At 68.6% G+C, this 112,913-nt stretch carries 100 protein-coding genes (2 of these 100 only partly in view); 45 read left to right on the top strand and 55 right to left on the bottom strand.

Annotation, left to right across the window (positions count from 1 at the left end):
• Window positions 1-1,632, bottom strand: partial view of an ATP-dependent DNA helicase gene (locus tag AC1DMQ_RS11235; RefSeq protein WP_477033643.1) — the 5' portion only. It extends 1,185 nt beyond the left edge of the window; 1,632 of the gene's 2,817 nt are visible here — the first part of the coding sequence; it begins with the start codon at window positions 1,630-1,632; its stop codon lies beyond the left edge, outside the window.
• Between the two features lie 54 nt (window positions 1,633-1,686).
• Window positions 1,687-2,610: a tetratricopeptide repeat protein gene (locus AC1DMQ_RS11240; protein ID WP_477033644.1), complete on the bottom strand. Its 924-nt coding sequence runs from the start codon at window positions 2,608-2,610 to the stop codon at window positions 1,687-1,689.
• A 161-nt stretch (window positions 2,611-2,771) separates the two neighbouring features.
• Between AC1DMQ_RS11240 and AC1DMQ_RS11245 the strand changes: the two genes are divergently transcribed.
• From AC1DMQ_RS11245 to AC1DMQ_RS11255, 3 genes are read left to right on the top strand one after another with little or no spacing between them, the layout of a single operon-like run.
• Window positions 2,772-5,354 (top strand): ligase-associated DNA damage response DEXH box helicase, encoded by a 2,583-nt coding sequence (locus AC1DMQ_RS11245; RefSeq protein ID WP_477033645.1) that lies wholly within the window; start codon window positions 2,772-2,774, stop codon window positions 5,352-5,354.
• Window positions 5,355-5,379: 25 nt separating this feature from the next.
• Window positions 5,380-6,084: a ligase-associated DNA damage response endonuclease PdeM gene (gene pdeM / locus AC1DMQ_RS11250; RefSeq protein WP_477033743.1), complete on the top strand. Its 705-nt coding sequence runs from the start codon at window positions 5,380-5,382 to the stop codon at window positions 6,082-6,084.
• Window positions 6,085-6,142: 58 nt separating this feature from the next.
• On the top strand, window positions 6,143-6,640 hold the full coding sequence (locus AC1DMQ_RS11255; RefSeq protein ID WP_477033646.1) for a hypothetical protein: 498 nt from the start codon (window positions 6,143-6,145) through the stop codon (window positions 6,638-6,640).
• Between the two features lie 6 nt (window positions 6,641-6,646).
• Here AC1DMQ_RS11255 and AC1DMQ_RS11260 read toward each other — a convergent pair whose 3' ends face one another.
• Entirely contained in the window at window positions 6,647-7,126 is a 480-nt protein-coding gene (locus tag AC1DMQ_RS11260; protein ID WP_477033647.1) for a DUF3429 domain-containing protein, read from the bottom strand.
• Between the two features lie 191 nt (window positions 7,127-7,317).
• A complete protein-coding gene (locus AC1DMQ_RS11265; RefSeq protein ID WP_477033648.1) occupies window positions 7,318-10,320 on the bottom strand; it encodes a peptidoglycan-binding protein in 3,003 nt (1,000 codons plus the stop codon).
• 213 nt (window positions 10,321-10,533) lie between these two features.
• Here AC1DMQ_RS11265 and AC1DMQ_RS11270 point away from each other — a divergent pair, with 213 nt between their 5' ends.
• Window positions 10,534-10,746, top strand: coding sequence for a hypothetical protein (locus AC1DMQ_RS11270; protein ID WP_477033649.1), 213 nt, complete (start codon window positions 10,534-10,536; stop codon window positions 10,744-10,746).
• Here the strand turns inward: AC1DMQ_RS11270 and AC1DMQ_RS11275 are convergent.
• Window positions 10,706-12,379 (bottom strand): phosphatidylglycerol lysyltransferase domain-containing protein, encoded by a 1,674-nt coding sequence (locus tag AC1DMQ_RS11275; RefSeq protein ID WP_477033650.1) that lies wholly within the window; start codon window positions 12,377-12,379, stop codon window positions 10,706-10,708. The two genes, AC1DMQ_RS11270 and AC1DMQ_RS11275, sit on opposite strands and share 41 nt — an antisense overlap.
• Before the next feature lie 194 nt (window positions 12,380-12,573).
• On the opposite strand from AC1DMQ_RS11275, the gene AC1DMQ_RS11280 reads away from it, so the two are divergent.
• The 6 genes from AC1DMQ_RS11280 (at window position 12,574) to AC1DMQ_RS11305 (ending at window position 17,539) form a co-directional block, all read left to right on the top strand.
• Window positions 12,574-13,776, top strand: a complete 1,203-nt coding sequence (locus tag AC1DMQ_RS11280; RefSeq protein WP_477033651.1) for an acyl-CoA dehydrogenase family protein — start codon at window positions 12,574-12,576, stop codon at window positions 13,774-13,776.
• A 15-nt stretch (window positions 13,777-13,791) separates the two neighbouring features.
• Window positions 13,792-14,403: a DsbA family protein gene (locus tag AC1DMQ_RS11285; protein ID WP_477033652.1), complete on the top strand. Its 612-nt coding sequence runs from the start codon at window positions 13,792-13,794 to the stop codon at window positions 14,401-14,403.
• A gap of 1 nt (window position 14,404) precedes the next feature.
• Window positions 14,405-15,538: an acyl-CoA dehydrogenase family protein gene (locus AC1DMQ_RS11290; RefSeq protein WP_477033653.1), complete on the top strand. Its 1,134-nt coding sequence runs from the start codon at window positions 14,405-14,407 to the stop codon at window positions 15,536-15,538.
• A 198-nt stretch (window positions 15,539-15,736) separates the two neighbouring features.
• A complete protein-coding gene (locus AC1DMQ_RS11295; RefSeq protein WP_477033654.1) occupies window positions 15,737-16,237 on the top strand; it encodes a pyridoxamine 5'-phosphate oxidase family protein in 501 nt (166 codons plus the stop codon).
• A 262-nt stretch (window positions 16,238-16,499) separates the two neighbouring features.
• Window positions 16,500-17,195 (top strand): Crp/Fnr family transcriptional regulator, encoded by a 696-nt coding sequence (locus tag AC1DMQ_RS11300; protein WP_477033655.1) that lies wholly within the window; start codon window positions 16,500-16,502, stop codon window positions 17,193-17,195.
• Window positions 17,196-17,236: 41 nt separating this feature from the next.
• Window positions 17,237-17,539 (top strand): antibiotic biosynthesis monooxygenase, encoded by a 303-nt coding sequence (locus AC1DMQ_RS11305; protein WP_477033656.1) that lies wholly within the window; start codon window positions 17,237-17,239, stop codon window positions 17,537-17,539.
• Here AC1DMQ_RS11305 and pyk read toward each other — a convergent pair whose 3' ends face one another.
• The 7 genes from pyk to AC1DMQ_RS11340 all read right to left on the bottom strand — a co-directional run bounded on the left by pyk (window position 17,540) and on the right by AC1DMQ_RS11340 (window position 25,912).
• Window positions 17,540-18,970: a pyruvate kinase gene (gene pyk / locus AC1DMQ_RS11310; protein WP_477033657.1), complete on the bottom strand. Its 1,431-nt coding sequence runs from the start codon at window positions 18,968-18,970 to the stop codon at window positions 17,540-17,542. It abuts the gene before it with no gap.
• Window positions 18,971-19,227: 257 nt separating this feature from the next.
• Window positions 19,228-20,247: a LacI family DNA-binding transcriptional regulator gene (locus AC1DMQ_RS11315; RefSeq protein ID WP_477033658.1), complete on the bottom strand. Its 1,020-nt coding sequence runs from the start codon at window positions 20,245-20,247 to the stop codon at window positions 19,228-19,230.
• Between the two features lie 133 nt (window positions 20,248-20,380).
• Entirely contained in the window at window positions 20,381-21,370 is a 990-nt protein-coding gene (glk, locus tag AC1DMQ_RS11320; protein WP_477033659.1) for a glucokinase, read from the bottom strand.
• 12 nt (window positions 21,371-21,382) lie between these two features.
• Entirely contained in the window at window positions 21,383-23,194 is a 1,812-nt protein-coding gene (edd, locus tag AC1DMQ_RS11325; protein WP_477033660.1) for a phosphogluconate dehydratase, read from the bottom strand.
• 4 nt (window positions 23,195-23,198) lie between these two features.
• Window positions 23,199-23,891, bottom strand: coding sequence for a 6-phosphogluconolactonase (pgl, locus tag AC1DMQ_RS11330; protein ID WP_477033661.1), 693 nt, complete (start codon window positions 23,889-23,891; stop codon window positions 23,199-23,201).
• A 10-nt stretch (window positions 23,892-23,901) separates the two neighbouring features.
• Window positions 23,902-25,365 (bottom strand): glucose-6-phosphate dehydrogenase, encoded by a 1,464-nt coding sequence (zwf, locus tag AC1DMQ_RS11335; RefSeq protein ID WP_477033662.1) that lies wholly within the window; start codon window positions 25,363-25,365, stop codon window positions 23,902-23,904.
• Window positions 25,366-25,609: 244 nt separating this feature from the next.
• Window positions 25,610-25,912, bottom strand: a complete 303-nt coding sequence (locus AC1DMQ_RS11340) for a hypothetical protein (RefSeq protein WP_477033663.1) — start codon at window positions 25,910-25,912, stop codon at window positions 25,610-25,612.
• A gap of 173 nt (window positions 25,913-26,085) precedes the next feature.
• On the opposite strand from AC1DMQ_RS11340, the gene AC1DMQ_RS11345 reads away from it, so the two are divergent.
• On the top strand, window positions 26,086-26,961 hold the full coding sequence (locus AC1DMQ_RS11345) for a sigma-70 family RNA polymerase sigma factor (RefSeq protein ID WP_477033664.1): 876 nt from the start codon (window positions 26,086-26,088) through the stop codon (window positions 26,959-26,961).
• Window positions 26,962-27,042: 81 nt separating this feature from the next.
• Here AC1DMQ_RS11345 and AC1DMQ_RS11350 read toward each other — a convergent pair whose 3' ends face one another.
• From AC1DMQ_RS11350 to fliL, 5 genes are read right to left on the bottom strand one after another with little or no spacing between them, the layout of a single operon-like run.
• On the bottom strand, window positions 27,043-29,967 hold the full coding sequence (locus AC1DMQ_RS11350) for an endoglucanase (protein WP_477033665.1): 2,925 nt from the start codon (window positions 29,965-29,967) through the stop codon (window positions 27,043-27,045).
• A 21-nt stretch (window positions 29,968-29,988) separates the two neighbouring features.
• Window positions 29,989-30,756, bottom strand: a complete 768-nt coding sequence (locus AC1DMQ_RS11355; RefSeq protein ID WP_477033666.1) for a MotE family protein — start codon at window positions 30,754-30,756, stop codon at window positions 29,989-29,991.
• Window positions 30,753-31,349 carry a DUF6468 domain-containing protein gene (locus AC1DMQ_RS11360; protein ID WP_477033667.1) on the bottom strand — a complete coding sequence of 199 codons (597 nt, stop codon included), beginning with the start codon at window positions 31,347-31,349 and terminating at the stop codon, window positions 30,753-30,755. The genes AC1DMQ_RS11355 and AC1DMQ_RS11360 overlap by 4 nt, the downstream gene beginning before the upstream one ends.
• On the bottom strand, window positions 31,346-32,470 hold the full coding sequence (fliM, locus tag AC1DMQ_RS11365; RefSeq protein WP_477033668.1) for a flagellar motor switch protein FliM: 1,125 nt from the start codon (window positions 32,468-32,470) through the stop codon (window positions 31,346-31,348). Before fliM ends, AC1DMQ_RS11360 begins: the two co-directional genes overlap by 4 nt.
• Before the next feature lie 27 nt (window positions 32,471-32,497).
• A complete protein-coding gene (fliL, locus tag AC1DMQ_RS11370; RefSeq protein ID WP_477033669.1) occupies window positions 32,498-33,109 on the bottom strand; it encodes a flagellar basal body-associated protein FliL in 612 nt (203 codons plus the stop codon).
• A 224-nt stretch (window positions 33,110-33,333) separates the two neighbouring features.
• On the opposite strand from fliL, the gene flgF reads away from it, so the two are divergent.
• The 5 genes from flgF (at window position 33,334) to AC1DMQ_RS11395 (ending at window position 37,002) form a co-directional block, all read left to right on the top strand.
• Complete coding sequence (flgF, locus tag AC1DMQ_RS11375; RefSeq protein ID WP_477033670.1) at window positions 33,334-34,071, top strand: flagellar basal-body rod protein FlgF; 738 nt, start codon at window positions 33,334-33,336, stop codon at window positions 34,069-34,071.
• Between the two features lie 12 nt (window positions 34,072-34,083).
• Window positions 34,084-34,872, top strand: a complete 789-nt coding sequence (gene flgG, locus AC1DMQ_RS11380) for a flagellar basal-body rod protein FlgG (protein WP_477033671.1) — start codon at window positions 34,084-34,086, stop codon at window positions 34,870-34,872.
• Window positions 34,873-34,876: 4 nt separating this feature from the next.
• Window positions 34,877-35,632, top strand: coding sequence for a flagellar basal body P-ring formation chaperone FlgA (gene flgA / locus AC1DMQ_RS11385; protein WP_477033672.1), 756 nt, complete (start codon window positions 34,877-34,879; stop codon window positions 35,630-35,632).
• 14 nt (window positions 35,633-35,646) lie between these two features.
• Window positions 35,647-36,363, top strand: coding sequence for a flagellar basal body L-ring protein FlgH (gene flgH, locus AC1DMQ_RS11390; protein WP_477033673.1), 717 nt, complete (start codon window positions 35,647-35,649; stop codon window positions 36,361-36,363).
• 129 nt (window positions 36,364-36,492) lie between these two features.
• Window positions 36,493-37,002, top strand: coding sequence for a hypothetical protein (locus AC1DMQ_RS11395; RefSeq protein WP_477033674.1), 510 nt, complete (start codon window positions 36,493-36,495; stop codon window positions 37,000-37,002).
• A 4-nt stretch (window positions 37,003-37,006) separates the two neighbouring features.
• Here AC1DMQ_RS11395 and AC1DMQ_RS11400 read toward each other — a convergent pair whose 3' ends face one another.
• The gene (locus tag AC1DMQ_RS11400; protein WP_477033675.1) at window positions 37,007-38,896 is read right to left on the bottom strand and encodes a hypothetical protein; all 1,890 of its coding nucleotides are present in this window, start codon (window positions 38,894-38,896) and stop codon (window positions 37,007-37,009) included.
• A 187-nt stretch (window positions 38,897-39,083) separates the two neighbouring features.
• Complete coding sequence (gene manD / locus AC1DMQ_RS11405; RefSeq protein WP_477033676.1) at window positions 39,084-40,295, bottom strand: D-mannonate dehydratase ManD; 1,212 nt, start codon at window positions 40,293-40,295, stop codon at window positions 39,084-39,086.
• 146 nt (window positions 40,296-40,441) lie between these two features.
• Between manD and AC1DMQ_RS11410 the strand changes: the two genes are divergently transcribed.
• From AC1DMQ_RS11410 to AC1DMQ_RS11425, 4 genes are all read left to right on the top strand, one after another.
• The gene (locus AC1DMQ_RS11410) at window positions 40,442-41,203 is read left to right on the top strand and encodes a FadR/GntR family transcriptional regulator (protein ID WP_477033677.1); all 762 of its coding nucleotides are present in this window, start codon (window positions 40,442-40,444) and stop codon (window positions 41,201-41,203) included.
• Between the two features lie 318 nt (window positions 41,204-41,521).
• Complete coding sequence (locus tag AC1DMQ_RS11415) at window positions 41,522-42,682, top strand: glycoside hydrolase family 88/105 protein (RefSeq protein WP_477033678.1); 1,161 nt, start codon at window positions 41,522-41,524, stop codon at window positions 42,680-42,682.
• 51 nt (window positions 42,683-42,733) lie between these two features.
• Window positions 42,734-43,174: a thioredoxin TrxC gene (gene trxC, locus AC1DMQ_RS11420; protein WP_477033679.1), complete on the top strand. Its 441-nt coding sequence runs from the start codon at window positions 42,734-42,736 to the stop codon at window positions 43,172-43,174.
• 72 nt (window positions 43,175-43,246) lie between these two features.
• Window positions 43,247-44,605 (top strand): PQQ-dependent sugar dehydrogenase, encoded by a 1,359-nt coding sequence (locus tag AC1DMQ_RS11425; RefSeq protein WP_477033680.1) that lies wholly within the window; start codon window positions 43,247-43,249, stop codon window positions 44,603-44,605.
• Here AC1DMQ_RS11425 and AC1DMQ_RS11430 read toward each other — a convergent pair.
• A complete protein-coding gene (locus tag AC1DMQ_RS11430) occupies window positions 44,602-45,966 on the bottom strand; it encodes a dicarboxylate/amino acid:cation symporter (RefSeq protein WP_477033681.1) in 1,365 nt (454 codons plus the stop codon). The two genes, AC1DMQ_RS11425 and AC1DMQ_RS11430, sit on opposite strands and share 4 nt — an antisense overlap.
• Before the next feature lie 535 nt (window positions 45,967-46,501).
• Here AC1DMQ_RS11430 and AC1DMQ_RS11435 point away from each other — a divergent pair.
• Window positions 46,502-46,759 (top strand): GlsB/YeaQ/YmgE family stress response membrane protein, encoded by a 258-nt coding sequence (locus tag AC1DMQ_RS11435; RefSeq protein WP_028040338.1) that lies wholly within the window; start codon window positions 46,502-46,504, stop codon window positions 46,757-46,759.
• Window positions 46,760-46,844: 85 nt separating this feature from the next.
• Here the strand turns inward: AC1DMQ_RS11435 and AC1DMQ_RS11440 are convergent, their stop codons facing one another.
• From AC1DMQ_RS11440 to AC1DMQ_RS11450, 3 genes are all read right to left on the bottom strand, one after another.
• Window positions 46,845-47,357 (bottom strand): CinA family protein, encoded by a 513-nt coding sequence (locus tag AC1DMQ_RS11440; protein WP_477033682.1) that lies wholly within the window; start codon window positions 47,355-47,357, stop codon window positions 46,845-46,847.
• A 47-nt stretch (window positions 47,358-47,404) separates the two neighbouring features.
• Window positions 47,405-47,962 (bottom strand): hemerythrin domain-containing protein, encoded by a 558-nt coding sequence (locus tag AC1DMQ_RS11445; protein WP_477033683.1) that lies wholly within the window; start codon window positions 47,960-47,962, stop codon window positions 47,405-47,407.
• A 222-nt stretch (window positions 47,963-48,184) separates the two neighbouring features.
• Window positions 48,185-49,603 (bottom strand): MFS transporter, encoded by a 1,419-nt coding sequence (locus AC1DMQ_RS11450; protein WP_477033684.1) that lies wholly within the window; start codon window positions 49,601-49,603, stop codon window positions 48,185-48,187.
• A gap of 185 nt (window positions 49,604-49,788) precedes the next feature.
• On the opposite strand from AC1DMQ_RS11450, the gene AC1DMQ_RS11455 reads away from it, so the two are divergent.
• Entirely contained in the window at window positions 49,789-49,968 is a 180-nt protein-coding gene (locus AC1DMQ_RS11455) for a hypothetical protein (protein ID WP_477033685.1), read from the top strand.
• Here AC1DMQ_RS11455 and AC1DMQ_RS11460 read toward each other — a convergent pair.
• From AC1DMQ_RS11460 to AC1DMQ_RS11470, 3 genes are all read right to left on the bottom strand, one after another.
• Window positions 49,965-51,320, bottom strand: coding sequence for an FAD-dependent oxidoreductase (locus AC1DMQ_RS11460; protein WP_477033686.1), 1,356 nt, complete (start codon window positions 51,318-51,320; stop codon window positions 49,965-49,967). The genes AC1DMQ_RS11455 and AC1DMQ_RS11460 overlap by 4 nt on opposite strands.
• A 117-nt stretch (window positions 51,321-51,437) precedes the next feature.
• Window positions 51,438-53,615 carry a xanthine dehydrogenase family protein molybdopterin-binding subunit gene (locus tag AC1DMQ_RS11465; protein WP_477033687.1) on the bottom strand — a complete coding sequence of 726 codons (2,178 nt, stop codon included), beginning with the start codon at window positions 53,613-53,615 and terminating at the stop codon, window positions 51,438-51,440.
• A gap of 2 nt (window positions 53,616-53,617) precedes the next feature.
• Window positions 53,618-54,082 carry a (2Fe-2S)-binding protein gene (locus AC1DMQ_RS11470; RefSeq protein WP_477033688.1) on the bottom strand — a complete coding sequence of 155 codons (465 nt, stop codon included), beginning with the start codon at window positions 54,080-54,082 and terminating at the stop codon, window positions 53,618-53,620.
• 209 nt (window positions 54,083-54,291) lie between these two features.
• On the opposite strand from AC1DMQ_RS11470, the gene AC1DMQ_RS11475 reads away from it, so the two are divergent.
• From AC1DMQ_RS11475 to AC1DMQ_RS11495, 5 genes are all read left to right on the top strand, one after another.
• On the top strand, window positions 54,292-54,936 hold the full coding sequence (locus AC1DMQ_RS11475) for a DUF47 domain-containing protein (RefSeq protein ID WP_477033689.1): 645 nt from the start codon (window positions 54,292-54,294) through the stop codon (window positions 54,934-54,936).
• Entirely contained in the window at window positions 54,936-55,937 is a 1,002-nt protein-coding gene (locus tag AC1DMQ_RS11480; protein WP_477033690.1) for an inorganic phosphate transporter, read from the top strand. Before AC1DMQ_RS11475 ends, AC1DMQ_RS11480 begins: the two co-directional genes overlap by 1 nt.
• On the top strand, window positions 55,934-56,506 hold the full coding sequence (locus AC1DMQ_RS11485) for an NUDIX hydrolase (protein ID WP_477033691.1): 573 nt from the start codon (window positions 55,934-55,936) through the stop codon (window positions 56,504-56,506). Before AC1DMQ_RS11480 ends, AC1DMQ_RS11485 begins: the two co-directional genes overlap by 4 nt.
• An 86-nt stretch (window positions 56,507-56,592) precedes the next feature.
• Window positions 56,593-57,321, top strand: a complete 729-nt coding sequence (locus AC1DMQ_RS11490; RefSeq protein ID WP_477033692.1) for an endonuclease III domain-containing protein — start codon at window positions 56,593-56,595, stop codon at window positions 57,319-57,321.
• A gap of 30 nt (window positions 57,322-57,351) precedes the next feature.
• A complete protein-coding gene (locus tag AC1DMQ_RS11495; RefSeq protein ID WP_477033693.1) occupies window positions 57,352-58,080 on the top strand; it encodes a DUF72 domain-containing protein in 729 nt (242 codons plus the stop codon).
• Here AC1DMQ_RS11495 and AC1DMQ_RS11500 read toward each other — a convergent pair.
• The 6 genes from AC1DMQ_RS11500 to AC1DMQ_RS11525 form a co-directional block, all read right to left on the bottom strand.
• Window positions 58,055-58,939: a M15 family metallopeptidase gene (locus AC1DMQ_RS11500; RefSeq protein WP_477033694.1), complete on the bottom strand. Its 885-nt coding sequence runs from the start codon at window positions 58,937-58,939 to the stop codon at window positions 58,055-58,057. The two genes, AC1DMQ_RS11495 and AC1DMQ_RS11500, sit on opposite strands and share 26 nt — an antisense overlap.
• Window positions 58,940-59,069: 130 nt before the next feature.
• Window positions 59,070-60,566 carry a CoA-acylating methylmalonate-semialdehyde dehydrogenase gene (locus tag AC1DMQ_RS11505; protein ID WP_477033695.1) on the bottom strand — a complete coding sequence of 499 codons (1,497 nt, stop codon included), beginning with the start codon at window positions 60,564-60,566 and terminating at the stop codon, window positions 59,070-59,072.
• A 96-nt stretch (window positions 60,567-60,662) separates the two neighbouring features.
• On the bottom strand, window positions 60,663-61,184 hold the full coding sequence (locus tag AC1DMQ_RS11510) for a flavin reductase family protein (protein WP_477033696.1): 522 nt from the start codon (window positions 61,182-61,184) through the stop codon (window positions 60,663-60,665).
• Between the two features lie 203 nt (window positions 61,185-61,387).
• A complete protein-coding gene (locus AC1DMQ_RS11515) occupies window positions 61,388-62,656 on the bottom strand; it encodes an RNA polymerase sigma factor (protein WP_477033697.1) in 1,269 nt (422 codons plus the stop codon).
• 31 nt (window positions 62,657-62,687) lie between these two features.
• Window positions 62,688-63,044: a YciI family protein gene (locus AC1DMQ_RS11520; protein WP_477033698.1), complete on the bottom strand. Its 357-nt coding sequence runs from the start codon at window positions 63,042-63,044 to the stop codon at window positions 62,688-62,690.
• 114 nt (window positions 63,045-63,158) lie between these two features.
• A complete protein-coding gene (locus AC1DMQ_RS11525) occupies window positions 63,159-63,749 on the bottom strand; it encodes a CDP-alcohol phosphatidyltransferase family protein (RefSeq protein ID WP_477033699.1) in 591 nt (196 codons plus the stop codon).
• Between the two features lie 118 nt (window positions 63,750-63,867).
• Here AC1DMQ_RS11525 and AC1DMQ_RS11530 point away from each other — a divergent pair, with 118 nt between their 5' ends.
• Entirely contained in the window at window positions 63,868-64,437 is a 570-nt protein-coding gene (locus AC1DMQ_RS11530; protein ID WP_477033700.1) for a hypothetical protein, read from the top strand.
• An 833-nt stretch (window positions 64,438-65,270) separates the two neighbouring features.
• Here AC1DMQ_RS11530 and AC1DMQ_RS11535 read toward each other — a convergent pair.
• Genes AC1DMQ_RS11535 through AC1DMQ_RS11545 form a run of 3 tightly spaced genes read right to left on the bottom strand, consistent with a single transcriptional unit; the run spans window position 65,271 to window position 67,638 of the window.
• Entirely contained in the window at window positions 65,271-66,431 is a 1,161-nt protein-coding gene (locus AC1DMQ_RS11535; RefSeq protein WP_477033701.1) for a glutathionylspermidine synthase family protein, read from the bottom strand.
• Between the two features lie 13 nt (window positions 66,432-66,444).
• Window positions 66,445-67,185 (bottom strand): PspA/IM30 family protein, encoded by a 741-nt coding sequence (locus AC1DMQ_RS11540; RefSeq protein WP_477033702.1) that lies wholly within the window; start codon window positions 67,183-67,185, stop codon window positions 66,445-66,447.
• Between the two features lie 24 nt (window positions 67,186-67,209).
• On the bottom strand, window positions 67,210-67,638 hold the full coding sequence (locus tag AC1DMQ_RS11545) for a YjfI family protein (RefSeq protein WP_477033703.1): 429 nt from the start codon (window positions 67,636-67,638) through the stop codon (window positions 67,210-67,212).
• A gap of 195 nt (window positions 67,639-67,833) precedes the next feature.
• Between AC1DMQ_RS11545 and AC1DMQ_RS11550 the strand changes: the two genes are divergently transcribed.
• The 4 genes from AC1DMQ_RS11550 (at window position 67,834) to AC1DMQ_RS11565 (ending at window position 71,261) form a co-directional block, all read left to right on the top strand.
• A complete protein-coding gene (locus tag AC1DMQ_RS11550; RefSeq protein WP_477033704.1) occupies window positions 67,834-68,475 on the top strand; it encodes a YjfK family protein in 642 nt (213 codons plus the stop codon).
• A 20-nt stretch (window positions 68,476-68,495) separates the two neighbouring features.
• Complete coding sequence (locus AC1DMQ_RS11555) at window positions 68,496-68,906, top strand: DUF350 domain-containing protein (protein ID WP_477033705.1); 411 nt, start codon at window positions 68,496-68,498, stop codon at window positions 68,904-68,906.
• Window positions 68,907-68,914: 8 nt separating this feature from the next.
• The gene (locus AC1DMQ_RS11560; protein ID WP_477033706.1) at window positions 68,915-69,541 is read left to right on the top strand and encodes a DUF1190 domain-containing protein; all 627 of its coding nucleotides are present in this window, start codon (window positions 68,915-68,917) and stop codon (window positions 69,539-69,541) included.
• A gap of 103 nt (window positions 69,542-69,644) precedes the next feature.
• Window positions 69,645-71,261: a hypothetical protein gene (locus AC1DMQ_RS11565; protein ID WP_477033707.1), complete on the top strand. Its 1,617-nt coding sequence runs from the start codon at window positions 69,645-69,647 to the stop codon at window positions 71,259-71,261.
• A 156-nt stretch (window positions 71,262-71,417) separates the two neighbouring features.
• On the opposite strand, the gene AC1DMQ_RS11570 is transcribed toward AC1DMQ_RS11565, so the two are convergent.
• Entirely contained in the window at window positions 71,418-72,170 is a 753-nt protein-coding gene (locus tag AC1DMQ_RS11570) for a class I SAM-dependent methyltransferase (protein WP_477033744.1), read from the bottom strand.
• A 150-nt stretch (window positions 72,171-72,320) separates the two neighbouring features.
• Entirely contained in the window at window positions 72,321-73,814 is a 1,494-nt protein-coding gene (locus AC1DMQ_RS11575; protein WP_477033708.1) for an amino acid permease, read from the bottom strand.
• Window positions 73,815-73,980: 166 nt separating this feature from the next.
• On the opposite strand from AC1DMQ_RS11575, the gene AC1DMQ_RS11580 reads away from it, so the two are divergent.
• The 5 genes from AC1DMQ_RS11580 (at window position 73,981) to AC1DMQ_RS11600 (ending at window position 78,986) form a co-directional block, all read left to right on the top strand.
• The gene (locus tag AC1DMQ_RS11580; RefSeq protein WP_477033709.1) at window positions 73,981-74,370 is read left to right on the top strand and encodes a VOC family protein; all 390 of its coding nucleotides are present in this window, start codon (window positions 73,981-73,983) and stop codon (window positions 74,368-74,370) included.
• Between the two features lie 73 nt (window positions 74,371-74,443).
• Window positions 74,444-75,019: a GbsR/MarR family transcriptional regulator gene (locus AC1DMQ_RS11585; protein WP_477033710.1), complete on the top strand. Its 576-nt coding sequence runs from the start codon at window positions 74,444-74,446 to the stop codon at window positions 75,017-75,019.
• Between the two features lie 66 nt (window positions 75,020-75,085).
• Window positions 75,086-75,790 (top strand): DUF4166 domain-containing protein, encoded by a 705-nt coding sequence (locus AC1DMQ_RS11590; RefSeq protein ID WP_477033711.1) that lies wholly within the window; start codon window positions 75,086-75,088, stop codon window positions 75,788-75,790.
• Window positions 75,791-75,821: 31 nt separating this feature from the next.
• Window positions 75,822-77,318 carry a TIGR01777 family oxidoreductase gene (locus AC1DMQ_RS11595; RefSeq protein WP_477033712.1) on the top strand — a complete coding sequence of 499 codons (1,497 nt, stop codon included), beginning with the start codon at window positions 75,822-75,824 and terminating at the stop codon, window positions 77,316-77,318.
• 48 nt (window positions 77,319-77,366) lie between these two features.
• On the top strand, window positions 77,367-78,986 hold the full coding sequence (locus AC1DMQ_RS11600) for a GMC family oxidoreductase (RefSeq protein ID WP_477033713.1): 1,620 nt from the start codon (window positions 77,367-77,369) through the stop codon (window positions 78,984-78,986).
• A gap of 12 nt (window positions 78,987-78,998) precedes the next feature.
• Here the strand turns inward: AC1DMQ_RS11600 and AC1DMQ_RS11605 are convergent, their stop codons facing one another.
• Window positions 78,999-79,817 (bottom strand): DUF2306 domain-containing protein, encoded by an 819-nt coding sequence (locus AC1DMQ_RS11605; protein ID WP_477033714.1) that lies wholly within the window; start codon window positions 79,815-79,817, stop codon window positions 78,999-79,001.
• 169 nt (window positions 79,818-79,986) lie between these two features.
• Here AC1DMQ_RS11605 and AC1DMQ_RS11610 point away from each other — a divergent pair, with 169 nt between their 5' ends.
• Window positions 79,987-80,997, top strand: a complete 1,011-nt coding sequence (locus tag AC1DMQ_RS11610) for a helix-turn-helix domain-containing protein (protein WP_477033715.1) — start codon at window positions 79,987-79,989, stop codon at window positions 80,995-80,997.
• Between the two features lie 476 nt (window positions 80,998-81,473).
• Here AC1DMQ_RS11610 and alaS read toward each other — a convergent pair whose 3' ends face one another.
• Window positions 81,474-84,128 (bottom strand): alanine--tRNA ligase, encoded by a 2,655-nt coding sequence (gene alaS / locus AC1DMQ_RS11615; RefSeq protein ID WP_477033716.1) that lies wholly within the window; start codon window positions 84,126-84,128, stop codon window positions 81,474-81,476.
• Window positions 84,129-84,699: 571 nt separating this feature from the next.
• Window positions 84,700-85,770 (bottom strand): recombinase RecA, encoded by a 1,071-nt coding sequence (gene recA / locus AC1DMQ_RS11620; protein ID WP_056441825.1) that lies wholly within the window; start codon window positions 85,768-85,770, stop codon window positions 84,700-84,702.
• A gap of 287 nt (window positions 85,771-86,057) precedes the next feature.
• Between recA and AC1DMQ_RS11625 the strand changes: the two genes are divergently transcribed.
• Entirely contained in the window at window positions 86,058-87,662 is a 1,605-nt protein-coding gene (locus tag AC1DMQ_RS11625; protein WP_477033717.1) for an EAL domain-containing protein, read from the top strand.
• Window positions 87,663-87,838: 176 nt separating this feature from the next.
• Here AC1DMQ_RS11625 and AC1DMQ_RS11630 read toward each other — a convergent pair whose 3' ends face one another.
• A complete protein-coding gene (locus AC1DMQ_RS11630) occupies window positions 87,839-89,668 on the bottom strand; it encodes a DUF885 domain-containing protein (RefSeq protein WP_477033718.1) in 1,830 nt (609 codons plus the stop codon).
• 139 nt (window positions 89,669-89,807) lie between these two features.
• Window positions 89,808-90,185, bottom strand: a complete 378-nt coding sequence (locus AC1DMQ_RS11635; RefSeq protein WP_477033719.1) for a YybH family protein — start codon at window positions 90,183-90,185, stop codon at window positions 89,808-89,810.
• Between the two features lie 70 nt (window positions 90,186-90,255).
• Here AC1DMQ_RS11635 and AC1DMQ_RS11640 point away from each other — a divergent pair, with 70 nt between their 5' ends.
• On the top strand, window positions 90,256-90,786 hold the full coding sequence (locus tag AC1DMQ_RS11640; RefSeq protein WP_477033720.1) for a GNAT family N-acetyltransferase: 531 nt from the start codon (window positions 90,256-90,258) through the stop codon (window positions 90,784-90,786).
• 76 nt (window positions 90,787-90,862) lie between these two features.
• A complete protein-coding gene (locus AC1DMQ_RS11645) occupies window positions 90,863-92,884 on the top strand; it encodes a S9 family peptidase (RefSeq protein WP_477033721.1) in 2,022 nt (673 codons plus the stop codon).
• On the opposite strand, the gene AC1DMQ_RS11650 is transcribed toward AC1DMQ_RS11645, so the two are convergent.
• Complete coding sequence (locus AC1DMQ_RS11650; protein ID WP_477033722.1) at window positions 92,847-93,260, bottom strand: hypothetical protein; 414 nt, start codon at window positions 93,258-93,260, stop codon at window positions 92,847-92,849. The genes AC1DMQ_RS11645 and AC1DMQ_RS11650 overlap by 38 nt on opposite strands.
• 283 nt (window positions 93,261-93,543) lie before the next feature.
• On the opposite strand from AC1DMQ_RS11650, the gene AC1DMQ_RS11655 reads away from it, so the two are divergent.
• The gene (locus AC1DMQ_RS11655) at window positions 93,544-94,932 is read left to right on the top strand and encodes a hypothetical protein (protein ID WP_477033723.1); all 1,389 of its coding nucleotides are present in this window, start codon (window positions 93,544-93,546) and stop codon (window positions 94,930-94,932) included.
• A 61-nt stretch (window positions 94,933-94,993) separates the two neighbouring features.
• Here the strand turns inward: AC1DMQ_RS11655 and cckA are convergent, their stop codons facing one another.
• Window positions 94,994-97,081, bottom strand: a complete 2,088-nt coding sequence (gene cckA, locus AC1DMQ_RS11660) for a cell cycle histidine kinase CckA (RefSeq protein WP_477033724.1) — start codon at window positions 97,079-97,081, stop codon at window positions 94,994-94,996.
• 147 nt (window positions 97,082-97,228) lie between these two features.
• Window positions 97,229-97,666 (bottom strand): MarR family winged helix-turn-helix transcriptional regulator, encoded by a 438-nt coding sequence (locus AC1DMQ_RS11665; protein ID WP_477033725.1) that lies wholly within the window; start codon window positions 97,664-97,666, stop codon window positions 97,229-97,231.
• 81 nt (window positions 97,667-97,747) lie between these two features.
• On the opposite strand from AC1DMQ_RS11665, the gene AC1DMQ_RS11670 reads away from it, so the two are divergent.
• Both AC1DMQ_RS11670 and AC1DMQ_RS11675 read left to right on the top strand, forming a co-directional pair.
• Window positions 97,748-98,101: a hypothetical protein gene (locus tag AC1DMQ_RS11670; protein ID WP_477033726.1), complete on the top strand. Its 354-nt coding sequence runs from the start codon at window positions 97,748-97,750 to the stop codon at window positions 98,099-98,101.
• A 124-nt stretch (window positions 98,102-98,225) separates the two neighbouring features.
• Entirely contained in the window at window positions 98,226-99,647 is a 1,422-nt protein-coding gene (locus tag AC1DMQ_RS11675) for a glycoside hydrolase family 28 protein (protein ID WP_477033727.1), read from the top strand.
• Here AC1DMQ_RS11675 and flhB read toward each other — a convergent pair.
• The 10 genes from flhB to AC1DMQ_RS11725 all read right to left on the bottom strand — a co-directional run bounded on the left by flhB (window position 99,644) and on the right by AC1DMQ_RS11725 (window position 112,732).
• Window positions 99,644-100,726 carry a flagellar biosynthesis protein FlhB gene (flhB, locus tag AC1DMQ_RS11680; protein WP_477033728.1) on the bottom strand — a complete coding sequence of 361 codons (1,083 nt, stop codon included), beginning with the start codon at window positions 100,724-100,726 and terminating at the stop codon, window positions 99,644-99,646. The genes AC1DMQ_RS11675 and flhB overlap by 4 nt on opposite strands.
• A 9-nt stretch (window positions 100,727-100,735) precedes the next feature.
• Window positions 100,736-101,491 (bottom strand): flagellar biosynthetic protein FliR, encoded by a 756-nt coding sequence (fliR, locus tag AC1DMQ_RS11685; RefSeq protein WP_477033729.1) that lies wholly within the window; start codon window positions 101,489-101,491, stop codon window positions 100,736-100,738.
• Window positions 101,492-101,503: 12 nt separating this feature from the next.
• Window positions 101,504-101,767: a flagellar biosynthesis protein FliQ gene (fliQ, locus tag AC1DMQ_RS11690; protein WP_477033730.1), complete on the bottom strand. Its 264-nt coding sequence runs from the start codon at window positions 101,765-101,767 to the stop codon at window positions 101,504-101,506.
• 320 nt (window positions 101,768-102,087) lie between these two features.
• Window positions 102,088-102,579 carry a RidA family protein gene (locus AC1DMQ_RS11695; RefSeq protein ID WP_477033731.1) on the bottom strand — a complete coding sequence of 164 codons (492 nt, stop codon included), beginning with the start codon at window positions 102,577-102,579 and terminating at the stop codon, window positions 102,088-102,090.
• A gap of 65 nt (window positions 102,580-102,644) precedes the next feature.
• Complete coding sequence (locus tag AC1DMQ_RS11700) at window positions 102,645-103,037, bottom strand: c-type cytochrome (protein WP_477033732.1); 393 nt, start codon at window positions 103,035-103,037, stop codon at window positions 102,645-102,647.
• A gap of 41 nt (window positions 103,038-103,078) precedes the next feature.
• Window positions 103,079-104,692, bottom strand: a complete 1,614-nt coding sequence (locus AC1DMQ_RS11705; RefSeq protein ID WP_477033733.1) for a flavin monoamine oxidase family protein — start codon at window positions 104,690-104,692, stop codon at window positions 103,079-103,081.
• Window positions 104,693-104,978: 286 nt separating this feature from the next.
• On the bottom strand, window positions 104,979-107,597 hold the full coding sequence (locus AC1DMQ_RS11710) for a TonB-dependent receptor plug domain-containing protein (RefSeq protein WP_477033734.1): 2,619 nt from the start codon (window positions 107,595-107,597) through the stop codon (window positions 104,979-104,981).
• Between the two features lie 398 nt (window positions 107,598-107,995).
• Window positions 107,996-110,560 carry a family 20 glycosylhydrolase gene (locus AC1DMQ_RS11715; protein WP_477033735.1) on the bottom strand — a complete coding sequence of 855 codons (2,565 nt, stop codon included), beginning with the start codon at window positions 110,558-110,560 and terminating at the stop codon, window positions 107,996-107,998.
• A 60-nt stretch (window positions 110,561-110,620) separates the two neighbouring features.
• Entirely contained in the window at window positions 110,621-112,294 is a 1,674-nt protein-coding gene (gene phoY / locus AC1DMQ_RS11720) for an alkaline phosphatase PhoY (RefSeq protein ID WP_477033736.1), read from the bottom strand.
• 75 nt (window positions 112,295-112,369) lie between these two features.
• Complete coding sequence (locus tag AC1DMQ_RS11725; RefSeq protein WP_477033737.1) at window positions 112,370-112,732, bottom strand: VOC family protein; 363 nt, start codon at window positions 112,730-112,732, stop codon at window positions 112,370-112,372.
• A gap of 135 nt (window positions 112,733-112,867) precedes the next feature.
• Between AC1DMQ_RS11725 and AC1DMQ_RS11730 the strand changes: the two genes are divergently transcribed.
• Window positions 112,868-112,913, top strand: the start of a protein-coding gene (locus tag AC1DMQ_RS11730; protein ID WP_477033738.1) for an Lrp/AsnC family transcriptional regulator. 428 nt of this gene lie beyond the right edge of the window; only the first 46 of its 474 coding nucleotides appear in the window; the start codon lies at window positions 112,868-112,870; its stop codon lies beyond the right edge, outside the window.

The following is a 112,913-nucleotide window of genomic DNA, read 5'->3' on the forward strand; positions in this document are numbered from 1 at the left end:
CACCGAGACCAAGTATGTTTCAATAGGCCCGATCGGATTGACCTGGCCGTCCGGCGGCGCGATGCGGCCCGACCAGCCCTCGCCCGGCAAGGCGGCGGCGGCCTGCAGGGCGGCGTTCAGGGCCGCGCGGGCCCCTTCGCGCTCGCCGATGATGTCCAGCAGCCGGGCCTCCAGCCCCCTGCCCCGCCGGCCGCGCCCTTCGGGACCGCGCAGCCAGCGCCGCAGTTCGGCGGCCTCGGCGCCGGACAGAGCGGCCGAAAAGGCGCTGTCGGCGGCGTCGAACAGGTGGTGGCCCTCGTCGAAGACGATGCGCTTGAGCGACGTGGTTTCGTTGTCGCCCTTCAGGCCGCGCGCCGCCCGGGCGCCGTCGAAGGCCGCCTGGCTCAGCACCAGGGCGTGGTTGGCGATGACGATGTCCGCGCGCTTGGACGCCCGCACGGCCTTCTCGATGAAGCAGACGCGATAGTGCTGGCAGCCGGCGTGGATGCACTCGCCGCGCCGGTCGACCAGATTGGCCGGCCCGGCCTGGACCGAGGGCGGGATGGCGAACAGGGTCGGCAGCCAGGCCGGGAAGTCGCCGCCGGTCATGTCGCCGTCGCGGCTGATGCGGGCCCAGCGCGCCGCCAGGCCCAGGCCGATCAAGTCGCCGTTGCCCAGCTGGGCGGTGTTGACCTGCTCCTGGAAGTTCAGGAGGCAGATGTAGTTCTCGCGCCCCTTGCGGACCACCGCCTTGCGGGCCCGGACCAGCGGATCGGGATAGATCGAATGGCTCTCGCGCTCGATCTGGCGCTGCAGGGCGCGGGTATAGGTGCTGATCCACACCGCCGGCCCGTTCATCTCGGCCCAGATCGAGGCCGGGGCCAGATAGCCCAGGGTCTTGCCGACCCCGGTGCCGGCCTCGGCGAGCATCATCTGCGGCTCGCCCTCGCGTTCGCGCGGGGCGAAGGCGTAGGCGGCCTCGCGGGCGAAGGTGTCCTGGGCCTCGCGCACCTCGTCCAGGCCCGAGCGGTGCAGCAGTTCGCGCAGGCGCTCGCTGGCCCGCTCGGGATCGACGGGGCGCGAGCCGGGCTCGCCGGGCGGCGCCTGGTCTTCCCACTCGACCGCGCGGGCCCAGACGTCGAGGCCGGAGCTGCGGAACTGGTTGCCGACCGGGGCCGAGCGCAGGGCGCCGACCACCGCGGGTCCCCAGGCCCAGCCGGCCCGGGCCAGGGTCTCGGCCACCGCCAGGGCCTCCTCGCGCGACGGCCGGGGCGTCATGGACAGTTCGTGCAGCAGAGCGGCGGCCGCATCGCGCAGGGTCTGAGCCTGGGCCGCCGCGCCCTTGGGCTCGGGCAGGCCCAGGGCCGTCGCCAGCCCCACGGCCGACGGGGCGCAGAAAGTGGCGGGCCGGGTGAAGGCGTAGAGCTCCAGCACGTCGAACACCCCGCGCCCGCGCGTCGGGGCCTGGAGGTTCAACCGCTTGGCGGTCATCGAGGCGTGGGCGACCAGCACCGGCCCGTATTCGAACAGGTCGCGGGCGTCGGGCGGGCGCAGGACCCGTCCCTCGCCCGAGCCATCGGCGACGCCGGCGCGCGGGCCGGGCAGAACCACCAGGGCGGGAGCGAGATCGAGGGCGGGAATCTGTGCGGTCACCGCCCTGATTTAGCAGGTCGGCCGCCGAAACAAAATGCGAACGAAGACTTTACGCTAGGCGATCGGCGTTTCCGACGAACCGCCTTCCAGGCGCTCGACGGCGTCCTCGGCCATCTCGGCCACCTCGTCGTCGTCGCTCTCGGCGGCCACGCGATAGAACTGCACCGCCTTGGCCCGGCTGGCCTTCACGCCTTCGCCGTCCTCGTACATCTGGCCCAGGTCGTAATAGGCCGTCAGGTTGCCGGCGCTGGCCGACAGGGCGAACAGGCGCACGGCCTTCTCCAGGTCGACCTCGACGCCCTCGCCGTTGTGATAGGCGGTGGCGACATTGGCCAGGGCGACCGCCGAGCCCCGCTGGGCCGCGTCCACATGGAGCCTCAGCGCCTGGGCCGCGTCGACCGGCACGCCGTAGCCTTGTAGATAGTACGAACCCAGGTCGTTGATCGCGTCGACCGAGCCGGCGTCCGCGGCCTTGCGCATCCAGACGACGGCCTTGGCCTCGTCGGCGGGCACGCCCTGTCCCAGCTGATAGGCCAGGGCCAACTTGTACATCCCGCCTTCGTCGCCGCCGGTCGCGGCGCGCCAGTACCAGCTCAGGGCCTGGGTCAGGTCCTCGGCGCTGGTCTCGTAGACCAGGCCGGCGTTGTAGGCGCCCAGGGCGTCGCCCTCGGCGGCGGCGGCCTTGTACAGCGACAGGGCCTTGGCCTCGTCCTGATCCAGGTCCACGCCCGCGAAATAGAGGTTGCCCAGGGCGATCATGCAGTCGGTGTCGCCGGCCTTGACGCCCGCATTGAGCCAGCGCACCGCGGCCTCGACATCGCGCTTGTCGCCCTTGGCGTTCAGGTAGCTGTTGGCCAGAAGGTCGTAGGCGCTGACGTCGCCGGCCTGGGCGCGGCGCAGCAGCTCGGTCCGCGCGGGCGCGTTCGGCGCGGCGGGCGCCGCCAGGGACGGCGCGCCGAACGCCAGCGTCGTCGCCAAGGCCAAGCCTGCAAGGCAGTTCCGAGCCATACGTCCCATCTGCTTCACGCCCCTCGCGATCCCATCCTTCGGGTAGACTCGCGTACCACCCTTGATCAAACACCGGAAAGCGGCAGGTAGCCGCATGGAAACGGAACGGGAACATGCTATAGGCGTGAGCAATGCTCGCGGCGACCGCCCTTCCTCCACGCTTTCAAGAGTGGTTCGCCTCGCGCGGCTGGGCGCCCAGGCCGCATCAGCTGGCCATGGTCGACAAGGGCCGACAGGGCCGCGACGCCCTGCTGATCGCCCCCACCGGCGGCGGCAAGACCCTGGCAGGCTTCCTGCCCAGCCTGATCGAACTGGCCGAGCGCGCGCCGCGCAACACCCCGGCCGGCGTCCACACCCTTTATATTTCCCCGCTCAAGGCCCTGGCGGTCGATATCGAGCGCAATCTAGCCACGCCGATCCGCGAGATGGGCCTGAACATCGTCGCCGAGAGCCGCACCGGCGACACCGGCGAGGCCCGCAAGCAGCGTCAGCGCCTGCGGCCGCCCGACATCCTGCTGACCACGCCCGAACAGCTGGCCCTGTTCTGCGCCTGGGAAGGCGCGCGGAACTACTTCGCCGACCTGTCCTGCGTGATCATCGACGAGGCCCACGCCATCTGGCCGTCCAAGCGCGGCGACCTTCTGTCGCTAGGCCTGGCGCGGCTGCAGCTGTTCGCGCCGAACCTGCGGCGGGTCGGGCTGTCGGCGACGGTGGACGATCCGGACCTGGTGCGGCGGTGGCTGGGCGTGAACCGCTCAGACCCTCCCCCCGTGGGGGAGGCGACGCGGAGCGTCGGTGGGGGGAGTTTTGATGCGCCCACCGCTCCCCCCTCCGTCGATCTTCGCTCGACACCTCCCCCACAGGGGGAGGGCCTTGCCTTGCCCACCCACGAGGTCGACCTCGTCCTCGGCTCGGGCGGCGCCCAGCCAATCGTCGAGGTGCTGGTCTCCGGCGGCAAGGTGCCGTGGGCCGGCCATACGGCGCAGCACGCCATGGCCGAGATCTACGAGATCATCAAAGGCGCCAAGACGGCCCTGGTCTTCGTCAACACGCGCTTTCAGGCCGAGTTCGCGTTCCAGGAGCTGTGGAAGCTGAACGACGACGGCCTGGCCATCGCCCTGCACCACGGCAGCCTGGCGGCCGAGCAGCGGCGCAAGGTCGAGGCCGCCATGGCGCGCGGCGAGATCCGGGCCGTGGTCTGCACCTCGACCCTGGACATGGGCATCGACTGGGGCGACGTCGACCTGGTCATCCAGCTGGCCGCGCCGAAGGGCGCCTCGCGGATGGTCCAGCGGATCGGCCGCGCCAACCACCGCCTGGACGAGCCCTCGCGCGCCATCCTGGCCCCGGCCAACCGCTTCGAATATCTGGAGTGCCGCGCCGCCGCCGACGCCATCCTGGGCGGCCACTTGGACGGCGAACCGGCCCGCACCGGCACGCTGGACACCCTGGCCCAGCACATCATGGGCTGCGCCTGCTCCGAGCCGTTCGCCTTGACCGATCTCTATGACGAGATCCGCACGTCCGGCCCCTATGCCGACCTGTCGTGGGAAGACTTCGAGACTGTCGTCGATTTCGTCTCGACCGGCGGCTACGCCCTGCGCACCTACGACAAGTTCCGCCGCATCGTGCCGGGCCAGGACGGTCTCTGGCGCGCGCGCAACCCCCAAGCGGTGCTGGCCCACCGGATGAATGTGGGGGCCATCGTCTCGCCGGCGATGATCAACGTGCGGATCGGCGGCGGCAAACGCCCGATGGGCGGACGCAAGGTGGGCGAGGCCGAGGAAGGCTTCTTCGAGGCGATGAAGCCCGGCGACACCTTCGTGTTCGCGGGCCAAGTCTGGCGGTTCAACAGCCTGGTCGGGGCCGACGCCTTCGTCACCCCCGCGCCGGACAAGGACCCGATGATGCCCAGCTGGGGCGGCTCGAAGTTCCCGCTGTCGACCTATCTGGCCGGACGCGTGCGGGCGATGATGCACGACGAGCGCGAATGGCCGGCCCTGCCCCCCGACGTGCAGGAATGGCTGAACTACCAGAAGGTCCGTTCGATCATGCCCGATCAGGACGAGATGCTGCTGGAGACCTTCCCGCACGGCAAGCGCTTCCACCTGGTCTGCTACCCGTTCGAGGGCCGCCTGGCCCACACCACCCTCGCCATGCTGCTGACCCGGCGCCTGGACCGACTAGGCATCGGCCCGCTGGGCTTCGTGGCCAACGACTACGCGGTCGCCATCTGGTCGCTGAAGCCGATGGATGGGCTGGATCTGGACGAGCTGTTCGCGCAGGACATGCTGGGCGACGACCTGGAGGCCTGGCTGGACGAGAGCTTCCTGATGAAGCGCGCTTTCAAGGCCTGCGCCCTGATCTCCGGCCTGATCGAGCGTCGCCATCCGGGCCAGGAGAAGTCCGGCCGCCAGGTGACCTTCTCGACCGATCTGATCTATGACGTCCTGCGCCGCCACCAGCCCGACCACCTGCTGCTGCGCTGCGCCCGGGCCGACGCGGCGACCGGTTCGCTGGACGTGGCGCGGCTGGGCGACCTGCTGGCGCGGATCGGCGGCGGGCGCATCCGCCACGCGCCGCTGGACCACGTTTCGCCGTTCGCCGTGCCGATCATGCTGGAGATCGGCCGCGAACGCGCGCCGGGCGACGCGGCGGGGGAAATGATCCTGGCCGAGGCCGAGGAAGACCTGATCGCCGAGGCGATGGCTTGATGAGAGTATCTGCGACGTGACCAGTCTGGCGTTCCAAATCGGCGATTGCGGCGGCCTGCGGATCGAGATCGCAGGCACGCGGGCCGTGCTGCGCCACTCAGGGGCGCTGTGGCTGGAGGCCGAGCGCACGATGGTCGTGGCCGACCTGCACTTCGAGAAGGGCAGCAGCTACGCCGCGCGGTTCGGCCAGATGCTGCCGCCCTACGATACCCGCGAGACCCTGGACCGGCTGGAGCGCGAGTTGGCGTCGCTGTCGCCGGCCACCCTGGTCTTCCTGGGCGACAGCTTCCACGATGGGGCCGGCGAGGATCGCCTGCCGGCCGACGATCGTGCCCGCATCGCCGCCCTGGCCCTGGGTCGCCAATTGGTCTGGGCCGTGGGCAACCACGACGAGGACGGTCCCCGCGCCCTGCCCGGCGACATCGTCGATGAAGCGCAGATCGCCGGCCTGACCTTCCGCCACGAGCCCCTGCCCGGCGCCCAGCCCGGCGAGGTGGCCGGCCACCTGCATCCGGCGGCCAAGGTGACCAGCGGCCGGGCCACGATCCGCCGGCGTTGCTTCGTCACTGACGGCGCGCGCCTCGTCCTGCCGGCCTTCGGGGCCTTCACCGGCGGGCTGAACATCCTGGACCAGGCTTTCGCCCCGCTGTTCGGCGGTCCGCCCCTGGCCGCCGCCCTGGGTCCCCGTCGGGTGCACGCGGTCGGCTGGAAATCGCTGCGCCCTGATTAGACGGATCACCCTTCGCGCCCGGGCGTTTGATCCCCGGGACGTTGGAAGGAGTATCGTTATGCGACCGATCCTGATCGGCATCGGCGCCGTTCTAGCCCTGTCAGTATCGCCGCCGGCCGCCATGGCCGGCGAAGCCCCGGTCAAGACCGTGGCCAAGCTCGACGCCAAGGACCCGAAATACGACACCGAAGCCTGCAAGGCGCTGCGCGCCAAGGCGATCGACTACGAAAAGCCCGGCCTGCTCAACAAGGCGCTCAGCATGGGCGGCAACGCCGTCGTGCCATTCGCCGGCACGGTGGCCTCGGCCGCCCTGGGCATGCAGCAGGGCAGCAAGGAAGAAAAGCTGAGCAAGCAGGTGGCCGCGGCCTGCGTGTCCGACCCTCTGAACGAGGAAACGCCGTTGATCAATGCGCCGAAGGCCGAGGTCGTCTCGGTGGTCGACGCCCCGAAGGCCAAGGCGGCCTCGGTGGTCGTGGTCGCCGCGCCGGTGGCCGATGTCGCCACGGCCGGAGCGGTGAACGCGGCGGCGACCGAAACCGTGGCCACCACGCAGTAGTCGTTTCTAGAGGTGGAGAGCCTGTTCCAGGGCGAAGGCCAGGGAAATGGCCGCGCCCGAGGTCAGCAGGGTGCGCAGGCGCGGACGCCAGGCCGGACCGTCATGATTGGTCACGTCCCACAGCCATTGCAGGATGAAGACCAGCAGGAAGCCGGAGAGCTGCCAGGCCGGCTCGAACTTCAGGCCGCCCAGCAGAAGGCCGAAACCGGCCAGGGGGAACAGCAGCGACAGGCCCAGGGTCATCCAGCGGGGGCTGGGGCGCTCGATCTCGAGACCGCAACGCACGCCGCCCAGATACGACATCATGGCGCTGGAATAGGCCAGCAGGCTGATCAGCGCGACCTGGCGCATGTCGATGGGGCCGTAGCAGAACAGCACCGAGCAGACGACGAAGGGAACCAACGTGGCCAGACCGCAAACCCATACGGCCGGGGGTACCGGCACGCGATCCTGCGTGTGATCGGCCGCTGCTGCTTCAAACGCCATGTCTACTCCTTCGGGCGCGAGCTCCGACGCGCGCCCTTCCCCCCGGAAGGGACCGACTATTACCGAGGTCTGCCCATAGGTCCACGGACGATATTTGGCCACAGGACACAGCCTGTGGACGAGCATCGCGGGGCGTTCGCCTAAAAAGGTCCGAAGAGCTTGGCTTTAAAGGCCGGACGGGCCGTTTCGACTCAGCGGGCCCAGGTCGACAGGCGGCTGAGGGTTTCGCCGTCCAGGGCGCCGGAGGTCTGCAGGTTCTGGTCGCGCTGGTACGCGGCGATGGCCATCTGCAGGGCCGGCGAGGTGACGCCGTCCTGGGGTCCTTGATAGTAGCCCAGCTTGGACAGCGCGCGCTGGGCGGTGGCCAGGCCGGCGCTGGGCGCGGCGACCGAGGCGACGGCTTGCACGGGCGCGGCGGCGGCCTGCGAGCGGAAGCCGCTGGCCGAGCGCTCGGCGATCCGCTGGCCTTCGGCGGTCAGCTGAGCGCGCAGGGCCGTGGCCCGGGCGCGCGAGGCGGTGTCGCCCGACCGCGCCGCGATCAGGTACCACTTGTAGGCCTCGGTCGGGTTCTGGCTGACGCCCCAACCGCCTTCATAGAGCTGGGCCAGGTTGAACTGGCTGTCGACCAGGCCCAGGTCCGAAGCCTTGCGGAACCAGCTGGCGGCCTTGGTCGAGTTCCGTTCGCCGCCTTCGCCCTTGTAGTAGTAGAGGGCCAGGTTGTGCATGGCGCGGGCTTCGCCGGCCGTTGCGGCGCGCTCGGTCCAGCGACGGGCTTCGACGAGGTCCTTCTTCACCCCGCCCTCGCCGACCTCGTACATCTTGGCCAGGTAGAACTGGGCGCGCGGCAGGCCGAGGTTGGCGGCCTTGCGCAGGCTTTCCAGACCCGTGCGGTCCTTGGCTTCGATGCGGCGCACGCCCTCGTCGTAGAGAGCCTGGGCGTTCTCGCCGGCAGGCGCGGCGGCGGCGGGCGCGATCTCGACCTGGGACGCTTCGACGGGCGTCGCGGAGGTCAGCGCCACGGCGGCGCGGGCCGGGCTGGTGTCGGTTTCGGCGGTGCGGATCTCGCCGGTCGCCTTGCTGGCCGTGCCTTGGGCCACGCGGTCGGGCACCGGGCCGGTGCCCTGGGCCATGCTCATGATCACGCCGGCCGAGCCGACGCCCAGGCAGGCGGCGGTGGCCGAGACCATCAGCGCGGTCTTCAGGCCGCCCTTCTTGGCCTTCTTCTCGGACTTCTTGGCGCCGAAGCCGGCGAACAGCGAGGTCCCCGCCTTCTTGGCCTTGGGTTGCTTGTCCTTGCCCTTGGCGTCGCCGACCAGGGCTGCCTGGCGAGCCGCGGCCCGGGCCTGCTCGATCACTTCGCGCGTCGACAGCGGGCGTCCGGGCGCGGCCGGCTCCACCGGAGCCGAGAATTCCGTGGCGGCGAACTCGGGGGCCGAGAAGTCGCTGTCGTAGTCGGCTTCCGGCTCGAACGCGGTTTCCGGCTCCAGGGCCGAGGTGAAGCCGTCGGCGGCCTCGAAGTCCTCGTCGCCGAACTCGAGCTCGGGCGGTTCGCTGGTCGGGAAGGCCGTGGGTTCGAAGGCCGGGGCGATCGGCGCGGCGGTGCGGGCGGGCGTGGAGGCCTGGGCCGGCATGAACGCGGCCGGCTGGTCGAAAACGTCTTCCGGGACGGCCTCGCCGCCGAACGAAAAGCGCTCGCCGTCGTCGAAAGGCGACGGGGCGGGACGCGCGGGCGGCGCTACTGCGGCGGCGGCCTGGTCGGCCAGACGGCGCTGGGCTTCGGCCAGCTTGGTGTCGATCTTCTCGCGCGCTTCCTCCAGCAGGCGCGCGGTGCGCTCCTCGCTCTGGCGGATGCGGTCGACCAGCTCTTGCGAGGTGCGCTCGTGGCGCTGGTTCAGGCGGTCGGTGACGCGGGTGACCTGGTCGCCGACGTCGTCGATGGCCAGGGCGTTGCGGCGCTCGGCGTTGCCGATGCGCTCGGCCAGCTTCTCGGTGATCCGGGCGATTTCCGTGCCCAGCTTCTCGAGGGCCTGGGCCTGGACGCTGTCGGCCCGGTTCAGCTTCTGGTCGATGCTGGCGGCGACCTGCTCGATGGCGGCGGTGTTGCGGGCTTCCGAGGTCTGGACGCGGCGGTTCAGGGCGTCGGCCATGCCGACGACTTCGCGGCCCATGCGCTCGATGGCCTGGGCCGAGCGCTGCTCGGCGGCCTGCACGTGGGCGGTCATTTCGCCCAGCTTGAGCTCCATGCGGTCGAAGCGGCCGTCGGCGGACTGGCGCAGCTTGGCGGCCATCTCCATCCGGGCGGCTTCCATGCGTTGGGTCAGGCTGCCGGTCAGGTCGTCCAGGCGCTTCTGCACGCCTTCGGCCGGGTTGCTGCTCTCGACGGTCTGGAGACGGCCGTCCAGGGCGCTGAACGAGGCGTTCAGGGCCTGCAGGGCCTCGGCCGTGCGGGCCTCGGCGGCTTCCAGGCGCTGACCCAGACGGGCCACGACTTCCTCGACCAGGGCCGACGGATCACCGGCCCCGACGCCGGCCTGCCCAACACCAGCCTGGTTGTCCAGGCGCTGTTCCAGGTGGGCGATGGTCTCGCGGGTGCGGGCTTCGCCTTCGTAGAGGTGGCCGGCGACCTTGCCCAAGGCCCCTTCCAGGGCGCGCAGGGCTTCGGCCGAGCGCGGGCCGGCGGCCTCGTTCTCGACGCGGCGCAGGCGCTCGGCGGCGCGGGTCTGGTCGGTCTTGATCTCGTCCACCACGCCTTCGAAACGGGCGGCCACGGCGACCTGCTCGCGCTCGGCGGCGACCAGGCGCTGGAGGGCGCCGCGCACGGACTCGTCGATGCCGGTGATGGCCTGGGCCGAACGCTTCTCGGCCGCCTCGATGCGGTCGGTCAGGCGGTCCAGGGCGACGGCCACGCGGCCGACTTCATCGGCGGGGTGCTCGCGGGCTTCGATGCGCGACGGCGCGCCGCCGCGGGCGGTCTCGTAATAGGAGGGATTGGTGCGGGCGTTGTCGACGGCCAGAGAGGGTCGGCTGGGCTCGCCGAAAGCTTCCAGGGCGGAGGCGTCGAACCCCTCGCCCTCGATGATCATTCGGTTGAGCCATTCACCCAGCGTCATGCCGGAGCGACGCGCGAGGTCCTTAGCGACCTCCCGTGCCTTGGGGTCTATCCCCTTAACGCTCCATGGCGCCGCGGCCGTCATCCGAATCGTTCCCTATGCACCTGGGAACCAACGCTAGACACCGATTCCTAGCGTGTAAACGCGACCTCAACCGCTACATATAGCAATGGTCAAGATTAACTGTGGATGGTTAACAGGCACACCTTCTCAACGTGTGTACCTAAGATTCGGCTGCACGTGGTTAACGGGCGTTAACGATTTGCATGGCCGATTGTCGCAGGCCATGAGAGGCGAATGGACCTTCAAACGACCCTCGCCATCGCCGTGGCCGCCCTGCTGTTCACCGTCTTCTGCGGCTGGCGCGGCGCCCGTCCGATCAATGTTTTAAAGGGTCCGCGCATGATGCCGTGGCGTCCGCTGATGGTGGCCGGCGCCGTCGTGACGATCCTGATGGCGGCCCATATCCTCAATCTGCTGGGGATGAAGACGGGCGACCCGCGCTACTAGGTCGCGGCCTTTTCGTCAGGCCGGAGACCCCGCCGGACGAGAGCAGGCCGATGTCCGCAAGCAAAAAGGGTATGGCCCACTTGTGAGGCGCGGCAATGTAGCGCGGCTGCCAGACCGGATCGTACTTGTCCTTGTACCGTCGCACGCCCTGGAAATTGTAGATTTCCTCGCCGCGCTCGTAGAGCAGGCGGCCCACGCGCGACATGATCGGGGCCAGCGGACGATCGTCCAGGCCGGCCAGCGGAGCCACCCCGAACTCGAACGCCTGGTAGCCCTGCTCCTTGCCCCAGCCCAGCAGCTCGACGAACAGGTAGTCCATGACGTTCTTGGGCGCTTCGTCGGAGTAGCGCATCAGGTCCATCGAGAACGAGACCTTGCCCGCCGTGGGCCACAAGGTGGCGAAGGCGACGATCTTGTCCTCGACCCGCACCAGGGCGACCGGGAACTCGGCGACGTAACGCTCCTCGAAGCCGCCCATCGAGAAGCCCTTCTCGCCGCCGGCGTGGTGGGCCAGCCAGGCGTCGGAAATCTGCTTCAGCTCCGGCATGATCGTGTGGACCTGCTCGGCCGGGATGACCTCGAAGGCCGCCCCGCCCTCGCCCGCCTTACGCCAGTTGCGGCGCAGGACCTCGCGGCGGCGGCCCGACAGTGAGAACGCCTCCAGCGGCACCGCGGCGCTCTCGCCGGTCTTCTGGATGGCCAGGCCCAGGTCGACGCTGTCGGGCAGGTCGGTCGGGCCCAGGGCGTAGAAGCCGACGCGCGCGGCGTGGGCGTCGGCCTGTTCGCGGAACCGCCAGAACAGCTCCATCCGCTCGTCCTCGCGTCCGACCGGCGGTCCCATGGCGATCCACGAGCGGCCGCGCACGCCGAACATCAGGAAGCTCTCGCCCGAGGCCGAGAACAGGAAGCGCTTGTCGCCCAGCAGTGCCAGGTTCGAGGACGGTTCGGCGTCTTCTGCCTTGGCCAGGATGGCGCGGACGCGATCGAACTCGGGGTCGGTGTCGTCGACCACCGGCGGCGTGGCCGGCGTCGCGATCAGCCGCCAGACGCCGATGGCCATCAGCACGATGGCGGCGGCGGCCGACGAGCGGATGGCCCGGGCCACTTCCCGGTCGCCGATCGTCTTCATCACCGACTGGTCGGCGTATTCGGTGTGGGCGAAGGTCCACCAGCCGCACAGGGCCACCCCGATCAGGGCGGCGGCCGCCGACAGCAGCCAGCCGGGCGTGATCTCCATCCGCGACAGGGCCGCCTTGCGCGGGAAGGCCTCGTGGAACGGCAGCATGGCCAGCAGGATCGCTGTCAGGATGACGGTCTCTTCCCAGTTCAGGCCCTTGAACAGGGCCAGGACCGCGCCGCCGGCAAGCGCACACAGCGCCGCCCACCAGGCCGCGTCCAGGCGCGAACGCAGGCCGAAGGCCAGCAGGATCAGCACCAGCCCCAGGATCGACGAGACGAAGTGGCTGACCTCGATCAGCGGTCCGGGGGCCACGGCCAGCCAGATCGCGAAGCGGGTCGGCTCGGACGGCGTCGCGCCCGAGGCCAGCAGCAGGATCCCGGCGCAGGCCGCCAGGATGGCCGACAGCGTCGGCGCGACGGCGAGGAAGGCAGGCCTCAGTTGCGGCGCGGACATCAAGACCCCTGATCGGCGAATCCCGGCGGGACACGTCATCGTCTCCCTCTATAGCGCGGCTCGCCCCCGGCGGTCGCCCATCGCATGACGAACACCTGTTTGAATAAGCTTGCCCCTGCCGTTTCATGGCGTAGTCTGCGCGCCGACGACGCGGAAAAGCGCCGCGAACGCGACCAAGACGAGGGAGAACGGCCATGGCGGATTTCGGCGGCGAACTGGACACCTTCCGCGCCGAGACGCGGGCCTGGCTCGAGGCCAACTACCCTTCGTCGCTGAACGCCCCGATGGGCGAGGACGACGCGCCCTGGGGCGGCAAGACGTTCAAGTGGAAGAACCCGGACGCCAAGCTGTGGCTGGACCGCATGGCCGAGCGCGGCTGGACCGCCCCGATGTGGCCCAAGGAATACGGCGGCGGCGGCCTGTCCAAGGCCGAGAACAAGGTGCTGGAGCAGGAGCTGCGCCGCCTCAAGGCCCGCCCCGCCCTGATGAGCTTCGGCATCTGGATGCTGGGCCCGGTGCTGCTGGAATACGCCACCGAGGAACAGAAGCAGCGCTTCCTGCCGCAGATCGTGCGCGGCGAGACCCGCTGGTGCCAGGGCTATAGCGAACCCGGCGCGGGCTCGGACCTCGCCTCGCTGCAAACCAAGTGCGAGGACAAGGGCGACCACTGGCTGATCAACGGCCAGAAGGTATGGACCAGCTACGCCGACCAGGCCGACTGGATCTTCTGCCTGGTGCGCACCGACACCACCAAGAAGCACGAGGGCATCTCGTTCGTGCTGTTCGACATGACCTCGCCCGGCGTCGAGGCCCGGCCCATCAAGCTGATCAGCGGCAACTCGCCGTTCTGCGAGACCTTCTTCGACAATGTGAAGGTCCCCAAGGAGCAGCTGGTGGGCAAGGTCAACGGCGGCTGGGACATCGCCAAGCGCCTCCTCCAGTACGAGCGCCAGAATATCTCGGCCTCGGGCTTCGGCGGCGGCGGGGGGCTGGACGTGGTCGAGGCGGCCAAGAAGGAGATCGGGGTCGACGCGTCCGGCAAGTTGGCGGACGGCGACCTGCGGGCCCGCATCGCCCATCACCGCATGGACGCCCACGCCTTCATGCTGACCGTGCGCCGCGCCGAGACGGAGTCCAAGCAGGGCTCGGGCCCCAGCGCCGCCGTGTCGATCATCAAGTACGCCGCCGCCAAGATGAACCAGGAGCGCACCGAGCTGCTGGTCGAGGCCCTGGGCCTGCAGGGCCTGGGCTGGGAAGGCGAAGGCTTCGCCAAGGACGAACTGGCCGCGCCCCGCGCCATGCTGCGCGCCAAGGGCAACTCGATCGAGGGCGGCACCAGCGAGGTGAACCTCAACGTCGTGGCCAAGCGGGTGCTAGGCTTGCTGGATCACCAGTAGCGACGGCGCGAGACCATGATCGAGTTCTGGTACGAGTTCGGCAGCACCTACAGCTATCCCGCCGCCATGCGCATCGAGCGCCTGGCGCAGCAGGCCGGCGTGGTCGTGGCCTGGCGGCCGTTCCTGCTGGGGCCGCTGATGCACGACCAGCAGGGCCTGAACGACAGCCCGTTCAACGCCTTCCCGGTCAAGGGCGACTACATGTGGCGCGACCTGCAGCGGGTCTGCGACATGGAGGGCCTGCCCCTGGTCCATCCCAGCCAGTTCCCCCGCAACGGGCTTCTCGCGGCGCGCGTGGCGATCTGCGGGCTGGAGGACGGCTGGACGCCGGCCTTCAGCCGCGCGGTCTACACGGCCAATTTCGTCGACGACCAGGACATCTCGAAACCCGAGGTGCTGGCCCCGCTGATCGCCTCGGTCGGCGCCGGGCCGGACGCGGTGCTGGCCGCCGCCGCCACGGATCCCATCAAGACCCGCCTGAAGGACCATGTCCGCCAGGCCCAGGAGCGCGGCCTGTTCGGCGCGCCCTCCTTCCTCACCGCCGACGGCGAGCTCTTCTGGGGCAACGACCGTCTCGAACAGGCCCTCGACTGGGCCGTCCGTCATCAGAACCTGGAGCAAGCCTGACATGGCCGTCCTGACCGAAGAACAGACCATGCTGCGCGACGCCGCCAAAGGCTGGACGCAGGACAGCGCCCCGGTCGGCGCCCTGCGCAAGCTGCGCGACGGCGGCTCCAAGCAGAGCTTCGACCCGGCGGCCTGGGCCGAGATGGGCGCCATGGGCTGGGCCGGGGTGATCGTGCCGGAGGATTTCGACGGTTCGGCCTTCGGCTATCTGGGCCTGGGCCTGATCCTGGAGGAGACCGGCCGCAACCTGGTGGCCTCTCCCCTGCTCTCCACCGCCCTGGTCGCGGCCTCGGCCCTGGTGCTGGGCGGCTCCGACGCCCAGAAGGCCGCGTGGCTGCCGAAGATCGCCGCCGGCGAGGCCGTCGCGACCCTGGCCGTCGACGAGGGCTCGCACCACGCGCCGCTGAACATCGCCCTCTCGGGCGGGCAATCGGGCAACGGCTTCGTCTTGAACGGGACCAAGACCTTCGTGATCGACGGCGAGGCCGCCGACCTGCTGATCATCGCCGCCCGCACCTCGGGCGCGGCGGGCGACAGCGACGGCGTCACCCTGTTCCTCGTGCCGGGCGACGCCAAGGGCGTGACCCGCACGCACCTGGCCCTGGTCGACAGCCGCGGCGCGGCCCAGATCACCTTCGACAAGGTGGAGGTCGGCGCCGACGCCGTGCTGGGCGAGGTCGGCAAGGGCTGGGCGATCCTGGAGCCGGTGCTGGACCGCGCCTATGCCGGCCTGGCGGCCGAAATGCTGGGGACGGCCACGGCCGCCTTCGAGATCACCCTGGACTACATCAAGACCCGCACCCAGTTCGGCCAGGTGATCGGCACCTTCCAGGCCCTGCAACACCGCGCGGCCAAGCTGTTCACCGACCTTGAGACCACCCGCTCCTGCGTCGAGGCCGCCCTGGAAGCCGCCGACGCCGGTGGGGACACGCGCCTGCTGGCCTCGCTGGCCAAGGCCAAGGCGTCCGAAGTCCTGCACCTGGCGTCCAACGAGATGGTCCAGATGCACGGCGGCATCGGCATGACCGACGCCCACGACGCCGGCCTCTACATGAAACGCGCCCGCGTCGCCGAGGCGCTGTTCGGCTCGGCGTCGTTCCACCGCGACCGCTACGCCAAGCTGTCGGGTTTCTGATCCAATCCAGTGTTGTCATCCCGGGCGTAGCGAAGCGAAGACCCGGGACCGCCGGAAGCGCTGAGTTCACGCGTCGGTCCCGGATCGGCGCGCTGCGCGCTTGTCCGGGATGACAAGCGATAGTGCGAACTAGGCCTTAGGAACTGGCGCGCATCGGATCAGTTCTCCCCTCCTCCCCCGCGAGAAGGAAGAACCGTCATGAGCACCGATCCCAACGACAAGGCCGCCGTCGAGCAGCGCCTCTGGAAGGAGCTGGACCACGCCCGGTTCGGCATGCTGGGCCTGACGGACAGTCACCAGCATTTCCAGCCGATGACCGCCTTCGCCGAGCCCGAGAGCGGCCAGATCTGGTTCTTCACCAAGGCCGACGCCGATCTGGCCAAGAGCGCCGGCGGCGGGGCCCAGGCGATGTTCATCGTCCAGGCCAAGGACCAGGACTTCCAGGCCTGCATCGGCGGCGTGCTGTCCACGGCGCGGGACACCGCCCGCATCGACAAGTACTGGAATCCGATGGTCGCGGCCTGGTTTCCGGACGGCAAGGACGACCCGTCCCTGACCCTGCTGCGGCTGGACGCCAAGGACGCCGAACTGTGGATCTTCAAGGGCGGCGCGATCCGCTTCGCCTGGGAAGTGGCCAAGGCCAACCTGACCGACAGCCCGCCCGACCTGGGCGACAAGGCCCACATCAGCCTGGGATAGGCGCCCGCCCTCGAGAAGCAAATTCGCTTTCGACATTCGCTGGCGAAAGTTCACTTAGGACGTGCGCTTCGCGCAAAGCGACAGCGTTATCAACTGTTCCTGTAATGTCGGGTTCCCGACGCAATCAATAGCGCGTTCTGAACCCTATCAGGTGTTCTGCATTTGTGTCGACTACTCGACAGCACCGATGCGAGTTCCAACCTATAGCTTCAAACTTTACCGCATACCGGTGATCGATTCGCTCGACGGGACCGTCGCACCTTTGAAAAATCGTCTGCTCGCCGCCCTGCCGTCCGAGGATTTCGGGCTGATCGCGCCCCATCTCACCCAACATGAGCTGGAAAAGGGCCGACATCTCTGCGAGCCGGGCGATCCGGTCGACGTCATCTATTTCCCGCACGACTGCGTCATCTCGCTGATGACGTTGATGGAGAACGGCGCGGCGATCGAGTCGGCGACAGTGGGCCGCGAGGGCGCCCTGGGCCTGATGGCCGCCGTGGCGCCGCGCCAGTCGCTGGTGCGGGCCATCGTCCAGGCGCCCGGCGTCGCTTCGCGGATCAGCGCCTCGGCCCTGCACGACGCCTGGGTGCGCAGCCCCACCCTGCGCGACCTGGTCGACCGTCACAACGAGGCGCTGTTCGGCCATGCGATCCAGTCGGTTGCCTGCAACGCCCTGCACGGGGTCGAGGCCCGGTTCTGCCGCTGGCTGCTGTCGTGCCGCGATCGCATCGACGGCGACACCATCAGCCTGACCCAGGAATTCCTGGCCGACATGCTGGGCGTCCAGCGCACCACGGTCACCGCCGTGGCTGGTTCGCTGCAGGCCAAGGGCCTGATCCGCTATCGCCGCGGCGTCGTCGACATCCTCGACCGGGCCGGTCTCGAGGCCATGACCTGCGAGTGCTACGCCGCCGTCCGCCGGGGCTACGAGCGCCTGCTGCCGCTTCCCTTCGGCTGAAGCCTCCCCATCTCCAACGACGCGTTGGAGAGGAGGCCCGCATGATCGTCCGCAATTGGCATGGCCGGGTGCCGGCCGCCCTGGCCGACCGTTATCTGGCCCTGATGCGCGAAGTGGCCCTGCCCGACTACAAGTCGACGCCCGGCAACCTCGGCGCCTGGTGCCTGACCCGGCGCGAGGGCGAGATCACGCATTTCGAGATGCTGACCTTCTGGACCGATCTGGACGCCGTCAAACGCTTCGCCGGCGAGGATTTCGAGCACGCCAAGTACTACGACTTCGACGCCGAGTTCCTGATCGAGAAGGAACCCCGCGTGCGGCACTACGAGGCTGTGAACGAGTAGCTACCGCTTGCGGGTCGGGAACGGCGCGTGGGCCAGGCGCAGCAGGTTGGCCGCGCCGGGGGCGCCGAACGGCGTGCCCGCGACGATCAGCACGCGCTCGCCCGGCCCGACCAGCTTCAGCTCGACGGCCTTGGCGACGGCGTCCGAGGTGACGACCTCCAGGCTGTCGGGCTGACCGCTGACGCGGGCCTCCACGCCCCAGACCAGGCACATGCGGCGCACGGCCTCGATGCGCGGCGACAGGGCCAGCACCGGCTGCAGCGGCCGCTCGCGCGACAGGCGGCGGGCGGTGGCGCCGGTGGTGGTGAAGGCCACCAGGCACTTGGTCGAGCCGGCCTTGGCGGCCTGGGCCGCGGCCACCACCAGGACGTCGGCGTCCTCGTCGTTGTGCGGCTGTTCGGCCTGCATCAGCTCGGGCCAGCGCGGATCGCGCTCCACCCGCTCGATGATGCGGCTCATCATCGCCACCGACTCTTCGGGATAGTCGCCCGCTGCGCTTTCCGCGGAAAGCATGACCGCGTCCGCGCCCTCGTAGACGGCGTTGGCGACGTCCGAGGCCTCGGCCCGGGTCGGGGTCGGCGAGCTGGTCATCGACTCCAGCATCTGGGTGGCGACGATCACCGGAATGCCGCGCTCGCGGGCGGCGCGCAGGATGACCTTCTGGGCCACCGGCACCTCTTCGGGGGCCATCTCGACGCCCAGGTCGCCACGGGCCACCATCACGCCGTCGCAGAGGTCGAGGATCGGGCCCAGCACTTCCAGGGCCTGGGGCTTCTCGATCTTGGCCAGCACGGCGGCGCGGCCTTCGACGATGCGGCGCAGCTCGGCCATGTCTTCCGGCGCCTGCACGAACGACAGGGCGATCCAGTCCACGCCCAGCCGCAAGGCGAAGGCCAGGTCTTCGCGGTCCTTCGGCGTCAGCGGCGACATCGGGATCACGACGTCCGGCACGGCCACGCCCTTGCGTTCCGACAGTTTGCCGCCGTTGACGACCGTGGTGTTGGCGTAGCCGGGACCCGCGTCGGTCACCGTCATCCGCAGCTTTCCGTCGTCCAGCAGCAGGGTCGCGCCGGGGCGCATGGCCACCAGGATCTCGGGGTGCGGCAGGTGCACGCGCGTCTCGTCGCCCGGCGTCGGGTCGTTGTCGAACCGGAAGGCCTGGCCGGCCTTCAGCGTCACCGGACCATCGGAGAACTTGCCCACGCGCAGCTTGGGGCCCTGCAGGTCGGCCAGGATGCCCAGCGGGCGGCCGACGACCTTTTCGGCGTCACGAATAAACTTGTACGAGGCGGCGTGGTTGTCGTGGCTGCCGTGGCTGAAGTTCAGGCGGAACACGTCCGCCCCGGCCTTGGCCAGGGTGATGATCATCTCCGGCGAGCTGCTGGCCGGACCGATGGTGGCGACAATGCGGGAGCGGCGCGCGCGGATCATGAACCTGCTCCGGAGAGGCTAGAAAATGCTGCAATGCGGCAGAAAATACCGCAGAGCGGAAAGGATTTGCTTTGGGCGAACGTCATTCTCGAATTTCGCACCTGACAACGTTGTCTAGCGGTCCGAGCCTGGATTCGCCATCGCTGACTTAGCGTCAACTCCAAAGGCTTTCCACCTCCATAAGAAAATATGGGGAACGGCAAGCTTGGAGAGATCAACGCTCGAAGCGGGTTCGGGTCGCTCGGCGTCCCCGAATCCTAGCCCACCGGGCCGGTGGATTCCCGGACGACCAGCTCGAAATCCAGCAGGCGCGAAGGCGGCGGCGCGTCGCCCTCGGCTCGGGTCGCGCCGGTCAGCAGCAGGTCGGCGGCGGCCGCGGCCATGGCCTGGATCGGCTGGCGCACCGTGGTCAGTTGCGGCCAGACCACCTTGGCGCCGGGCGTGTCGTCGAAGCCGGCCACCGACAGGGTCTGCGGCACCTCCAGGCGCAGACGGTTGGCCACCGCCATCACGCCCAGGGCCATGTCGTCGTTCGAGGCGAAGATCGCCGTGGGGCGGTCGGTCCGGTTCAGCAGCCGCTCGGCCGCCTCGAAGCCCGAGCGGAACGAGAACCAGCCCTGCTCGACATGCTCCTCGCGCACGGCGTGGCCGTGCTCCTTCATCGCCGCGACATAGCCCTCGTAGCGCAGGTGCGAGGCGCCGTGTTCGGGGTGGCCCTTGATGAAGCCGATGTCGGTATGGCCCAGGCCGATCAGGTGGGCGGTCATCTCGTAGGCGGCGCGCACGTCGTCCATGCGCACGTGGGCCGAGCGGTCCAGGTCCTGGTCGGGCGACAGCCGCACATAGGGCACGCCCTCGGCTTCCAGCACGTCCAGCACCGCGACGTTGTCGCAGACCGGCGGGGTCAGGATCACGCCGTCCATCCGCAGGGTGTGCAGCATCGGCTCCACCTGGGCGGCCACGTCGCCGGTCGAGTCCAGCGGCTCGACGATCAGGTGGTAGCCCTCTTCCCGGCAGCGGGCGATCGCGCCCAGCTGCACGTCGGTGACGTAGGCGGGGCTCGGGTTGTCGAAGAACACGCCGATCAGATAGGCCTTCGACCCCGCCAGGCTGCGGGCCGAGATGTTGGGTCGGTAGTTCAGGGCCGCGACGGCTTCCTGCACCCGCACGCGCGTGTCGTTCTTCACGTTCGGCTCGCGGTTCAGCACCCGCGAAACGGTCTTGATCGATACGCCCGACATGCGGGCGACCTCGTGGATCGTAACCTTGGAACTCAAGACCGGCCTCGCGAAGCGTCGGAAAATCGACAAGCGACGCAATAAAGGCATGACAGCCTTGTCAAGGCGAGCCCACCTCAAGCGGAAATCTCGCCTTGAGCGATCGGAAACGGGCCCGACCGGACGAAAAGCCTTATGAAATGGCCGCGCGACCGTCCGGCGTCATGGCCACGGCCGCCCCGATCAGGGCGGTGTGGGGGTTCATGACGACATGCGTGGGGATGTCCTTGGTGTAGCCGCTGAGCCGGCCCTTCGACTCGAATCGCTCGCGGAACTGGCCGTGCTCCAGCAGGTCGATGATCCGCGGCGCGATGCCGCCGGCGATGAACACCCCGCCCCGCGCGCCCAGCGCCAGGGCCAGGTCGCCGGCCGCCGAACCCAGGATGGCGCAGAACCGGTCGATCGTGACCTTGCAGCAGGCGTCGCCGGCCACGGCGTGTTCGGTGATCTGCTTGGCGGTCAGGGCCTGCGCCTCGCGCCCTTCGATCCGGGCCAGGATCACGTGCAGGTCCTCGATGCCGGGGCCCGACAGGATGCGCTCGATCGAGCAGCGGCCGTGCTCCTTGGTCAGGGCGCGGAGGATCTCGATCTCGGTGTCGTCGAACGGCGCGAAGGCGATGTGGCCGCCTTCGGTGGTCAGCGGCGTCTCGACGCCGTGCCGGCGCACCATGCCCGCCGCGCCGAAGCCGGTGCCCGGGCCGAGGATCGCCAGGTCGCCCTCGCCCGAGGTCTGCAGCGGGCCGATCTGGCGCAGGTCCTTGGGGGTCAGGCGCGGGGCCGCCAGGGCCTGGGCGGTGAAGTCGTTGATCAGCTTGGCCGTGCGGAAACCGCCGGCCCGGCGCAGGCCGTCTTCCGACAGCTTCCAGTCGCTGTTGGTGAAGTGCACGGCGCCGTGCTCGATCGGGCCGGCGACGGCGACGACCGCCTGGTCGGGGTGCTTGAGCCCCATCTTGGCCAGATAGGCTTCGACCGCGTCCTCGGCCTGTTCGTAGTCCTCGCCCTTGTAGGACGTCGGTTCGATCAGCTGGGGATCGGCCCCATCGAAATCGACCAGGGCAAACCGCGCGTTGGTTCCGCCGATGTCGCCGACCAGGCCAAGCCCGATGGAGTTCAAACCGCTCATAGTCTTCACGTCCTAAGCAAACAGCACGGAGCCGCCGTGGTCGGCCGCGCCGACCCCAGCCCGCATCCAGCCGAAGAGTTCCCGCCCAAAGCCCGGCTTGGACGCCGGGACGCTCGCCGGCGTGCGAGCGCGAAGAACCGCCTCGTCCACCAGGATTTTCAGTTCGCCCGTGTGGGCGTTCAGAGAGATCACGTCGCCGTCCTGGACATAGGCCAGGGCCCCGCCCTTGGCCGCTTCCGGCGTGACGTGGATGGCCGCCGGGGTCTTGCCCGAGGCGCCCGACATCCGGCCGTCGGTGACCAGGGCCACCTTGAAGCCGCGGTCCAGCAGCACCGAGATCGACGGCGACAGGTTGTGCAGTTCGGGCATGCCGTTGGCCGACGGCCCCTGGAAGCGCACCACCACCACGACGTCGCGGTCGAGTTCGCCGCGCTTGAAGGCGGCGATGAAGTCTTCCTGTTCCTGGAACACCGCCGCCGGGGCGGTGATCACCTGGTGCTCGGGCTTCACGGCCGAGACCTTGATCACGCCGCGACCGAGGTTCCCGGTCAGCAGGCGCAGGCCGCCTTCCGGGCTGAACGGATCGGAGGCCGGGCGCAGGATGTTGAGATCCAGCGACTCTTCGGCCCCCTCGCGCCAGGCCAACTCGCCATCGACCAGGATCGGCTCCTGGGTGTAGCGCGACAGGCCCTGTCCAACGACCGTCAGCACATCCTCGTGGGCTAGGCCGGCCTTGAGCAGTTCCTTGACCACGAAGTGGATGCCGCCGGCGGCGTGGAACTGGTTCACGTCGGCCGAACCGTTCGGATAGACCTTGGCCAGCAGCGGCGTGTTCTTGGAGATATCGTCCAGGTCTTCGAGCGTCAGGATGATGCCGGCCGCATGGGCCATGGCCACCAGGTGCAGGGCCAGGTTGGTCGAGCCGCCGGTGGCCATCAGGCCGACCACGCCGTTGACCACGGCCTTCTCGTCGATCATTCGCCCGACCGGGATCCAGTCGTTGCCCTTGTGGGTGATGGCGGCCACGCGCTTGGCGGCTTCCTTCACCAGCGCCGTGCGCAGCGGGGTGTGCGGATGGACGAAGGCCGAGCCCGGCAGGTGCAGGCCCATCAGCTCCATCAGCATCTGATTGGTGTTGGCCGTGCCGTAGAAGGTGCAGGTGCCGGGGCCGTGGTAGCTGGCGCTCTCGGCGGCCAGCAGTTCCTCGCGGCCGACCTTGCCCTCGGCGTAGAGGGCGCGGATGCGGGCCTTTTCCGAATTGGGCAGGCCCGAGGTCATCGGGCCGGCCGGCACGAACATCGCCGGCAGGTGGCTGAAGGTCAGGGCGCCGATCAGCAGGCCCGGCACGATCTTGTCGCAAACGCCCAGGTACAGCGCGCCGTCGAAGGCGTCGTGGGTCAGGGCGATGCCCGTGGCCATGGCGATCACGTCGCGCGAGAACAGCGACAGCTCCATGCCCGGACGGCCCTGGGTGACGCCGTCGCACATGGCCGGCACGCCGCCGGCGAACTGGGCGGTGGCCCCGACCTCGCGCGCGGCGTCCTTGATCAGCGCCGGGTACTCTTCCAGCGGCTGGTGGGCCGACAGCATGTCGTTATAGGCCGAGACGATGCCCAGGTTGGGAGCGTTGACGTCCAGGGCGCGGACCTTGTCCACCGCCGGTGACGCGGCGAAGGCGTGGGCCCAGTTGGCGCAGCTGAGCTTGGCGCGGCCCGGCTGGGCCGCCGCCGCGGCGTCGAGATTGGCCAGATAGGTCGCGCGGGTGTCGCGGCTGCGCTCGATGATCCGCGCGGTGACTTCGGCGATTACGGGATGCATGGCCATGGTGCTACTCCGCCCACAGGATACGGACCGGGGCGCGGTCCTGGTTCAGAATCGCGGCGATCGGCAAGGCTTGATCGACCGGACCTTCGAGCAACGTCTTCTTGGCGGCGCTGGTGATCAGCAGGACGATCAGCGACGACTGGATCAACGCCTGGAAGGTCAGGCTGATCCGGGGCAGGTCCGGGGCCGGCTGGCCGGGCGGCACGGCGATCACGGTGCGCTCGGACTTGGGGTCCAGCCCTTCCGCCAGTTTCGGATTGCCGGGGAACAGCGACGCGAAGTGGCCGTCCGGGCCGACGCCCAGCAGGGTGACGCCGAACGGCAGCGCCTTGGCGACGCCGGCCTCGGCCTTGGCCGCGACCTCGTCCTGGGCCACGCCGTCGAAGAACAGCGGCGCGAAGCCGGCCTTGGCCGCCTCGCCCTGCAGCAGGTGCCGGCGGACCAGCCCCTCGTTGCTGCTGGGATCGGACGGCGGCACGAAGCGCTCGTCGGTCAGGGTGACCACGACCTTGTCCCAGGGGACCGTCATCGTCGCCAGGCGGTCATAGACCGGGGCCGGCGTGGAGCCGCCGGTGGCGGCGAACCCGGCCTGGCCGCGCTTGGCCACAGCCTCGGTCAGGGCCGAGGCCACGACCGAGGCGGCGGCGTCGTACAGCGCCTCGCGCGACGGGAAGGCCTCGATCTTGGGGAGGGTCATTACGCTCACCCTATTCGTTCCAGGCCCGGCCTTGCGGCGAGATCAGCGCCGAGGCGCTGTGCGGACCCCAGGTGCCGGCGGCGTAGGGCGCGGGCTCGATCTTGGCCTCGGCCCAGGCGGCCGACACGCCGTCCACGAACTTCCAGGCCTGCTCGACCTCGTCACGCCGCACGAACAGGGTGCGGTCGCCGCGGAACACGTCCAGCAGCAGCTTCTCGTAGGCGATCCGTCGACGGCTGCCGGCCGCGCTCATGGCCAGGGACAGCGGCAGCGACTGCAGGCGCATGCCCTCTTCCGACAAGCCCGGGCGCTTGGTCATCACGGTCAGCGAGATGTCCTCGTCCGGCTGCAGGTCGATGACCAGGCGGTTGGCCTTGGTCTCGGCCTGGGCGGCCACGCCGAAGATGTTGTGCGGCACGGGCTTGAACTGCACGACGATCTGGGTGCGGCGGTCGGGCAGGTTCTTGCCGGTGCGCAGGAAGAACGGCACGCCGGCCCAGCGCCAGTTGTCGATGTCGACCTTCAGGGCCACGAAGGTCTCGGTCTTGGAGCCCTTGCCCACCTCGTCCAGATAGCCCTCGCGCGCCGTGCCCTCGACCACGCCGCCCACATATTGGCCGCGCACGGTGTCGTGGGCGACATTGGCCTTGGTGAAGGGGCGCAGGCTGCGCAGCACCTTGACCTTCTCGTCGCGGACGGCGTCCGGATCGAAGCCCGAGGGGGCCTCCATGGCGACCAGGCACAGCAGCTGAAGCAGGTGGTTCTGCAGCATGTCGCGCAGGGCGCCGTACTCGTCGTAATAGGGCCAGCGCTCGCCGACCTTCTCGGTCTCGGCGATGGTGATCTGCACGTGGTCGATGTGCTTGTTGTCCCACAGGGGCTCGAACAGCACGTTGCCGAAGCGCAGGGCGGTCAGGTTCTGGACCGTCTCCTTGCCCAGATAGTGGTCGATGCGGAAGATCTGGCTCTCGTCGACCACCGCGCCCACCGCGCCGTTGATGACGCACGAGCTGGCGAAGTCCTTGCCGATCGGCTTTTCCAGCACCAGGCGCGTCTGGGGACCGGTCAGGCCGGCCGACTGCAGGGCGGTGCAGACCGAGCCGTAGAGGCTGGGCGACAGGGCGAAGTAGATGACCAGGTCGCCGTGCTTGCCGACCTTTTCGGCCAGCGCCTTGGCGCCCTCTTCCTTGGTGATGTCGACCGACAGGTAGTCCAGGCGGGCGGCCAGGCGGTTCCACGCCGATTCCTCGACGGCGGCGCGCTTGCCCAACTGCTCGCGCACCAGCTTGCGATAGCTGTCGGCGTCGTGGTCGTGACGGGCCAGGCCGATGATCCGCAGATCGTGCGGCAGCAGGCGATCGACTTCGAGAAAATACAGCGAAGGCAGCAGCATGCGCAGGGCCAGGTCGCCCGCGCCACCCAGCAGGACCAGCACTTCCCGGCCGGTCTGATCGGCGTTCGTCTCTTTGGTCAATGTTTCCACCCTATGACAACGTTGTCATGACACGCCCGTCGGAGCAATGCAAGCGGCCCCCTAGGACGTCCCTGTCGACGTCCCGACAGGACCGCGCGCGCGGCGTCTAACTAAGGGGTTTGGGGCGGCGCCGCCAGAAGACCAATCGCTTTTCGCGCGCGAAGGTTCACCTCTGGGCAGGCAAAACGCGGCCGCCTCCGCAAGAGGCGACCGCGTGGGCAGGGTGAAAAGGTGGAATCGTTCTCTAGAGGCCGTAGGAGGCCAGCAGCTTCAGACTCAGTCGCGTGGCCTCCGGCGGCGCTTCGCTGCGGTCGTTCACGTCCTTGGCGAAGGCCTGGAACGTGGGCAGGTCGGTCAGCACGCCGGCGTCGTCGTCGCACAGGTTGACGAACAGATGGACGAAGTCGACGCCGTCGCGGAACAGCGCATAGGCGATGTTGTCGGGCCGGACGGCCTTCAGCTCGTCGAACACCTCCAGCGACAGCGCCTGGTTCTCGTCGGCGCGATCCGGCTTGGCGGCGTAGCGCACCAGTGTAACCCTCTGCATGGTCTTGGATCCTTGGATTGCGACGGCGCGGAATGCGTCCGTCATGACCAAGGACGCGGCCGCCGATGCGAAGGATTCGGTCGGAGAAATATTCCCGGACCGCGAATCCTTTCGGGGTCGCGCGTCGTCATGAAGACGGGCCCGTCGTTCGGGCGGCGCGAAGAGGACGGCACATGGCGGACGGCAACCTGGCTCCGGAGGCGTTCAGCCAGCTGATGGCGGAGCTGCGCCCCAGCCTGCATCGCTATTGCGCGCGCATGGTCGGTTCGGCCTTCGACGGCGAGGACGTGGTGCAGGAGGCCCTGGCCAAGGCGGCGCTCGCCTACCCCGCCGCCGAGCCGATCGAGCATCCCGACCGCTGGCTGTTCCGCATCGCCCACAACACCGCCCTAGACGCCCTGCGCGGCCGCAAGCGCCAGCCCCTTCTCGACGAGACGTTCAGCGAAATCGTCGATCCGGTCGCGGCCGCCGACGCCCGGGTGGCGGCGACGGCCAGCCTGGCCGTGCTGCTGCGCCTGCCGGTCGCCCAGCGTTCGTGCGTGGTGCTGATCGATGTGCTGGGCCACTCGCTGGACGAAACCGCCCAACTCCTGGACTTCACCCTGGCGGCCGCCAAGGCCGCCCTGCATCGCGGCCGCGTGCGCCTGAAGGACCTGGCCGAGGAACCGGACGTCGCCCCTCCCCGCCTGGACGCCGCCGAACGCGCGCGGCTGCGCGCCTATGCCGACCGCTTCAACGCCCGCGACTTCGACGCCCTGCGCGCCCTGCTCAGCGAGGACGTGCGGCTGGACCTGGCCAATCGGCGGCGGATCGAAGGGCGCAAGGACGTCTCGGTCTACTTCACCCACTACGCCTCGACCTCGGGCTGGCGGTTCGAGGCGGGCATGGCCGAGGGCCGCCTGGCCCTGCTGGTCAGCGATCCGGCCGATCCGACGGCCGCCGTGCGCTACGTGGTGCTGCTGGACTGGGACACCGGCGAGATCGCCGCGATCCACGACTACTTCTACGCGCCGTACGTCATGGACAGCCTGGCGATAGCGCGAACCTAGAGCGTGACAGCCGAAAGTGGATGCCGGTTTCGGCGTCTGTCACGCTCTAAATGTTTGAAGTAGAGCCTGCTAAGGCAGGCTCTAAACGCCTCGGTTGCTCGCCTGGGCCCGGAAGCGGTCCTTCATCTTGGCCACCCAGCCGTTGAAGGCCTCGTTGTCGGCGGTGACCTTGCTGAAGTCGGTGCTGGACAGGGCGCCCGGATCGGCGCCGGCCAGGGCCACGCGCAGGCCGTCGGGATTGCGCGCGCCGTCGACGAAGCCGCCGTAGCGCTGGCGCAGGCGGCCCAGCGAGGCGTCGTCGTCGGCCAGGCTGAAGGCCACGGCCGAGCGCAGCAGCTTGGACTCGTCGGCCGGGCTCAGCAGCCCCGGCGTCTTCCAGCGGTCAGCCAGGGCGCGCTCGTACAGCGCGCCGGCCTGGGGCCAGGTGTGCTGCTTCCAGGCGATCTCGGCGCGGACATCCTCGGCGTCGCGGCCCTTGTCGCTCTCGATCACCTCCAGCGCCGCATCGTAGCGGCCAAGTCCCATCAGGGCGCGGGCGGTGGCCAGGCGGCGCTCGGCGTTCAGCGCCGGCGGCAGGATCGTGGTGCGGGTGGCGTTGATGGTGTCCAGCGCGCTCTCGGGCTGGCGGTCCATCAGGTAGATCCAGGCCAGGTCCGTGGCGACCTGGGCCTTGGGCACGCCGTTCAGACGGTTGTCGACCTGGTACTTCAGCAGCTTGGCGGCTTCGTCCAGCAGGTCGACGTCGACCAGGCGGCGCACCAGGTTGCGGACCATCTGGTCGCCGTCGGCGCCGATCGGGGTCAGGTCCTGGAAGTCGTAGAACAGGCCCACCGCCTGGATCGGCTGCATGCCGTCGGCCAGGCCGTCCAGGAAAAGGGTCCGGAAGGTGGTGTTGAGGTCGTTGCGCAGGGCCACGGCCTGCGGCAGGTCGGACTGCACGTTGCTGGCCGAGTGCAGCACCTCCAGCGCCTCGCGATAGCGGCCCTGCTTGATCTGCAGCTGACCCAGCGCGCGGATGGTGTCCAGTTCGACCCCGTCGCCGCGCCAGCGGAAGCGCAGGGCGTCCAGGCCCTTGGCGGCGACGTCGGCGCTGATCTGGTTCTTGGCCAGGCGCAGCTGGATGGCGTGCAGGGTGGCGGGCGCGGCCAGGCGGTCGATGCCCGAGCGGGAGATCGCCTGGAACACCGGCAGGGCGCGGGAGTCGTTCTTGGCCTCGAAGGCCTTGGCCAGGGTCAGCCGCAGCTCCAGTTGATCCTCGACCGGGATGTTGGGCAGCTTCAGGGCCTGGTTGATCAGGCGGATGGCGGTCTCGGGCGCGCCGACGCCGACCGCCGCCTCGGCCTGGGCGCCCAGGAAGCGGGCCTGCCACAGGGCGGGGAACATGTTGAGGGCGCGCGCGCCTTCGGCGAACCGCTGGTTGGCGTCGGTCCACTGGCCGGTCTTGCTGGCGATGTAGCCGCGCCACATCGCGGCCGAGGGATCGTCGTTCAGGACCGGCGAGGCGAAGTCGGTCTCGGCCTCGGCGTACCGGCGCGCCATCACCTTGGCCACGCCGCGCAGGCCGCGGAATTCGCCGTCGCCCATCAGGGTCTGCTGGGCGCGTCCGGCGGCGTTGAGCACGCCGATGGCCTCGTACGACAGGTTCGAGCCGACCAGGAAGCGGGCCAGGGCCATGCGGGCGGCGGTGTCGTCGCCCTTGCCTTCGGGGCCGCCGGCGGCGGGAACCGCGCCGAGCAGGGCGTCGTAGCGGGCCATGAACCCGCCAGATCCGGTCTTGGCCCAGTGTTCGGGATCGATCAGGGCCGGCATCGCCATCGCCTGGGGCGCGCCGGCCCCGGCGTCGGCCAGGGCCTGGCCGCTGGAGGTCGACGACAGCAGCAGGCCCTTGGGCCGGCCGATGCGGACGATGTCGCCGTCCGAGGTCATCTGCAGGTCGCCGGAATAGCTTTCGACCGCCAGACCGGTGGCCGACTGCAGCAGGGCCATCTCGACATAGTCGCGGCGCGACGGCAGGCCCTTGGACGGCGCGAGAGCCGTGACCACGCCGAGGCGGTCGCCGACCGCCGGGTCCGAGACCCAGGCGATCCTGGTCGCGCCGGCCACGTTGGCGGTCAGGGTGGCAGGGGTGGCGTTGTCGTCCCGGGCCACGCGGATCAGGTCGGGCGAGTCCTGGTTTCCCGCGCCCAGGGCGATCGTCCAGTTGGAGCCGACGCCGTCGGCGTAGAACGGCGCGCCTTGCGGCGTGCTGATGCGCAGCGCCGCGTAGTCGGGCCCCTTGAAGGCCTGGATGTTGCGGTACTGCGGCGTGCTCAGGGGCAGCTTGCCGATGTCCAGCCGGGCGGGAGCGTCGAACACCACCCAGACCGCCTCGCCGCGACGGAACACGGCCGCGCCGGCCGGATTGGCCCAGTCGAAGCTGAGCTGGATCTGGCCCGAGACCTTCTCCAGCTTGACCGGCACGACGCCGCCGGCCGGCATCGGATTGGGACGTTGCGACACCACGGTCGCCGCCGGGACCGGGGCCGCGGCGGCGGTTTCCTGGCGGATGAACAGGTTGATGAAGTCGTCGCCGTCGGCGTTGCCGGCCCGGAAGTCGGCGTTCTCGCTCAGCGCGACCACGATCTCGACCACGCCGCCGACATGGCGCGCCTGGGCGCCCTTCACCAGGCGGGGCGGGCCGACGTTGAGGGACGAGAGATTGGGATTGGCGTCGCGCGGGAAGCGCAGGACGACGGCCGTCCCCTCGCGCCGGGCCTGCATGCCGCGCGAACCGGGGAACTCCAGCCGCGTGAAGTCGGGAGCCTGGGCGATCCGAACCTGCAGACCGGCCGGCGCGGCGGCCTTGCGAGGCGCGGCTTTACGGGGCGCGGGCTTGTGTTGAGCAGACTTGTTTGAAGCAGATGGAGAGGCGTGACGCGGCTCGGCCGAGATCGACATCGACGGGGTCGCGACCCCGAGGATGCAGATCGCCGCGACGGTCGATCTCAGAAACGCCCCCAGCTTCATGCCCCCGCTTTCGCTCCTGTCCTAGCCGGCCTTCTTGGCCGGGCTGGCGCCGGCCAGCGGCGCGGCCGCGGCTTGCGCGGGAGCGTCGGCGGCGGGCTTGTCGGCGGCGGCCAGCGCGGCGCGTTGCTTAGCGATGGCTTCGGACGACAGGCGGTTGGCCAGGCGCTCGGTCAGGATCTTGGCGTCGTTCGGCGACATGTTGGCCAGGATCATGCTGAGCGTGCGCTCCTTCATCTTGGAAGCGATCGGCAGGCGCACGCTGTCGTCCAGCACGCTCATGCGGGCGGCGGCGTCCTTGGGCTTCATGGCCGAATAGACCGTCACCATGCGCTGGGACTCGGCTTCCTTCTGGGCGTCGGCCTGACCCAGCAGGCCCTGGATCTCGCCCTTCATGCCGTTCAGCGCCTTCATCTTGGCGTCGAGCTTGCCCTCGGCGGCGGCCAGCAGCTGCAGCTGGACATCGATGTCCTGCTCGCGCTGGTCCAGCTGGCCGCGACGCTGACCCAGGCTTTGCAGCACGCGCAGTTCGGCCGGCGACAGACCGGCTTCCTTCGCCAGGTCGCTGGCCGAGGGCGCGCAGATCGGCGGCGGCGTCCTGGCGGCGGCGTCCTTGCCGGCGTCGGCGGCCGAGGTCGCCTTTTCGCCGTCAGCCTTGGCCGTGCCCTCGGCGAAGGCCTTGGCGCCGCTCAGCATGTCCGGGATGGACTTCGCGCCCGCCAGGGCGTTGACGGCGAGCACGCCGACAGCGGTGGCCCCGATGATCGGCAGGATGCGCGGAATATTTTTCATCGACGGCCCCTAAAGGTCGAACCGGGGCGCGGCGGATCTTCCGGGCCCTCGAACAGGTCATCATCTATCCGCGCCCGTGAACGCGGAGTTTCCTTTGGCGCGGAAGAGCGCGCGGCGGAAGGCGGCGGGGCGTCGCGGGGGATGCGGGCCTCGCGGTCCAGCAGCTTCTCGAAGTCCTCGGCCCGCAGGCGGCGCGAGGTTTCCGGCGGAAGCTCGGGTTCCGGTGCGCGCATCGGACGCGGCGCGGCGGCGCGAGGTTCGCTGGAGCGCGGCTCGACGGCGGCGCGGGTCGTCGCGGGCGGCGGGGTGACCATCGGCCGGTTCAGGCGCTCGTCCAGCTGGACGGCCAGGGCCTGGGCCTTGGTGATGCGGTCGGACAAGGTGTCGGCGGCCTCGTCGGTGGCGGCGCGCAGGTCGGCCAGGCCCTGCTCGGCGCGCATGGCGGCGCGGTCGAGGTCGGCCACGGCCTTGGCGAAGCCCTCGTGGCTGTCGCGCAGGGCCTTCAGCCGGCGCTCGAGGCGCACGCCGAAGGCCAGGGCGATCAGCAGCAGGACCGCCAGCAGACCGTTGAGGGCGATGGCCGTCAGACTCATTTGAGCTTCTGAACCGCCTTCTTGGCCGCCGGGGTCAGGGGCGCGTCGGCCCGCACGGCGATCGAGTGGTTGCGGCGGCCCATGCGCCCGCGGGTCAGCGGAATGGAGCCGGCGCGCAGCTCCACGGGGCTGTCGGGCGTGGCGTTCAGCATCAGGGTGTCGCCCACCTTCAGGTCCAGGACCTTGGAAAGCGGCAGCTGCTGCTCGTCGAGCACGGCGCGCACCTCCATCTGGGTCGTCCAGAGTTCGGTGGCCAAGTGGCCTTCCCAGATGTTGTCGCGACCGAACTTCTCGCCCATGAACTGCTGCAGCAGCATCTTCCGGATGGGTTCGAGGGTCGCATAGGGCAGCAGAAGCTCGATTCTGCCGCCGCGGTCTTCCATGTCGATCCGAAGCTTCACAAGAATCGCGGCGTTGGCCGGCCGGGCGATGGCGGCGAAGCGCGGGTTGGTCTCCAGGCGGTCCAGGCTGAACGCGACTGGGTGCAGGGGCTCGAAGGCCGCTTTGGCGTCGTGCAGCACCACCTCGACCATCCGCTGCACCAGCACCCGTTCGATGGTGGTGTAGGGACGGCCTTCGATGCGCATGGCCGCGGTGCCGCGACGGCCGCCCAGCAGCACGTCGACGATCGAGTAGATCAGGTTGGAGTCGACCGTCAGCAGGCCGTAGTTGTCCAGCTCCTCGGCCCGGAACACCGCCAGGATGGCGGGCAGCGGGATCGAGTTCAGATAGTCGCCGAAGCGGATCGAGCTGATGTTGTCGAGGCTGACCTCGACGTTGTCGGACGTGAAGTTGCGCAGGGACGTCGTCATCAACCGCACCAGGCGGTCGAAGACGATTTCCAGCATCGGCAGGCGCTCGTACGAGACCAGGGCCGAGTTGATGATGGCGCGGATGCCGGTGCGGTCGTCATTGCCGTCGCCGGACATGTCGAAGCCCAGCAGGCTGTCGATCTCGTCCTGGTTCAGGATGCGCTCGGCGCCCATGCCGTCGCCGCCGCCGTCGTCCCAGCCGCCCATGCCGCCGCTGAAGTCGCCGAACTCGTTGCCGCCGGCGTCCGCCGGCGGGTTTTCCGAAGCCCATTGGGCCATCGCGGCCTGATCGTCGATTTCGTCAGCCATGTCGGTTCGCCTCAACCAGCCCGAGGGCTAGTTGATCAGCATCTCCTCGATCAGCACCGCGTTCACCTTGGAGGGCGCGGCGACCAGATTAACGCGACGCAGCAGCTCGGCGCGCAGCTGATAGCTGCCCTGGCTGCCATTGAGGTCTTCCGGACGCAGTTCGCGCAGGAAGGTCTGGAACATGTCCTGCAGACGCGGGAGGTTCGGCGTCAGGTGCTCGGCCGTCTCCTCGTCGGGCAGTTCGAAGGTGAGCTTCAGCTTCAGGAAGGTCGAGCGGCCGTCGGCGGCCTGCATGTTCACGACGATGTCCGGCAGGGTGTAGAACACCACGCCGTCGGGGCCTTCCTTGATCACCGGGGCGCCGGCCACGGGCGCGGCCTCGCCGCCGCCGCCATGGCCGCCCTTCTCTTCCTTCTTCTTTTCCTTCTTCTTCGGCTTTTCGTGGCCCGCCTCGCCGTGCGCTTCGGGCTTGGGCTTCAGGAGCAGGAACGTGGTCACGCCGCCGCCGACCAGCACGACGGCCGCCGCGGCCGCGATGATGATCATCATCGGCGGCTTCTTCTTCGCCGGAGCTTCGCCCTCGACAGCGCCCTCTTCGCCTTCGGGGGCGGGTGCATCCTTGGGGGGTTTGGTGGCCACGCGCGCGGTTCCTTGGAATCTATGGATCTACTCATGCGTGGAGCATGGTTAACGATGTCTTTTGAAGGCCATTTCGCCGCAGGCTGAATCTGCCCGGCAGACTCCGTCCCAGAGGTCGCGTTAACCTTCATTATCGTTGAAATTGCTAATCTTTTCGAGTTGGCACGAGGGTTGCTTGCAGACTTGCGGCGCATTTGTCGCGCCAGCCGTCTCGGTAACCGGTCATGGACAACGCACTGTATGTGGGACTTTCGCGGCAGATGACCCTGCGCCGCGAACTCGACATCGTCGCGAACAACATCGCCAACGCGAACACGACCGGCTTCAAGGTCGAGGAGCTGATGGTCCGCACGGAGCCGGCCAAGCCGGCCCGCACCAACGGCGGCTCGTATCCCGTGAAGTTCGTGCTGGACGATGGCGTGGCGCGTGATTTCGGCCAAGGCGCCCTGACCCAGACGGGCGGCGACTTCGACCTGGCCATCGAGGGCCAGGGCTTCTTCAAGGTCTCCACCGCCGGCGGCGAGCGCTACACCCGCGACGGCCGCTTCACCATGGCTCCCGACGGCAAGCTGGTCACCCAGAACGGCGCGGCCGTGCTGGACGAAGGCGGCGGCGAAATCCTGATCGACCCGCTGAAGGGCCCGGTCACCGTCGGCAAGAACGGCACGGTCAGCCAGGGCGCCGAGCAGCTCGGCAAGATCGCCATTGTGCGCCCCACCGACCTGGCGACGTTCCGCAAGGACGGCGACAACCTCTATCGCAACACCACCAACGACACGCCCCAGGCCGCCCCGGACGCCAAGGTCCATCAGGGCATGCTGGAAGCCTCCAACGTCCAGTCGATCACCCAGATCACCAAGCTGATCGAGGTCAGCCGCGCCTATGAGAGCGTGGCCAAGATGATGGATCAAACCTCGGAACTGTCCCGGAGCGCCGTCGAGCGCCTGGGCAAGCCGCAGTAAGGATAACCAACGATGCAAGCTCTTCGCACCGCCGCGACCGGCATGTCGGCCCAACAGCTGAACGTCGAAGTCATCTCGAACAACATCGCCAACATGAACACCGTGGGCTTCAAGCGCCAACGGGCCGAGTTCCAGGACCTGATCTACCAGACCATCGAGCGGGCCGGCTCGCAGTCGTCGGGCGACGGCAACGTGGTCCCCACGGGCGTGCAGATCGGCGGCGGCGTGAAGGCCGGCTCGGTCTACCGCATCCACGAGCAGGGCACGCCGTCCATGACGAACAACGAGTTCGACGTGGCCATCCAGGGCAAGGGCTTCCTGCAGATCCTGCTGCCCTCGGGCGAAACCGCCTACACCCGGGCCGGCAACTTCTCGACCAACGACCAGGGCCAGATCGTCACCGAGGACGGCTACACCGTCCAGCCGGGGATCACGATCCCGCAGAACGCCACCGCCACCACCATCAGCAAGACCGGCCTTGTGCAGGTGAAGATGGAAGGCGACCCGGCGCCCCAGACCGTGGGTCAGCTGGAACTGGCCAACTTCATGAACGAAGGCGGCCTGGAAGCCATCGGCGACAACCTGTTCATGGAAACCGCCGCCTCGGGCGCCGCCAACATCGCCGCCCCCGGCCAGCCGGGCTTCGGCACCCTGCTGCAGAACTACACCGAAGCCTCGAACGTCGACTCGGTCAGCGAAATCACCGCCCTGATCGTCGCCCAGCGCGCCTACGAGATGAACTCCAAGGTCATCACCACGGCCGACCAGATGCTCCAGGCAACCTCGAACCTGAGGTCGTAAGTTCATGAAAGCCCTCATCGTTTCCCTCGCCGCCCTGCTGGTCGCCACCCCGGCCCTGGCCGGCACGACCGTCTCGCTGCGGTCCGACACCACCGACGCCGACGGCCGCATCACCCTGGGCGAGTTGTTCGACGGGGCCGGCGCGGCCTCGGACGTGGTCGTCGCCAGCCGCATGGGACCGTCGGCCGTGCTGGACGCCGGCGCGGTGCAGATCGCCGCCCGTCGGGCCGGCCTGGACTGGGCCAACAGCAACGGCGTGCGCCGGATCATCGTCCGCCAGGGCTCCGGCTCTGGCTCGGATGGGGGCCTGGCCGGCGCCCCGCGCGGCAACGTGGAAGTTCTTGCCTACGCCCGCAGCCTGGCGACCGGCGAGATGGTCCAGCCGGAAGACCTGGTCTGGGTGAAGATGGCCGCCAGCCCGTCGGACGCCCCCCGCGACGCCGACGCCGTGATCGGCATGACCGTCAAACGCCCGCTGCGCCAGGGTTCGGCCGCCAGCCTGCGCGACGTCTCGACCCCGCAGGTCATCAAGGCGGGCGATATCGTCGCAGTCACCTACGAGGACGCCGGCGTGGCGCTCACTTTGCAAGGGAAAGCAATGGCGGCCGCGGCCATCGGCGAAAGCCTGATGGTCCAGAACACCGCCAGCAAGAAGATCATCGAGACCGTGGTCACCGGACCCGGCTCGACCGCCGTCGGCCCCCAGGCGATGCGCCTGAAGGCCAACCGTAACAACACGCTGCGCTACGCCGCTCGCTGAGAAGGTCACACACGATGCGCCCCGCCCTCGCCGCTCTCCTGCTGCTCGCCCCGCTCGCCGCCTGCTCGACCGTCACCGAAGCGGTGAAGGGCCCGGAACTGGCTCCCGTCGGCTATCCGGCCCAACTGGCCCCTATGACCCAGCAATACGCCGCCCAGCCCCAGGCCGCCTCGGCCAACTCGCTGTGGCGCACGGGCGCGCGCACCTTCTTCAACGACCAGCGCGCCAGCAAGGTCGGCGACATCGTGACCGTCAACATCGACATCGACGACAGCGCCAACACCAAGAACCAGACCTCGTCCTCGCGCACCTCCGGCAGCTCGCTGGGCGTGCCGAACTTCCTGGGCCTGGAATCGAGCCTCGGAAAGATTCTGCCGGGCGGCTACGACCCGGCCAACATGGTCAACACCAAGTCGACCAACTCCAACGCCGGCGCCGGCGCGGTGAACCGCTCAGAAAAGATCAGCCTGACCATCGCCGCCGTCGTCTCGGGCGTGCTGCCCAACGGCAACCTGGTGATCCAGGGCACCCAGGAGGTGCGCACCAACGCCGAGCTGCGCCAACTGACCGTGGCCGGCATCGTGCGCCCCGAGGACATCTCCTCGGCCAACACCATCAAGCACACCCAGATCGCCGAAGCCCGCATCAGCTACGGCGGCCGCGGCGACATCAGCCGCGTCCAGAAGACCCCGGGCGGCCAGGCGCTGGTCGAGAAATTCTCGCCGTTCTAAGGACTTGGGCCCAGCCCGCCCCACCCGGCTCTTGGGCGGACTCCTTGATCGGGCGGACGTGCGGGGCCAGATTACCCTGCGTCACAACGTTCGCCCGGACTCGTCGGGCCTGATTCCGGAGCCGACCTCATGAACAAGCGCGCACGCGCCCTTTCCGCCCTGGTCGGCGCCGCCCTGCTGGCGACCGCCCTGCCCGTCGTCGCCAGCGCCCAGCCTTTCAGCGGCCCCATGGGCGTGACCGGGCGTTGGGCGATCGACCTGCCGCGCTCGAAGTTCAACACCGCCCTGACCGGCCCCGCGCCGCTCAGCGGCGAGCTGGACGTCACCATCGACGACGGCAAGAACCTGGCCTGGACCCTGGTGGAGGTGGACGAGGCCGGCGTCGCGGCCCTGCAGTTCGCTCACGCCGTGCTCGACGGCCCGACCACCCAGGCCGTGGTCAATCTGAACCTCGTGACCATCAGCGTGCAGCGCGTCGGCCAGGCGGCGGTGACGGTGACCACCCACGGCGACAAGGGCTCGCGCCATCAATCGATGAAGGTCACCCGCACCGATCCCGACACCCTGCTGGTCGAGCAGGACATCGACGGCAAGGACGGCCCGCCGGACCAGACGCTGATTTTGGTTCGGGTGAAGTAGCCGCCTAGCGGTAGCTAAGCGTCCAGCCCACCGTCAGCGGTCCCGACAGGGCCTGCTCCCCGCCCGCGCATTCGGTCAGGCTCTGGAACGCGCCGGTCGGCGTGCGGTAGGCCTTTTCTTCCGCCAGCGAACGCGAGCTGCAGCTCAGCCCCGTCACCTTGAAGCTCCGGACGTCGCCCTGGCCGTAGGTCGTGGCGCCGCCCTTGGTGCTGGGCGCGGCCGAGAACGCGGCGAAGGACAGGTCCACGGCCTTGATCCGCTGGCCGCCCTTGGGCGTGAACACGTCCGTGCGGCTGATTTTGCCCGGCTCCAGGATGTAGGTGGTCTTGACGCTGAACCGGTCGTCGGCGATCGGCGCGCTGGTTCCCAACTTGTCCAGTTGGGTCTGTTCGTACGTGACGACGGTCCGCGCGCCCTGCTCGGTCACCTTGACGTTGCGGGCGTAGGCCAGCGGGGTCAGGCGCGAGCCGTCGGCCAGGGTCAGGCGTGGCAACAGCTGCGGGAACTCGCCGTCGGCCACGCCGGCCAACATGCCGGGCGAGAACGGGATCGGGTAGTAGGGCGTATTCTCGTGCTGGCTCTTGCCGCCGTTGATGATCGGCAGGCCGATGACCCGGCCTCTATCGCGCAGCGTCACCACCAGCCGGTCGTGTTCACCGCGCGCGAACCAGGTGACCCGGCGCTTGGGCAGGGTGTCGAGCCAGGCGGCGTAGCCGGCGTCCGGCGCCTTGTCCTTGAAGCCCAGCTCGTTCCAGATCGCGCTGGTGTAGATGTGCTGGCGCGCCAGGCTGAGGTTTTCGCCCAGGATCCGGTGCTTGCCGCGATACTCGTCGGTGCGCCGGCCGTGCTCCCACAGGTTCACCGAACCCATCTTGGGGTCGAACCAGAAGTCCATGTAGCGGGCGGTGACGCGTGACGAGAAGGCGTAGGCCATCGTCTTTTCCTGGGGCGTCAGCACGTCCAGCTTGGCCGCCGCGGTCAGCACCTCCAGGAACGCCGTCTCGCCGTAGGTCCCGATGCTGCGGCCGTATTCGAAGCCCTCGCCCCGCATGTTCAGGCGCGGCAGCATCAGGTCGACCGACTTGCGCAGCCAGCCCTTGACCTCGGGCGTCGCGGGCATGTCGGCCTCGATCAGGCGGTGGCTGATCTCGCCGATCAGCAGCACGCTGTAGCGGTCGAACCGCCCTTCCCCGTCGGTCTCGTCGGCGAAGCCGTATTCGCCCGAATATTTGCGATAGTGGTCCAGCGTGCGTTCCAGCAGGGCCTCGCTGGCCGAGGCGTCCTCCCAGCCCAGTTGGTAGCGCAGCCGCGCCACGCTGAAGGCCACGCCGTAGTAGTTGTTGGGCAGATCGATCAGGGTCAGGTCGTCGGTGCGGACGAACTTGCGCCAGTCCAGCTTGGCCTTCAGCTTGGCCAGGGTTTCCGGCGACACCGCCTGCTCCAGCAGGCCGGCCTCCTGCAGCATGTGCAGGGCCTGGATGTAGTAATAGATGCCCCAGGTGTTGTTGGTGTCGTCCACCGTCATGTCGGCGATCTGGCGATAGCCGGCCAGGTAGGTGGCGAACTTCGGATCGTCACGTGGCGTGTCGATCAGCAGATAGGCCAGGCCGATCGCCACCTTGCCGGGCAAGAACTTGTCGTCGGCGTCGAACACCCGGACGCCGTCCAGCGTCATGTCGCGCTTCTCGACCATCAGCTTGTCGAGCAGCACGGCCATCTGCGGCAGCAGGCGCGTCTCKACCGTGCGGCTCATCGGCGCGACCGTCGCATAGGCCTGGCCGCGCCCGCCCGGATCGGCGGCCGTGGCGGAGGGCCTGGCGGCCAGGGCCGGCGACGCGACCGCGCCCAGGGCGGCGGTCAGCAACAGGCGCTTGCGCATGGACTTGAACGACATGGTTTCCCCGCCCTCGTCAGCCCTTGGCGGAGACGATTTCTTATGTGGCCAGGCCATCTGCTACCGGTGTCACCGATATTGTCAAGCCAATTGGCTCGCATAAGGAGTTTAGGTCAGACCAATTATCAAGGAATTGGAAACCTAGAAATCCGACCTCCGCGCCGCCGCGAGACGGCGCGGAAAGGCTTCACCAGTTGTACATGGTCCCGTCCTCCAGCCGGTTCACCGGCAGGTAGGCGCGCTTGTACGGATATTGCTCGGCCAGGGTCTCGTCGATGTCGACGCCCAGGCCCGGCTGCTCGCCCGGATGCAGCATGCCGTCCTTGAAGCTGTAGGCGTGCGGGAACACCGCGTCGGTCTCGGGCGTGTGGCGCATGTATTCCTGCAGCCCGAAGTTCGGGATCGACATGTCGAAGTGCAGGGCCGCGGCCATGGTCACCGGCGACAGGTCGGTGGCGCCGTGACAGCCGGTGCGCACGTGGTGCAGGTCGCAGAAGGCGGCGATCTTGCGCAGGTTGGTGATGCCGCCGGCGTGCAGGACCGTGGCCCGCAGATAGTCGATCAGCTGTTCCTGGATCAGGATGTTGGCGTCCCAGACGTGGCTGAAGATCTCGCCCACGGCCAGCGGGGTGGTGGTGTGCTGGCGGATCAGGCGGAAGCCGGCCTGGTTCTCGGCGGGCACCGCGTCCTCCAGCCAGAACAGGCGATAGGGCTCCAGATCCTTGCCCAGTCGGCCCGCCTCGATCGGCGTCAGGCGGTGATGGACGTCGTGCAGCAGGTGGACGTCGTCGCCCAGCGCCTCGCGCGCGGCCTCGAACAGCTTGGGGGCGTGCTTGAGGTACCGGGCCGTCGACCAGACGTTCTCGGTGGGCAGGTTCCCGTCGGCCGGCTCGTAGAACATCTTGTCGCCCGACACGCCGTAGGTGCTGGCCAGGCCGGGCACGCCGGTCTGCAGGCGGATGGCCTTGTAGCCCAGGCCCTTGTACTTCACCGCCTCGGCGATGGTGTCCTCGATGGTCTCGCCGTTGGCGTGGCCATAGACGGTGACGCCCTCGCGGCAGGCGCCGCCCAGCAGCTGGTACAGCGGCAGGCCGGCCACCTTGGCCTTGATGTCCCACAGCGCCATGTCCACCGCCGCCAGGGCGGTCATGCCCACCGGGCCGCCGCGCCAGTACGAGCCGCGATAGAAGAACTGCCAGATGTCCTCGATGCGATGGGCGTCGCGGCCGATCAGGCAGGGGATCATGTGGTCGCGAAGATAGCTGATCACCGCCAGCTCGCGCCCGTTCAGCGTCGCGTCGCCGACGCCGGTGACGCCGTCCGAGGTGGTGATCTTCAAGGTGACGAAGTTGCGTCCCGGGCAGGTGACGATAACCTTGGCGTCGATAATCTTGAGCATGGAGTGTTGGTCTACCTGGGTCGCTTAAGTGGCCTGACCAATCCATAGACAACATATTACAATTGCGCCAGAGCGACGTGGCGTCTTTCGCGACCATGCTCTAGGCTGCCGTCGGCCCGGCGATGCGCGCTGGGCGGGAAAGTCGCATGACCACGTCGACCGCAGAAACTCGTAAGCTCTACCAGCAGGTCGCCAACGCGATCGCCGAATCGATCCGCGAAGGCTCCTACCACCCCGGACATCGCCTGCCCTCGGAGCGGGACCTCGCCGAAGAATACAAGGTCAGCCGCCCCACGGTGCGCGAGGCGATGATCGCCTTGGAGATCCGCGGGCTGGTCGAGGCCCGCCACGGTTCGGGCGTCTATGTCACCGAGGCCCCCGCCCCCGAGGTTCCCGCTCCCGAGTTGGACATCGGCGCCTTCGAGCTGACCGAGGCCCGCCGCCTGATCGAGGGCGAGTCCTGCGCCCTGGCCGCCACCACCATCACCGACCAGGAACTGATCGACCTGGAAAAGATCCTCGACGACATGGTCGCGGAGAACGAACACGACGTGCGCGGCGACCTGGCCGACCGCCGGTTCCATGTCACCATCGCCCGCGCCACCCGCAACGCCGCCCTGGTCTCGGTGATCGAGAACCTGTGGGACCTGCGCTACAAGTCGCCGCTGTGCCGGGCGATGCTGGAACGCGGCCGCCAGGTGGGCGTGCGCCCGCTGATCGACGACCACCAGGAAATCCTCAGCGCCCTGAAGGCCCGCGACCCCAAGGAAGCCCGCAACGCCATGCGCGAGCACCTGGGCCGGGTGATCGACAACCTGCTGACCGCCACCGAGATCGACGCCATGCAGCAGGCCCGCAGCGAAGTCGCCGCCCGCCGCAACGAGCTGGCCCGCCGCTCGCTGATCTAGCGATTCAAGAGCTGTAGGATGGGCGGCTGGAGGGAAGGCTCCAGCCGCCCGTCGCCGGCCGGCCCCGGGAGGAGGATGCGATGAAGGACAAGTTCATCGCGTAGGCCGACGAGGTTCGTCGAAGCCAGAATAGCTCAGCCGTGGCCCGATGCAAGACAATTGGCCTGACCATTAATCGTACAAGAACGTTATTTGGCCAGACCGATCTGGCCGGCTCGGCGGAAACGCCGTCTATTGACTTGACCAGCGGCCAAACCGACTTAGCACTGGCCGGCGACGTGGCGGCATAGGTCACGCGCTTCGGGGAAGAACAACGCCATGCGCGCCAGCCTGATCATCGCCCTGTCCGCCCTGTCGTTGTCCGCCCTGGCCCTGAGCTCCGGCGTCGCCACGGCCGCCCCCGCCCAGCCCAAGCCCGCGGCGGCGCGGACGGCGATGGCGACCCAGGCCGCGACGCTGGGCCGCGAGGTGGCCGCCTGGCAACTGAGCCACATGGACAATTTCGACTACACCCACGGCCACCGGGCCACGCCCGATCCGCGCGGCTGGGTGCAGGGCGCGCTGTTCGTCGGCCTGACGGCCTTCGCCGAGCGCACCGGCGATCCCGCCCTAGTCCAGGCGGTTCGCGACCACGGCGTCCAGCAAGGCTGGGGCCTGGGCCGGCGGCCGCTGCACGCCGACGACCACGTGATCGGCCAGGCCTGGCTGTGGGCCTATGGCCGCGACCACGACAAGGCCCAGATCGCCCCGCTGCAAGCGCGCTTCGACGCCATCCTGGCCGATCCGCCCAAGACCGACCTGACCTTCATCGACGGGACCGAGGACCAGCCCTGCCAGGCCCGCTGGTGCTGGAGCGACGCCCTGTTCATGGCCCCCGCCGCCTGGACCGGCCTGTCCCAGGCCACCGGCGATCCCCGCTACGCCGCCTACGGCGACCAGGAGTTCTGGGCCGCCACCGACTGGCTGCTCGACAAGCAGGAAGGCCTCTACTACCGCGACAGCCGCTATTTCGACCGCCGCGACGACAAGGGCCGCAAGATATTCTGGAGCCGCGGCAACGGCTGGGCCTATGCCGGGATCGTCGACGTCCTGAAGACCCTGCCCGCCGACCATCCCTCGCGCCCGCGCTACGAGGCGCTGTTCCGGCGGATGTCGGACCGGCTGGTGACCCTGCAGAAGCCCGACGGCTACTGGCCCCCTTCCCTGCTGGCGCCCAAGAACACCCCGCCCGAGACCAGCGGCACCGGCTTCTTCGTCTACGGCCTGGCCTATGGCCTGAACCACGGGCTGCTGAAGGGGCCGAAGTACGAGACCGCCATGACCAAGGGCTGGAACGCCCTGGCCGTCGCCGTCCAGCCCGACGGCAAGCTGGGCTGGGTGCAGCAGATCGGCTACGCCCCCGACCATGTCGAGGCGGACAACACCCAGCTGTACGGGGTCGGCGCCTTCCTTCTCGCGGCGTCGGAAGTCGGCCGGTAGAACCGAAGCGCCCGCCGCTTCGTTGAGACCGCATCGCTTTAGAGGTAGGGCATGGCCGAGACCGTCAACATCGTCTGCCCGCACTGCGACGCCACCAACCGCCTGCCGGCCGAGCGCGACGCCAAGGCGGCCAAATGCGGCCGCTGCGGGCAGCCATTGTTCACTGGCCAGCCCGTCGACCTGACCACCGCCCGCTTCCGCAAGCACGTGGCCAACAGCCAGATCCCGATCGTCGCGGACTTCTGGGCGGCCTGGTGCGGCCCCTGCAAGGCCATCGCCCCGATCTTCGCCAGGTCGACCGCCGAACTGGAGCCGCGCGCCCGGTTCGTGAAGGTCGACGTCGACGCCGAACCCGCCCTGGCCCAGACCTATGGCGTGCGCGGCATCCCGGCCCTGTTCCTGTTCAAGGACGGCAAGGTCGCCGCGAACCAGGCCGGCCTGCCCGATCCAGGCTTCTTCCGCCGCTGGCTGGACGAGCACGCTCCGGCCTAGGATGGTCAAGCTGGACCCCCGGGGCGGCATTTCGCGTTTAGCCTGAAGGCGATCGAGGTAGGGAGGCCGACGATGCCCAAAGCTCACCATGCCCTGTTGGCCCTGGGGCCCGCCGCCCTGCTGCTGTCGGCCTGCGGCGCCGGACCGGCCTTGCCGCCCGAGCAAGGCTACGGCCCCAACCCCGTCCTGCCCGCCGCCAAGAAGCAGACGATCCCGGTGATGAAGATCGCCCCGGCGGTTCGCTGGGCCGACGGCCAGACCCCGGACGCCGCGCCCGGCTTCGTCGCCACCGCCCTGGTCCGGGGCCTGGACCATCCGCGCTGGCTGTACGTGCTGCCCAACGGCGACGTGCTGATCGCCGAGACCAACGCCCCGCCCAAGCCGGACGACAGCAAGGGGATCAAGGGCTGGTTCGAGAAGCAGATCATGGGCCGGGCCGGGGCCACCGTGCCCTCGGCCAATCGCATCACCCTGGTGCGCGACGCCGACAACGACGGGACGCTGGAGGTGCGCACCACCTTCCTGTCGGGCCTGAACTCACCGTTCGGCATGGCCCTGGTGGGCGACACCTTCTATGTCGCCGACAGCGACGCCCTGTTGGCCTTCTCGTATCAGCCCGGCCAGACCCGGATCACCGCCGCGCCGCGCAAGGTGGCCGACCTGCCCGCCGGGCCGATCAACCATCACTGGACCAAGAACGTCATCGCCAGCCCGGACGGCTCGAAGCTGTACGTGACCGTCGGCTCCAACAGCAATGTGGGCGAGAACGGCATGGCCGCCGAGGAGCGCCGCGCCGCGATCCTCCAGATAGATCCCGCCACCGGCGCCAGCCGCGTCTTCGCCTCGGGCCTGCGCAACCCCAACGGCATGGACTGGCAGCCCGCCAGCGGCGCCCTGTGGACCAGCGTCAACGAACGCGACGAGATCGGCAACGACCTGGTCCCCGACTACATGACCTCGGTCAGGGACGGCGGCTTCTACGGCTGGCCCTACAGCTACTACGGCCAGACGGTGGACGCCCGGGTGAAGCCGCAACGGCCCGACCTGGTGGCCAAGGCGATCAAGCCGGACTACGCCCTGGGCGCCCATACCGCCTCGCTGGGCCTGACCTTCTACAAGGCCGACGCCTTCCCGGCCCGCTATCGGGGCGGCGCCTTCATCGGCCAGCACGGCTCGTGGAACCGCAAGCCGGTCAACGGCTATCGCGTGGCGTTCGTGCCGTTCTCGGGCGGTATGCCGTCCGGCCCGGCCGAACCGTTCCTGACCGGCTTCCTCGACCCCAAGGGCCAGGCCCTGGGCCGTCCGGTCGGGGTGGCGGTCGACAAGTTCGGCGCCCTGCTGGTTGCCGACGACGTCGGCAACGCCGTGTGGCGGGTGGCGGCCAACGCGCCAGCGCCGGTTCCGAAGGCTGCGCCCGCTCCCGCGCCTTAGGCCGGCAAGGCCTCGTCGGTCCCCACTTCGCGCGGCGGGGCGTTGAAGACCGCCTCGTCCAGTATGCCTTCGCGCTTGGCGACGATGGTCGGCACCAGGGCCTGGCCGGCGACGTTCACCGCCGTGCGGCCCATGTCGAGGATGGGGTCGATGGCCAGCAGCAGGCCCACGCCTTCCAGCGGCAGGCCCAGGGTCGACAGGGTCAGGGTCAGCATGACCACCGCCCCGGTCAGTCCCGCCGTCGCCGCCGAGCCCAGCACCGAGACGAAGACGATCAGGCCGTAGTCGGTCAGCTGCAGCGGCAGGTGATAGAACTGGGCGATGAAGATCGCCGCCACGGCCGGATAGATCGCCGCGCAGCCGTCCATCTTGGTGGTCGCGCCCAGCGGCACGGCGAAGGCGGCGTAGGCGCGCGGCACGCCCAGGCGGGTCTCGGTCAGGGCCTCGGTCACCGGCAGGGTCCCGATCGACGAGCGCGAGACGAAGCCCAGCTGGATGGCCGGCCAGGCGCCGGCGAAGAACCGCAGCGGGTTCAGGCCGTTCAGCGCCAGGATGGCCGGATAGACCACGAACAGCACCAAGCCGAGGCCGATATAGATCGCGCCCGCGAAGGCGCCCAGCTGGCCCAGGGTGGTCCAGCCGTACTGGGCCACGGCGTTGCCCAGCAGGCCGATGGTGCCGATCGGCGTCAGGCGGATCACCCACCACAGCACCTTGCGCACCACGGCCAGGGCCGAGGCGTTGAAGGCCAGGAAACCCTCGCCGACCGGCCCGACCTTGATCGCCGCCACGCCCGCCACCAGGGCCAGGACCAGGATCTGCAGCACGTTGAACGAGGTGGTGGTCGTGGCCGCGCCCTCGACGATCTTGGTCGAGGCCTGCAGGCCCAGGATGTTGGACGGGACCAGGCCGGTCAGGAAGTCGAGCCACGAGCCGGTCGTGCGCGGGGCGTGGGCGGCGGCCAGATCGACCACCGCATGCTCGCCTGGACGGAGCAGCAGGCCCAGGGCGATGCCGATGGCCACGGCGATCAGGGCGGTGATCGCGAACCACAGCAGGGTGCGCCAGACCAGCCGGGCGGCGTTCTGCAGCTCGCGCAGATTGGCGATGCTGGCGACGATGGCGGTGAACACCAGCGGCGGCACCAGGACCCGCAGCAGCTGGACGAAGATCGCCCCGACCTGATGCAGGGTCTCGGCCAGGCCGTAGCCGGGCTGTCCCTCGGCCGGCCCCAGCGACCGGGCCAGCAGGCCCAGCCCCAGGCCCACGATCATGGCGACCAGCACCTGGACGCCGAAGCTTCCGATGAACCGGCCCTTGGGCTTGGCGGCCGAAGACGGAGAAGTCTGGGTCTGAGCCATCTGATCCTCTCGAAGACCCGGTCCGGGCCCTCCAGCATAACGTGACAAGGCCCGCGAAGATCACGCCGCGCGGGCCTTCTTGCCCATGGTTCTGACGCCTTCGGGTGGAAACGCCCAACCAGAATTCATCGACGCGGGTTCAATGCATCTGGATCGACCCGATCGCGCAAGACGGCGCCCGGCGTCGGCGTGTCACATGGTCAACGACTGGGCGCCGGCTCTAAAAAGGATGCGGTCGCAGCTTCCAGTACCCAGGGATTTCCCATGAGCCTGTCCTTCCTCATCGGCGCCGTCATCGGCTCCGGCGCCTTCATCCTGCTGGGCCGCGCGCCGGCGCAGAAGCTTGTCGAGGCCGTGCAGGCCCGCATCGGCAAGCCGCGCTGATCGCGATCGGAAGCAACGCGCGAACTGTCCAAAAGTCTTCGCGGCGCTTTCCCGCCTGAACACGCACGCGTGTCGGAACGAAAGTCTTGGCGACGCCTTTAATTCCCATCGGCGCGCGGTTCGCACGCCTTTTGATGCCAAGGAGGCGTACATGTCTATTCTTGCGTGGATCGTGCTCGGCCTCGTGGCCGGCTTCATCGCCAGCAAACTTGTCAGCCGTACGGGCGGCAGCCTGGTGGTGGACCTGGTGCTCGGGATCGTCGGCGCCGTGGTGGGCGGGTTCCTGTTCAATCAGTTCGGTTCCGCCGGCGTCACCGGCCTGAACCTCTACAGCCTGCTGGTCGCCGTGATCGGCGCGGTCGTCGTCCTGGCGATCTACCACGCCTTCACCGGTCGCCGAGCGCTCTAAAGCTCAAGCCGACCGAAACAGAAACAGCGCCTTCGGCCTAGCCGGAGGCGCTTTTTCATGTCCGCTTTCCCCGAAGGCCAACGCGTCAGAGCGCCACGGCCTGCTGCAGCATCTTCAGCGCGACGCGCAGGCATTCGATCCGGAACGGGCCGCGACCGATATCGCCCAGCCGGACCTGGCGATGGTGGGTATAGCCGCCGCGCCGCGCGCAGGCGAAATGGACGAGGCCGCCGGGCCTCTCCGGATCGCCGACATCCTCGGCCCAGCCGGTGATCGACACCGCCACATCGGCGTTCGACCGCTTGATCGCGCCGTCGGCCATGGCGATGGCCGTCGGCTGGGAAACCGCCCCGCCGTGCGCCAGGAACGACGACGGCACGTCCAGGAGCTCGATCTTGGCGGCGTCGGTGTAGACCACGAAGGCGCGGTCGAAGGCGTGCGAACATCCCGGCATGTCCGTGAGCAGGGACGCCAGCAGGCCGCCGGTGCAGCTCTCCGCCGTGGCTAGGGTCAGTTCGCGCGAACAGGCGGCCTCAAGGACCGCCCGCGTCAGTTCATCGATGTCCGACGGCAACATCGGATCAAGCGCCTCAGCCATGGGCCCTCCGGAAGAGAGAGGAAGGCCCGGAGGCCTTCCTCACAACATCAGTTCGGCTGTTTGCCGCCCATTTCGGCCATCAGCTCGTCCTTGCGAGCCTTCATGCGTTCGCCCATGGCTTCGAGATCCTCGTCGCCCTTCTTGGCCTGGGCGAAGATGCCGCCGGGCTGCTCCTCTTCCTTGACGTGATGCTTGATGTATTCGCCCAGCACCTTGACCTTGGCGTCGTAATATTCGTCGCTCGGCTTCATCGCCTCGATCTCGGCGATCAGCTTCTTGGCGCCGTCGTGCTCGACATAGGCCTCGTCCAGCATGTCGTCTTCGACCTCGCCGCGTTCCTCCGGATAGAAGATTTCCTCCTCGATCCGGGTATGGACCTTGAGGGCCAGGGCGATCTTGTTGAACAGGGCCAGCTTTTCGGCGTCGGCCTCCAGCTGTTCGTACTCGTCGAACCAGCCTTCGACCTCGCGGTGATCCTTCTTGAGCAGCGTGATCGCCAGCGGGTCGCGACGGCCGGTGCGGCGGGTGCGGCGGGGCTTGGCGGTCTTGGCCTTGGCCTTGGCGGAGGTGGCCTTGGTCGATGAGCTCTTGGCGGCGGTCGCCATGGTGTCTCTCCCTGAATGCTTGGTCGCCGAAGTCGGCGGATCACAAACACTTCAATTCAGGGGTCGTTCCCGATCCGGGATCTGCACCGACAAGTATTACAAAGCGTGTCGACTTCTCGACAAACAGTATTCGCGAATCCCTCGCAGCAAGGCGACCTCGCGACATGAAAAAGCCCGGGCGCGAAACGCCCGGGCTTTCCCGTCTCGGCTTGGAGGCGAGGCCTAGTGGCCGCCGGCCACCGCGTCTTCCTGGATCTGGTGGACCTTCGCGCCCCTGGCCGCGAACGCGAACCACAGGACGTAGAGGTAGCAGACCAGCGGCACGATGAAGGCCAGCGAGCGGGCCCCGATCGGGAAGTTGTGGATGAACTGGTCGACCGTGAAGCCGTACAGGATCGAGATGAACCCGCCGCCGCAGATGGCCATGCACATCAGGCCCGAGGTCGCCGAGGCCGGGGCCGACGAGCGTTCCAGGGTGATCGTGAAGATGGTCGGGAACATGATCGAGTTGAACAGGCCGATCAGGATCGCCGCGACGCCCGGGATGAAGCCCATGGTCAGCGGGGCGATGTAGTCGCCCGGCAGGTGGACGCTGCCGGCCAGCGGCGTGGCGGGCATGTGGTAGGTGGCGATGACCAGGGTGCAGAGACCCGCGGCGCAGGCTCCCACGAAGGCGAGCATCGTCGTGGCCTTGACGTAGCGCAGCAGCACCGAGCCGCCGAACCGGCCGAACATCGCGAACAGCATGAAGATCGGACCGACATAGCCGGCGACCTGCGAGGGCAGGTTCATGATCTGCTTCTGCTCGAGGAAGAAGATCATGCCCGAGATCACGCAGACCTCGGCGCCCACATAGAGGAAGATCCCCAGCGAGCCGAGATTGGCCCACTTGGACTGCAAGGCCTTGAACGGCGACTCGGCGTGCTCGGCCATCTTCGGCGCGTGGTGGGTGATGGTGTTGCGCACCATGAACACCGCCAGGGTGAACACCGCCAGGACCACCGCGATCAGCAGGTAGACGTTGGTCACGAAGCCAAGGCCCATGACCTTCATGCTCTCGGTGACCACCACGTCCTTTTCGAACAGCGGGCCTTGCAGCAGGAACTTCGCGCCGAAGATGCCGCCGACATAGGCGCCCATCGAGTTGAAGGCCTGGGACAGGTTCAGGCGGAAGTGCGAGTTCTTGGCCTCGCCCATCGAGGCGATCAGCGGGTTGGCCGCCACCTGCAGCAGGGTGATGCCCGAAGCGGCCACGAACAGACCCAGCAGCACGGTGATGAAGTTGTGCGAGAAGGTCGTCGACCAGGCTATCAGACAGCCGGCGACGATGCCGGTCAGGCCCAGCACGATCGACTTGGCGTAGCCGTTCTTGGCCAGATAGGCCGCCGAGGGGATCGACATGATCCCGTAGGCGATGAAGAACGCGAACTGGTTCAGCTGCGTCTCGAAGTCCGTCAGCGTGTAGATGACCTTCATGCTCTTCACGAGCGGGTCGATCAGATTGGTGACGAACGCCCAGATGAAGAAGAGCGCCGTGACGTAGACGACGGCCAGGATCAGGCCGCCTCCTCCCGACTTGCCCTCTCCAGACTTGGGGGCCGCTCCGTTCGTCGGAGCCTGCGCCGCACCCATACCTGCCATGTTGTTTACTCCCCTGTCCGACGTTGCGGGACGCGACATCCACCCCAACGGTGACAACGTTGTCAAGCGTCGAGGGCGAAAACCGCCCGCTCTGAGATCCCGTCGAGACACCTATGGGAACCGATCACCCGATTCGACGGTTAGTCGGAAAACTCCGACAAATCCCCGTCGATGGGAAGACCGTGATGTCGATGATCGCAATTCTGCTGATGTCGGGCCTGGTGACCGTGATCGCCGTGATCGGTCTGGCCGACGCGTTCACGCACCTGCTGTGCTGGTCCGCGCGCTCGCTCAGGGAGCCGGAAGCGATGCGCGCCGCCAGCCCCTCCGCCGACGCCGCGCGCCGGGAACGCTTCGTCGCTTAAGCCGCCTTGCGGCTCGGGCTGGGAGCCGTCGGAACGTCCCACACGTCGTGAGCGGCTTCGCCCGCCAGGATGTTCTCGGCGGTCAGCAAGCCGCTGAGCGTGGCATGGTCGCGCTCGCCGTCGCGGTGCAGGCCGTTGCGGCCGGCCAGGTGCAGGCTGGGGAACTGCATCTTCAGGTCCAGGCGGATCATCGCCCGGTGCTCGGCGCAATCCTCGTCCTCGATCGGCAGCACCTTGCGCTGGCGCACGACGCGGGCGTCGCTGACGGCGGTCGGGTCCATCAGGCCCATGACCGCGGCCTCGCGCCAGGCCAGGGCCACCAGGTCGGCGTCGCTGGCCGACCACAGGCCGTCGCCCTCGAAGCAGAAATAGTCCAGGCCCAGGCAGCTGGCCGCCTCGCCTTCCGGCGCCATGGCCGGCGACCAGGCGCGATAGTTCTGCACCCGGCCGACCTGCAGGTCGGTGTCGTGGACGTCGATCGCGGTCTCGCGCAGCGGCTTGCGCGTGCGGCCCACCAGGGCGACCGTGATCTGGTCGCGGTACATCAACTCTCCGGCGTGGAACAGGCTGATCGGCGTCGGACGCAACATGCTCATCAGCTCGCGCAGCGGCGCGGTCGAGACCACGTGGTCGGCGGTGCGGACCTCATGGGCGCCGTCCTCGCGCAGGATCGTCACGGTCCACAGCTTGGCGGCGGCGTCGAACTTCAGGGTCTCCACGCGGCGGCCCAGCGCGACTTCACCCCCGAGCGTCGCGATCCTGTCGGCGCAGGCCCGCCATACCGCGCCGGCTCCTTCGCGCGGATAGCGCAGGCTGGCCGTGGGCTTGGCGGCGTTGGCGCGGCCGGCGGGCATCTGGTCGCTGATCAGGCCCGACACCTTCTCGGCGAAGGGCCGGAACAGCATGGTCGACAAGCGCTCGCCGACCCGGTTGCGGATCTCGTCGGCGAAGGTCCGGGGCGTCTTGATCGGGCGCATCTTGGCCAGGCCGAACGAGGCCAGGCAGGCCGCGGCGCCGCGCAGCCCCAGATGAGCCAGGGTCTCCAGGGTCTTCAGCGGATAGGCGTAGAACCGCTCGCGGTGATAGATCCGCGCCGTGCGCGGTTGCTCGACGAAGCCGTCGGGCAGCAGTTCGGACCACAGCGCCAGCACGCTGGGCGAGGCCGAGGCGTAGGCCCCGCCGTTCAGGTCGATCTTGAAGCCGTTGTGGTCGATCGTGCGGCTCGAGCCGCCGACCTGGCCGGGGTCCATCTCCAGCACGGCGACGTCGCGCCCCGCCTTGGCCAGGACATAGGCGGCGGTCAGGCCGGCGGGCCCGGCCCCGATCACCAAGGTTTCGACGTGCTGCCCCATGACGCGATCATCCCCGTTCGAGGATCACCCTGGCGCAATAAGGTTAAGGCCAGCCCGCCGGACGTGGTGAACCGGCCCTAAACTTGAGCGTGGGACGCTATGCCGCGCCCGCTTCGCCTAGGCCAGCTGGTCGCCGATCGGCAGGCTTCGGATACGCTTGCCGGTCGCCGCGAAGATCGCGTTGACCAGGGCGGCCGGGGCCGGCGGCAGGGCCGGTTCGCCCAGGCCGGTCGGCGGGTTGTCGCTGGTGACGAAGCGCACCTCGACATCCGGCGCGTCGGCCAGGCGCAGCATCGGGAAGTCGCCGAAATTGCTCTGGGACACCGCGCCGTTCTCGATGGTGATCGCCTGGCCCAGGCTGCTGCCGATCCCGTCCAGGACCGAGCCCTGCACCTGCTGCTCGGCGCCGTTCGGATTGACGATCTGCCGGCCGACGTCGACCGCCGCCCAGGCCTTGCGGACCTCGACCTGGCCGTCGGCCACGGCGACCTCGACGACCACCGCCACATAGCCGCGGTGGCTGTAGTGGCAGGCCACGCCCAGGCCGACGCCCTTGGCGGTCTTGCGGCCCCAGCCGGACGCCTCGGCGGCCTTGTCGAGCACGGCGCGCATGCGGCCGGTGTGGAAGCTGTCGCCCTTGCCCGGCTCGCCGATCAGCCGGGGCTCGCCCAGCAGCTTGCGGCGGAACGCCACCGGATCCGCGCCGGCCGCGTGGGCGACTTCGTCGGTGAAGCCCTGCAGCACGAAGCCATAGGCGTTGTTGCCCGGGGCCCGCAGCCAGCCGGTCGGCACGCCAAGCGGCATGACCGAGACGTCCAAGGCGTAGTTCTCGACCGCGCCGAACGGAAACTGGGTGGCGTTCATGCCGGCGGCCCGGGCGAACTTCTGCCCCTCGCCGAAGGTCACGAAGTGGTTGCGCCAGGCGGTCAGCCCGCCCTGGGCGTCCAGCCCCGCCGTCAGCCGGTGGAAGCCGGCGGGGCGGTAGAAGTCGTGCTGGATGTCGTCCTCGCGGGTCCACAGCAGCTTGACCGGCGCCCCGACCGTCTTGGAGATCCACGCCGCCTCGACCATGAAGTCGTTCATCAGCCGCCGGCCGAAGCCGCCGCCGCTGCGGGTGAAGTGGATGGTGATGTCCTCGGGCTTGATCCCCAGGGTCTTGGCCACCAGCTCGCGGCCGTCCTCGGGGTTCTGGGCCGGGGCCCAGATCTCGACCTTGCCGTCCTTGAAGCTGGCCGTGCAGTTCTGCGGCTCCAGCGTGGCGTGGGCGTTGAACGGATAGCTGTAGTCGGCCTTGACGACCTTGGCCGCGCCCTTCAGGGCGGTGTCGACGTCGCCGACCGTCTTGACGTTCCGGTGCGGCGGCTGGCCGTGCAGCTCGGCGGCCTTGGCGATGAAGCCGGCGCTGCTCTGGGCGCTGGTCGGGTGGTCGGCCCAGGTGACCTCCAGCGCGTTGCGGCCCTTGCGCGCCGCCCACCAGGTGTCGGCGACCACGACCACGCCGGCCAGCAGGCCTTCCAGCTCGGCCCCGCCGTCGACCACGAAGGCGTGGCGCACGCCCTTGACCGCCTTGGCCGGCGCCAGGTCGACCTTGGCCACCTTGGCGGCGAACACCGGGGCCTTGAGGAAGGTGGCGTACAGCATGCCCGGCACGCGCACGTCGATACCGTACAGCGGCTTGCCCACGACGATGTCCGGGGTGTCCGACTGCGGCTGGGACTTGCCGATGATCCGGTAGGTCTTGGGGTCCTTCAGCGTCAGGGTCTTGGGGTCGGGCGCGGTCAGGCCGGCGGCGGCCTGGGCCAGTTCGCCGTACGACGCCCGACGCTTGCCGGCCTTGTCGACCACGAAGCCCGGTTCGGTGGCCAGGCCGGCGGCGGGGACGCTCCAGCGCTGGGCGGCGGCCTGGATCAGCAGGGCCCGGCCCACGGCGCCGACCTGGCGCATCGGCTCCCAGTCGTCGGGCGTGGAGGTGCTGCCGCCGGCCGACTGCTCGCCGAACACCTTGGCGTCGACCGGGGACTGCTCGATGCGGACGGCCGACCAGTCGACGTCCAGCTCCTCGGCGATAAGCATCGGCATCGAGGTCTTGATCCCCTGCCCAATCTCCGGCCGCTTGGCGGCGATGGTCACCATGCCGTCGGGCGCGATGCGGACAAAGGCGTTGAAAGGGTTGGTGCCCGCCCCCTGCGCCTGGACCAGGCCCGGCAGGCTGAACGACAGCAGCAGGCCGCCGCCGGCCGCCGCGCCGGTCTTGAGGAACAGGCGACGGGACGGGTTCTCGAGGATCGCGGTCATGCTCACGCCTCCACCTGGCCCGACGCGGCCTTGATGGCCTTGCGGATGCGGATGTAGGTGGCGCAGCGGCAGAGGTTGCCGTTCATCGCCGCGTCGATCTCGTCGTCGGTGGGCTTGGGCGCGGCGGCCAGCAGGGCGGTGGCCGACATGATCTGGCCGGCCTGGCAGTAACCGCACTGCGGCACGTCGACGGCCTTCCAGGCCTCCTGGACCTTGGCCCCGACCGGGCTAACGCCGACGCCCTCGATGGTGGTCACCGACTTGGAGCCCACCCGGGCCAGCGAGGTGACGCACGAGCGCATGGCCACGCCGTCGATGTGCACGGTGCAGGCCCCGCACTGGGCCACGCCGCAGCCGTACTTGGTTCCGACCAGGCCCAGGACGTCGCGCAGCACCCACAGCAGGGGCGTATCGGGTTCGGCGTCCACGGTGTGGACCTGGCCGTTGACCTTGAGGCTTGCCGACATCTCGCTGCTCCCGAACCGACGCCGCGCCAGAGTGCCAAAGGCTTGGGGCCGCGACCAGAGGGCGCGCACCTACAAAAGCTGTCATAAAACCGTCACGTAGGACTTGAACGCGGCCGGCTTCCGTGGTTCCGCTCCGCCGCGCCGGGCGTTCTTCCGTACAAGGACGTCCGCGAAACTCTCCACGCTTCGAAATAGAGGATGAAGCGACCATGCTGGGCTTGTTCCGGGCTGTCATGCCCAAGGAAGACCGCTTCTTCGATCTGTTCGCGCAGCACGCCGCCACCTTGGTCGCCGGGGCCAAGGCCTTGCAGGACCTGATGGAAGGCGGCGACGGCGTCGAGGCCGCCAGCGCCCGCGTCTACCAGCACGAGGAAGAGGCCGACGAGATCACCCGCCAGGTGATGGGCGCGGTCCGCCGCAGCTTCATCACCCCGTTCGACCGCAGCGACATCCAGGATCTGACCACCTCGCTGGACGACGCCATCGACCAGATGCGCAAGACCGCCAAGGTCGTCAGCCTGTTCGAGGTCAAGACCTTCGAGCCGCAGATGCGCGAGATGGCCAAGATCATCGTCCAGGCCGCCGAACTGACGGTCCAGGCCGTGGCCCTGCTGCCCGACATGCGCAAGAACGCCCAGCGCCTGACCGAGCTGGCCGTCCGCGTGACCCAGATCGAGGAGCAGGCCGACCAGATGTACGACCAGGGCCGCAAGGCGCTGTTCATGGCGCATCGCGGCGGCGACCCGATGACCTTCATCGTCGGGGTCGACATCTACAGCCACCTGGAAAAGGTGGTCGACCGCTTCGAGGACGTCGCCAACCGCATCAGCGGCATCGTGGTCGAGCAGGTCTAGTGGACCCCACCTTCCTCATCCTGGTGGTTCTGATCATCGTCGCCCTGGGCTTCGACTTCCTGAACGGCCTGCACGACGCGGCCAATTCGATCGCCACCATCGTCTCGACGCGCGTGCTGTCGGCAAAGTGGGCGGTGCTGTGGGCGGCGTTCTTCAACTTCATCGCCTTCGCGGTGTTCGGCACCAGCGTGGCCAAGATGGTCGGCTCCGGGATCATCGATCCGCACGTGATCACCGACCGGCTGATCTTCGGCGCCCTGATGGGCGCGATCAGTTGGAACCTGATCACCTGGTGGGCCGGCATCCCCTCGTCCAGCTCGCACGCGCTGATCGGCGGCCTGGTCGGGGCCTCGGTCGCCAAGGTCGGCGGCCTGGGCGCGGTGCAGTGGGCTGGCCTGGGCAAGACCGCCGCGGCGATCGTGGTCTCGCCGACCCTGGGCTTCCTGCTGGCCCTGCTGCTGGTGCTGATCGTCTCCTGGACGTTCCTGAAGAGCTCGCCGTTCTTCGCCGACCGGATCTTCCGCAAGGCCCAGTTCGTCTCGGCCGCCCTCTACTCGCTGGGCCATGGCGGCAACGACGCCCAGAAGACCATGGGCATCATCGCCGCCCTGCTGTTCGCGCACGGCATCAGCGACCAGCCGGGACACATCCCGTTCTGGGTGGTGATCTCGTGCCAGACCGCCATGGCGCTGGGCACGTTGTTCGGCGGCTGGCGGATCGTCCACACCATGGGCAGCAAGATCACCCGCCTGACGCCCATGCAGGGCTTCTGCGCTGAAACCGGCGGAGCCATCACGTTGTTCTTCTTTACGCATCTGGGCGTTCCGGTCTCGACGACTCACACGATCACAGGCGCTATTGTCGGAGTCGGCGCTTCGCGTCGGGTTTCGGCCGTCCGGTGGGGCGTGGCCAAGAGCATCGTGACCGCCTGGATCGTCACCCTGCCCGCGGCCGGCCTGGTCGCGGCGGCGTTCTACTATCTCGGATTCTGGATGAAGTGACGGATACGGCGGGCGGCAAGCAGGGGGGCAAGTCTGGACAGCGGCGACGTCAGGTCGCCGCCCTGCCCTGGCGCTCGACCGCCGACTCCGCCGATCTCCAGATCCTGCTGGTCTCGTCCCGCGAAACGCGCCGCTGGGTGATCCCCAAGGGCTGGCAGATGAAGGGCAAGCTGGATCACCAGGCCGCCGCCCAGGAGGCTTACGAGGAAGCCGGGCTCGACGGGCGCATCGTCGAGCGCCCGATCGGCGACTATCCCTATCTGAAGCGCCTGAAGAGCGGCGCCGCGCGTCCCGTGACGGTCGACGTCTATCCGCTGGAAGTCACCGGCGAGCACGCCACCTGGCCGGAAAAGGGCCAGCGCACCCTGCAGTGGATGTCGCCGGTCGAGGCGGCGCTGGCGGTGCAGGAGCCGGAGCTGCGCGAGCTGATCGCGCGTTTCGCCAACGTCGAACTGCCCGCCGAGGAACGCCCGGCCCCCACCCAGGCCCCGACCCCGGTGCGCGTGGCCCTGACGCGCCTGCGGCGGCGGATCACCGTGATGTGGGGCCGCCGGCGCCGCTGGCTCTGACCCCAAGCCGGGGAACAAACTGGGGATAACTCGACAAGCCACTTCGCATTCACTATGTTCTCGTTACGTTCCGAACGAGAATCGCCATGCAGCTGTCCCTCGACCTGTCGACCTCGCCGCTCGAAGCCATGCGCGACGGGCTGCTCAAGACCTTTGGCCCGCAGCGGCCGACCAAGCGGCTGGATCCTGTGTCGCAACTGGTCAAGTCGTCGATCAGCGGCCGGACCAAGGACGCCGTCTCCTGGGCCGTCTACCACCGCCTGAAGGAGCGTTTCGCCGCCTGGGAGGACTTGGCCGAAGCACCCGACGCCGAGGTCCAGGAACTGATCAAGGACGTCACCTTCCCCGAGGAGAAGGCCCGTCACCTGCCGCACGCCCTGCGACTGATCCAGGTGCGCAGCGGCTGGAAGCTGTCGCTGGACCACCTGGCCGAGCTGGAGCTGGACAGCGCCCGTTGGTGGCTGCAGGGCCTGCCCGGCGTCGGGGTCAAGGTCGCCGCCTCGGTGCTGAACTTCAGCCCCCTGAACATGCGGGCCCTGGTGGTCGACACCCACGTCCACCGCGTCGCGGTCCGCCTGGGCCTGATCCCCGCCAGCTACGACACCGCGCACGCCTATCGCGCCCTCATGGACATGGTCCCCGACAGCTGGACGGCCGAGGACCTCTACGAGCTGCACTGGCTGATGAAGGGCCTGGGCCAATTGCTGTGCTCGCACCACGCACCGAGGTGCGGGGCCTGCGCGCTGAAGGGAACGTGTCCCCGGGTGGGCGTGGAGCGCAGCGCGGATATTTTGGCCTGGCGGCCGCGGAACTGAACCACCGCCGCCCTCGCACGCTAGCCCTCCATGCCTCACGACATCCGCATCGGCACGGCCGGTTGGAGCTTCCCGCGAACCCTCGAAGGCTTCCCCGCCGAAGGCACGGGCCTCGAGCGCTACGCGGCGGTCTTCAACGCTGTCGAGATCAACTCGTCCTTCTATCGGCCGCACCAGGGCAAGACCTACGAGCGCTCCACGCCGACGAACTTCCGGTTCGCGGTGAAGGTCCCCCGGACGATCACCCACGAACGGCGGCTGGTCGATATCGGCGATCCGCTCGCGCGGTTCCTCGACGAATGCGGCGGGCTGGGCGGCAAGCTCGGGCCGCTGCTGATCCAGTTGCCGCCGAGCCTGAGGTTCGACGCCTGCCTCGTGGAGGCCTTCCTCATCGCCTGGCGCAAGTCGACAACGGCCGCGACGGTGCTGGAGCCTCGCCACGCCACATGGTTCGACGCGCCGGCGGAAACTCTGCTGAAGGCCTTTGAGGTCGCCCGGGTTGCCGCCGATCCCGCCGTGGTCTCCGCCGCCGCCGAGCCCGGCGGCTGGAGCGGCCTGGTCTATCGCCGACTGCACGGCTCGCCCGCGATGTACGCTACGTCCTATGACGACGGTCGCTTGGAGCCTCTGGCCCGGCAGGCCGTCGGTGAGATCGAGACGACCGAAAGCTGGTGGATCTTCGACAACACCCAGTTCGGCGCGGCGACCACCGACGCGCTGAAACTGATGGCGCTCACTTCGCCTCCGCCAGTTCCGTGAACGTCTTCGTCCCGATTCCGTAGCTGCGCCAATCCCCGTAGTCGAAGTGCCACCACTCCTCGGGATAGACCTCGAAGCCCTGGGCGACCATGGCGTCGCGGAGGATCGCCCGCATCGCCCGCTGACGGGTCGTGCCGCCGATGAAGTCGGCATAGGAGCGCCCCGACATCTCGTCGTAGCGGCTGGGCATCTCGACCGGCTTGCCGGTCTTCAGGTCGTAGAGGGTCAGGTCGACGGCGCAGCCGCGGTTGTGGCGCGAGCCCTTGGCGGGGTCGGCCACGAACATGTGGTCCTCGGGCGGGGTCGCCTCCCAGAACATCCAGGTGACGAACCAGGGTCGGTAGGCGTCGTGGATCAGGACGCCGTAGCCCTGGGCCTCCAGCGCCTTGGCGGCCCGCGCCAGGGCTTGGGCGGCGGGACGCTGCATGTAGGCGGCCGAGCGTTCGTACAGCGCCAGGCCCATGAAGTTGTCGGAACCGGCATAGCGGATGTCGAAGCGGATCGTCGGACCCAGGGTCGACAGATCGACCATGTCGGCGGGCTTGTGCTCGCCCGTCTCGATCGGCGGCTTGGCGGCCTGGGCCCTGGCGCGCAGGGCGGCCGGGTCGGCGCGCACCGCCGCGCGGATCGCGGCCTCGACCTCGGCTCCGAAGTCGTGGCGCGGCAGGCGGGTCCCGTCCAGGCGCAGGGCGGCCGGCTCGAGCACGAGTTCGCCGCCGCCTTCGATGCCGTAGCGATTGCGGCCCAGCGGCGTCAGCTTGGCGTCCTTGCGCCCCTGGCCGTCGACGCGCAGGACGCCGGCCCGTTCGAACACCGTCAACGGCGCCCCGCGCTCGCCATACTGACCGACAGCCGCCATCCCTGCGGCGTCAAGGGAAGACGCCGAAGCGGACGGGGCCAAGGCGGCTGCGGTCAGGACAAGTCCCATCAGGAAAGGGGCGATCGCGATGAAAGGTCCGGCCATTCTGCGCATCGCCCCGCCTGTTGTCCTATTTCATCGTCGGGATGACGAAGGCGCTGTCCTCGACCTCGCCCTCCGGCCACCGCGCGGTGATCGTCTTGACCTTGGTGTAGAATTTCACGCCCTCGACGCCGTGCTGGTTGGTGTCGCCGAACGCGCTGCGCTTCCAGCCGCCGAAGGTGTGATAGGCCACCGGCACCGGGATCGGCACGTTGATGCCGACCATGCCGACATTGACCCGGCTGGCGAACTCGCGCGCCGCCCGGCCGTTGCGGGTGAAGATGGCGACGCCGTTGCCGTACTGGTGCTCGGACGGCAGGGCCAGGGCCTCCTCGAAGCTCTCGGCGCGGACGATCTGCAGCACCGGGCCGAAGATCTCCTCCTGGTAGGTCTTCATGCCCTTCTTGACTCCGTCGAACAGCGACGGGCCGATGAAGAAGCCCTTTTCGAAGCCCTGCAGGGAAAAGTCGCGGCCGTCGACCACCAGCTCCGCGCCTTCGTCGACGCCGATCTGGATATAGTCGGAGATCTTGGCGCGGTGCGCGGCGCTGACCACCGGGCCATAGTGGGCGGCCAGGTCGGTGGAGACGCCCACCTTCAGGGTCTCGATCTCGGCGACCATCCGCTCGCGCAGTTCGTCACCGGTCTTCTTGCCGACCGGGACGACGACCGGCAGGGCCATGCAGCGCTCGCCGGCCGAGCCGAAGGCAGCGCCCGACAGGTCCTTGACCACCTGGTCGAGGTCGGCGTCGGGCAGGACGATCCCGTGGTTCTTGGCGCCGCCCATGGCCTGGACGCGTTTCCCGTGCGCCGTGCCGGTCTGGTAGACGTAGTGGGCGATGTCGGACGAACCGACGAAGCTGACGGCGCGGATCAGCGGGTGGGTCAGGATGGCGTCGACGGCGCTCTTGTCGCCGTGCACGACGTTCAGCACACCGGCGGGCGCCCCGGCCTCCATCATCAGCTCGGCCAGCTTGACCGGCACGGTCGGATCCTTCTCCGACGGCTTGAGGATGAAGGTGTTGCCCACCGCGATGCTGATGCCGAACATCCACATCGGGATCATGGCCGGGAAGTTGAACGGGGTGATGCCCGCGCAGACGCCCAGCGGCTGGCGCATCGAATAGACGTCGATGCCGGGCCCCGCGCCCTCGGTGTATCCGCCCTTCAGGATGTGGGGGATGCCGCAGGCGAACTCGATGACTTCCAGGCCGCGCTGGATGTCGCCCTTGGAGTCGGCGATCACCTTGCCGTGCTCGGACGACAGGATCTCGGCCAGGGCGTTCATGTCGCGCTCGATCAGGCGCTTGAACTCGAACATCACCCGGGCGCGGCGCTGGGGATTGGTCGCGGCCCAGCCGATCTGGGCGGCGGCGGCGGCCTGGACGGCGGCGTCCAGCTCGGCGTCGGTGGCCAGGGCCACGCGGGCCTGGACCTCGCCGGTGTTCGGATTGAACACATCGCCGAAGCGGCCGGACTGCCCTTCGAGGGCTTGTCCGTTCACGAAATGGCTGATGGTCCGCATGATACGCTCCCTAGATCTTGTTTTGCGCGTCAATAGCATCCGGCGCTCGGGCCGTATCGCGCAAATTCTCTCCGCCATAAATCGTGATTGAGGGGACTATTCCTCGACGTGCACGCGGCGGAACCGGCCCTGCAGATAGACTAGCGGCTCGTGGTCCGGATCGTAGCGCAGCTTCACCACCCGTCCGACATAGACCCGGTGGTCGCCGGCGTCGAAGACCTGATGGGTCACGCATTCGAAATTGGCCATGCAGTCGGGCAGGATCGGCGCGCCCGTGCCCCAGGTCTCGGTGTCGATGCCCGCGAACCGGTCACCGTCCTTCTGCACGAACTGGCGGGCCATCAGTTGCTGGTCGGCGTGCAGCACGTTGACCGTGAACCGTTCGGCGGCGTCCAGAATCGGCAGGCTGCGCGAGTTGAGGTCGACGCAGACCAGGGCCAGGGGCGGGTCCAGCGACACCGAAGTGAACGAGTTGGCGGTCAGCCCCACGCGGCGGCCGTCCTCGCAGACGGTGGTGATCACCGTCACCCCGGTGGTGAAGCATCCGAAGGCGTGGCGCAGCGCCCGGGCGTCATGCGCGCCGCCCTCGCCCAGTTCGATCGTGACCGGCTGACTCATTCCGTCACCAGTGAGGCAAACCGGCGTTACGGGCAAGGGTTTGGGGACATGTGCACCGCCCACTTGCCCCCTACGGGTCGCTCCGCGACCGTCTTCCCCCAAAGGGGGAAAAGGAGCTGCATTCGGCGTCCTCCGCCCCCTATGGGGGGCGGACAGGCCGCGAAGCGGTCAGGTGGGGCAAGTGTTCGCGGGCAGTGAGATGCTCAGGTCGCCTCCCTCCCCGCCTCCTCCGCCCGCCGCCGCAGGAACGCCTCCTCCCGCCGGTTCCCCGCCAGTCCAGCCGCCGTCTCGAACGCCGCGCGGGCCTCCTCGAACCGACCCAGCTTGAACAGCAGGTCGCCGCGCACGCTGGGCAGCAGGTGATAGGCCCTGAGCGCCGGCTCGTCGGCCAGGGCCTCGATGATCGCCAGCCCCGCCGCCGGACCGTCGGCCATGCCCACCGCCACCGCCCGGTTCAGCTCGACCACCGGCGATGGCGCGACGCTCGCCAGGTCGGCGTAGAGCGCGGCGATGCGCCGCCAATCGGTCTCGGCCGCCGTCCGCGCCTGGGCGTGGCAGGCGATGATCGCCGCCTGCAGCCCGTAGAAGCCGTTCGCCCCGCCCAACGCCCGCGCCCGGTCCAGCGCCTTCAGGCCGCGCCGGATCTGCAGCAGGTCCCAGAGACCGCGATCCTGGTCCGGCATCAGGACCGGCTCGCCCGCCGCGTCGGTGCGCGCCGCCGTGCGCGAGGCGTTCAGCTCCATCAAGGCCAGCAGGCCATAGGCCTCGGGCTCGTCCGGCGCGATGGCGGTCAGCACCCGGCCCAGGCGCAGGGCCTCGTTGCACAGCTGGGGCCGCTGCCAGTCGTCGCCCCGCGCGGCGGTGTAGCCCTCGTTGAAGATCAGGTAGACGACGTCCAGCACCGAGGCCAGGCGGGCCGAGCGCTCGTCGCCGCGCGGGGTCTCGTAGGCCAGGCCCGAGTCCGACAGGGTCCGCTTGGCCCGCACGATGCGCTGGGCCACCGTGGTTTCGGGCAGCAGGAAGGCCCGGGCGATCTCGCCGGTGGTCAGGCCGCAGACCATCCGCAGCGCCAGGGCGGCGCGGGCCTCGCGCGACAGCAGCGGATGGCAGGCGGTGAAGATCAGCCGCAGCATCTCGTCGCCGATGTCGTCGTCCAGGGCGGAGTCGAAGTCGGGCATGGCCTGCTGCTCGGTCTCCAGGTCGTGGGCGACCATGCCGTGCTTGCGGTCCAGCATTCGGCCGCGCCGCAGGCGGTCCAGGGCCCGGCGCTTGGCCGTGGCCATCAGCCAGGCCCCGGGGCGGTCGGGCACGCCGGTGATCGGCCACTTCTCGAGGGCGATCACCAGGGCGTCCTGGGTCAGCTCCTCGGCCAGCGGCACGTCGCGCAGCATCCTCGCCAGGCTGGTGATCAGCCTGGGGTGCTCGACCCGCCAGACGGCGAGGATGGCGCGATGGGTGTCGGCTTCCCTCATGGACGCCGGCCGCAAGCGGCGACGAGCGGGCTCAATCGCCGAACATCTCGCGGATCTCGCACACGCCCCGCCAGCCGGGGATGTGGTCCAGGTGCAGCTGCAGGAACTCGCGCGCCGAGGCGATCGCCTCCTCCTTGCTGGCGAACTCGAAGATCGCGTAGCCGCCGATCACCTCCTTGGCCTCGACCATCGGACCGTCCAGCACGCTGATCCTGCCGTCGGCGACCGTGACGCGCGCGCCGGTGTCCAGCGGCAGCAGTTGGCCGCCGCCCAGCATCCGGCCGGCCTGGACCTCGCGGTTGGCCATCACGTGCATGGCCTCGATCAGCGAGGCGGGCAGCTCGTGCGACGCGTCGGCCGGCTCGGTGATGATCGACATGTAGCGCATCTGGGAAATCCTCCTGGAGCGAACCGGGACGCCGTCGCCGCCGGACTGTCTCGCTATTGAAGACGACGAACCAGCCCCGGATGGATCGACACGCGCCGCGAAGATTTCGGCAGCCTAGGCCGGCGCGCGCGCCGCGCGGCGCAGGGCCAGGGCCTGGCGCACGCCTCGGACGTCGCAGCGCCAGGTCGGGAGGATCAGCATGATCGCCCAGGCCTCGAGCTGGGAAGCGACGCCCATGGCGAAGGCGACCGGCAGCACCCAGCCGCCCGTTCCCGCGACCAGCAGTTGGGTCAGCAAGGCCCACAGGGCCAAGCCGAACAGCTTCGACAGCAGGTGATGCGGTGAAGCCTCCTTGCGGAAGCGGACGAAACCGATGGCGTGGCCCATCAGTTCCATCGCCGCCAGCACCGCGACCAGCGGCCAGAGCGCCGCGATCAGTCCGGGGTGCAGGACCAGGACCGCCGCCGTCGCGCACAGCCAGAAGACCACGTCGGCGCGGCTGTCGAAGGTGCGCAGGCGGTCGGTGACGCTGCCCAGCCGCCGGGCGATCACGCCGTCGAAGATGTCCGACAGCACGCCCACCGCCAACAGGATCGCGCAGGCCCAGCGGGCGGGCGCGCCGACCGCCGACGCCAGGGCCAGGATCGACAACCCCGCCGCGACGCGCAGGCCGATCAGGACATAGGGGATGGCGCGCGGGGTCATGGGCGCGAGACTAGGGCGAGAACGTGCGGATCGACAATCGCCGCTCGCCCTGCACGGTCCCTTCTGGCCCCTTGCTCCCGGTCAGGTTAGCTTCGCCGTCATCGTTGAAAGGATAGGCATGCGCCCCCTCTTCGCTCTCGTCGCCGCGGTCGCGGTTTCCATCTCCGCCTCGCCGGTCCTCGCGGCGTCGAGCCCGATGTTCGATCAGTTCGAGCGCCTGTGCCTGAAGACGCGCGGCGAGCCCGCCGCCGTGGCCAAGGCCGTGGCGAGCGCCGGCGCGGACTGGACGATCGTCGACGATTTCCCGCCGGCGATGCTGCCGGCCTATGGCGGACCTTTCGACCAGGTGACGGTCCGGTCGCGCCCGGCGCCCGACGACGAAAGCATCCTGCTGGTGTCCGGTGTAAAAGGCCCGCCCGAAAGCCAGGGCCACATCTGCACTCTGTCGGGGCCCTTCGACCCGGCGGCGGCGGGCGCGGCCAAGGCCTGGCTCGGCGGCGTCAAGCCGATCAGCGGGCCCGGTCCGGACGGGCTCTACATGATCCTGGAGACGCCGACGGGGCGGCGCGCGGCGACCGGGGCCGAGCTCAAGGATCGCGCCAATCTCGGCAAGCTGATGGGCCTGACCGTGGCCACCGCGCCGGACGAGGTCACCGCCCTGACGGCTTTCGTCGGCGTCGAGCGGTAGGCGTTAGGATCATTCCATCCCGCCGTTCTCGAACTGTTTCCAAGGGTGACGACCTGCTGCGAGATGTTGAAAGATCGCCAGCAGCGGCGAGGCCGCGCCTTAAAACCTTGATGGCGAGCCTGCTCTGGCGTCTGGCCGTGTCAAGGACCGCCTCTGGCGGCCGCGTCGCGGCGACGCTTCGCGTCGTCCTTGACACGGCCAGACGCCAGAGCTCCGATCCACTAAGGCTTTAAGGCACGGCCCCATCCGAGGCGGATGGGGGCTATCGCATCGAGAAGTCACTTTGGGGCTAGAAAATGTGGCACTCGATTCCGGCCTTAACGCTGGACATGAAGCGGTGTTTGGACGCCGAAATCCCAGGGTCGGCGATCGTCATGGCATATGTCTGTATGGATACGTTTGCGTATCTCGCAATGCCCAATGGACAAAGCGAACAGAGCCCGAAGGATTTCAAAGCTTGGGTGAATAGGTACCTAAGCGCTCATCCCGAACAAGGATATCAATACAATGCCGACGATGTTTACGCAGCTCGTTGTGCAGTACTACACACCTACGGAAGCGAGGCCCGAGATCACCGGAAAGATCCAAAGATAAAGCATTTTGGATATCATGATGGGGGTCGACACCTAATTGCCCCCGAGGCAAATTCCACTCTTGTCCTGATTGGAGCAGCATCGCTGATCAATGACGTAATCATCGCGGCAGATTCCTTTATGAAGGACTGCGAAACAAATCCAAATCTAAGAAGCAGAGTCGAAAGACGACTGCCATCGGTGATGCGTACGTCAAGCATTTCGCCTAGCTCGGCCTTCCCAAAGATCAGCTACCTTTAACTACCCCTCGATCACATGCGGCACGAACCGCGCCAGGTTCTTGGTCACCACGCTGTCGTCCTCGCGGATGCCGATGCCGGCCGGTTCGTTGCCCACCATCCACGCGCCGACCACCGGACGCTTGCCGTCGAACTTCGGCGGCGGGTGGTAGGCCTGGACGATCGCGCCTTCCGCGCCGTAGCCCTGGTCGAGCACGGGCTCGTCACCGCCGCCGACCACCTCGACATTGGCTCCTTCGCGCGAGAACAGCGGCTTGCGCACGAACCGGTCGCCCAGCGCGCTCGCCGCCGGGTCGCCCTCGAAATAGGCCTCCAGCAGGTTGGGGTGGCCAGGGTGGCGCTCCCACAGCAGCGGCAGGATGCCCTTGTTGGACAGGATCGCCTTCCACGGCGGCTCGATCCAGCGCACCTGGGCGGTGTTCAGGTGCGCGGCGTACGGCTCGCGCAGCATGAACTCCCACGGATAGAGCTTGAACGCCGCCTGCAGGACGAAGCCTTCCAGGTCGACGAACTGGCCCTCTTCATTGACGCCGATGTTGTCCATGGCCACGAACTTGGGCTCGAGCCCGGCCTGCAGGGCCAGGTCCTCGAGGAAGCGCACGGTCTGGCGGTCCTCGACGGCGTCCTCGTCGCTGGCGAAGTGGACGAAGCCACCCTTCGGAAAAAGGAGCTTGAACCGGTCGCGCAGGGCCTCGAACAGGCTGTTGAACTGGTCGGCGTTGGCCGGGAAGGTCCCGTTGGCGATCATCTCCTCCAGCCACAGCCACTGGAAGGTGGCGGCCTCGAAGACGCTGGTCGGGGTGTCGGCGTTGTACTCGTAGAGCTTGGGCTTGGACTTGCCGTCATAGCCGAAGTCGAAGCGGCCGTAGAGCGACGGCGACTTGGCGCGCCAGGACGCGGCTACGAAGTCGCGGTGTTCGGCCGGGATCGCCAGCCGCTCCATCAGTTCCTGGCTGCCGGCCACCTCGTCGACCAGGTCCAGGCACAGGTCGTGGAGCTCGGCCGCCGCCGGCTCCAAGTCCTGCTCCACCTGGTCCAGGGTGAAGGCGTAGGCGACGCTTTCATCCCAGTACGCCTGGCCTTCGGTGTGGTGATAGACGAACCCGACCGCCTCGGCCTTGGCCTGCCAGTCGGGTCGCGGCGTCAGCTTGAGGCGGCGCACGGACGGGTCGACCCTATCCGTTGCCCTTGTCGTTCTGATCCTGGTTCTTCTGCTCGATCTGCAGCGGCGGAGCGGCCGGGGCCAGGCGGGCCAGGACGTCGTCGGCGCTGGACTGGCCCGGCAGGATGCCGGCCAGGCGCAGCTTTTCATCGAGGTCCGCGCCGGTGCGACGGTCTTCAAGCTCGCCGGCGGCCTTGATCTTCTCGCCGCGGACCATCTGGCGTTCCTTGATCCGGGCCAGGCTGTCGGCGGCCGAGCCGAGCGATGCGCCGGCCCCCGCGCCACGCGCCGAGACCGCGGCCTGGGCCTTCTGGACGCTCTCGTTCACCTTCACCACCTCGACCTCGCGACGCAGGGTCTCGATGCGGCGGTCGGTGGCGGTGATGGCGGTGTGGAGCTGATCCTCGGCGGCGCGCATGTCGCCGATCTGCGGCTCCTTCAGCGCGATGTCCTGCTCAAGGTCGGCGATGCGCTGGGCCACCTGGCGGGCCAGGTCCATGTCGCCCTTCTGGACGGCGGCGCGGGCCGAGCCCTCGTACTTGGTGACCTGGTCGCGGAAGCCGGCGACTTCCTTTTCCAGGATGCGGCGGCGGGCCACCAGGGTGGCCATGTCGTCGCGGGCCTTGCCCTGGGCGGTGTCGGCGTCGCGGATTTCCTGGTCGAGGATGCGGATGGCGTTGGCGTCGACGACGGCGGCCGTGGCTTCGTGCGCGCCGGCGCGACCCAGGGTGAACAGCTTGTTCCAGATGGACATTTTGGGGTCTCCGAGTCGCGAGTTTTAGGCGGCGGGGGTGAAGGACGAGCGCAGGTCGGAAGCGGCCTCGATGGCGTTCTCGGCCAACACTCGCAGCTCGATCAGGATGTCGTCCAGCGACGAACTGGGGGCCAGTTCGCCGAACAGCTCGTAATAGTCGCGCTCGCCCACGGTGCTGATGCCGAAGTTCGACAGCGGCACCAGCTTCTGGGCCTTGAGCAGGAATTCGTTGAAGGCGTGGCGGTCGGCCTGTTCGTCGACCGGCCACAGCAGCACCGAGGCGGCGATCTGCTGGTCGCTGACGCTGACATAGATCTCCAGGTCGCCCTGATCGTGCATGGTCACCAGCAGGATCGGATCGGCGCCCTCGACCACACGGGCCGTCATGGCGTCGCTGAAGCCGTCGGAAAGCGCCGTCTTCAGCGAGCGAACAGTCCAGGCGGGGGTCGTCATCGGGCGGTCTCTCCTGCGGCGATCCAGTCGTGGAGCCGTTTCATACTAGATGGGCGGGCGAACGCCAGTCGTCGAGAGCGCAACCTTACGTGCGCGGATGACAAGTTGGTAATCCCCCACTCCGTTTTACGGGGCCCCCTTTTGTGCGGACGATCCGCGTCGTACATGTGACGCGAGTTTCGCATCGGGTCGTTCATGTTCAGCAAGCTCTTCGGCCGCAAGGACGCCGCGCCCGCCTCGGCCCTGCCGGCGATCCGCAACGTCACCCTGGGCCGCACGGTGTGGCTGGACACCCTGGCCTGGCGCCGCCTGGGCGACGACCTGCGCTTCCCGCTGGACCGCGACACCCTGGAAATCACCGCCCAGGGCCTGGTCGACCTGAAGGACGGCGGCTTCGTGCACCGGTTCTACACCGACGACGACGTGATGTTCCAAGCCGTGTCCGACGACCGCGAAGGCCAGCGGGTCAACGACATCACCGTTTTCGTCCCCTGGGACAGCGCCTATCCGGGCGGCCGCGCCGATCGCGACGCCTGGGGCCAGCGCCTGCGGGCCCGCACCTTCACCGCCGCCGGCCTGCCCGAGTACCAGCGCCTGTGGTTCGGCGATGAGGCCGAGAGCCAGGACCCGGTGACCTTCTGGGAAGACGTCCATGACGACCGCGACGGCATTCCCGATCGGCGAATCTACCAGACCTGCATGCTGTTCGGCCGCGACCTGCCCGGTGAAGGCCGCGAACTGCTGCTGGCCATCGAGCAGGAGAACGAGGACCGCACCGAGGTCTCGTTCGAAATCATGATCGGCGTCCCGCTGGGCGTCGGTGAATTCAAGGCCTAGGGCCTCAAGGGGGAAGACAGATGGACCTGCACGGATTTGGCGCCAGCGCCCTGGCCTTCGTGGTGGCCTTCGTCGCCGCCGGCCTGTTTACGGTGATCTTCAAGGTCGTCTACCAGTGGGTGACGCCCTACAACGAGGGCAAGCTGATCCGCGAAGGCAACGTCGCCGCGGCCCTGGCCCTGGGCGGGGCCCTGGTCGGCTACGTGCTGCCCCTGGCCTCGGCGCTCAGCAACACCGTCACCCTGCTGGAGTTCTGCGCCTGGGCGGCCCTGGCCGGCGTGATCCAGATCGCGGCCTTCACCCTGGTGCGCGTGGTCGTCATGAAGGACGTGACCGCCCGGATCGAGAAGGGCGAAATCGCCGCCGGCGTCTATCTGCTGAGCATCTCCCTGGCGGTCGGCGTGCTGAACGCCGCCTGCATGACGGCCTGAGGCGCGCCATGACCGATCAACCCTCTTTTCCGCGTCGCCGCCTGCGCTCCAGCGGCCTGGCCCTGACCGGCCTGATGGCCGGCACGGCGATCTCGGTCAGCGCCTGCGACGATCCCGGCACCGCCACCCAGTGGGGCGACCCGCCGTCCGCCTCGCGCGAGGTCGACGCCAAGACCTACGCCTCGCTGGACGACTGCAAGAAATCCGGCGACATGACCGCGGTCCAGTGCGACACCGCCTACGCCCAGGCCCAGAAGGACAGCGCCGCCAACGCCCCCAAGTTCGGCGACCAGCAGAGCTGCGAGGAGCGCTACGGCGTCGACCAGTGCGTGCCGCGCAACAACGGCGGCGGCGGCAGCTTCTTCACCCCGCTGCTGACCGGCTTCATCGTCGGCCAGGCGCTGAACAACATGGGCGGCGGCTATTATGGTGCCCCGATGTACCGCGACCGCGGCGGGACCTATTACGGCGGCGGCGGTTATCCGCTGTCGCGCGACTACGTCACCGGCCGCACCCGTGTGCGCACAGACACCTTCAACGCGCCGGAGATGCGGTCCCCGACCCGCGTCCAGAGCCGCAGCTCGGTGATCTCGCGCGGCGGCTTCGGCGGCTCGGGACGGTCGTTCGGGGGGTGAGGCTGGGTTAGACGCGCGGCCAGCCTCAGCATTTCACCCTATGCCGCCGCCCAGCTAGAAATCCGACTGTCCACGCCTTGATCCCTTCGAAGGGTCCAGGGTGATGGCGGACCAGACCGACGGAGAAGGGCGAGAGCCCGGAGCGCGCGATCACCGTGGACGGCGTCGCGCGGCCATCAGGCTTTCCGTCGCGGTCGGCGCCCTGACGACCATGGTCGCGACGGCCGTCCATGCGCAGGCTCCCGCGCGCCCAGCCACGCCCGCCGAGCTGCAACAGCAGGTCACGGCGGTGCGCGAGCAGCTTCGCATCATGCAGGAACAGCAAAAGGGGCTGACCGAGACCCTCAGCCGGCTGCAGCAACAGCTGGACAGTCAGTCCGCGCCCGCGGCCCCGCAACCCGCCCCGCCGCCCATAGCGGCTGCAGCGGCTGCGCCCGCGCCGCTGCAGGTGGCGGCCGCGGCCCCGCCGGGCGCGAAGGAACCGGACGATTCCGTCACGCAGAAGCTTGCCGACCATTATCGGGACGGCATCGTTGTCTGGGAGAATCCCGACGACGCCAAGATTCCCTTTCTGCTGAAGTTCAACGTCAACACCCAGGTCCGCTACCTCAACACCACCTCGACCGACGAAACCTACACCGATCATCTGGGCGTGGTTCGCACCGTCAATCCGCGCAACGACATCACGGTCAACCGCTCGATGTTCATCCTGGGCGGCTACATTTTCGACAAGAGACTGCGCTACAGCTCCACCGTGTGGACCTCCGCGGGGTCGGCCTCGATCGTCGTGGCCGGAAACATCGGCTGGCAGTTCAACAAGGCCTTCTCGCTTTGGGGCGGCTACACGGGCGTGCCGGGCAGCCGGTCGCTCGTGAACACGTTTCCGTTCTTCCAGTCGACCGACCGCACCATGGCCGACAACTTCTTCCGTCCCGGCTTCACCCAGGGGATCTGGGCCAACGGGGATCTCCCGCACGGCCTGCATTACCTGGCGTTCGTCGGTAACGGACTCAACACGCTGAACATCTCGGCCTCGAAGATCGACACCCATCTGATGGGTTCGGGCAGTGTCTGGTGGGAACCGCTCGGCGACTACGGCCCGCCCGGCAAGTCGCGCAACATGTACGACGACTATTATGCCTCGTCGGATCTGCGCATTCGCCTGGGGACGTCGTACACGCGGTCGAAGGAAGACCGCTTTTCAAACCTCGACCAGTCGAGCCCCGAGAATACGTCGATGTACAATTCGGACGGCGTGCTGACCTTCGCCGAAGGCGCCTTCGCGCCGGGCGTGACTGTCGACACGGCCACGTACGAAATGTGGGCGATCGACGGGGGCGTGAAAAAGAACGGGTGGTCGGTCAATGGGCAGTACTTCTTCCGCTGGGTCGATGACTTCAAGGCGTTCGATGACTCCCCGGTCCCGGCTCCGGTCGCCATCGCAGGCATGTTCGACCACGGCTTCGAGCTGTCGGCGGCCACGTTCATCGCCCCCCAGAAGCTGATGGTGTACGGCCGCGGCTCGAGGATATTCGGAGAATTCCGCGACTCGTGGGAGGCGGGCGTAGGCCTGAAGTGGTACTTCGTCCCGACCGAGCGCATGTGGCTGTCCGCGGAGCTGATGCGCACGGTCAACGTGCCCTACAGCGGCACCTTCACCCCCTACACGGCCGGAATGACGGCCTGGGTGCCGATGGTCCAGGCCATCATCGCCTTCTGATCATGGAAGGCGGCCAGGCCCCGCCTCCGGACCTCGGCTTGATCCCGACTTTCGTCACGATGATGGGAATTTCGGAAGTGGGGACACGCGCTCGCGAACGGCGCTCTTGTTCTGCCGGCGCGGCTGACGGCGAGCGCGTGTCCCCTTCCCCCTCCCCTATGGCTTCACGAACTTGAGGATGAACTGGTCGGTCTTGCCCCGGATGCCGGGGTCGAAGACGATGGCGGTGCGCGGGTCGGCCAGGTTGCGCAGCAGCGGGCTCTCGGTAGCCAGCTTGAAGCCGGCGGCCTCGACCTCGGACTTCACGGCGGCGATATCGATCCGGTGCAAGGTGTCGGGAGCGGTCAGGCCCGAGCCGTCGGCGGCGTAGTGGTCGACGACCAGGAACACCCCGCCCGGCTTCAGCGACTTGAACACCTCGGCGTTGACCTTGGCGGCGGTGTCGGCCGGGAACGGCTTGAGGTGCAGGTCGTGGTAGTTCTGGACGGTGATAACCGCGTCCAGGCCATCGGGCAGGTCCAGCCCGATAAGGCTGCCGTCCAGCGGCGTGACGTTCTTGTAGGCCGCCGCGACGGTCTTCAGGTCCTCGCCGTACTTGGCCTGGAACTTGATGAACTCGGCCGGCTGATAGGCGTAGACCGTGCCGGTCGGGCCGACGGCCGCCGACAGGATGCGGGTGAAGTAGCCGCCGCCGATGATGAAATCGACCACCTTGCCGCCGGGCTTGACGTTGGCCAGGGCCAGGATCTCGGCCGGATGGCGGGCCGCGTCGCGGGCGGTGTCGGCCGCCGGCCGGGCCGGATCGGCCAGGGCGGCCGTCAGGTTGGCGGGGACCTGGGCGAAGCCGGGCGCGGCGGCGCCAAGCACGAAAGCCACCGCCCATCCCGCGAAAAGGGAGGCGGAGATCATGGACCGCGACGTCATGGGCATACTTCCCCGTTGATTCCCCTTCGATAGCGCGTCGCGGCGCCTGGGTGAACATCGGTATTCGAGATCGCCGCGAGTTTCGGGGGACAAGCTGGGGACAGGTTCCCGCCGCTCGTCCCCCCAGCCCTTACGTCAGTGGGTCTCGTAGGCCGTCTTGCCGCCGCTGATCGCGAAGGCCTCCTCGGGCGACAGCACCAGCTTCTTGCGGCCGAACAGGGCGAAGTAGGCGATGCCCACGGCGAACCAGACCGCCACCCCGATCACACCGGTGCGATAGATCGGGTCCTTCAGCTGGTAGAAGATCGTCACCAGCGAGATCACCACCGTCAGCCCAGCGCCCGTCAGGCCGAACCGGCTCTTGTAGGGCCGCTCCATGTTCGGGAACTTCTTGCGCAGCAGGATGAACGACACGCCCTGGGCGACGTAGGACAGCATGGCCCCGAACACCGCCATGTTCAGCAGGGTGCCGCCGATCACCGCCGCGCCCTTCTCGGCCCCGAGGATGAACCAGACCGCCAGCATCACCGCCAGGCCGGCGGCCGAGCCGGTCAGCAGGGCGACATCCGGGGTCTTGCGCACGCCGTGAGTCACCGACAGGGCGCGGGGGAAATAGCCGGCCCGCGACAACGAATAGATTTGCCGGCCATAGGCGAAGATGATCGCGTGGAAGCTGGCGATCAGGCCCGCCACGGCGACGGCGGCCAGGACCTTGGCCAGGGCCCCTCCATAGATGGCGCGGAAGCCGTCCAGGATCGGCTCGCCGGACTTCGACAGGGCGAAGGTCCCGGCCGGGATGCTGGAATTGAGCCACAGCACCAGCAGAGCCGAGACGATCAGGGTGCCCATGCCCAGGATGATGCCCTTGGGCAGGTCGCGCTGCGGGGTGTGGCTTTCCTCGGCGGCCAGCGGCAATTGCTCGATGGCCAGGAACAGCCAGACCGCGAACGGCAGCTGGGCCAGGGCCCCTCCGACGCCGGCCGGCAGGAACGGTCCGTGGCCGTTCGGCAGCTCGGTTCCGCCCGGTCCGACGTTCATGGCGTACTTGAGGAAATCCATGTGCGGCAGGGCGCTGACCCAGAACACCGCCAGGCATGCCAGGGCCAGCAGGGTGATGAACACCGTGAACCGGAACGACATCGCCACCCCGCCGGCGTTCAGCCCCACGAAGATCACGTAGGATCCGATCCAGTAGAGCGGCTGCACCCAGGCCGGGGTCTCGAAGATGCCCCCAAGGTACGAGCCGATGAAGAAGCACACGACCGCGGCCGTCAGCACGTATTCGACGTTCTCGCAAAGGCCGGTGATGAAGCCGCCCCACGGCCCCATGGCGGCGCGGGCGAAGCTGTAGGCCCCGCCGGTGTGCGGCTGGGCCGCGGCCATCTCGGCGATCGAGAAGGTCAGGCCCAGGTACATCACGGTGATGATCAGGGTGGCCACCAGCATGCCGCCCCAGCCGCCGACGCCCATGCCCAGGTTCCAGCCCGAGAACTGGCCCGAGATCACCGCCCCCACGCCCAGCGCCCACAGCGAGAACACGCCCGCATAGCGCTTGAGGCCGCGTTTATCGAAGTACTCGGCGCCGACTTTCTCGTAGCTGACGCCGCCGCCGGCGGTTTCCTCGCTCATGGTGGTCCCTCCTCGTCACCTGTCCCGAGCCGAGCTTGCGCGCGTCGGGCGGGAACGGCGAGCCTTCGTGATCACGAATTTCGCCCCTGGGAGACCAACGTTCACTATTTCGGCGCCGCAGGCCGGGCGGCAACCCCGATCACCGTCATCTGCTAAGGGAGAGGGCATGATCGCCATCGACCATCTCGACCATCTGGTGCTGACCGTCGCCGACCTGGACCGCTCGATCGCGTTCTACCGCGACGTCCTGGGCATGCGGGTCGAGACCTTCGGCGCGGGCCGCAAGGCCCTGGTGTTCGGCCGGCAGAAGATCAATCTGCACCAGGCCGGCCACGAGTTCGAACCCAAGACCCTGCGCCCCACGCCCGGCTCGGCCGACCTGTGCCTCATCGCCGCCACGTCCCTGGAACAGGTGATCGATCATCTCCACGCCCACGGAGTGGCGATCGAGGAAGGGCCGGTCCAGCGCACCGGCGCGACGGGCGCGATCCTGTCGGTCTATGTGCGCGATCCCGACCAGAACCTCATAGAGATCTCGAACACTATCCCGGGCTGAACCGAGCCGGCGTTCGGAGGCGGCAGGCCCGCGTGGACTTGACTCCCACACCGTTTAGTCGCAAATTTCTGTCATGACAGAAATTGCAGACAACACGAAGCGCCTACCCGCCGCGGTCGAGCAGTTCGTGCTGCGTTGGGGCGACATGGGCGGGCAATGGGGCGTCAACCGCTCCGTGGCCCAGATCCATGCCCTGCTCTATCTGGCCGACAAGCCGATGACCGCCGAGGACATCGCCGACAGCCTGGGCATGGCCCGCTCCAACGTTTCCAACAGCATCCGCGAGCTGATCGGCTGGAAACTGATCCGCCGCGTGCCGCAGCTGGGCGACCGACGCGACCACTACGAGGCCGAGGCCGACCTCTGGCAGATGCTGACCCGCATTGCCCAGGGCCGCAAGGAGCGCGAGATCGATCCGATGGTCGAGGCGCTGGGCCCTGTCCTGGCGGCGGCCGACGACGATCCCACGCTCAGCCCGGTGGCGCGCAAGCGCCTGAAGGAGATGCACGGCTTCGTCACCACGATCGACAGCTGGTACGGCCAGATGCTGAGCGTGCCGCCCAGCACCCTGATGTCGCTGATCAAGATGGGCTCGAAGGTGGTGGGCCTGCTGAGCCTGGGGCGCGGCAAGACGGACAAGACGACTTAAAAAATTTGCCCGATTATTTCTCTTTGAACAGAAATAACAGGCAGAACGGGAACAGGGGATTTGGCGATGTTCGAACTCGAAAGAACCCATCCGGCCCATGACCAGGGCGCTCCGGAAGCCACTCTCGCCAGGCCCGCCGACCTGCACGACCGACGCTTCCGCGCCCTGCTGGGCGAGGCCGCTTGGAGCCGCCTGCCCCGGGCCGTGCGCGAGCGGTTCAGCAAGCGCCTGCGTCCTGGAATGGCCGTGACCTATGTCGGCGAGATCACCGAAAGCCGGCGCACCTGGGCCGGCCAGGCGCTGGCCCAGCTGTGCCGGCCGATCGGCGCGCCCCTGCCCCTGTACGACGATCTCGGCGTGGCCGCCGTCGTGACGGTGACCGAGGACGGCCAGGCCGGCGGCCAGTTCTGGACCCGGATGTACAACCAGGCCCACGGCTTTCCGCAGGTGATCCACAGCAGCAAACGCTTCGCCGGCCCGACCGGTCTTGAGGAGTATCTCGGCTGGGGCTTCGGCATCGCCCTGGCGGTCAGCGCCGACGAGACGGCGCTGCACTTCCACAGCGACCACTACTTCCTGGCGCTGGGTCCGAGGCGACTTGGACTGCGCCTGCGGTTGCCGGCCTGGCTGGCGCCGGGCGCGCTGACCATCAGCCACATCGACCAGGGCGACGGCGGATTCGCCTTCGTGCTGGACCTGCGCCATCCGCGGCTTGGCCAGATGCTCCGCCAGGTCGGGGTGTTCCGCGAGCGGCCGGCTCACATCCATTAGATTCTGGCACTAGGCCCTGGGAGCAACCCCGATGACCGATCTGATCTGGACCCTGGTGTTCGCCCAGGTGGCGATGGGCGGGTTCGACACCCTCTATCACCACGAGCTGACCGAACGCCTGGCCTGGCGACCGTCGCAGGCCCGCGAGCTGCGGCTGCACGGCGTGCGCAACCTGTCCTATGCGGTGATGCTGACGGCCTTCGGCTGGAGCCAGCCGCAAGGCGCCCTGGCCGTCGCCCTGATCGCGCTGATGCTGGGCGAACTGCTCCTGACCCTGTGGGACTTCGTCGAGGAAGACCGGTCGCGCAAACTGCCGGCCAGCGAGCGGGTCACCCACACCCTGCTGACCCTGAACTACGGCGTGGTGCTGGCGCTGGTGGTCCCGCTGTTGGCCGGCTGGGCGACGAACCCGACCGCGCTGGTCCCGGCGTCCTACGGCGTCTGGAGCTGGCTGTGCGCCCTCGCCGCCGTAGGGGTCATCGTCTTCGGCTTGCGCGACCTGGCCGCCGCCGACCGGACGAACCGGATCGTCGCCGCCGATCCCGTTCCGTTGGTCCAGGCGCTGGCGCCACGCCGGTCGATCCTGGTCACCGGAGCCACCGGGCTGATCGGCCGACGCCTGGCCGCGGCCCTGGTCGGCGCCGGCCACGAGGTCATCGCCTTGACCCGCAGCCGCGCCACCGCCGCCGACCTGCCCGCCCCGATCCGGATCGTCACGTCCCTGGACCAGATCGCCGCCGACACGCGCATCGACGCCGTCGTCAACCTGGCCGGCGAGCCGATCGCCGACGGTCTTTGGACGCCCGCCAAACGCCGACGGATCGTCGGCTCCCGCCTGGCGGTGACCCGGGCCGTGGTCGCCCTGATCACACGGCTGGAGCGCCGCCCCGAGGTGCTGGTCAACGGCTCGGCGATCGGCTGGTACGGCCTGCGCGGCGACGAGGTGCTGGACGAGACGGCCAACGGCGCCGACTGCTTCTCGCGCACCGTCTGCCGGCGCTGGGAGCGTGCGGCGATGACGGCCCAGGACCTGGGCGTGCGCGTGGTGCGGCTGCGCATCGGCATCGTCCTGGCCATCGACGGCGGGGCCCTGTCGCGCATGCTGACGCCGTTCGAGTTCGGCCTGGGCGGGCCGTTCGGGGCCGGGCGTCACTGGATGAGCTGGATCCACCTGGACGACCTGGTGCGCCTGATCGCCCACGCCATCGCCACGCCGGGCCTGCAGGGCGCGGTCAACGGCACGGCGCCGGAGCCGGTGCGCAACGCCGCCTTCGCCCAGGCCCTGGGCCGCGCCCTGCACCGCCCCGCCTTGCTGCCCGCCCCGGCCGCGCCCTTGCGCCTGGCTCTGGGCGCGTTCGCCGACGAGCTGCTGCTGAAGGGGCAGCGGGTGGTCCCGGCGGCGGCGCTGGCCAGCGGCTTCGCCTTCGCCTACCCCACGCTCGACGGAGCCTTGGGCGCCATCGTCGGGTCGAAAACGGTGCGGCCGAAGCCCGACGCTTCCCAACATCGCGCGCTTGCCCCAGCCTGATCGGATCGACCGCCCCGACCGAGGCGCGGCGACGGAGGATTCGGCGGGATGGCGGGCGAGATCGACCTGGGCGAGTTCGACTATGTGGTGGTCGGCGCCGGCTCCGCGGGTTGCGTGCTGGCCAACCGCCTGTCGGCCGATCCCTCGGTCAAGGTGCTGCTGCTCGAGGCGGGCGGCCGGGACGATTGGATCTGGTTCCACATCCCCGTCGGCTACCTGTTCGCCATCGGTCATCCGCGCGCCGACTGGCTGCTGGAGACCGTCGCCCAGCCCGGCCTCGACGGCCGCGTCCTGGCCTATCCGCGCGGCAAGGTGATCGGCGGCTCCTCGTCGATCAACGCCATGATCTACATGCGCGGCCAGGCTCGGGACTACGACGGCTGGCGACAGAAGGGGCTTGCGGGCTGGGGATGGGCCGACGTCCTGCCCTACTTCCTGCGCCACGAGGACCATGTCGTGCCGAAGGGCGAACACCACCGGTCGGGCGGCGAATACCGGGTGGAGCATCCCCGGGTGCGCTGGGACATCCTGGACGCCATCCGCCGTGCCGGGGAAGAGGCCGGCGTTCCCACCATCGAGGACTTCAACGGCGGCGACAATTCGGGCTCGTCCTATTTCCAGGTGAACCAGCGGGCGGGCCGCCGATGGAGCACCGCCTCGGCCTTCCTCAAGCCCGTGCTGGCGCGCGGCAACCTGCGGCTGGAGACCGGCGTGGAGGTCCAGGAGATCGTGCTGCACGGACAGCGCGTGACGGGCCTGCGCGCCGTGCGCGGCGGCCAGGTCCTGACCGCCCGGGTCGCCGGCGAGCTGATCCTGGCGGCCGGCGCGATCGGCTCGCCGCTGATCCTGCAGCGATCGGGGATCGGGGACGCCGAGGCCTTGAAGCAGGCAGGCATCGCCGTGCGGCGTCACCTTCCGGGCGTGGGCGCCAACCTGCAGGACCACCTGCAGATCCGGCCGGTCTACAAGGTCACCGGCGTGCGCACGCTCAACACCGACTACGCCAACCTGGCCCGGCGGATCGGCATGGGCGTCGACTACGCCCTGCGGCGGTCGGGCCCGCTGACCATGGCCCCCTCGCAGCTGGGGATGTTCTGCCGCTCGGACCCCAGCCGCGCGACGCCCGACCTGCAGTTCCACTTCCAACCGCTGAGCCTGGACAAGTGGGGCGACGGCTTGCACCGGTTCGGGGCCTTCACCGCCAGCGTCTGCAACCTGCGCCCCACCAGCCGGGGAAGCGTCGGCCTGTCCGGCCCCGGCCTCGCGGACCCGCCCCGGATCGATCCCAACTACCTGGCCACACAGGAGGATCGCGACGTCGCGGTCGCCTCGTTGCGCTGGGCGCGCCGGATCGTCAGCCAGCCCGCCCTGGCCCGCTACGCGCCCGAGGAGTTCCGGCCCGGCGCGGCGGTCGAGACGGACGAGGACCTGCTGGCGGCGGCCAAGGCGCTGGCCACCACGATCTTCCACCCGGTCGGCACGGCGGCCATGGGCACGACGGACGATCCGCTGGCGGTCGTCGACGAGCGCCTCAGGGTGCGCGGCCTGCTGGGCCTCCGGGTCGTGGACGCCTCGGTGATGCCGGCCATCACCTCGGGCAACACCAACGCCCCCACGGTGATGATCGCCGAAAAGGGCGCGGCGATGATCCTTGAGGATCGGCGGTGAGCGCGACGCCCCTCAGACGTAGGGGCCCCACATGAAGGCGATCGTTCCGAAGACGCCGGCCGCCATGAACACGGAGGCGACCACGATCAGGGCCGCCGTCAGCGCCTTGCGGACGCCGTCGGCGCTTCTCTCGGCCGCGCCGTACAGCTCCAGGAAGGCCAGCGGAATCAGGTAGCTGCCGAAGGTCATGACGATGTCGGCGGGCCCCGACATGTCTTTCGTCATGCCCACCGGCCCCCGATTGACGACGATCCAGCCCATCAGGCCGACCCGCAGGAACCAGACCCCGCTGACCACCATGAAGGTGCGCATGGCCCAGCGTCGGTGCTGGTCGAAGCGCCGCTTGATTGCGTGCCGCCAGGCCAGGCCGGCGAAGATCAGGATGAGCAGGCCGTTGATCAGGATCGCGACGGCCGAGATCACCGAGAGGTAGGTCCCCCTGACGACCGCCAGCCAGACGCCGCTCAGCGCCATGAAGATGGCGATGACGAGGAAGGTCCGGCCGGTCCAGCGATGCAGCCTGGGCCACTTGCGGCGCAGAGCGGGGATCATCTGCATCAGACCGCCCAGCGTCACGACCGACGCCAGCAGCACGTGGGCCGCGAAGACGATGTTGCCCGCGTCGTCGCCCTTTATGTAGCCGTCGATCAGGGGCTTGTCGTTCCAGCCGGCGAAGTTCCCGGTCGCGGTGCGCACCCCGTAGAAGGCCAGGATGAAGCCGATGAAGGCGGTCTGGCCGATGGCGGCGACGACGAACCAGAGGACGCCCGCCCAACGCAGGGCGGTCGCCCCGGCGCTTGACGGGAACGGTGACGAGGACGGGATCGACATGACGTTTCCTGACGCGACCTCGAGAGTAAGGCCGACGGCAGGGATGGCGGCGACGCGGGCGCCGGGTCTCGCCGATTTGGAATTCGGCTAGAGATATTTTTGTCGAGGATGCGCACGCCGGTGGACACGGCCGGGCGCCGAGGGGCAATTTCGTCGGGAGGGAGACCGTATGCCATCGGCGACGACATTCAGCGCTTCGATCGCGGCGGCGGGGAAGGGCCTTCGACCATGGTGGCCGCGCGGCCGGCTGCGGGTCCATGCGGCGATCGCGACCGCGTCGTTCGCCTGCTACATCCTCGGGCGGCTCGCCGAAGGCGGCGTGGCGACGGCCTTCTCGGTCGTCGGCGTCGGCGCCTGCGGCTGGGCCTGGCTGGTGACCCGAGCCCTGTTCGATCCGGCCGAGCGCGATGCGAGGTGGGCTCGCGTCGTCGGTCTGGTCGTGGCGCTGAGCGGCGCCCTGTCGGTCCTCGCCCCGGCGGGGGGACTCGTTTCGCGCGTCGCCGACAGCACCTATGCCCTGAGCGGCTCGACCGCGCTGCTGCTGACCTTCGTCGAACCCTTCCATCGCTATGCGCGCGACCTGCCGGGCGCCGAGAAGCGGTTCCGGTTCGCTTTCGTCGCGGTCTACGCCGTCCTGGTGGCGGTGTCGGTCATGGGATTGCGGGCCGTCGGCGAAGGCCCAGACGAGGCCATGCGGGACGATCTGGCCAAGAGCGCCTGCGCCGTCATGGGGCTGGCGGCTCTCCTGGTCGCGGTGCGGTTTCGACGCGGTCACCCGCTGGCGGCGCGGATCGCCACGGCGCCGCGCCGCGCTCCGACCGAGGACGACGCGCGCCTGGCCGAACGCCTTCGACGGCTGTTGATCGACGAGGCCGTCGACAGTCGACCCGAACTCAAGATCGGTGACGTCGCCGCGCGGCTGGGCGAGCCCGAGCACCGGGTCTCACAGTGCATCAGCACGGCGCTGGGCTTTCCGAACTTCAACCGCTGGATCAACCACCACCGGATCGCGCGGGCCAAGCGGATGCTCGCCTGCCCGGACGAGCGGCGATCGATCCTCGAGATCGCCTTCGCCTGCGGCTTCGCCTCCCTCGGCCCGTTCAACCGCGCCTTCCGGGACGAGGTCGGAACCACCCCTCGGGCCTATCGCTCAGCGACGCGGACGAGCGCGGAAGGTTAGGCGTGTGAGCGGGTGGGCAAGGTCCGCTTCGCGCCCCCTTGCGGGTTCTCGACTATGGATGCTCACCGCGTGGATCGCGCCCTACAGCGCCCGCGAGCAGGATGCGCTTGAGGGTCGCCCAGTACGGCCGTCGAGGATAGGATGCGGCCCGTCCTTTTATCGCCTGCCTAAAAGCCAGCGATTTGAAGGCAAGGTATAGATCGCGCTCGCTCTCGCTCACCGCGAGGCCTCGGGACCACGCGTTGGCGTACCAGATCCACTGCCCTCCAACCTTTTCGAATGCAGTGGCTAAGAGGCCGGTTTGATGCTCGCTCATTCTTGGAGCTTATCAAGCCGAACTTCCCCCCTCCACCCTTGGTGGACACCTGGAAAGTCTCTCGGCACGGGCGCCGAACATCCGCCAGGTAATGGGCGGCGCAAACGAAAGGCCGGTTCAGCGGCGAGCCGAACCGGCCTGAACGTGGGTCCTGGTCCGATCAGCCCGCCAGAGCGGCCTTGATGGCGTCCAGGCCATCCTGGGCCTTGGTGGCGTCGGGGGCGCCGCCTTGGGCGAAGTCGGCTTTGCCGCCGGCGCCTTGGCCGCCCATGGCCAGGACCGCGGCCTTGGCCAGGTCCGCGGCGCTGAACTTGCCGACCTGGTCGGCGGTGACGGCGACCGTGACGGCGGCCTTGCCGTCGCTGGTTCCGACCAGGGCCACGACGCCGCCGTTGGCCAGCTGCTTCTTGAACTCCTCGGCCACGCCGCGCAGTTCCTTGCCGCCGACGCCGTCCAGGACACGGGCGATCAGGGCGGTGCCGGCGACGTCTTCAGGACCCGAAGCCGCACCGCCGCCCGAGCCGCCGCCCAGGGCCAGCTGCTTCTTGGCCTCGGCCAGCTGCTTCTCCAGGGCCTTGCGCTCGGCGACCAGGGCGTCGACGCGGGCCAGGACCTCGGCGACCGGGGTCTTGAACTGGTCGGCCAGGGCCTTGGCGACGCCGGCCTGGTCCAGCAGGAAGCGGCGGGCCGCCTCGCCGGTCAGGGCCTCGATGCGGCGCACGCCCGCGGCCACGCCCTGCTCGGAGACGATCTTGAATAGGGCGATGTCGCCGGTGCGGGCCACGTGGGTGCCGCCGCACAGCTCGACCGAATAGGCCTTGGCTTCGTCGGTCAGCGACTTGCCGAGGGTCAGCACGCGGACGCTGTCGCCGTACTTCTCGCCGAACAGCGCCACGGCGCCGGCCTCGATGGCCTCCTGCGGGGCCATTTCCTTGGTCTCGGCCGGGACGTTCTGGCGGATCACCGCGTTCACTTCGGCTTCGATGCGCTCGATCTCGTCGGCGGTCAGCGGGCCGCCGTGGCTGAAGTCGAAGCGCATGCGGTCGCCGTCGACCATCTGGCCCTTCTGGGCGACGTGCGGGCCCAGCACATGGTGCAGGGCGGCGTGCACCAGGTGGGCGGCCGAGTGGTTGGCGCGGGTGGTGGTGCGCTTGTCGGCGTTGACCGAAGCCACGACCTGATCGCCGACCTTCAGCGGGCCAGCCAGATCGACGCGGTGCACATAGAGGTCGCCGGCCTGCTTCTGGGTGTCGGTCACCTGGCTCTCGACGCCATTGGCCTCGATCACGCCGGTGTCGCCGGCCTGGCCGCCGCTCTCGGCGTAGAAGCTGGTGCGGTCCAGCAGGACATCGACGGTCGCGCCGGCCTGAGCCGCCTCGACCTGGGCGCCGTCCAGCACGATGGCCTTCACCACGCCGGTGGTTTCGGTGGTGTCATAGCCGACGAAGTTGGTCGGGCCATTGGCTTCGCGGATCGGGAACCAGGCGGCGGCCGCGCCTTGCTGGCCCGAGCCGGCCCAGTTGGCGCGAGCCATGGTGCGCTGGCGATCCATGGCCACGTCGAAACCGTCGGTGTCGACCGTGATGCCCTTGGCGCGCACGGCGTCCTGGGTCAGGTCCAGCGGGAAGCCGTAGGTGTCGTAGAGCTTGAAGGCGGTCTCGCCGTCCAGTACGCCGCCGCTATCGAGCCCGGCGGTAGCTTCGTCAAGAAGCCCCATGCCGCGGCCCAGGGTGACGCGGAAGCGCTCTTCCTCCTGGCGCAAGGTCTCGACGATCGAGGCCTCGGCGCGGCGCAGCTCGGGATAGGCCACGCCCATCTCGGCCACCAGGGTCGGGGCCAGGCGGTGCATCAGGGGCTCCTGCGCGCCCAGCAGGTAGGCGTGGCGCATGGCCCGGCGCATGATCCGGCGCAGGACGTAGCCGCGGCCTTCGTTCGAGGGCGTGACGCCGTCGGCCAGCAGGAACGAGGACGAGCGCAGGTGGTCGGCGATTACCCGGTGCGACGGCGCCTGGGCGCCCTCGGCTTTGACCCCGGTCAGCTCGACGCTGGCGGCGATCAGCGCCTTGAACAGGTCGATGTCGTAGTTGTCGTGCACGCCCTGCAGGACGGCGGCGACGCGCTCCAGGCCCATACCGGTGTCGATCGAGGGCTTGGGCAGCGAGACGCGCTCGCCGCCGGCCATCTGCTCGAATTGCATGAAGACCAGGTTCCAGATCTCGATGAACCGGTCGCCGTCTTCATCCGGGCTGCCGGGAGGGCCGCCGGGGATGTGGGGGCCGTGGTCGAAGAAGATCTCCGAGCACGGGCCGCAGGGGCCGGTGTCGCCCATCGACCAGAAATTGTCGTTGGTGGCGATGCGGATGATGCGGCTGTCGTCCAGCCCCGCGATCTTCTTCCAGAGGTCGGCCGCCTCGGTGTCGGTGTGGTAGACGGTGACCAGCAGCTTGTCCTTGGGCAGGGCGAAGTCGCGGGTCAGCAGGGTCCAGGCATGCGTGATCGCCTGTTCCTTGAAGTAGTCGCCGAACGAGAAGTTGCCCAGCATCTCGAAGAAGGTGTGGTGGCGGGCGGTGTAGCCGACATTGTCCAGGTCGTTGTGCTTGCCGCCGGCCCGGACGCACTTCTGCGACGAGGTCGCGCGCGGATGCGGCGGGGTCTCGGCGCCCGTGAATACGTTCTTGAACGGCACCATGCCGGCGTTGACGAACAGCAACGTCGGATCGTTCTGCGGCACCAGCGGCGCCGAGGGGACGATGGCGTGATCGGCCGCGCCGAAATAGTTCAGGAAGGTGCTGCGGATCTCGTTCAGGCTGGGCATAGGCGTCTCGGGGGCTTCGTACTGAGTCCGGTCTAACCGGAAGTCGGCGCTGCATAGCGCGGTTTCAAGCGGAGAGGAAATCGCGTTGGTGGTCGCCGGGCGCGAAGGTTCGGTCGCCGCCCCTCTTAAGGCCCTCCCCCTGTGGAGGAGGTGTCGGCGTAGCCGGCGGAGGGGGGCGAGAGCCGGCAGGCTGAGCTCCACCTGGATTGGCGATCCTACAACTCCCCCCACCGATCGCTGCGCGATCACCTCCCCCACAGGGGGAGGACCTAGGCGGTCAGCTCAGCGCCCCCCTCCGGCGCGGGGGCCACGTCCCCCGAGGGGGAGGATCTGGGCGGCTAGCTCAGTGGACCCCCTCCGTCATCCCGGACTGCGTCCGGGACGCCCCTCCCCCCTGAGGGGGAGGACCAACGAAATCGGACGCCTGGCATGGGGTCCAGGCGTCCGGGGATCGCGGCCTGCCGTGGCGGTAAAGCGCGGCGGGCTATAAGGCGGGGTCGCCCGCAGCGGGCGGCGGCCGCGAAACCTTCGGCCGGTCCGGACGCCTGAAGGCGGCCCGGACCGGGAAGTCCTATTCTTCGCCGTCGTCCTCGGGACCGCCGACCAGCAGTTCTTCCTCGATCTTGCGGGAAGACTGGCGCACGGCGATCTCGATCTCGGCGGCCAGGTCCTTGTTGGCCTTCAGGAACTCGCGGACGTTGTCGCGGCCCTGACCGATGCGCTGGCTGTTGTACGAGAACCAGGAGCCGGCCTTGTCGATGATCCCGGCCTTGACGCCCAGGTCGATGATCTCGCCCAGCTTGGAGATGCCCTCGCCGTACATGATGTCGAACTCGACCTCGCGGAACGGCGGGGCCACCTTGTTCTTGACCACCTTGACCCGGACGTTGTTGCCGACGATCTCGTCGCGGTTCTTGATCGAACCCGTACGGCGGATGTCGAGGCGGACCGAGGCGTAGAACTTCAGGGCGTTGCCGCCGGTGGTGGTTTCCGGGCTGCCGTACATCACCCCGATCTTGTGACGGATCTGGTTGATGAAGATGACGATGGTGTTGGCCTTGTTGATCGAGGCGGTCAGCTTGCGCAGGGCCTGGCTCATCAGGCGCGCTTGCAGGCCCGGCAGGCTGTCGCCCATCTCGCCTTCGATTTCGGCCTTGGGGGTCAGGGCGGCGACGGAGTCGATGACCACGATGTCGACGGCGCCCGAGCGCACCAGGGTGTCGGTGATCTCCAGGGCCTGCTCGCCGTTGTCGGGCTGCGAGACCAGCAGGTTGTCGAGATTGACGCCCAGCTTGAAGGCGTAGCCCGGATCCAGGGCGTGCTCGGCGTCGACGAAGGCGGCGGTGCCGCCGGCCTTCTGGCACTCGGCCACCACGTGCAGGGCCAGGGTCGTCTTGCCCGAGCTTTCCGGCCCGTAGATCTCGATCACGCGGCCCTTGGGCAGGCCGCCGATGCCCAGCGCGATGTCCAGGCCGAGCGAGCCGGTGGAGATCGACTCGATCTCGACCTTGCCCTTTTCGCCCAGCTTCATCACCGAGCCCTTGCCGAACGCCCGATCGATCTGGGCCAGCGCGGCTTCCAGAGCCCGTTGCTTGTCGCCGTCTTCTTTGCCCACGAGTTTCAAAGCCGCCTGATTGCTCATTGGAGAGGTCCGCCCTTATTTCATGATTCCGACAGTCGGATCGGAGGTTCGCGACCGCCGCGCCCACCCGCCTGTGGAATGATTAATGCGTACATGTTTTGTTCCATGTTCGCAACATGTTCTTACCGTAAGGACGGGGTGCGTCAAAACCGGTCGCATCGATCGAAACCGGTGCGACAATTCCTCGCGCCGGAAAATGACGCCTGAAAGCGACCAAATTGGCCTGAGCTCAACCCGGCCTTAACGACGCCCGGCGATCTTGTTCTCCTTCCGGGGGACCTTCTGTCTTGTCGATCGATCCGCGCCGCCTTCTGGGCCTGGCCTTCGCCAGCGCCGACCTGCTTCTGGAAGTCGAGAACGGCCGGGTGACCCTGGCGCTCGGCGCGGCGCAGCGGATCATGGGTCAAGACGAGCGGACCCTGACGGGCCGCGCCTGGCGCGACCTGTTCACCGCCGCCGACCGCCCCCTGATCGACGCGGCGACCAGCGTGACGAACGACGGCCTCAGACACGGTCCGATCACCGTCCGCATGGCCGGCGCCCCGCCGCGCCACGTCAACCTGACCCTGCGCGCCCTGCCCGACAACGGCGGCCGGATCTCGGTCTCGGTCACCCCGGCCCCCGCCCCGTCCGGCCAGGTGGACGGCGAGGGCCTGCGCAACCGCGAGAGCTTCGAGGACATCGCCCGCGGCCTGTTCGAGGCCGCGCGCGTCACCGGCCTGGAGTTGGAGCTGGCCATGGTCGACTTCTCGGGCCTGGACTCCATGCGCCAGCAGCTGTCCAAGCCCGAGGCCCACGCCCTGGACCTGAAGCTGGCGGGTGCCGTGCGGGCCGAGTCCCACGCCGGCGGCATGGCCACCCGCCTGTCGCCCGACCGCTTCGCCCTGGTCCGCGCCAAAGCCGATCATCCCGACGACATGGCCCAGCGCCTGACCCGCGCGACCTCGATCAAGGCCAGCGCCCACGTGGTGCCGATCGACGGCGGCGTGGCGCCGGCGCGCGGCCTCAAGGCCCTGCGCTACGCCCTCGACGACTTCCTGCGCGAAGGCCTGAAGGACACCCCGCCGCTCAGCCTGTCAGAGGCGATGAACCGCTCGGTCAAGCGCACCCTGTCGCGGGCGGGCGCCCTGGGCGTGGCGGTCAGCCAGCGGCGCTTCACCCTGGCCTATCAGCCGGTGGTCGACCTGCGGACCGGGACGGCCCACCACCACGAGGCGCTGGTGCGCTTCGAGGACGGCGGCAGCCCGTTCCAGCTGATCCGCATGGCCGAGGAGTTCGACCTGATCGAGGAGCTGGACCACGCGATCGCCGAGATGGCGGTCAAGCGGCTGGCCGCCGACCGCAGCGGCGCGATCAAGCTGGCGATCAACGTCTCGGGCCGCACCATCGTCAACGAAGGCTTCGTCGACCATATCGACCGCCTGCTGGCCAAGACCGACGTCGCCAAGGGGCGGCTGATCTTCGAGATCACCGAGACCAGCGCCATCGACGACCTGCCGCGCGCCAACCAGCACATCCAGTCCCTGCGGGCCCTGGGCTCGCTGGTCTGCCTGGACGACTTCGGGGCCGGCGCCGCGTCGTTCGCCTATCTGCAGGAACTGAGCCTGGACATCGTCAAGATCGACGGCCGCTACGTGCGCGAGTTGGCCGGCAACGGCCGCGACGGGGCCATGGTCCGGCGGCTGGTCGAGCTGTGCCGCGACCTGCAGATCCGCACCGTCGCCGAGATGGTCGAGACCGCCGAGGTCGAGGACGTGGTCCGCAAGGCCGGCGTCGACTTCGCCCAAGGCTGGCTGTTCGGCAAGCCGGCCGACCAGCCGCAGCCGGCGCTGAAGATCGGCTCGGTGACCCCCGCGCCGCGCCGGGCGGGGGTTTCGGAGGGGTGGGGATAAAAAGCCCTTCTCCCCTTGCGGGAGAAGGTGTCGGCGAAGCCGACCGATGAGGGGTCTCTCAAACGGAAAACGCCGCGACCGGCCCAACGGCTGTCGCGGCGTTTCTGTTCTTCAACCCCTCACCCGACCTCCTTCGGAGGCCACCCTCTCCCGCAAGGGGAGAGGGTTCAGCGGCCCTACTTCCCCGCCTTGGTCTGGGCGATGTAGTTGTCCACCACCTTGTCCAGCACGGTCAGCGGGGTCATGCCTGCCTGCAGGCCGGCGTCGTGGAACTTGCGGATGTCGAACTTCTTGCCCAGCGCCTTCTTGGCCCGCTCGCGAGCCCGCAGCCAGGTGATCTTGCCGATCATGTAGCTGCAGGCCTGGCCCGGCCAGACGACGTAGCGTTCGATCTCGGTGATCGTGCCGCTTTCCTCGTCGCCCATGGTCTCGGCCATGTATTTCACCGCCTGCTCGCGGCTCCACTTCTTGTAGTGCATGCCGCTGTCGACCACGAGGCGCACGGCGCGGAACAGAGCGTCGTGCAGCATGCCGATGTGGCCGCGCGGGTCGCTCTTGTAGATGCCCATCTCGACGGCCAGCTCTTCGGAATAGAGCGCCCAGCCCTCGGTGTAGCCGGAGTTGCCGATGGTCTTGCGCAGCAGCGGCAGGCCCTGGGCCTCGTTCGAGATCGACAGCTGCAGGTGGTGGCCCGGGACGCCCTCGTGCACCGTCAGGGTGGTCAGGGTGTACTTGGCCTGCTCCTTGGTGTCGCGCAGGTTGATCCAGTAGATCCCCGGACGCTTGCCGTCGAGCGAGGGCGAGTTGTAGTAGCCGCCCGGCGCGCCGGCCTCGATGGCCTTGGGCACGCGGCGGATTTCCAGCGGGGCCTTGGGCAGCTGGCCGAAATAGGCCGGCAGCTGCTTGTCGATCCACTTGGCCTTGGTGTTGAGGTCCGCGATCAGCTGTTCCTTGGCCGCGTCGGTGTTCTCGTAGATGTCCTTGCCCAGCTCGGCCATCCGCTCGCCGACCGTGCCCTTGGCCATGCCGATGCTCTTGAACAGCTTGTCGGCCTCGGCCGAGATCGACTTCACCAGGTCCAGGCCCAGTTGGTGGATCTCGTCGGGGGTCAGGGTCGAGGTCGTGTAGTTCTTCAGCGACACGGCGTAGTAGTCGCCGCCGTCCTTCAGGCGCCAGACGCCGGCGTCGTGCACGGCTTTCGGGCGGACGCTTTCCAGCAGCGCGATCTGGCGCTTCAGGGCGGGCAGCACCGAGGTCTCGTAGACCTTGCTGGCTTCGGCCGCCCAGTCGCCGGGGATGTTCTTGTCCTTGGTCCGCCGGGCCACCGACAGCACCAGCGGGGCCTCCGCCGTGGGCGTGTCGGCGAAGGCCTTCATCTGGATCAGGGCCTTGTCGATGACGAAGTCCGGCGGGATCACGCCGTCGGCGTAGTCGCGCCTGGCGATGGCCGCTTCCTGGTCCATCAGCCGGGCGAAGGCCTCCATGCGCGACAGATAGGCGTCGGCGTCGGCCTTGGTCTCGATCGAGTGCTGGGTGTCGAGGAAGTCGGGATACGACTGGTACGAGCCGGTCAGTTGGCTGAGCACGTAGGGCGCGCCCGAACCGCCGCCGGCGTAGGTGAACTTGGAGTTGCCCTCGTCCTGCACCGCCAGGGTGAACTCGACGGTGTCGTAGTTGACCACGTCCATGCCGGTCAGCGCCTTGCGATCGATGGCGCGCAGGTCGGCCAGTTGCTGCTTCGTCTGGGCGATCCCCGCCTCGATGGCGGTGAACGAGCGGTCGGCCAGTTGGGCCTTGGTCCAGGCCAACTCGCCGACGTCCAGGCCCAGGCTGGTGGCGTTCTCGGGCGACTGGCGCAGCTGCTTGGCCATGATGGCGTCGAACAGGGCGTTGAGCTTGGCGCTTTCGCCGGAAGCCCCGGCGGCCTGGGCGAGGGCCAGGCCCGGGGTCGCGGCGGCCAGGCCGACGGCGACGGTGGACAGCAGCATCTGACGGCGGTTTTGCAAGGTGGGGTCCCCTTCCCTCGAAGTGTTTGACGCAAAGGCGTAGAGGCCCTTGCCCGGCGCGGCAACGGCGACGGTATTAATTTCCCGTCATCTTGCGGCGGAGCGCATGTTTCGTGCGGCCAATGGGCAGTGCAGGCGCTCAGCTCAACGTCACGAACAGCTCGTTCTCGATCACCCACTGGCCGGTGACCTTGCGCCAGGTGGCCAGATAGCGCCCGCGGGTATCGGGCTGGCCGCGCGTGGTTCCGACCCAGGTCCCGTGCTCGGCGGCCCGATCGCCGGCGGCGTCCAGTTCGATGCGGTCGGTCGTGCGGGCATAGGCGACGAAGGCCGGATCCGCGAACTGGCCGGCGAAGGCCTCCAGCACGTCGCGCGCGCCCAGGATCAGCGAACCGTCGCCGACGATCACCTTGATGTCCGCCGCGAAGAACGGGGCCAGGCGGCGGGCGTCCTTGCCGGCGATCAGCTTGTTGGTCAGCTTGCGGCGAGCGGCGATGGCGTCTTGCGGCGCGGTCATGGAGCGTTCCGGCGGTTGGCGTCTGGCGAGGCCGGTATAGGCTTGCCGCGCAGACCCGAACAGGACCCCGATGATTCCGTCCACGACCCCGCCCACCCTGACCACCGCCCGCCTGACCCTGAGCCCCCCTCAGGCCTCCGACTTCGAGGACAGCGCCGCGATGTGGAGCGATCCGCTGGTCACCCGCCACATCGGCGGCCGCACCTCCACGCCGGAGGAAAGCTGGCATCGCCTGCTGCGGGCCCGGGGGCTGTGGGCGGTTCTGGGCTACGGCTACTGGGCGGCGCGCGAGACGGCGAGCGGCCGCTATGTCGGCGAGATCGGCTTCGCCGACTTCCACCGGGGCATCCAGCCCTCGATCGACGGGATCCCGGAAATGGGCTGGGCCCTGGCCAGTTGGGCCCACGGCCAGGGCTTCGCCAGCGAGGCTATCGCGGGCGCCCTGTCCTGGGCGCGCGACCAGTGGGGCGACGCGCCGGTGGTCTGCATCATCGACCCCGACAATGCCCCCTCCCTGAAACTGGCCTTCAAGATGGGCTTCCTGGAAGTGACGCGCACCACCTACCGCGAAGCGCCGACGGTGCTGCTGCAGCGGGGATGAACCCGCCTCGCGAGAGTCCCTTGCGCCCGCGCTGAAGCTAACCGAAGGTTGCGTCGTGCTCTTTGGGGAACCTTCGATGCGTCCAGCCCTGCTCAGCCTTGCCCTCACCATCGCCCTCACGCCGATGGCCGCCCAGGCCGCCGAACCCGTCGCCGCGCCGCTGATCGAGCGGGCCAAGCTTTTCGGCAATCCCAGCCGCGCGTCGGGCCGGATCAGCCCGGACGGCAAGTGGCTGTCCTGGATCGCCCCGCGCGACGGGGTGCTGAATCTCTGGGTGGCGCCCCGCGACGACCTGGCCAAGGCCAAGCCCCTGACCGCCGAGAAGATCCGGCCCATCCGCAACTACTTCTGGTCGCCGGATTCCAAGGGCCTGTTGTTCGTCAACGACAAGGGCGGCGACGAGAACTTCCTGATCTACGACGTCGACGTCGTCACCGGCGTCCAGCGCGCCCTCACCCCGTTCGAGAAGACCCGCGCCCAGATCATCGGCGTCAGCCGCCGCGTACAGGACCGCATCTTGGTGGGCGTCAACAATCGCGATCCCAAGTGGCACGACATCTACAGCCTCGACCTGAAGACCGGCGTACTGAAGCTGCTGCTGAAGAATGAAGGCTATGGCGGCTTCAACGTCGACGACGGCCTGAACCTGCGCTTGGCCTCCAAGCAGCGGACCGACGGCGGCATGGACTACTACCGGGTGGTCGACGGCAAGGTCGAGGACAAGCCGGTGGTCGCCTTTGGCCTGGATGACTCCATGACGACCGCGCCGCTGAGCTTCACGGCCGACGGCAAGACGCTGTACTGGCTGGACTCCCGCGGCCGCGACACCGCCGCGCTGTTCGCCCAGGACGTCGCCAGCGGCAAGGCCACGCTGATCGGCCAGGACGCCAGGGCCGACATCGGCGGGATTCTCGCCGATCCCAGGACCGGCGCGGTCCAGGCCTATTCGGTCGACTATCTGCGCGACAGCTGGACGGTGCTGGACCCGGCCATCAAGACCGATCTCGACTTCCTGGCCGGCAAGCTGAAGGGCGACGTCCACGTCACCTCGCGCACCAACGCCGACGACCTGTGGACCGTGACCTCCGATCCGGTCGTCGCCCCCGCCGCCACCTATCTCTACGACCGCAAGGCCAAGACGGTGACCGAGCTGTTCGTCGGCCGGCCCGAGCTGAAGGGCGCGCCGCTGGTGCCGATGTTCCCGCAGGCGATCAGGGCCCGCGACGGCCTGACCTTGGTCTCCTACCTGACCCTGCCGCCGGGCTCGGACGCCGACGGCGACGGCAAGCCCGAAAAGCCCGTGCCGCTGGTGCTGCTGGTGCACGGCGGTCCGTGGGGTCGCGACAGCTACGGATACAATGGCGGTCACCAGTGGCTGGCCAACCGCGGATACGCCGTGCTGTCGGTCAACTACCGGGCCTCGACGGGCTTTGGAAAGGCGTTCATCGCCGCCGGCAATCTCGAATGGGCCGGCAAGATGCACGACGACCTGATCGACGCGGTCGGCTGGGCGGTGTCTAGCGGCGTCACCACCGCCAAGCAGGTGGCGATCATGGGCGGTTCCTACGGCGGCTACGCCACCCTGGTGGGCCTGACCTACACGCCGGACACCTTCGCCTGCGGGGTCGACATCGTCGGCCCGTCGAACCTGGAAACCCTGCTCAAGACCATTCCGCCCTATTGGGAGGCCGGCAAGCAGCAGTTCTACAAGCGGATGGGCGACCCAACGACGCCGGAGGGCCTGGCCCTGCTCAAGGACCGCTCGCCGGTCTACCGCGCCGGGGCGATCACCAAGCCGCTGCTGATCGGCCAGGGCGCTAACGACCCGCGGGTCAACCAGGCGGAGTCCGACCAGATCGTCAAGGCGATGCAGGCCAAGGGCATACCGGTGACCTACGTGCTGTTCCCCGACGAGGGCCACGGCTTCGCGCGGCCGGTCAACAACATCGCCTTCAACGCCGTGGCCGAGCAGTTCCTGAAGAGCTGCCTGGGCGGCCGCTCCGAACCGATCGGCGGCGCCCTCAAGGCCTCGACCGCCCAGGTCAAGGCCGGCGCCGAGTTCACGCCGGGCCTGAAGGAGGCGGTGGCCGCGCCCTAGGGCGGCCCGCTGCCGCAAAGGCCGGCGCCCGCGACCGTTCCAGCCGGCTCGACCAGGTTCCAAACCCGACGCAGACGAGGATGCCGTAGCTCCAGAGCGTCATGCTCAGGCGGAACGTGTTGATCGCCACCCTGAAGTCGATCGCCGTGGCCACGTGCGACGCCACGATGAGGGTCATGAAGGCCGACGCGACCACCGTCCAGATCCGGCGAGACCGCAACGAAGCCCATACGAAATAGGCCAGTGTCGCGCTGTCGATGCAGAACATCGCCCAGCCGGTGTCCGTGGTGCTGGCGTTGTTGACCGCCAGGGACGCCACCCAGGACGTCAGGAACGCGGAACCAAACCTCCGCGCGGCCTGGTCGCCGTACTTCAAGGCGAAGCCGGTCGTTCCCACGGCCAAGCCGAGGGAGATGAAAGTATGAAGTTGCAAGCCGGCCCCGACGCGACGTGAATCCCGGCGGGAACTTGCCTCAGGCGGTCCGTGCCCGACACTAACCCAAGGTCCGGTTGGCCGACTGTTCGCGTTTTGCGCCAGCTAGGCCGCTTGGCATCCGGCGCTTGCCCAGCGCCGTCGACGCTCCGCCGCACGCGCGACGAAGCGCGATCTATCCGACCGCTTTTGACGCACGAAGTTCCTATTTTGTTCTCGAGGAACGTTGCAGGGCCTCAGCCCGACCGATGACCTCAATGGATTCGTATTTTTTATTTTTCCAAGGATTTTTCAAATGACCGTCGATTCTTTCAATAGCCGCACCGGCACGGTGTTGCCGCAAGCCAACGACTATCTCGCCACCCAGATCGGCTATACGCGCTCCGGGACCGCCTTCGCTCAAACCGTCGCCGCACGGCTGGATCGCCAGGTCCTGGCGACCGACTTCGGTGTGGTCGCCAACGGTGTCGTCGACGACACCGCCGCGATGAACGCCGCGATCGCCTACGCGCACGCTCAAGGCGCCGAATTGCTCCTTCCCCCCGGCGACATTCGCCTGGACAGCAAGCTCGCCGCCATCGTCGGCGGTAACCTGATCATCCGCGGGCAAGGATCGACGCGGCTGCTGGCAACCGCGGACTATGGCGACATCGTCACCGTCGGCGACGGCGTCAACGAGGTGCTCAATGTCCATCTTCGTGACTTCTCGATCTGGTCGACTGTCGCCCGGAGCTCCGGCGCCGCTGTTCGCCTCAACAGGGCGGCCCGCTCGTCGCTGATCAATATCAAGGCTGGCCGCCCCGAGGACTTCGTCGCCCAAGGCGCCAAGCTGTTCAACGGCGTCCACTTCAACGGCATCGCCGAGAACGTCTATCGCGACTGCCTGAACTGGGGGTGCGCCAACGACGGCCTGACCATCAATGGTCGAGCGCCTCACAGCGCCGAGATCGTAGTCGACGGCCACACCTTCATTTCGAACGCGGGCCGGCATGGGATCACGATCGGCGGCGACGCCGGCGGGGTCTATCTGGTGTCCGGCGGCGTCCAATTCTCGGGCCAGGACGGCGTCCGCGTCGACCAGAGCCAAGTCGCGCTCAACAACCGCGAGATCTTCTCGTACACGGGCTTCTGCGTCGATACGAACCACGACAACGGCTACTACTTCGACACCAACGCCTGCACGACCTTCAACGCCACGGGCGGCTGGAGCTGCGGCAATGGCAATGTCGGCCTGTGGATCAGCCCAACCCAGTTGCCGGGCGCCCGTTGGCTGCTAAACGGCGTCTTCATCAACCGGAACGCCTCGCATGGGATTTATCACCAGGGCCAGGAAATCCACGTCACCGGCAGTCAGATCGTCAGCAACGGCTATGAGTATGGCGGCGTCGCGGGCTTCGTCACTGGCGGCGCATCCACGACCCTCGCCTCGATCGTCGGCAACAACATCTCTAACAATGGAGCCAACGGCGTCGGCCAGGGCCTTCTCATCCAGAACCCGTTGCCGGTGTTCTCGGTACAGTCGAACATCGCCAGGGGGAACGCCAGCCTGCAGATCCAGGATCTGGCTGGGGGCGGGGCCGCCAGTCCCAAGATCYGGCTAAACAACGTGGTCTGATCGGCCGATACGATCACCACGCGGGCGCGACGGTTCGCCGTCGCGCCCGACAGTGGGAAATCTACGCCGCCTGCAGCTGCTGCTTGACCCGCTCGGCCAGGGTCTTGATGTCGATCGGCTTGGGCAGGAACGTCACGCCGGTCTCGCCTTCCAGCAGGTCGCTGAACTCGGCCTCGGCATAGCCGCTGATGAACATCACCGGCGCGTTGCCCAGATAGGCGCGGGCCTTCTTCAGCAAGGTCGGGCCGTCGATGCCGGGCATGATCACGTCGCTGATCAAGAGGTCGATCGTGCCGGCGTGCTCTTCGGCGATGATCAGGGCCTCCTCGCCGTCGCTGGCCTCCAGCACCTCGTAGCCCCGGGCGCGCAGCAGGCGGGCGGCGACGCCGCGCACGGCGTCCTCGTCCTCGACGAACAGGATCCGACCGGCGCCGGACAGGTCGCGGGGCGGACGCGGCTTGGCGGTTTCGGCGATCGTGAGGGCCGCCGCGGCGGCGGCCTGCTGGGCGGGCGTGGCCTCGAAGACCGGCAGGAAGATGCGGAAGGCCGCGCCCTCGCCCGGACGGCTGTGGACGTGGATCCAGCCGTCGGACTGCTTGACGATGCCGTACACGGTGGCCAGGCCCAGGCCCGTGCCCTCGCCCACCGGCTTGGTGGTGAAGAACGGGTCGAAGATCTTGCCCATCACCTCGGGCGGGATGCCGGGGCCGTCGTCGCTGACCTCGATGAAGGCCTGGTCGCCCTCGGCGCCGGGGAAGCCCAGGCTCTGGGCCTCGTCCTGCGTCAGGCGAGCGGTGCGGATGCGCACCACGCCGCCGCCCTTGGCCGCCCGCACCGCGTCGCGGGCGTTGACGGCCAGGTTCATGACGGCGGTCTCGAGCTGGCTCTTGTCGGCCCGCACCTGCGGCAGGTCGCGGCCATAGTCCGTGATCAGCTTGACGTCTTCGCGCAGCAGCCGGCGCAGCAGGACCTCGAACTCGCTGATCAGCTCGCCCAGTTCCAGCACCTCGCGCTGCACGGTCTGCTTGCGGCTGAAGGCCAGCAGCTTGCGGACCAGATCGGCGGCGCGCACGCCGGTCTGGCGGATCTCGTTGAGGCCTTCGTATGACGGGTCGCCCACGGGGTGGCGGTGCAGCAGCTCGTCCAGGCGCAGCTGGATGGCGGTCAGCAGGTTGTTGAAGTCGTGGGCCACGCCGCCGGCCAGCTGGCCGATGGCCTGCATCTTCTGGGCCTGGGCGAGCTGCAGCTCCATCTGCTTCTGCTCGGAGACGTCGATCAGATAGGCCACCAACCGCCCGTCGGCGCGGTAGAGATAGAGGTGGGCGATCCGGGTTGGGTCGCGGGCCAGGCGCACCTCGAACGGGCCGGCCTTGCCCTCGGCCAGGCGGGTCTCGGCTTCGGTCCGCGAGGGCGGATCGATCAGGGCGCCGAACAGCGTGCCGGGCGGCACGGCGCCGGCCATGGCGGTCAGGGCCGGATTGGCCTCGAGGATGCGCGAGTTGAACGGGTCCAGCCCCTCCAGCAGGGCCGCGCCGAACGGCGAGGCGCCGGAGAAGGCGTCCAGGGTGCGCGGGGCCGGGGCGGACTGCGAGATCACCGGGGCCGGAGCGGCGGTCGGGACGAAGACCTCCTTCTCCAGCACGATCGGCAGGCGGACCAGCAGGCGGCCGCCGCGCAAGCGGGCGGCCTCGGCGCGGCGCTCCTGGCCGGCGATGATCAACGAGCCCTCGGCCCGCTGGCCTTCCCCGGCCTTGACCAGGGCGGCGAACAGGCCGGCGCCGGCCGCGCCCTTGGGCAGGCGGCGGGCGTCGCCCACGGTCTGGACCCAGGCGGCGTTGGCGGCCAGGATGCGGCCGTCGGCGGCGGTCAGGGCGGCGGGTTCGGACAGGGCCTCGACGAAGGCCTCGGCGCCCTCGGGCTCGGGATCGGTGACCGCGGTCGAAGCGCGGATGGCCACCAGGCCCAGAATCGCCACGCCGGCGACGCCGCCCAGCAGCAGCAGGCCCGCCAAGGTGGCTGGACCGGCCTTCAGGGCGGGGGCGGCGGCGAAGGCTGCGGCCAGGACCAGGAAGATGGCCGCGCCCCAGATCAAGAGGTCCGGACGGCGCTTCACGGCGCCGGCGGAGTCTGTCGCGCCAAAGTCTTTCATGGGCGTCTCGGTCATGGTCGACCGAAATCCTTCTTCAGCCTTGCGGGCATCCAGCCCATCGATTCGCGGGATAGGATACCCTTAACCCGCTCGCGGAGCGCGATCCGTGATCGATTCCTGATTCCGTGACGGAAATATGGTTCGGATCTAGTCCGCCACGTTGACGCGCAGGCGGTTCAGCAGGCCGCGCAGCACGTCGACCTCCTGGCCGGACAGGTCGCCGCGCAGGCGGGCGTCGAAGCGTTCGGCCGTCTGGCGCAACCGCAGGAACCGCGTCCGACCTTCGGGAGTCAGGGCCACCTGATGGGCGCGCCGGTCGGCCTTGTCCCGTGTGCGGGTGATCAGGCCCTGCGCTTCCAGGGCGTTGAGATGATGCGTCAGGGTCGGCCCCTGGACGCCGACGGCCTGGGCTAGGTCCGACTGGGGCCGGTCGCCGCCCGGCATCAGGGACCGCAGCACCAGCCAAGTCGACAGCGAGCCTCCGGCCTCCGTCATCGCATCGTCGAACGCCCGGGCCACGGCCTTCGACACCTGGGACAGGACGAAGCCGATCGGTGGGGCGGAAGGCGGATCTGGAGCGCTCATGATTCTATCAATAGACATCGAATGATTCGATGTCTATTGAATCGCCGCCGCCAGAACGGCGGTTTGCCAGAGGATGCCGCCATGAACATCGGCCTGATGCTGCTGCTGTCGCTCCACGTGCTGTCCGCCACCTTCTGGGCGGGCTCGACCTTCGTGCTGGCCCGCACGGGCGGAGGCGGGATCGACGCCCTGCGCCGCCCGCAATACGGCGCGGCGGGGGTCGCCATCGTCACCGGCGCGCCGCTGGCCGCCATCATCCACGGCGGAAACTTCGGCCGGCAGGAGCAGGTCCTGATGGTCGCCGTCGTCGCCGCCGTGACCGCCCTGGTCGTCCAGATCCTGGATCGCGCCAACCCCGCCCGCAGCCAGCGGATCGCCGGCGGTCTGCTGGTCATCACCGTCCTGGGCATGGTGATCGCCCGCTACGTGGCGTGAGCCGCGCCCCATTTATTCCCACCCCATTTTTCCTGGAGCGCATTTACAGCGCGGGCTGATCGCCCAACACTCCCGGCAAAGACACCGGTGTCACAAGCCGACGTCGAACTCCTGGGAGGCCGCCATGAAGAAGAACCCGCGCGACGAGAGCGCCCTCGTTCCCAGCCGGCGCGCCGTGCTTTCGGCGGCCGGCCTCGGCGCGACGGCCCTGGCGACCACCGCCGCCGCATCCCCACCGGCCGCCAGGATGGCGAAGAGGCCGGCGCCCGACCTCCGCCTCGATCCCCGCGACTTCGGCGCCAAGGGCGACGGGACGACCAAGGACACCGTCGCCCTGCAGACCGCGCTGGACCGCTGCGCCGTGCTGGGCGGCGGCCAGGTGGTGGTCTCGGCCGGCGTCTATCTGACCGGCGCGCTGCGCATGGGGTCGAACACCGCCCTGGTGCTGGACGACGGCGCGACGCTGCAGGGCTCGCCCGACCTGGCCGACTATCCGGTGGTGCAGGTGCGCTGGGAGGGCCGCTGGACGCCCGGCTATGTCGGCCTGATCTGGGCCCAGGGCGCGCGCGACGTCGCCATCGCCGGCAAGGGCAGGATCCTCGGCTCCAAGGCGATCCCCGGCCGCGTCGACAAGGCCAGCGGCCTGCGCCACCCGGCCCTGCTGGAGTTCGTCGACGTCCAGGGCCTGTCGGTCACCGAGGTCTTCACCGAGCAGAACGACATGTGGTCGATCCACCCGGTCTATTGCGACGACGTCCTGTTCCGGGGCGTGACGGTCAAGGGCGGGGCCGACGGGATCGACGTCGACTCCTGCCGCCGCGTGGTGATCGACCGCTGCGACTTCGACACCGTCGACGACTGCATCTCGCTGAAGTCCGGCCGGGGCATGGAAGGCAATGTCATCGCCCGCCCGACCGAGGACGTGCGGATCACCGACTGCGTGTTCCGCGACCACCGCTGGGCCTGCATCGGCATCGGCAGCGAGACCTCGGGCGGCATCCGCAAAGTGCTGGTCGAACGCTGCCAATGCCTGGCCGCCTACACCTTCGCCATCTACATCAAGAGCCGGCCGGGGCGCGGGGCGTTCATCGAGGACATCGTCATGCGCGACCTGGAGGTCTCGGGCGCGAAGGGCGGCTTCCTGCGGCTGAACTTCCTGGACAGCGGCAAGCAGGACCCCTTCCCCGTCGCCGGGCTGGAGGGCGTGCCGACGGTGAGGAACTTCACGTTCGAGCGGATCAAGGTGACCGACGCGCCGGTGCTGGTCGAGGCGGTGAACATCCATCCCGACAAGCCGCTGGACGGCTTCACGCTGCGCGACATCACCGGCACGGCGGGCAAGGGCATGAGCCTGGCCAACATGCGGAACGTGACCCTGGCGAACATCGACGTGACGGTGGCGGACGGACCGAAGCTGGCGACCAGCAACGTCACGGGCCGGGGCTTGGCGGGTGCGGCGGCCCTGGCGGCGACTGTGCGGCCGGCGCCGGTGCTGGCGGCCGAGCCGCCGTACAAGCTCGGGATGGTGTCAGGGAAGCCGAACTAGTCGGCCCAGGCCCGCTTCTTGGCCTGCTTGTTGCTCATCACGAAGCCGATGACCTTGGCCACGGCCTCGAAGTGCTCGGCCGGGATCTGCTCGTCCACGTCCATGGCGGCGTAGAGGGCGCGGGCCAGGGGCGGGTCTTCCAGGATGTAGACGCCGGCCTCCTCGGCCACGGCGCGGATCTTCAGGGCCAGGTCGTCGACGCCCTTGGCCACGCAGATCGGGGCGGCGGTCTCGCCCTGCTCGTACTTCAGCGCCACGGCGTAGTGGGTCGGGTTCATGACGACGACGGTCGCCTTGGGCACGGCCGCCATCATCCGCTGGCGCGAGCGCTGCATGCGCAGCTGCTTCTGCTTGCCCTTGATGTGCGGGTCGCCTTCGGACTGCTTCATCTCGTCCTTGACGTCCTGCAGGCTCATCCGCATGCGCTTGTTGAAGCGGATGCGCTGCCAGAACCAGTCGAAGCCGGCGGTGGCGATCAGGAAGATCAGCACCATCCAGAACAGCTTGATGCACAGCTTCATGGACAGCGGGATCATCGCCCCCACGTCCATGCCGACCAGGGTGGTGATCATGGCCGCGTCCGGCTTGACCACGAACCAGGCGATGAGCCCGGTGACGATGAACTTCAGGGCCGACTTGGCGAACTGCACGAAGCCGTCCATGCCGAAGATCCGGCCGAAGCCCTTGATCAGGTCCAGCTTCTTCAGGTCGGGCTTGATCTTGTMGGCCGACAGGATGAAGCCCGACTGGGCCACGTTGGCCGCCGCCCCCAGCAGGCCCGAGACCACCATCACCAGGATCAGCGCCGGCAGGGCGGCCATGACCGCGGTCTTGGCGATGGCCCGGATGCCGCCCTCGACGTCCATGGTGCCCGCGTGGGCGATGAACGGCGTCAGGCTGGTGACCAGATCGCGGGTCAGCCAGCCGCCGGCGATGACCACGACGCCGAACGCTCCGGAAAGCGAGGCCAGCTGCGAGATGTCGGCGGATTTCGGGACGTCGCCCTTGGCGCGAGCGTCCGACAGCTTCTTGGCTGTTGGTTCTTCTGTCTTTGAAGCGTCGTCCTGATCGTCGGCCATGGCGCTCCCCTAGTTGAACACGGCCAGGAGTTCCCGATAGCGATCGGTCCACACCATGGCGATGCCGCCGAGCGAGAGGCCCAGCAGGGAGAGGCCCAGGATCACGCTGAGCGGCGAAGTGACGAAGAAGATCTGGAACGACGGCATCACCCGGCCGACCAGGCCGGTCGCCAGGTTGAAGACGATCGAGAACACAAGGACGGGCGCAGACAGCTGCAGGCCCAGCTTGAACGAGTCCGCCACGGTGCGCACCGCCAGGGCGGCGGCGTCGTTGACCGGCACGGGACGGGTGAACGGGAACAGGTCGTACGACTTGACCATCGCCCCGATGAACAGGTGATGCAGGTCGGTGACCATGATCAGGGTCAGGCCCAGCATCGACAGGAAGGTGGCCACAGCCGTGCTGGTCTGGGCGCCGGCCGGGTTGGTGGTCTGGGCGAACGACAGGGTGGTCTGCAGCGAGATGATCTCGCCGGCCGTGGTCAGCGAGCTGACGAACAGCTTCAGCACCGCCCCGATCATCAGACCGACCAGCACCTCGTGCAGCACAGCCCCGCCGATGGCGCCGACGCTGCTGGGCACGGTGACGATCGACTTGCCGACGATCGGCGCCAGCAGCAGGGCCATCAGCACGGCGAACGACAGCCGGATGCGCGGCGGCACGACGTTCTCGCCGATGCCGGGCATCAGCATGACCATCGCGCCGATCCGGGCGAAGACCAGACCGCCGGCATAGACCTGCAGAACCGTGGCGAAGCTGTCCAAGCCCCCTGCCCCCTACATCCCGGCGATCTTGGCGGCGATCTGCTTCATGAAGCCGGACATCAGCGCGCCCATCAGCGGCAGGAACAGCAGCAGAGCCACGAAGATCGCGACGATCTTGGGCGCGTAGACCAGGGTGGCTTCCTGGATCTGGGTCAGGGCCTGGAACAGGCCGATGGCCACGCCGACCACCAGACCGACCAGCAGGATCGGCGCGCAAAGCTGAAGGGTCAGCCAGATCGCGTCGCGGCCGACATCCAAGACTTCGGCTCCGCTCATCGGATGGCCTCTACGGTACGCGCGCACGCGGGAAACTGACGGTGACTCGCACCATCGTCCGTCATGGTTAACAGCCAGTTAGGGAGGATTAACAGAGGGCGCGTGAGCGCGTGGCGAAAGGTCGCCAATCTTCCCCCTCTGGGGGAGGAGGGCCGAAGGCCCGGAGGGGGCAAGTGTTCGCCTCTTCCCCCTCTGGGGGAAGACGGCCGCGAAGCGGCCCGTAGGGGGCAAGTGCTCGCCCGCAGTGCGGCTGTCACTCGCCCCCACCTGACCGCTTCGCGGTCTGTCCGCCCCCATAGGGGGCGGAGGACGCGTCGTCTTTACTTCGGCTTCCTTGCCGCCTGGACTTCGATCTCGACCAGCATGCCCGGCTGGACCAGGGCGGTGATCTGGCTGGTGATGCGCGAGGGCTTGTTGGGCTGTTCGGCGGTGCCGAAGAAGGTCTTGTAGGACTCCATCATGCCGGGGAAGTCCATCTTGCCGCCCTTGGCCGGGTCGCCGACCAGCAGGACGCGCATCATGACGACGTCGCCCATGGTGGCGCCTTGGGTCTTCAGCGCGTCCTCGATGCGCTTCAGCACGCCCAGGGTCTGGGTCTTGGTGTCGCCGAAGGTGGCGGTCAGGGCCGGGTCGCCCTTGGGATCGAGCATCGGCGGGGTCATGCCGCTGACATAGATGGTGTCGTAGCCGGCCGGCACGGTGACCACGGTGGCGATCGGCGAGGTCGGCGGGCCGCCCCGGACGATCTCCTGGGCGTTGGCGGCCGTGCCGAGGCTGGCGAGAGCAGCGGCGGCGAGGATCAGGCGCTTCATGGTCGTCTCCTTGAATGTTCGTTGCGAAATTCCGGGACAGCGAACTGTGCTGCCGACTCTATCGACTAGTGGGCCTGCAGATTGGCGGCCTTCTTGGTGGTCTTGAGCTTGGCGCGGGCGGCGGCGACGTCGGAGGCGCTGACCGGCTTGCCCTTGTTGCCCCACGAGGTGCGGACATAGGTCAGCACCGAAGCCAGCTCGAGATCGCTGAGGTCGTCCTTGAACGCCGGCATGCCGGCCCGCCCGGCCAGGACCGTGGCCATCATCGGGGCGGGATCGCCCTGCACGAACGCGTCGCCGGCCAAGGCCGGGAACGCCCCCTTCACGCCCTTGCCCGTCGTCTGGTGACAGGCCGAGCAGTTGTCGTTGAACAGCGCCGACGGCGTGGCCGCATGGGCGGCGACCGAGACGGCGGAGGCGGCGAGCAGGCCGCAAACGAAAGCGATCGAACGACTCATGGAAACTCCTCGAGGAACCGTGGTCCAGGCATAGCGCGACTTCATGCCTTGATCACCCGCGCGTGCAGCTTGCCGATCTGCTGCCAGGCCGACTCGATGGCGCCCGCCTGCCAGCCGCCCAGATAGGTCAGGTGCTCGCCGGCCAGATAAATGCGGCCGTCGGGCTCGCACAGCACCGGATAGGCGGCCTTGCGGCCCTCCTCGCCCCACTCGGCCCAGCCGCCCAGATTGAATTGCGCCAAGTGCCAGCTGAACGAGAAGGCGTTCTCGAAGTTCTCGGCGTATTCGGGGAAGATCTTCTGGCCGGCCGCCACGGCGAAGGCCGCGCGCTCGGCCGGCGGCTTGGCGCTGATCTTGGCCGCCTCGCCGCCGAACGCGTAGTAGCCCAGCAGCACGCCCTTCTGGCTCTGCCAGCCCGTGGACGGCAGGGTGATCGTGCCGATGCCCGGCATGTCGTTGTAGATGTGGCCGCCGTAGATGTGGTGGTTCTCTTCCCAGAAGCGGGTCTTCATCTGCAGGCCGATCTTGTTGACCGGCGCGTAGGCCACGCCCGACATCGCCGCCTTGAACGGCTTGGAGAAGTCGGCGTCGACGTTCTTGAGCACGCTGAGCGGGATGGTGCAGACGCAGTAGTCGGCGGTGATGGTGTCCTGCTCGCCGAACTTGTCGACATAGGTGACGGTCACGCCCTTGGGACCCTGCTTGATCTTCTCGACCACGCACGAGTAGCGGATCATCGAGCCGACGTGCTTCTCGAAGCCCTTGGCGATCTGGTCCATGCCGCCGATCGGCTGCAGCATGGTGCGTTGCTGCTCGTAGCCGGACACCGAGCTGAGCACCCGCCAGGCCTTGGAGTGCAGCACGTCGCTCAGGCTGTAGGGCGTCGAAGGCTTGCCTGGACCCGGATCCACGCCGGCGCCGGGATGCACGTCGAAGCCGCGGCCCTCCGTACCGGTATAGGCAAGATCCGTCGGCGACAGACGCCCCTCGTTGATCATGTACGCCACGAACAGCTCGCGGTCCGCCTCGGTCAGCGGCGCGTCGAGCTGGCCCTTGGAGGCGGCCTTGGCGATCATCTCGGCGGCGTAGCCGCGGGCGTCGGCCGCGATCTGGCCCTTGCGGATCGGCTTGCCGGCCAGCGGGCCGTCGCCCTTCTCGAAATAGACATAGGCCGCGTCGTTGTCGTTGACGAAGCTCTCCAGCTGCACCCCGAACAGCTTGGTGTAGTGCAGGGTCGAGCGGTGGTGATACGGGATCCGCCACGGGCCGTGGTTGATGTAGAGGCCTTCGTCGAACTCGCAGGTCTGGCTGTTGCCGACCAGGTCGGTGTGCTGGAAGCCCTTGCGGGCCGTCTGGCAGCGGCCGCCGGCGAAGGACCGGGCCTCGATGATCTGCACCTGGTAGCCGGCCTTGGTCAGTTCGTAGGCGGCGGTCATGCCGGCCAGGCCCGCGCCCAGCACCACGACCTTGGTTCCCTTGGGATCGCCTTCCAGCTTGGGCGGCGCGGCCTGGGCCGAGGCGAAACCGAAACCCAGGGCGTCCATGCCGGCCATGGCCAGGGAAACGCCGCCGAACGCCGCCAGACCTTCGAAAAACCGTCGCCGCGTCAGTACGCCGCCGCCGCCCAACGAAGCGGCCGCCGATTGATCACCCATACGAATCCCCGACTTTCCGTCGCGACTGACCGCCTGCGATCCAGGCTGTTCGCGCGGCATCATCTCAAACCGCGCCGCGTCCTGAACAATGCGAAAAGCTTTTGGCGCTTATGAGAAAACCACGCCGTGCCCCCCTCGTGGGCGCCCTTCGGCCGCGATGGACGAAGAGCGAGCGGGGTGAAATTTCACCAGAGAAATCCGCCTCCAGCCCACGGAAAACGAAACTGGCGAAAAACGCAAAAAAGCCGGGCGCGAGGCCCGGCTTTCCGCTGTTGGATCGGCGATCCTAGAAGGACGCCGAGGCCTTGAGGTACCAGAAGCCGCCCTGCCAATCGACGACCGCGTCCGAACGGTAGATCCGGCCGTTGGTGGCCGACTCGCCGGTCAGGTCGGGCGCGGGGTAGTTGGCGAACAGGTTCCGGGCGCCGAGCGAGACGGTGTAGGTGTCGGTCGCGCGGTAGGACAGTTCCAGGTCGACGAAGGCTTCCGGATCGAACTTCTGGATCACCGGATTGCCGACGCTGAACATGTTCTTGTACGGCCCCCAGACGTTCACGCGGCCGATGGCCTTGAACTTGCCGATCTCGTGGGTCGCAGAGAACACGCCGCGCCAGCGGGGCTGGGCGTTCTCGAAGTCGTAGACCCCTTCGCCGTCGAAGAAGTTGGTCGAGAACACCTTGTCGACCTTGAACTTGTTGTAGTTGCCGCTGGCCGTGAGGCTGGTCGACTGGCCGTTTTCCCAGTTGACCTTGTAGGTGGCCACGACGTCGACGCCCGTCGTCGTGGAGTCGAAGGCGTTCTGGTAGAACTGCACCTGGCCGATGGTGTCGGCGCCGGGCACGCCGGCGGTGATCAGGGCGGCGCGGATGGTCGGCGTCACCGTGATCGGCGTGGTCGCGTAGAACTGGTCGTCGATCTTGATGCTGTAGGCGTCGACCGTCAGGCTCAGGCCGTCGAACAGCGTGGCGGTGAAGCCCAGGGCGAAGTTCAGCGACTTTTCGGGCTTCAGCTCCTTGGCGCCCATGAACTGGGCCACCGGGTTGGTGGCCGGGAACAGGCCCGAGGCGATGATCGCGCCGTTCTCGACCCGCGTGGAGACGTTGGTCGTGAACAGCTGGCCCGGGGTCGGGGCGCGGAAGCCGGTGCCCACCGAGCCCCGGATCCCGAACGCGTCGGTGATCTGGTACTGGGAGGCGATCTTGCCGTTCACCGTGCCGCCGAAGTCGGAGAAGTGCTCGCCGCGCAGGGCCAGGTCCAGGAACCAAGCCTCGGTGATGTTGGCCGAGGTTTCCACATAGCCGGCGTAGGAGTCGCGGGTCAGCTTGCCCGCATAGTCCGGCGGCGAGCCCGGGGCGCCGTTCGAGCCGACGGCCAGGGCGTTGTAGACCGGGTCGATGCCGGCGAAGCCGTCGGTGGCGTCGGAGGTGTAGTTGCCGCAGTTCAGGCCGGCCGTGGCCGGCAGGGCCAGGCCCGCGGCCGTGGGCGCGTGGGTGGTGGCGTTACAGAACTTGAACGGGTCCGGAACGGCCCAGGTGCCGGCCTTGTAGGACGGCACGTCGCCCGCCTCGATCTCGTAGCCTTCCTTGCGGTACTCGGCGCCGAAGTTGATCGTCACGGGGGTGTCGAAACCGCCCACGCCCCAGTCATAGGCGAAGTCGGCGTTGGCGGCCGTTTCCGTCGAGATCAGCGAACCGACGTAGAACGACTGCGGCGAGTCCGGGCCCATCGAAGGGTTCACGGTGTCCCACAGGGTGTAGGACAGCTTGTCGTTCCCGTAGCGGCCGCTGATGTCGTAGGTCAGGCCGCTGGAGAACTTGCCCTTCAGGCCGCCGGTCAGGCTGTAGTCGGTGATGTCGCCGCCGAACATCGGCGTGAAGCCGGCCGGGAAGATCGACGAGAACTGGAACAGGCTACCGTCGGCCTTGCGGATCGGCGTGGCGTTGACCGCGTTGCTGACCGGCGGACGATAGTTGAAGTACTCGGTGGCCGAGCTCTTGGAGTAGTTGGCGAAGGCGTAGGCCGAGACGGCCTCGGAGAACTCGTAGCCGGTGTTGACCACCGCGCGGGTGGCCTCGGCGTCGGGCTGGCCCCACTTCTGGACGTAGTCGTGGATCAGGGCGCCGTAGGCCGGATTGGCCGCCGCGTAGGTGGCCACGCAGAAGCCCGGCGACTGGTTCGGAATGCCGACGTTGCAGTACTGCCTGCCGCGGTTGACCTGGTTCTGGCTGGTGTATTCGAACGTGCCGTTGACGAAGCCCTTGTCGCCGATCGGCAGGCCCAGGTTGCCGGTCAGCAGCACGTCTTCGCCGTCGCCCAGATAGTACTGGCCGTATTGGGCGGTCAGCGAACCGCCGCTGGGGCTGTCCTTGAGCTGGAAGTCGATGACGCCGGCGATGGCGTCCGAGCCGTACTGGGCGCCCGCGCCGTCGCGGGTGACCACGACGTTCTTCAGGGCTGAGGCCGGGATCGTCGCCGCGTCAGGCGCTTGGGCGCCGGTGCCGCCGATGCTGACCAGGGCCGAGCGGTGACGACGCTTGCTGTTGACCATGAACAGCGTCTTGTCGGTGGGCAGGCCGCGCAAGGACGCGGGGCGGATGAAGGTCGCGCCGTCCGAGATCGGCTCACGAGCCAGGGTGTAGGACGGGACCAGGGTTTTGAGGATGTCGTTGGTGTCGGTGAAGGTCGAGGCCTTCAGATCAGCTTCGCTGAAGGAGTCGACCGGAACGGCCGAGTCCAGCACCGTGCGGGGCTTGCCGCGCGCCGTCACGACCAGCGTGTCGAGCTCCGCGGACGCGTCAGGCGTCGCATCGGGCACGTCAGCTGCATAGGCATTCGCGCCGTACGCAAAGAACAGGCTGACGGTCGAAATTCCTGCAAGCAGGATATTCCGCGAGCGATTATTCATTTATACCCCCTCGTGGCGCTTAATGCGCGCGTTTGCTTTCTCCTCCGTGACGTTTCCCGGGTACGCGTGTTCTTGTTGTGAGACTCGAATACAGACGCAACTCACGACGAATGTCGCGATTAGAACAGTTCGTCAGACCTGAAATTTCTGCAATAGCCGCGACCGTCACAGGATCGTAACGGGGGTCTTCAGGGCTCCAGCTGCCCCATTGCACGGCGCCCGCCATGCTTTTTGTGCAGCGCCATGATCATGATTGCGGCGCCGCAATGACCGCGGAGCCCCTCGCGAGGCTCAAAAACTTGGCCGGGCGTCTCAGGGAAAGTCCGCGCGAACGACGGGTCGACCCCACGGTCGGAGGTCCAGATTCGACCCCATGCGCGGCGCCGCCGGAGAGGCGGCTACTGGACGACGAGGCTGCGTCCCGCCCTCTTGCCGTCGGCCGAGCGGGCCCGCACCTCGACGCGCCCCGTCACCACGGCCCCCTCGACGTAGGGTCGCCAGGGTCCGCCCGCGACACGATATTCGATCGGCAGACCCGGGAACTCGACATTGGCCTTCAGGCGACCGCCCTCGACCGCCGCCCCGACCGTCGGGATGCGGTAGGCGACGCCCGCCGCGTCCAGCCGGGCCAGCTCGCGCCCGCCCAGCAGGTTGGCGAAGGCCACCCAGTCGGCGTCGCGCCGGGCCCGCATCTGGGCGGTGAAGGCGCCGGTGGTGGGATCGTAGGCCTTGCCCGGCGTGTAGGGCGCCTCCCAGTTCGCGCCATGCCAGGCCCGTTCGGCCAGGGCCAGCATCCGCGGATACAGCATGTAGTCGACCTGGGCGTCCGAGCGGACCGTCTCGCTCCACAGCTGGCCCTGCAGGCCGTTGAAGCGCACGCCGGGCTCCAGCGGATGCTCGTCCTTCGAGGCCTGGGGCCGGCCGTGCAGGTCGGTCCACAGCTCGGCGTGGGCCGGCAGGTTCTCGGGCATGAAGTCGAACACCTTGCGGGTGTCGGTGGCGCGCGAGGGCCAGTCGTAGCCGCGCTCCTTGGGATCGGCCGCCTGGGGGCTGTCGAAGTACATCACCTCGGGCGTGGAGATCACCACCTCCCAGCCCTGGTTGGCCTGGAGATGGGCGCTGGCGGGTCCCTCGCCGCCCAAGGCGCCCCAGCTGTTGGAATGGACCTTGGCCGGCATGCGGTCGGCCTTGGCGTGGCCCATGCCGTCGCTCCAGCCGGCCACGACTAGGCCCCGGGTCGCCAACATGGCCGAGACCTTCTCGATGAAATGCCCGCCCAGGTCGGCCGGCTTGATCCCGGTCCTGGCCTCGTAGGCCGCGCAGGCCGGCGAGGCGCTCCAGGCCCCGGGCGTCTCGTCGGCGCCGATATGATAGCGGGTCAACGGCTGGCCGGCGGCGGCGTGCAGCGCGGCCATCTCGTCCACCACCTTGCCGAGGAAGGCGTAGGCGCTGTCGAGGCACACGTTGATGGTGTTGTCGTCGTAGTGCTGGATGCTGCTGTAGACCGACTTGTTCGCCGCCTCGCTCAGCAGGTAACGGGCGGCCTCGGCTTCAGGCTTGCCTTCGGCGCGCAGGCGGGCCGCGCGGGCCTCCATCGCCTTGATCGCCGCCCGCGAATGGCCCGGCATGTCGAACGACGGGATCACCTGGATGTGGCGGGCCTGGGCCGCGCGGACGATCTCGATGTAGTCGGCCCGGGAATAGAAGCCGTTGACCGGCGTGGACGGATCCGGCCCCGCGCCCAGTTGCGGCAGCAGGCAGGTCCGCTCCGTCAGGTCGTGGCAACGGCGCGAACCGATCGCGGTCAGCTCCGGCAGGCCCGCGATCTCGACCCGCCAGCCCTCGTCGTCGGCTAGGTGCAGGTGCAGGCGGTTCAGCTTGTAGGCCGCCATCTGGTCGAGGATCGCCAGGATCTCGGCCTTGGAGTGGAAGTTGCGGGCGACGTCGACGTGCAGGCCGCGGAAGTCGAAGCGCGGCGCGTCTTCAATCGCCACCAGCGGGACCGTGCGCCGGGCGTCGACCAGTTGGGTCAGCGACGCCAGGCCGTTGGCCGCGCCTTCCGGATCGGAGGCGACGATCTCGATCCCGGCAGGCTTGATGGTCAGATGGTAGCCGCCGGCCGCCAGCTTCTCGGCGAGCGCCACCCTGATCCTCAGCCGCGCGCCGCCGGGCGCCTCCCCGGCTCCGGCCTTGGCGAGATGGGCCAGGCCGGCCGCCAGGGCAGCGCGCGGCAGGCCGCTGACCGACACCTTCACGCCGCCCGACAGGTCCAGCTCGCCCTCGGCGGGATCCAGCTTGGTCCGCAGGGGCGTGGGCAGGACGGCGGCGTGGGGAACGGGCTGGACGGCGGTCCCGGCGGCGGCGTTGACCGCATAGATCCGTGACGAGGTGGCCCAGACCGTCGTGTCGGTCGCCGAGCCGCCGGCCAGCCGGGCCTCGTCGGTGAACGGCACGACGAAGGGGAGGCTCTCCAGCCCGGTCTCGGGATCGACCACCGGCCGCGTGCTGGCGATCGTCCGCGCCGCGAGCCCGTCCGCCGCCACGTAATAGTTGGGCATCGGATAGAGCTCGGACAGCTGATGGCCCGCGAGCGTCAGATCGATGGTGAAGACCTGGTCTGGAGGAAAGCCGCGAAAGTCCGGCGTGGGTGTCAGGCGATAGAGATCGCCGTTGATGTGCGTCAGGGCCAAGCCGGCGCTGTCGGCCTTCAGGATCGGCACGACGCTGCTGAAATAGATCGATACGCCCGCCGGCGGCCCCGCCCCGTCGGACAGGGTGATCCGCGCCAGCATGCATGATGGGGCCGGCGCGCAGGCCGCCGGGCCGGGTCGATTGTCGAGCACTTGATAGCCGACCCGCAGGTGGGCGGCGATGCTGTCGAGTTGGGCCTGGGTCGGCTGGGCTTGGGCGGCGGTGGTCGTCAGCAGCGCGAGAGCGGTGAGCGCGATCAGGCGTCGTGACATGGAGCCTCCCAGAATTTTCTGGAGCCTAACCTCCGGAGGAGGGAGTGAGCCAGCCCCCGACTAGCAGCCCGGTCCCGCCCCCATCGGCAGGCACCGGCCGTCGACGTCGGCCGGGATCGTCACGCCGGTGACGCCCGCGATCGTCGGGGCGATGTCGACCGTCTCGATCGGCAGCACCCGCTCACGCGCCGGGCCGCCCTTCCACCAGAACAGGATCGGCACCCGGCGGTCGTAGTCCCATGGGCTGCCGTGGCTGGCCACGTAGGTCGCGCCCGCGGCCGCCAGGGTCTGGTACGGCTTGAACGCCACCAGGATGTCGCCCACCCGGCCCGGATAGGCGCTGCGGCGCATGCGTTCGGCGACGCTGATCTCGTCCGGCGGCGTGCCCTTGGGCGGCGGGGCGGCGGTGACGAGGGCGTTGGTGTCGAACGCCTCGGACACCTCGGGCCGTTTGGCCAGGATCGCCAGGGTCGCGGCGGTGACACGGGCCTGATCCACGGCCGCCGGGGTCTTGCCGTCCGGGCCGACCACGTACAGCGACTCGATGCCGCCCGCCTGGACCAGCGGGTCGTAGTCCAGCTTCAGCTGGCCTCGGACCTCGGCGTTCAGCGCCTTCATCCACGGGACCGACGGCGCCCGGCCGGCGTCATAGCCCTGCTGGACCAGGCGCTCGGGGAAGTCCGAACCGCCGTGGTCGGCCGACAGCACGACCAGCACCGGGCCCTTGACCTTGTCCAGGCTGTCCAGGAACACGCCCAGTCGGTCGTCCAGGCGCAGCAGGTGGTCGCACATCTCCGGCCCCTTGGAGCCGTAGCGGTGGCCGATGAAGTCGGTGGCCGACAGGCTGATGGTCAGCACGTCGGTCGCCTCGCCGTCGCCCAGCTTGAATTCATCGCGCAGGGCCTGGGCGGCCTCCAGGGTCACGCGGTCGGTATAGGGACTGATCGACAGGTCGTTGGTCACGCCCGCCTCGTCCGGGGGCGTCGGCCGAGGCAGAGCGGCGCGCCAGGCCCGGCCGCCGGTGACGTAGTCGTCCTCCAGCGCCTTGCAGCGGTTGTCGGCATAGGTCCAGGTGAACGGCTTCTTCTTCTGGTCGGCCACCAGCCTGGCGTTGAAGGCCGCCACCGGCACCAGCCTGGTCTTGGCGTCCTGGCCGGGCTCGACCCAGGTGGTCATCCCGAACCGGGTCTCCAGCCAGAACACGCCGTCGGCCTTGTGGCCCGCCATGTTGATCGCGCCGCGATCCTTGCCCGACACCGCGTAGACCTTGCTGGCCGGCGAGACGGCCTTGAGCCAGTCGCCATAGGTGTCGGCCATCAGCAGCTTGGGGCTGGCCAGGCGGCCGCCGCCGGACGGATCATTGGCCAGGGTGACCGACGGATCGTCCAGGCAGTAGGTCTTCTTGGCCGTGGTCTTGTCGTACCAGTCGTTGGCGACGATGCCGGTCTTGTTGGGATACTTGCCGGTCAGCAGGGTGGAGTGGCCGGGGCAGGTCTCGGTCATGCCATGCGACTGGAAACCGCTGGGATAGACCGTGCCCTGCCGCGCCATCCGCCCCAGGCCGCCGTGGAACTCGGCGCGGTATTGCTCGAACAGGCTGGCGCTGAACTGGTCGATCGAGATCACCACCACCAGCTTCGGCCTGGGCGCATCGACCGGCGCCGCGACGGCGGGGGCGACGAGGATGGCGGCGGTCAGGCCCGCCAGGGCGACGGTTTTGGGCAAGCTGAACATCCGCGCCAACAAGCACTGTCACAAAACCGTCGCAAGCCGGAATTGACCCCCGCCGGGCGTTTTGCTGCGAACCGCCTAGACCGGCACGTGGCTGACGAACTCGATCAGGCGGCCGTCCGGATCGTGGGCGAAGCCGGCGTAATAGTGCGGATGGATCTGCGGCAGCACCGCCGGGGCGCGCTCCTGGACGCCGCCATGCTGGTCGGACCGGCCATAGGCGCGATCGACGGCGGCGCGGTCGGCGGCCAGGAAGGCGTAGTGCACGTCGATCGACGGCTCGCCCTCGACGATCCAGAAGTCCAGCCGGCCGCCGTTCGAGCCGAAGCCCTTCTTGGGACCGTCCACGACCAGGCGATAGCCGGTGGGCTCCAGGACCTGCCGGTAGAAGGCCACGCAGTCGTCCAGGCGGCGGGTGCGGATTTCCAGATGATCTAGCAAGGGGGCGACCTTTCAGGAGAGTGAAACGACGCCGTGACGTGTAGCCGCGCCGGGCCGCCGCTTGGCGGCGAAGACGGCTGGCGAAACGCGGAAATTCGGCGTTCCCGCGCGTTGTTTTCGCATAGGCTGGCGACCATGAAACTCGACCGCTTCGATCGCCAGTTGCTGAATCTCGTCCAGG

It is taken from the genome of Caulobacter sp. 05L422 (assembly GCF_056397765.1).

Excerpts from the sequence above, each read along its gene's own strand:
- AC1DMQ_RS11245 (WP_477033645.1), top strand. The coding sequence starts at position 2,772 with ATGCTCGCGGCGACCGCCCTTCCTCCACGCTTTCAAGAGTGGTTCGCC.
- AC1DMQ_RS11255 (WP_477033646.1), top strand. The coding sequence starts at position 6,143 with ATGCGACCGATCCTGATCGGCATCGGCGCCGTTCTAGCCCTGTCAGTA.
- AC1DMQ_RS11260 (WP_477033647.1), bottom strand. The coding sequence starts at position 7,126 with ATGGCGTTTGAAGCAGCAGCGGCCGATCACACGCAGGATCGCGTGCCG.
- AC1DMQ_RS11265 (WP_477033648.1), bottom strand. The coding sequence starts at position 10,320 with ATGACGGCCGCGGCGCCATGGAGCGTTAAGGGGATAGACCCCAAGGCA.
- AC1DMQ_RS11270 (WP_477033649.1), top strand. The coding sequence starts at position 10,534 with ATGGACCTTCAAACGACCCTCGCCATCGCCGTGGCCGCCCTGCTGTTC.
- AC1DMQ_RS11275 (WP_477033650.1), bottom strand. The coding sequence starts at position 12,379 with ATGTCCGCGCCGCAACTGAGGCCTGCCTTCCTCGCCGTCGCGCCGACG.
- AC1DMQ_RS11280 (WP_477033651.1), top strand. The coding sequence starts at position 12,574 with ATGGCGGATTTCGGCGGCGAACTGGACACCTTCCGCGCCGAGACGCGG.
- AC1DMQ_RS11285 (WP_477033652.1), top strand. The coding sequence starts at position 13,792 with ATGATCGAGTTCTGGTACGAGTTCGGCAGCACCTACAGCTATCCCGCC.
- AC1DMQ_RS11290 (WP_477033653.1), top strand. The coding sequence starts at position 14,405 with ATGGCCGTCCTGACCGAAGAACAGACCATGCTGCGCGACGCCGCCAAA.
- AC1DMQ_RS11295 (WP_477033654.1), top strand. The coding sequence starts at position 15,737 with ATGAGCACCGATCCCAACGACAAGGCCGCCGTCGAGCAGCGCCTCTGG.
- AC1DMQ_RS11305 (WP_477033656.1), top strand. The coding sequence starts at position 17,237 with ATGATCGTCCGCAATTGGCATGGCCGGGTGCCGGCCGCCCTGGCCGAC.
- pyk (WP_477033657.1), bottom strand. The coding sequence starts at position 18,970 with ATGATCCGCGCGCGCCGCTCCCGCATTGTCGCCACCATCGGTCCGGCC.
- glk (WP_477033659.1), bottom strand. The coding sequence starts at position 21,370 with ATGAGCGGTTTGAACTCCATCGGGCTTGGCCTGGTCGGCGACATCGGC.
- edd (WP_477033660.1), bottom strand. The coding sequence starts at position 23,194 with ATGGCCATGCATCCCGTAATCGCCGAAGTCACCGCGCGGATCATCGAG.
- pgl (WP_477033661.1), bottom strand. The coding sequence starts at position 23,891 with ATGACCCTCCCCAAGATCGAGGCCTTCCCGTCGCGCGAGGCGCTGTAC.
- AC1DMQ_RS11340 (WP_477033663.1), bottom strand. The coding sequence starts at position 25,912 with ATGCAGAGGGTTACACTGGTGCGCTACGCCGCCAAGCCGGATCGCGCC.
- AC1DMQ_RS11345 (WP_477033664.1), top strand. The coding sequence starts at position 26,086 with ATGGCGGACGGCAACCTGGCTCCGGAGGCGTTCAGCCAGCTGATGGCG.
- AC1DMQ_RS11350 (WP_477033665.1), bottom strand. The coding sequence starts at position 29,967 with ATGAAGCTGGGGGCGTTTCTGAGATCGACCGTCGCGGCGATCTGCATC.
- AC1DMQ_RS11355 (WP_477033666.1), bottom strand. The coding sequence starts at position 30,756 with ATGAAAAATATTCCGCGCATCCTGCCGATCATCGGGGCCACCGCTGTC.
- AC1DMQ_RS11360 (WP_477033667.1), bottom strand. The coding sequence starts at position 31,349 with ATGAGTCTGACGGCCATCGCCCTCAACGGTCTGCTGGCGGTCCTGCTG.
- fliM (WP_477033668.1), bottom strand. The coding sequence starts at position 32,470 with ATGGCTGACGAAATCGACGATCAGGCCGCGATGGCCCAATGGGCTTCG.
- flgF (WP_477033670.1), top strand. The coding sequence starts at position 33,334 with ATGGACAACGCACTGTATGTGGGACTTTCGCGGCAGATGACCCTGCGC.
- flgG (WP_477033671.1), top strand. The coding sequence starts at position 34,084 with ATGCAAGCTCTTCGCACCGCCGCGACCGGCATGTCGGCCCAACAGCTG.
- flgA (WP_477033672.1), top strand. The coding sequence starts at position 34,877 with ATGAAAGCCCTCATCGTTTCCCTCGCCGCCCTGCTGGTCGCCACCCCG.
- flgH (WP_477033673.1), top strand. The coding sequence starts at position 35,647 with ATGCGCCCCGCCCTCGCCGCTCTCCTGCTGCTCGCCCCGCTCGCCGCC.
- AC1DMQ_RS11395 (WP_477033674.1), top strand. The coding sequence starts at position 36,493 with ATGAACAAGCGCGCACGCGCCCTTTCCGCCCTGGTCGGCGCCGCCCTG.
- manD (WP_477033676.1), bottom strand. The coding sequence starts at position 40,295 with ATGCTCAAGATTATCGACGCCAAGGTTATCGTCACCTGCCCGGGACGC.
- AC1DMQ_RS11410 (WP_477033677.1), top strand. The coding sequence starts at position 40,442 with ATGACCACGTCGACCGCAGAAACTCGTAAGCTCTACCAGCAGGTCGCC.
- AC1DMQ_RS11415 (WP_477033678.1), top strand. The coding sequence starts at position 41,522 with ATGCGCGCCAGCCTGATCATCGCCCTGTCCGCCCTGTCGTTGTCCGCC.
- trxC (WP_477033679.1), top strand. The coding sequence starts at position 42,734 with ATGGCCGAGACCGTCAACATCGTCTGCCCGCACTGCGACGCCACCAAC.
- AC1DMQ_RS11425 (WP_477033680.1), top strand. The coding sequence starts at position 43,247 with ATGCCCAAAGCTCACCATGCCCTGTTGGCCCTGGGGCCCGCCGCCCTG.
- AC1DMQ_RS11430 (WP_477033681.1), bottom strand. The coding sequence starts at position 45,966 with ATGGCTCAGACCCAGACTTCTCCGTCTTCGGCCGCCAAGCCCAAGGGC.
- AC1DMQ_RS11435 (WP_028040338.1), top strand. The coding sequence starts at position 46,502 with ATGTCTATTCTTGCGTGGATCGTGCTCGGCCTCGTGGCCGGCTTCATC.
- AC1DMQ_RS11440 (WP_477033682.1), bottom strand. The coding sequence starts at position 47,357 with ATGGCTGAGGCGCTTGATCCGATGTTGCCGTCGGACATCGATGAACTG.
- AC1DMQ_RS11445 (WP_477033683.1), bottom strand. The coding sequence starts at position 47,962 with ATGGCGACCGCCGCCAAGAGCTCATCGACCAAGGCCACCTCCGCCAAG.
- AC1DMQ_RS11450 (WP_477033684.1), bottom strand. The coding sequence starts at position 49,603 with ATGGCAGGTATGGGTGCGGCGCAGGCTCCGACGAACGGAGCGGCCCCC.
- AC1DMQ_RS11455 (WP_477033685.1), top strand. The coding sequence starts at position 49,789 with ATGTCGATGATCGCAATTCTGCTGATGTCGGGCCTGGTGACCGTGATC.
- AC1DMQ_RS11460 (WP_477033686.1), bottom strand. The coding sequence starts at position 51,320 with ATGGGGCAGCACGTCGAAACCTTGGTGATCGGGGCCGGGCCCGCCGGC.
- AC1DMQ_RS11465 (WP_477033687.1), bottom strand. The coding sequence starts at position 53,615 with ATGACCGCGATCCTCGAGAACCCGTCCCGTCGCCTGTTCCTCAAGACC.
- AC1DMQ_RS11470 (WP_477033688.1), bottom strand. The coding sequence starts at position 54,082 with ATGTCGGCAAGCCTCAAGGTCAACGGCCAGGTCCACACCGTGGACGCC.
- AC1DMQ_RS11475 (WP_477033689.1), top strand. The coding sequence starts at position 54,292 with ATGCTGGGCTTGTTCCGGGCTGTCATGCCCAAGGAAGACCGCTTCTTC.
- AC1DMQ_RS11490 (WP_477033692.1), top strand. The coding sequence starts at position 56,593 with ATGCAGCTGTCCCTCGACCTGTCGACCTCGCCGCTCGAAGCCATGCGC.
- AC1DMQ_RS11495 (WP_477033693.1), top strand. The coding sequence starts at position 57,352 with ATGCCTCACGACATCCGCATCGGCACGGCCGGTTGGAGCTTCCCGCGA.
- AC1DMQ_RS11500 (WP_477033694.1), bottom strand. The coding sequence starts at position 58,939 with ATGGCGGCTGTCGGTCAGTATGGCGAGCGCGGGGCGCCGTTGACGGTG.
- AC1DMQ_RS11505 (WP_477033695.1), bottom strand. The coding sequence starts at position 60,566 with ATGCGGACCATCAGCCATTTCGTGAACGGACAAGCCCTCGAAGGGCAG.
- AC1DMQ_RS11510 (WP_477033696.1), bottom strand. The coding sequence starts at position 61,184 with ATGAGTCAGCCGGTCACGATCGAACTGGGCGAGGGCGGCGCGCATGAC.
- AC1DMQ_RS11515 (WP_477033697.1), bottom strand. The coding sequence starts at position 62,656 with ATGAGGGAAGCCGACACCCATCGCGCCATCCTCGCCGTCTGGCGGGTC.
- AC1DMQ_RS11520 (WP_477033698.1), bottom strand. The coding sequence starts at position 63,044 with ATGCGCTACATGTCGATCATCACCGAGCCGGCCGACGCGTCGCACGAG.
- AC1DMQ_RS11525 (WP_477033699.1), bottom strand. The coding sequence starts at position 63,749 with ATGACCCCGCGCGCCATCCCCTATGTCCTGATCGGCCTGCGCGTCGCG.
- AC1DMQ_RS11530 (WP_477033700.1), top strand. The coding sequence starts at position 63,868 with ATGCGCCCCCTCTTCGCTCTCGTCGCCGCGGTCGCGGTTTCCATCTCC.
- AC1DMQ_RS11540 (WP_477033702.1), bottom strand. The coding sequence starts at position 67,185 with ATGTCCATCTGGAACAAGCTGTTCACCCTGGGTCGCGCCGGCGCGCAC.
- AC1DMQ_RS11545 (WP_477033703.1), bottom strand. The coding sequence starts at position 67,638 with ATGACGACCCCCGCCTGGACTGTTCGCTCGCTGAAGACGGCGCTTTCC.
- AC1DMQ_RS11550 (WP_477033704.1), top strand. The coding sequence starts at position 67,834 with ATGTTCAGCAAGCTCTTCGGCCGCAAGGACGCCGCGCCCGCCTCGGCC.
- AC1DMQ_RS11555 (WP_477033705.1), top strand. The coding sequence starts at position 68,496 with ATGGACCTGCACGGATTTGGCGCCAGCGCCCTGGCCTTCGTGGTGGCC.
- AC1DMQ_RS11560 (WP_477033706.1), top strand. The coding sequence starts at position 68,915 with ATGACCGATCAACCCTCTTTTCCGCGTCGCCGCCTGCGCTCCAGCGGC.
- AC1DMQ_RS11565 (WP_477033707.1), top strand. The coding sequence starts at position 69,645 with ATGGCGGACCAGACCGACGGAGAAGGGCGAGAGCCCGGAGCGCGCGAT.
- AC1DMQ_RS11570 (WP_477033744.1), bottom strand. The coding sequence starts at position 72,170 with ATGATCTCCGCCTCCCTTTTCGCGGGATGGGCGGTGGCTTTCGTGCTT.
- AC1DMQ_RS11575 (WP_477033708.1), bottom strand. The coding sequence starts at position 73,814 with ATGAGCGAGGAAACCGCCGGCGGCGGCGTCAGCTACGAGAAAGTCGGC.
- AC1DMQ_RS11580 (WP_477033709.1), top strand. The coding sequence starts at position 73,981 with ATGATCGCCATCGACCATCTCGACCATCTGGTGCTGACCGTCGCCGAC.
- AC1DMQ_RS11585 (WP_477033710.1), top strand. The coding sequence starts at position 74,444 with ATGACAGAAATTGCAGACAACACGAAGCGCCTACCCGCCGCGGTCGAG.
- AC1DMQ_RS11590 (WP_477033711.1), top strand. The coding sequence starts at position 75,086 with ATGTTCGAACTCGAAAGAACCCATCCGGCCCATGACCAGGGCGCTCCG.
- AC1DMQ_RS11595 (WP_477033712.1), top strand. The coding sequence starts at position 75,822 with ATGACCGATCTGATCTGGACCCTGGTGTTCGCCCAGGTGGCGATGGGC.
- AC1DMQ_RS11600 (WP_477033713.1), top strand. The coding sequence starts at position 77,367 with ATGGCGGGCGAGATCGACCTGGGCGAGTTCGACTATGTGGTGGTCGGC.
- AC1DMQ_RS11605 (WP_477033714.1), bottom strand. The coding sequence starts at position 79,817 with ATGTCGATCCCGTCCTCGTCACCGTTCCCGTCAAGCGCCGGGGCGACC.
- AC1DMQ_RS11610 (WP_477033715.1), top strand. The coding sequence starts at position 79,987 with ATGCCATCGGCGACGACATTCAGCGCTTCGATCGCGGCGGCGGGGAAG.
- alaS (WP_477033716.1), bottom strand. The coding sequence starts at position 84,128 with ATGCCCAGCCTGAACGAGATCCGCAGCACCTTCCTGAACTATTTCGGC.
- recA (WP_056441825.1), bottom strand. The coding sequence starts at position 85,770 with ATGAGCAATCAGGCGGCTTTGAAACTCGTGGGCAAAGAAGACGGCGAC.
- AC1DMQ_RS11635 (WP_477033719.1), bottom strand. The coding sequence starts at position 90,185 with ATGACCGCGCCGCAAGACGCCATCGCCGCTCGCCGCAAGCTGACCAAC.
- AC1DMQ_RS11640 (WP_477033720.1), top strand. The coding sequence starts at position 90,256 with ATGATTCCGTCCACGACCCCGCCCACCCTGACCACCGCCCGCCTGACC.
- AC1DMQ_RS11645 (WP_477033721.1), top strand. The coding sequence starts at position 90,863 with ATGCGTCCAGCCCTGCTCAGCCTTGCCCTCACCATCGCCCTCACGCCG.
- cckA (WP_477033724.1), bottom strand. The coding sequence starts at position 97,081 with ATGAAAGACTTTGGCGCGACAGACTCCGCCGGCGCCGTGAAGCGCCGT.
- AC1DMQ_RS11665 (WP_477033725.1), bottom strand. The coding sequence starts at position 97,666 with ATGAGCGCTCCAGATCCGCCTTCCGCCCCACCGATCGGCTTCGTCCTG.
- AC1DMQ_RS11670 (WP_477033726.1), top strand. The coding sequence starts at position 97,748 with ATGAACATCGGCCTGATGCTGCTGCTGTCGCTCCACGTGCTGTCCGCC.
- AC1DMQ_RS11675 (WP_477033727.1), top strand. The coding sequence starts at position 98,226 with ATGAAGAAGAACCCGCGCGACGAGAGCGCCCTCGTTCCCAGCCGGCGC.
- fliQ (WP_477033730.1), bottom strand. The coding sequence starts at position 101,767 with ATGAGCGGAGCCGAAGTCTTGGATGTCGGCCGCGACGCGATCTGGCTG.
- AC1DMQ_RS11695 (WP_477033731.1), bottom strand. The coding sequence starts at position 102,579 with ATGAAGCGCCTGATCCTCGCCGCCGCTGCTCTCGCCAGCCTCGGCACG.
- AC1DMQ_RS11700 (WP_477033732.1), bottom strand. The coding sequence starts at position 103,037 with ATGAGTCGTTCGATCGCTTTCGTTTGCGGCCTGCTCGCCGCCTCCGCC.
- AC1DMQ_RS11705 (WP_477033733.1), bottom strand. The coding sequence starts at position 104,692 with ATGGGTGATCAATCGGCGGCCGCTTCGTTGGGCGGCGGCGGCGTACTG.
- AC1DMQ_RS11710 (WP_477033734.1), bottom strand. The coding sequence starts at position 107,597 with ATGAATAATCGCTCGCGGAATATCCTGCTTGCAGGAATTTCGACCGTC.
- AC1DMQ_RS11715 (WP_477033735.1), bottom strand. The coding sequence starts at position 110,560 with ATGTCACGACGCCTGATCGCGCTCACCGCTCTCGCGCTGCTGACGACC.
- phoY (WP_477033736.1), bottom strand. The coding sequence starts at position 112,294 with ATGTTCAGCTTGCCCAAAACCGTCGCCCTGGCGGGCCTGACCGCCGCC.